General features: G+C 69.8%; 104 protein-coding genes and 1 tRNA gene (2 of these 105 running past the window's edge). 54 read left to right on the top strand and 51 right to left on the bottom strand.

Annotation, left to right across the window (positions count from 1 at the left end; genetic code table 11):
• The 9 genes from JUB13_RS01330 to sciP form a co-directional block, all read right to left on the bottom strand.
• Positions 1–264, bottom strand: partial view of a hypothetical protein gene (locus tag JUB13_RS01330; protein WP_207476535.1) — the beginning only. The gene continues 1,581 nt to the left of window position 1, outside the view; 264 of the gene's 1,845 nt are visible here — the first part of the coding sequence; it begins with the start codon at positions 262–264; the stop codon falls past the left edge of the window.
• Positions 265–271: 7 nt separating this feature from the next.
• Entirely contained in the window at positions 272–1,072 is an 801-nt protein-coding gene (locus tag JUB13_RS01325; protein ID WP_207476534.1) for a MinD/ParA family protein, read from the bottom strand.
• Positions 1,069–2,085 carry a flagellar biosynthesis protein FlhF gene (locus tag JUB13_RS01320; RefSeq protein WP_207476532.1) on the bottom strand — a complete coding sequence of 339 codons (1,017 nt, stop codon included), beginning with the start codon at positions 2,083–2,085 and terminating at the stop codon, positions 1,069–1,071. Before JUB13_RS01320 ends, JUB13_RS01325 begins: the two co-directional genes overlap by 4 nt.
• 31 nt (positions 2,086–2,116) lie before the next feature.
• Positions 2,117–4,186, bottom strand: coding sequence for a flagellar biosynthesis protein FlhA (flhA, locus tag JUB13_RS01315; RefSeq protein WP_207477405.1), 2,070 nt, complete (start codon positions 4,184–4,186; stop codon positions 2,117–2,119).
• A 93-nt stretch (positions 4,187–4,279) separates the two neighbouring features.
• Complete coding sequence (locus JUB13_RS01310) at positions 4,280–5,779, bottom strand: sigma-54-dependent transcriptional regulator (protein WP_207476530.1); 1,500 nt, start codon at positions 5,777–5,779, stop codon at positions 4,280–4,282.
• A gap of 25 nt (positions 5,780–5,804) precedes the next feature.
• On the bottom strand, positions 5,805–6,131 hold the full coding sequence (gene fliN / locus JUB13_RS01305) for a flagellar motor switch protein FliN (RefSeq protein WP_207476528.1): 327 nt from the start codon (positions 6,129–6,131) through the stop codon (positions 5,805–5,807).
• Between the two features lie 45 nt (positions 6,132–6,176).
• Positions 6,177–6,977 carry a FliH/SctL family protein gene (locus JUB13_RS01300; RefSeq protein WP_207476526.1) on the bottom strand — a complete coding sequence of 267 codons (801 nt, stop codon included), beginning with the start codon at positions 6,975–6,977 and terminating at the stop codon, positions 6,177–6,179.
• 122 nt (positions 6,978–7,099) lie between these two features.
• On the bottom strand, positions 7,100–8,770 hold the full coding sequence (gene fliF, locus JUB13_RS01295; RefSeq protein WP_207476524.1) for a flagellar basal-body MS-ring/collar protein FliF: 1,671 nt from the start codon (positions 8,768–8,770) through the stop codon (positions 7,100–7,102).
• A 257-nt stretch (positions 8,771–9,027) separates the two neighbouring features.
• Positions 9,028–9,330, bottom strand: coding sequence for a CtrA inhibitor SciP (gene sciP / locus JUB13_RS01290; protein WP_207476522.1), 303 nt, complete (start codon positions 9,328–9,330; stop codon positions 9,028–9,030).
• A gap of 464 nt (positions 9,331–9,794) precedes the next feature.
• On the opposite strand from sciP, the gene JUB13_RS01285 reads away from it, so the two are divergent.
• Positions 9,795–10,277, top strand: a complete 483-nt coding sequence (locus JUB13_RS01285; RefSeq protein ID WP_207476520.1) for a hypothetical protein — start codon at positions 9,795–9,797, stop codon at positions 10,275–10,277.
• 86 nt (positions 10,278–10,363) lie between these two features.
• On the opposite strand, the gene JUB13_RS01280 is transcribed toward JUB13_RS01285, so the two are convergent.
• From JUB13_RS01280 to JUB13_RS01265, 4 genes are all read right to left on the bottom strand, one after another.
• Positions 10,364–10,792: a flagellar biosynthesis repressor FlbT gene (locus tag JUB13_RS01280; RefSeq protein WP_207476518.1), complete on the bottom strand. Its 429-nt coding sequence runs from the start codon at positions 10,790–10,792 to the stop codon at positions 10,364–10,366.
• A gap of 281 nt (positions 10,793–11,073) precedes the next feature.
• Positions 11,074–12,957 carry a glycosyltransferase gene (locus JUB13_RS01275; protein ID WP_207476516.1) on the bottom strand — a complete coding sequence of 628 codons (1,884 nt, stop codon included), beginning with the start codon at positions 12,955–12,957 and terminating at the stop codon, positions 11,074–11,076.
• A 72-nt stretch (positions 12,958–13,029) separates the two neighbouring features.
• Complete coding sequence (locus tag JUB13_RS01270) at positions 13,030–14,199, bottom strand: glycosyltransferase family protein (RefSeq protein WP_207476514.1); 1,170 nt, start codon at positions 14,197–14,199, stop codon at positions 13,030–13,032.
• A gap of 105 nt (positions 14,200–14,304) precedes the next feature.
• The gene (locus tag JUB13_RS01265; protein WP_207476512.1) at positions 14,305–16,605 is read right to left on the bottom strand and encodes an O-linked N-acetylglucosamine transferase, SPINDLY family protein; all 2,301 of its coding nucleotides are present in this window, start codon (positions 16,603–16,605) and stop codon (positions 14,305–14,307) included.
• Between the two features lie 297 nt (positions 16,606–16,902).
• Here JUB13_RS01265 and flgK point away from each other — a divergent pair, with 297 nt between their 5' ends.
• From flgK to JUB13_RS01235, 6 genes are all read left to right on the top strand, one after another.
• The gene (gene flgK / locus JUB13_RS01260) at positions 16,903–18,561 is read left to right on the top strand and encodes a flagellar hook-associated protein FlgK (protein WP_207476511.1); all 1,659 of its coding nucleotides are present in this window, start codon (positions 16,903–16,905) and stop codon (positions 18,559–18,561) included.
• A 20-nt stretch (positions 18,562–18,581) separates the two neighbouring features.
• On the top strand, positions 18,582–19,637 hold the full coding sequence (locus JUB13_RS01255) for a flagellin (protein ID WP_207476508.1): 1,056 nt from the start codon (positions 18,582–18,584) through the stop codon (positions 19,635–19,637).
• Between the two features lie 190 nt (positions 19,638–19,827).
• Entirely contained in the window at positions 19,828–20,649 is an 822-nt protein-coding gene (locus JUB13_RS01250; protein WP_207476506.1) for a flagellin, read from the top strand.
• Positions 20,650–20,766: 117 nt separating this feature from the next.
• A complete protein-coding gene (locus JUB13_RS01245; RefSeq protein WP_207476504.1) occupies positions 20,767–21,153 on the top strand; it encodes a flagellar biosynthesis regulator FlaF in 387 nt (128 codons plus the stop codon).
• A gap of 25 nt (positions 21,154–21,178) precedes the next feature.
• The gene (locus JUB13_RS01240; RefSeq protein WP_207476502.1) at positions 21,179–21,922 is read left to right on the top strand and encodes a DUF1217 domain-containing protein; all 744 of its coding nucleotides are present in this window, start codon (positions 21,179–21,181) and stop codon (positions 21,920–21,922) included.
• 72 nt (positions 21,923–21,994) lie between these two features.
• Positions 21,995–23,353, top strand: a complete 1,359-nt coding sequence (locus JUB13_RS01235; RefSeq protein WP_207476500.1) for a tetratricopeptide repeat protein — start codon at positions 21,995–21,997, stop codon at positions 23,351–23,353.
• An 84-nt stretch (positions 23,354–23,437) separates the two neighbouring features.
• Here the strand turns inward: JUB13_RS01235 and JUB13_RS01230 are convergent, their stop codons facing one another.
• Both JUB13_RS01230 and JUB13_RS01225 read right to left on the bottom strand, forming a co-directional pair.
• Positions 23,438–25,465, bottom strand: a complete 2,028-nt coding sequence (locus JUB13_RS01230; RefSeq protein ID WP_207476498.1) for a glycosyltransferase 61 family protein — start codon at positions 25,463–25,465, stop codon at positions 23,438–23,440.
• Entirely contained in the window at positions 25,462–27,651 is a 2,190-nt protein-coding gene (locus JUB13_RS01225; protein ID WP_207476497.1) for a tetratricopeptide repeat protein, read from the bottom strand. The genes JUB13_RS01230 and JUB13_RS01225 overlap by 4 nt, the downstream gene beginning before the upstream one ends.
• A gap of 189 nt (positions 27,652–27,840) precedes the next feature.
• Between JUB13_RS01225 and JUB13_RS01220 the strand changes: the two genes are divergently transcribed.
• A complete protein-coding gene (locus JUB13_RS01220; RefSeq protein WP_207476495.1) occupies positions 27,841–28,110 on the top strand; it encodes a hypothetical protein in 270 nt (89 codons plus the stop codon).
• Positions 28,111–28,143: 33 nt separating this feature from the next.
• Here JUB13_RS01220 and JUB13_RS01215 read toward each other — a convergent pair whose 3' ends face one another.
• From JUB13_RS01215 to JUB13_RS01185, 7 genes are all read right to left on the bottom strand, one after another.
• On the bottom strand, positions 28,144–28,563 hold the full coding sequence (locus JUB13_RS01215; protein ID WP_207476493.1) for a flagellar biosynthesis repressor FlbT: 420 nt from the start codon (positions 28,561–28,563) through the stop codon (positions 28,144–28,146).
• A gap of 166 nt (positions 28,564–28,729) precedes the next feature.
• A complete protein-coding gene (locus tag JUB13_RS01210) occupies positions 28,730–30,043 on the bottom strand; it encodes a flagellar hook protein FlgE (protein ID WP_207476491.1) in 1,314 nt (437 codons plus the stop codon).
• Between the two features lie 69 nt (positions 30,044–30,112).
• The gene (locus JUB13_RS01205; RefSeq protein ID WP_207476489.1) at positions 30,113–30,784 is read right to left on the bottom strand and encodes a flagellar hook assembly protein FlgD; all 672 of its coding nucleotides are present in this window, start codon (positions 30,782–30,784) and stop codon (positions 30,113–30,115) included.
• Between the two features lie 17 nt (positions 30,785–30,801).
• Positions 30,802–32,280 (bottom strand): flagellar hook-length control protein FliK, encoded by a 1,479-nt coding sequence (locus JUB13_RS31965; RefSeq protein WP_207476487.1) that lies wholly within the window; start codon positions 32,278–32,280, stop codon positions 30,802–30,804.
• A 257-nt stretch (positions 32,281–32,537) separates the two neighbouring features.
• Positions 32,538–33,008, bottom strand: coding sequence for a flagellar export chaperone FlgN (gene flgN / locus JUB13_RS01195; protein WP_207476485.1), 471 nt, complete (start codon positions 33,006–33,008; stop codon positions 32,538–32,540).
• A 1-nt stretch (position 33,009) separates the two neighbouring features.
• Complete coding sequence (locus tag JUB13_RS01190; RefSeq protein ID WP_207476483.1) at positions 33,010–33,336, bottom strand: rod-binding protein; 327 nt, start codon at positions 33,334–33,336, stop codon at positions 33,010–33,012.
• A complete protein-coding gene (locus tag JUB13_RS01185; RefSeq protein ID WP_207476481.1) occupies positions 33,336–34,460 on the bottom strand; it encodes a flagellar basal body P-ring protein FlgI in 1,125 nt (374 codons plus the stop codon). Before JUB13_RS01185 ends, JUB13_RS01190 begins: the two co-directional genes overlap by 1 nt.
• Before the next feature lie 273 nt (positions 34,461–34,733).
• Here JUB13_RS01185 and JUB13_RS01180 point away from each other — a divergent pair, with 273 nt between their 5' ends.
• The 3 genes from JUB13_RS01180 to JUB13_RS01170 all read left to right on the top strand — a co-directional run bounded on the left by JUB13_RS01180 (position 34,734) and on the right by JUB13_RS01170 (position 36,371).
• Positions 34,734–35,174, top strand: a complete 441-nt coding sequence (locus tag JUB13_RS01180) for a flagellar assembly protein FliX (RefSeq protein WP_207476480.1) — start codon at positions 34,734–34,736, stop codon at positions 35,172–35,174.
• Positions 35,175–35,318: 144 nt separating this feature from the next.
• Positions 35,319–35,738, top strand: coding sequence for an RNA polymerase-binding protein DksA (dksA, locus tag JUB13_RS01175; protein ID WP_207476479.1), 420 nt, complete (start codon positions 35,319–35,321; stop codon positions 35,736–35,738).
• A gap of 75 nt (positions 35,739–35,813) precedes the next feature.
• Positions 35,814–36,371, top strand: a complete 558-nt coding sequence (locus JUB13_RS01170; protein ID WP_207476478.1) for a hypothetical protein — start codon at positions 35,814–35,816, stop codon at positions 36,369–36,371.
• A 105-nt stretch (positions 36,372–36,476) separates the two neighbouring features.
• On the opposite strand, the gene JUB13_RS01165 is transcribed toward JUB13_RS01170, so the two are convergent.
• The 9 genes from JUB13_RS01165 to JUB13_RS01125 form a co-directional block, all read right to left on the bottom strand.
• A complete protein-coding gene (locus JUB13_RS01165; RefSeq protein ID WP_207476477.1) occupies positions 36,477–37,409 on the bottom strand; it encodes an alpha/beta hydrolase in 933 nt (310 codons plus the stop codon).
• The gene (locus JUB13_RS01160) at positions 37,406–38,788 is read right to left on the bottom strand and encodes an amidohydrolase family protein (RefSeq protein ID WP_207476476.1); all 1,383 of its coding nucleotides are present in this window, start codon (positions 38,786–38,788) and stop codon (positions 37,406–37,408) included. Before JUB13_RS01160 ends, JUB13_RS01165 begins: the two co-directional genes overlap by 4 nt.
• Before the next feature lie 26 nt (positions 38,789–38,814).
• Positions 38,815–39,468: an amino acid ABC transporter permease gene (locus JUB13_RS01155; protein ID WP_207476475.1), complete on the bottom strand. Its 654-nt coding sequence runs from the start codon at positions 39,466–39,468 to the stop codon at positions 38,815–38,817.
• Positions 39,469–39,525: 57 nt separating this feature from the next.
• Entirely contained in the window at positions 39,526–40,971 is a 1,446-nt protein-coding gene (locus JUB13_RS01150) for an amidohydrolase family protein (protein ID WP_207476474.1), read from the bottom strand.
• Positions 40,968–41,768 carry a substrate-binding periplasmic protein gene (locus tag JUB13_RS01145; protein WP_207476472.1) on the bottom strand — a complete coding sequence of 267 codons (801 nt, stop codon included), beginning with the start codon at positions 41,766–41,768 and terminating at the stop codon, positions 40,968–40,970. The genes JUB13_RS01150 and JUB13_RS01145 overlap by 4 nt, the downstream gene beginning before the upstream one ends.
• 61 nt (positions 41,769–41,829) lie before the next feature.
• Entirely contained in the window at positions 41,830–42,696 is an 867-nt protein-coding gene (locus JUB13_RS01140) for an amino acid ABC transporter ATP-binding protein (protein WP_328702835.1), read from the bottom strand.
• 17 nt (positions 42,697–42,713) lie between these two features.
• Entirely contained in the window at positions 42,714–43,259 is a 546-nt protein-coding gene (locus JUB13_RS01135) for an ureidoglycolate lyase (protein ID WP_207476470.1), read from the bottom strand.
• Between the two features lie 4 nt (positions 43,260–43,263).
• Positions 43,264–44,736, bottom strand: a complete 1,473-nt coding sequence (locus tag JUB13_RS01130; RefSeq protein ID WP_207476468.1) for an NAD(P)-binding domain-containing protein — start codon at positions 44,734–44,736, stop codon at positions 43,264–43,266.
• A gap of 207 nt (positions 44,737–44,943) precedes the next feature.
• Complete coding sequence (locus tag JUB13_RS01125; RefSeq protein WP_207476466.1) at positions 44,944–46,434, bottom strand: aminotransferase-like domain-containing protein; 1,491 nt, start codon at positions 46,432–46,434, stop codon at positions 44,944–44,946.
• 200 nt (positions 46,435–46,634) lie between these two features.
• On the opposite strand from JUB13_RS01125, the gene JUB13_RS01120 reads away from it, so the two are divergent.
• Positions 46,635–47,186: an AAA family ATPase gene (locus JUB13_RS01120; protein WP_207476465.1), complete on the top strand. Its 552-nt coding sequence runs from the start codon at positions 46,635–46,637 to the stop codon at positions 47,184–47,186.
• Between the two features lie 178 nt (positions 47,187–47,364).
• Here the strand turns inward: JUB13_RS01120 and JUB13_RS31730 are convergent, their stop codons facing one another.
• A complete protein-coding gene (locus JUB13_RS31730) occupies positions 47,365–47,496 on the bottom strand; it encodes a hypothetical protein (protein ID WP_268914308.1) in 132 nt (43 codons plus the stop codon).
• A gap of 323 nt (positions 47,497–47,819) precedes the next feature.
• On the opposite strand from JUB13_RS31730, the gene JUB13_RS01115 reads away from it, so the two are divergent.
• Positions 47,820–48,785 carry a hypothetical protein gene (locus JUB13_RS01115; protein ID WP_207476463.1) on the top strand — a complete coding sequence of 322 codons (966 nt, stop codon included), beginning with the start codon at positions 47,820–47,822 and terminating at the stop codon, positions 48,783–48,785.
• A gap of 173 nt (positions 48,786–48,958) precedes the next feature.
• Here JUB13_RS01115 and flgH read toward each other — a convergent pair whose 3' ends face one another.
• From flgH to flgF, 4 genes are read right to left on the bottom strand one after another with little or no spacing between them, the layout of a single operon-like run.
• A complete protein-coding gene (flgH, locus tag JUB13_RS01110) occupies positions 48,959–49,726 on the bottom strand; it encodes a flagellar basal body L-ring protein FlgH (protein WP_207476461.1) in 768 nt (255 codons plus the stop codon).
• A gap of 23 nt (positions 49,727–49,749) precedes the next feature.
• Positions 49,750–50,691 (bottom strand): flagellar basal body P-ring formation chaperone FlgA, encoded by a 942-nt coding sequence (gene flgA / locus JUB13_RS01105; protein ID WP_207476459.1) that lies wholly within the window; start codon positions 50,689–50,691, stop codon positions 49,750–49,752.
• A gap of 25 nt (positions 50,692–50,716) precedes the next feature.
• Complete coding sequence (gene flgG, locus JUB13_RS01100) at positions 50,717–51,490, bottom strand: flagellar basal-body rod protein FlgG (RefSeq protein ID WP_207476457.1); 774 nt, start codon at positions 51,488–51,490, stop codon at positions 50,717–50,719.
• Between the two features lie 13 nt (positions 51,491–51,503).
• Complete coding sequence (flgF, locus tag JUB13_RS01095) at positions 51,504–52,244, bottom strand: flagellar basal-body rod protein FlgF (protein ID WP_207476456.1); 741 nt, start codon at positions 52,242–52,244, stop codon at positions 51,504–51,506.
• A gap of 223 nt (positions 52,245–52,467) precedes the next feature.
• On the opposite strand from flgF, the gene JUB13_RS01090 reads away from it, so the two are divergent.
• From JUB13_RS01090 to JUB13_RS01065, 6 genes are read left to right on the top strand one after another with little or no spacing between them, the layout of a single operon-like run.
• Complete coding sequence (locus JUB13_RS01090) at positions 52,468–52,998, top strand: flagellar basal body-associated FliL family protein (protein ID WP_207476454.1); 531 nt, start codon at positions 52,468–52,470, stop codon at positions 52,996–52,998.
• A 13-nt stretch (positions 52,999–53,011) separates the two neighbouring features.
• Positions 53,012–54,097: a flagellar motor switch protein FliM gene (fliM, locus tag JUB13_RS01085; protein ID WP_207476452.1), complete on the top strand. Its 1,086-nt coding sequence runs from the start codon at positions 53,012–53,014 to the stop codon at positions 54,095–54,097.
• The gene (locus JUB13_RS01080) at positions 54,094–54,615 is read left to right on the top strand and encodes a DUF6468 domain-containing protein (protein ID WP_207476450.1); all 522 of its coding nucleotides are present in this window, start codon (positions 54,094–54,096) and stop codon (positions 54,613–54,615) included. The genes fliM and JUB13_RS01080 overlap by 4 nt, the downstream gene beginning before the upstream one ends.
• 7 nt (positions 54,616–54,622) lie before the next feature.
• Positions 54,623–55,684: a MotE family protein gene (locus JUB13_RS01075; protein WP_207476449.1), complete on the top strand. Its 1,062-nt coding sequence runs from the start codon at positions 54,623–54,625 to the stop codon at positions 55,682–55,684.
• A gap of 17 nt (positions 55,685–55,701) precedes the next feature.
• Entirely contained in the window at positions 55,702–56,358 is a 657-nt protein-coding gene (locus tag JUB13_RS01070) for a protein phosphatase CheZ (RefSeq protein ID WP_207476448.1), read from the top strand.
• A gap of 5 nt (positions 56,359–56,363) precedes the next feature.
• Positions 56,364–59,522, top strand: coding sequence for a tetratricopeptide repeat protein (locus JUB13_RS01065; RefSeq protein WP_207476447.1), 3,159 nt, complete (start codon positions 56,364–56,366; stop codon positions 59,520–59,522).
• Positions 59,523–59,736: 214 nt separating this feature from the next.
• Here the strand turns inward: JUB13_RS01065 and fliP are convergent, their stop codons facing one another.
• Genes fliP through JUB13_RS01045 form a run of 4 tightly spaced genes read right to left on the bottom strand, consistent with a single transcriptional unit; the run spans position 59,737 to position 61,490 of the window.
• Positions 59,737–60,471: a flagellar type III secretion system pore protein FliP gene (fliP, locus tag JUB13_RS01060; RefSeq protein WP_207476446.1), complete on the bottom strand. Its 735-nt coding sequence runs from the start codon at positions 60,469–60,471 to the stop codon at positions 59,737–59,739.
• A gap of 2 nt (positions 60,472–60,473) precedes the next feature.
• Positions 60,474–60,821 carry a flagellar biosynthetic protein FliO gene (locus JUB13_RS01055; RefSeq protein WP_207476445.1) on the bottom strand — a complete coding sequence of 116 codons (348 nt, stop codon included), beginning with the start codon at positions 60,819–60,821 and terminating at the stop codon, positions 60,474–60,476.
• Positions 60,822–60,858: 37 nt separating this feature from the next.
• Positions 60,859–61,194 carry a hypothetical protein gene (locus JUB13_RS01050; protein WP_207476444.1) on the bottom strand — a complete coding sequence of 112 codons (336 nt, stop codon included), beginning with the start codon at positions 61,192–61,194 and terminating at the stop codon, positions 60,859–60,861.
• A complete protein-coding gene (locus JUB13_RS01045; RefSeq protein WP_207476442.1) occupies positions 61,191–61,490 on the bottom strand; it encodes an EscU/YscU/HrcU family type III secretion system export apparatus switch protein in 300 nt (99 codons plus the stop codon). Before JUB13_RS01045 ends, JUB13_RS01050 begins: the two co-directional genes overlap by 4 nt.
• Positions 61,491–61,839: 349 nt before the next feature.
• Between JUB13_RS01045 and flgB the strand changes: the two genes are divergently transcribed.
• The 8 genes from flgB to JUB13_RS01005 all read left to right on the top strand — a co-directional run bounded on the left by flgB (position 61,840) and on the right by JUB13_RS01005 (position 69,128).
• Positions 61,840–62,247: a flagellar basal body rod protein FlgB gene (gene flgB / locus JUB13_RS01040; protein ID WP_207476440.1), complete on the top strand. Its 408-nt coding sequence runs from the start codon at positions 61,840–61,842 to the stop codon at positions 62,245–62,247.
• A gap of 17 nt (positions 62,248–62,264) precedes the next feature.
• A complete protein-coding gene (flgC, locus tag JUB13_RS01035; protein WP_207476438.1) occupies positions 62,265–62,675 on the top strand; it encodes a flagellar basal body rod protein FlgC in 411 nt (136 codons plus the stop codon).
• Positions 62,676–62,695: 20 nt separating this feature from the next.
• Positions 62,696–62,998 carry a flagellar hook-basal body complex protein FliE gene (gene fliE, locus JUB13_RS01030; protein WP_207476436.1) on the top strand — a complete coding sequence of 101 codons (303 nt, stop codon included), beginning with the start codon at positions 62,696–62,698 and terminating at the stop codon, positions 62,996–62,998.
• A gap of 121 nt (positions 62,999–63,119) precedes the next feature.
• Positions 63,120–63,395: a flagellar biosynthesis protein FliQ gene (fliQ, locus tag JUB13_RS01025; protein ID WP_207476435.1), complete on the top strand. Its 276-nt coding sequence runs from the start codon at positions 63,120–63,122 to the stop codon at positions 63,393–63,395.
• A 7-nt stretch (positions 63,396–63,402) separates the two neighbouring features.
• Positions 63,403–64,176 (top strand): flagellar biosynthetic protein FliR, encoded by a 774-nt coding sequence (locus JUB13_RS01020; RefSeq protein WP_207476433.1) that lies wholly within the window; start codon positions 63,403–63,405, stop codon positions 64,174–64,176.
• Positions 64,177–64,194: 18 nt separating this feature from the next.
• The gene (gene flhB, locus JUB13_RS01015) at positions 64,195–65,274 is read left to right on the top strand and encodes a flagellar biosynthesis protein FlhB (protein WP_207476431.1); all 1,080 of its coding nucleotides are present in this window, start codon (positions 64,195–64,197) and stop codon (positions 65,272–65,274) included.
• A gap of 88 nt (positions 65,275–65,362) precedes the next feature.
• Complete coding sequence (locus tag JUB13_RS01010) at positions 65,363–66,184, top strand: DUF1194 domain-containing protein (protein ID WP_207476429.1); 822 nt, start codon at positions 65,363–65,365, stop codon at positions 66,182–66,184.
• A 418-nt stretch (positions 66,185–66,602) separates the two neighbouring features.
• Positions 66,603–69,128 carry a PAS domain-containing hybrid sensor histidine kinase/response regulator gene (locus tag JUB13_RS01005; RefSeq protein ID WP_236024693.1) on the top strand — a complete coding sequence of 842 codons (2,526 nt, stop codon included), beginning with the start codon at positions 66,603–66,605 and terminating at the stop codon, positions 69,126–69,128.
• Between the two features lie 103 nt (positions 69,129–69,231).
• Here JUB13_RS01005 and JUB13_RS01000 read toward each other — a convergent pair whose 3' ends face one another.
• Positions 69,232–70,203: an AraC family transcriptional regulator gene (locus tag JUB13_RS01000; RefSeq protein WP_207476427.1), complete on the bottom strand. Its 972-nt coding sequence runs from the start codon at positions 70,201–70,203 to the stop codon at positions 69,232–69,234.
• 73 nt (positions 70,204–70,276) lie between these two features.
• On the opposite strand from JUB13_RS01000, the gene JUB13_RS00995 reads away from it, so the two are divergent.
• Both JUB13_RS00995 and recA read left to right on the top strand, forming a co-directional pair.
• Positions 70,277–71,479: an MFS transporter gene (locus tag JUB13_RS00995; RefSeq protein WP_207476425.1), complete on the top strand. Its 1,203-nt coding sequence runs from the start codon at positions 70,277–70,279 to the stop codon at positions 71,477–71,479.
• A 389-nt stretch (positions 71,480–71,868) separates the two neighbouring features.
• The gene (gene recA / locus JUB13_RS00990) at positions 71,869–72,909 is read left to right on the top strand and encodes a recombinase RecA (RefSeq protein ID WP_236024644.1); all 1,041 of its coding nucleotides are present in this window, start codon (positions 71,869–71,871) and stop codon (positions 72,907–72,909) included.
• A gap of 102 nt (positions 72,910–73,011) precedes the next feature.
• Here the strand turns inward: recA and JUB13_RS00985 are convergent, their stop codons facing one another.
• Positions 73,012–73,965: a pseudouridine-5'-phosphate glycosidase gene (locus JUB13_RS00985; protein WP_207476421.1), complete on the bottom strand. Its 954-nt coding sequence runs from the start codon at positions 73,963–73,965 to the stop codon at positions 73,012–73,014.
• Positions 73,966–74,010: 45 nt separating this feature from the next.
• Complete coding sequence (locus JUB13_RS00980) at positions 74,011–74,958, bottom strand: carbohydrate kinase family protein (protein ID WP_207476419.1); 948 nt, start codon at positions 74,956–74,958, stop codon at positions 74,011–74,013.
• A gap of 81 nt (positions 74,959–75,039) precedes the next feature.
• On the opposite strand from JUB13_RS00980, the gene JUB13_RS00975 reads away from it, so the two are divergent.
• The 3 genes from JUB13_RS00975 (at position 75,040) to JUB13_RS00965 (ending at position 80,765) form a co-directional block, all read left to right on the top strand.
• Positions 75,040–76,137 (top strand): ligase-associated DNA damage response exonuclease, encoded by a 1,098-nt coding sequence (locus JUB13_RS00975; protein ID WP_207476417.1) that lies wholly within the window; start codon positions 75,040–75,042, stop codon positions 76,135–76,137.
• On the top strand, positions 76,134–77,702 hold the full coding sequence (locus JUB13_RS00970) for a cisplatin damage response ATP-dependent DNA ligase (RefSeq protein WP_207476415.1): 1,569 nt from the start codon (positions 76,134–76,136) through the stop codon (positions 77,700–77,702). The genes JUB13_RS00975 and JUB13_RS00970 overlap by 4 nt, the downstream gene beginning before the upstream one ends.
• Positions 77,703–77,888: 186 nt before the next feature.
• The gene (locus JUB13_RS00965) at positions 77,889–80,765 is read left to right on the top strand and encodes an ATP-binding protein (RefSeq protein ID WP_207476414.1); all 2,877 of its coding nucleotides are present in this window, start codon (positions 77,889–77,891) and stop codon (positions 80,763–80,765) included.
• 138 nt (positions 80,766–80,903) lie between these two features.
• Here the strand turns inward: JUB13_RS00965 and JUB13_RS00960 are convergent, their stop codons facing one another.
• Positions 80,904–81,404 carry a YciE/YciF ferroxidase family protein gene (locus tag JUB13_RS00960; protein ID WP_207476412.1) on the bottom strand — a complete coding sequence of 167 codons (501 nt, stop codon included), beginning with the start codon at positions 81,402–81,404 and terminating at the stop codon, positions 80,904–80,906.
• Positions 81,405–81,623: 219 nt separating this feature from the next.
• Between JUB13_RS00960 and JUB13_RS00955 the strand changes: the two genes are divergently transcribed.
• From JUB13_RS00955 to JUB13_RS00940, 4 genes are all read left to right on the top strand, one after another.
• Positions 81,624–82,604, top strand: coding sequence for a hypothetical protein (locus JUB13_RS00955; RefSeq protein ID WP_207476410.1), 981 nt, complete (start codon positions 81,624–81,626; stop codon positions 82,602–82,604).
• A 157-nt stretch (positions 82,605–82,761) separates the two neighbouring features.
• Positions 82,762–82,923 carry a hypothetical protein gene (locus JUB13_RS00950; RefSeq protein WP_207476409.1) on the top strand — a complete coding sequence of 54 codons (162 nt, stop codon included), beginning with the start codon at positions 82,762–82,764 and terminating at the stop codon, positions 82,921–82,923.
• A gap of 84 nt (positions 82,924–83,007) precedes the next feature.
• On the top strand, positions 83,008–83,190 hold the full coding sequence (locus JUB13_RS00945; RefSeq protein WP_207476407.1) for a hypothetical protein: 183 nt from the start codon (positions 83,008–83,010) through the stop codon (positions 83,188–83,190).
• Complete coding sequence (locus JUB13_RS00940; protein WP_207476405.1) at positions 83,187–83,405, top strand: hypothetical protein; 219 nt, start codon at positions 83,187–83,189, stop codon at positions 83,403–83,405. Before JUB13_RS00945 ends, JUB13_RS00940 begins: the two co-directional genes overlap by 4 nt.
• A 200-nt stretch (positions 83,406–83,605) precedes the next feature.
• Here the strand turns inward: JUB13_RS00940 and JUB13_RS00935 are convergent, their stop codons facing one another.
• Complete coding sequence (locus tag JUB13_RS00935) at positions 83,606–86,359, bottom strand: hybrid sensor histidine kinase/response regulator (protein WP_236024643.1); 2,754 nt, start codon at positions 86,357–86,359, stop codon at positions 83,606–83,608.
• A 353-nt stretch (positions 86,360–86,712) separates the two neighbouring features.
• On the opposite strand from JUB13_RS00935, the gene ehuB reads away from it, so the two are divergent.
• Positions 86,713–87,579 carry an ectoine/hydroxyectoine ABC transporter substrate-binding protein EhuB gene (gene ehuB, locus JUB13_RS00930; RefSeq protein WP_207476403.1) on the top strand — a complete coding sequence of 289 codons (867 nt, stop codon included), beginning with the start codon at positions 86,713–86,715 and terminating at the stop codon, positions 87,577–87,579.
• A 41-nt stretch (positions 87,580–87,620) separates the two neighbouring features.
• Here the strand turns inward: ehuB and JUB13_RS00925 are convergent, their stop codons facing one another.
• A complete protein-coding gene (locus JUB13_RS00925; RefSeq protein WP_207476401.1) occupies positions 87,621–88,325 on the bottom strand; it encodes a hypothetical protein in 705 nt (234 codons plus the stop codon).
• Positions 88,326–88,502: 177 nt separating this feature from the next.
• On the opposite strand from JUB13_RS00925, the gene JUB13_RS00920 reads away from it, so the two are divergent.
• On the top strand, positions 88,503–89,390 hold the full coding sequence (locus JUB13_RS00920; protein ID WP_207476400.1) for a hypothetical protein: 888 nt from the start codon (positions 88,503–88,505) through the stop codon (positions 89,388–89,390).
• Positions 89,391–89,522: 132 nt separating this feature from the next.
• Here JUB13_RS00920 and JUB13_RS00915 read toward each other — a convergent pair whose 3' ends face one another.
• From JUB13_RS00915 to JUB13_RS00905, 3 genes are all read right to left on the bottom strand, one after another.
• Complete coding sequence (locus JUB13_RS00915; protein WP_207476398.1) at positions 89,523–89,900, bottom strand: response regulator; 378 nt, start codon at positions 89,898–89,900, stop codon at positions 89,523–89,525.
• A gap of 139 nt (positions 89,901–90,039) precedes the next feature.
• Positions 90,040–90,429, bottom strand: coding sequence for a response regulator (locus JUB13_RS00910; RefSeq protein WP_207476395.1), 390 nt, complete (start codon positions 90,427–90,429; stop codon positions 90,040–90,042).
• A gap of 472 nt (positions 90,430–90,901) precedes the next feature.
• Positions 90,902–90,976 (bottom strand) — tRNA-Val (locus JUB13_RS00905).
• 174 nt (positions 90,977–91,150) lie between these two features.
• Between JUB13_RS00905 and JUB13_RS00900 the strand changes: the two genes are divergently transcribed.
• Entirely contained in the window at positions 91,151–92,164 is a 1,014-nt protein-coding gene (locus JUB13_RS00900) for a DUF3108 domain-containing protein (protein ID WP_207476393.1), read from the top strand.
• Between the two features lie 16 nt (positions 92,165–92,180).
• Here JUB13_RS00900 and JUB13_RS00895 read toward each other — a convergent pair whose 3' ends face one another.
• Entirely contained in the window at positions 92,181–92,858 is a 678-nt protein-coding gene (locus JUB13_RS00895) for an HAD-IA family hydrolase (RefSeq protein WP_207476392.1), read from the bottom strand.
• 96 nt (positions 92,859–92,954) lie between these two features.
• Here JUB13_RS00895 and glmU point away from each other — a divergent pair, with 96 nt between their 5' ends.
• The 4 genes from glmU (at position 92,955) to JUB13_RS00875 (ending at position 98,799) form a co-directional block, all read left to right on the top strand.
• Positions 92,955–94,328 (top strand): bifunctional UDP-N-acetylglucosamine diphosphorylase/glucosamine-1-phosphate N-acetyltransferase GlmU, encoded by a 1,374-nt coding sequence (gene glmU / locus JUB13_RS00890; RefSeq protein WP_207476390.1) that lies wholly within the window; start codon positions 92,955–92,957, stop codon positions 94,326–94,328.
• 153 nt (positions 94,329–94,481) lie between these two features.
• Positions 94,482–95,972, top strand: a complete 1,491-nt coding sequence (gene gabD, locus JUB13_RS00885) for an NADP-dependent succinate-semialdehyde dehydrogenase (RefSeq protein WP_207476388.1) — start codon at positions 94,482–94,484, stop codon at positions 95,970–95,972.
• Positions 95,973–96,137: 165 nt separating this feature from the next.
• A complete protein-coding gene (gor, locus tag JUB13_RS00880) occupies positions 96,138–97,508 on the top strand; it encodes a glutathione-disulfide reductase (protein WP_207477401.1) in 1,371 nt (456 codons plus the stop codon).
• A 118-nt stretch (positions 97,509–97,626) separates the two neighbouring features.
• Positions 97,627–98,799: an OpgC family protein gene (locus JUB13_RS00875; RefSeq protein WP_207476386.1), complete on the top strand. Its 1,173-nt coding sequence runs from the start codon at positions 97,627–97,629 to the stop codon at positions 98,797–98,799.
• A gap of 12 nt (positions 98,800–98,811) precedes the next feature.
• Here JUB13_RS00875 and JUB13_RS00870 read toward each other — a convergent pair whose 3' ends face one another.
• Positions 98,812–99,408 (bottom strand): GNAT family N-acetyltransferase, encoded by a 597-nt coding sequence (locus tag JUB13_RS00870; RefSeq protein ID WP_236024642.1) that lies wholly within the window; start codon positions 99,406–99,408, stop codon positions 98,812–98,814.
• 164 nt (positions 99,409–99,572) lie between these two features.
• Here JUB13_RS00870 and JUB13_RS00865 point away from each other — a divergent pair, with 164 nt between their 5' ends.
• The 11 genes from JUB13_RS00865 to rpsD all read left to right on the top strand — a co-directional run.
• The gene (locus tag JUB13_RS00865; protein ID WP_207476384.1) at positions 99,573–100,481 is read left to right on the top strand and encodes a LysR family transcriptional regulator; all 909 of its coding nucleotides are present in this window, start codon (positions 99,573–99,575) and stop codon (positions 100,479–100,481) included.
• A gap of 141 nt (positions 100,482–100,622) precedes the next feature.
• Positions 100,623–101,810 carry an MFS transporter gene (locus JUB13_RS00860; RefSeq protein WP_207476382.1) on the top strand — a complete coding sequence of 396 codons (1,188 nt, stop codon included), beginning with the start codon at positions 100,623–100,625 and terminating at the stop codon, positions 101,808–101,810.
• 157 nt (positions 101,811–101,967) lie between these two features.
• On the top strand, positions 101,968–103,356 hold the full coding sequence (locus JUB13_RS00855; RefSeq protein ID WP_207476380.1) for a class II 3-deoxy-7-phosphoheptulonate synthase: 1,389 nt from the start codon (positions 101,968–101,970) through the stop codon (positions 103,354–103,356).
• A gap of 35 nt (positions 103,357–103,391) precedes the next feature.
• Positions 103,392–104,552 (top strand): nicotinate phosphoribosyltransferase, encoded by a 1,161-nt coding sequence (locus JUB13_RS00850; RefSeq protein WP_207476378.1) that lies wholly within the window; start codon positions 103,392–103,394, stop codon positions 104,550–104,552.
• Between the two features lie 128 nt (positions 104,553–104,680).
• Positions 104,681–106,351, top strand: coding sequence for an NAD+ synthase (locus JUB13_RS00845; protein WP_207476376.1), 1,671 nt, complete (start codon positions 104,681–104,683; stop codon positions 106,349–106,351).
• Between the two features lie 105 nt (positions 106,352–106,456).
• The gene (gene cysS / locus JUB13_RS00840) at positions 106,457–107,833 is read left to right on the top strand and encodes a cysteine--tRNA ligase (RefSeq protein WP_207476374.1); all 1,377 of its coding nucleotides are present in this window, start codon (positions 106,457–106,459) and stop codon (positions 107,831–107,833) included.
• A 138-nt stretch (positions 107,834–107,971) separates the two neighbouring features.
• The gene (cimA, locus tag JUB13_RS00835) at positions 107,972–109,552 is read left to right on the top strand and encodes a citramalate synthase (RefSeq protein ID WP_207476373.1); all 1,581 of its coding nucleotides are present in this window, start codon (positions 107,972–107,974) and stop codon (positions 109,550–109,552) included.
• Positions 109,553–109,683: 131 nt separating this feature from the next.
• Entirely contained in the window at positions 109,684–110,460 is a 777-nt protein-coding gene (locus JUB13_RS00830) for an RNA methyltransferase (RefSeq protein ID WP_207476372.1), read from the top strand.
• Positions 110,461–110,544: 84 nt separating this feature from the next.
• Positions 110,545–110,910, top strand: a complete 366-nt coding sequence (locus tag JUB13_RS00825) for a hypothetical protein (protein WP_207476371.1) — start codon at positions 110,545–110,547, stop codon at positions 110,908–110,910.
• A gap of 270 nt (positions 110,911–111,180) precedes the next feature.
• Positions 111,181–112,605, top strand: coding sequence for a tetratricopeptide repeat protein (locus JUB13_RS00820; protein ID WP_207476370.1), 1,425 nt, complete (start codon positions 111,181–111,183; stop codon positions 112,603–112,605).
• Positions 112,606–112,788: 183 nt separating this feature from the next.
• Positions 112,789–112,992: the beginning of a 30S ribosomal protein S4 gene (gene rpsD, locus JUB13_RS00815; protein WP_207476369.1), read on the top strand. Its footprint extends 411 nt past the window's final position; only the first 204 of its 615 coding nucleotides appear in the window; the start codon lies at positions 112,789–112,791; the stop codon falls past the right edge of the window.

Raw genomic sequence — 112,992 nt, 5'->3', positions numbered from 1 at the left:
CGGCGGAAGGGCAGTCGGCGTGCGGATTGCCACCTCGCCCAGCGGCGTGCGCAGCCGCGTCGTGCCGTCCTCGGCGGGCCCCAGGACGGCCGCCCCGATGGTCACCGCGCGCTCGAGGACCTGGAGCTTCGCGGGAAGCGTCTCCAGCACCGCTTCGCCGGCGGTCTGGACGGCGCCTGCCACCGGCGCGCCCGCCACCGATCCCGTTCCGGCGCCGGCGGCGCCGCCCGGGGCCGGTGCGGTGGTGGGGGCGACGCCGCTCAAGCCGTCCTCAGCGCGGGTCCGGCGACCGGAAGAGCCCGCGGGCGACAGCCGCGACGTCGGCCGCCGCGTCGGCGGAAGGCGAGCGGACCAGCAGCGGCGTCTGCGCGCGGATGGCGTCGCGAACCTTCTGGTCCCGCCGCACGATGCCGGCCAGCGGCGGGGCGAACTTGAGGAAGGTCTGGCAGGCCTTCAGGATCGTCCCGTAGGTCCGCTCGCCCTCGCGGGTGGAGGCCGCCATGTTGACGAGGACTCGCAGATCGGCCTTCGGGTTCGACTGCCGCGACACCTTGATGAAGGCATAGGCGTCGGTCAGCGAGGTCGGCTCGTCGGTCGTGACGACCAGCGTCGTCCCGGCGATTCCCGCGAGGTGCCGGACCGTCCGGTCGACGCCGGCGCCCAGGTCGATCACCATGGCGTCGTACTCGCGGGAGAGCTGCAGCAGGTCGCGGCGAAGCTCCGTCAGGCGCGCGGGGGTCAAGTTCGCGAGGTTCCCCGACCCCGAGCGGCCGGCGATGATGTCGAACCCGCCTTCGTCGAAGCGCTCGGCCGCGGCGGCCAGGGGCAGCCCGCCCTCGATCACGGCGCCGAGGTCGTGGTCGGGCGTCAGGCCGAGCTGGATGTCCACGTTCGCGAGGCCGAGATCGCCGTCGAACAGGACGGAGCGCCGCCCGAGCCGCGCCAGGGTGTGGGTCAGCGTGATCGAGAGCCAGGTCTTGCCGACGCCGCCCTTACCGCTGGCCACGGCCACGACGTTGTGAGCCCGCAGCGGGATGAGGTTGCTGGAAAGCGCGGTGGACAGGTCGGTCATGAGAAGGTCCCCGTTTGCTGTGCGGGTAGGTCTGCGGCGGCTCGGGCACTGGGGAGCAAGAGGCGTGCCAAGGACATCGGATCGAGCGGTGTCAAGCCTTCGGCGACTTTGGGCGTGATGCTGACCTCGGAGAAACCAAGCTCCGCATGGAGTGCGACGGCCAGGAGGCCGCCCAGGCGGCGCGTCATGTCGAGGCGAGTGACCACCAGGCGGCGGGCGCCGAGCCCGGCAAAGGCCGCCGCCATCTCGGCAGATTCGACCGGGTCGCCGCCGCCGGGAAGAACAAGGACGGGTTCCACCCCGCCGGCATGGACGAGCTCGGCCAGCTCGTCCATGTCATCGGCATCGAAGGGATTGCGCCCGGCGCTGTCGACCAGCACCTGCTCGACACCATGGAACACCGTGAGCGCGTCGCTGAGAGCCAGCGCGTCCTCCACCGCGACGAGCTGGACCTTGAGAAGGCGGGTGAAGGCGGCGAGCTGGTCGACCCCGCCGGCGCGCGCGGTGTCGGTCGTCACGACGCCGACCTTGCGCCCCCGCAGAGCAGCGCGGGTCGCGAGCTTTGCTGTGGTCAACGTCTTTCCGGCGCCCGGGGGGCCGACCAGCATCAGGGGCTGGGGGCAGCGCGCCTCGGGCAGCGGGGCAAAGGTGAAGAGGTGCTCCAGCGCGGCGCCCAGCGCCTGCTGTGCATCGTCGGTGTCGACCTGTGCCGCGAGCTCCAGCACGTGCTCGGCGACGGCCGCCGGCGTGCCGTGGCGGCGCAGCGCGTCCGCCACCTGGTCCGTGACATCGATCTCGGGCAGCCGCAGGGGCTGCGGCGCCTGGACCGCCGCCGCGCGCGCCGCCGGGGCGGGCGGCGGGACAGGGGGAGCGCCCTCGTCGATTGCAGCGGTGACGCGAACGCCGCCTTCCTCCTCGCGCGTCGCGACGATGATGGCGTCGTCGCCCAGCGCCGTCCGGACGAGACGCATGGCTTCCGCCATGTTCGCCGCATGGAAGCTCTTCAAGCGCACGTCAGTGACCTCTCACCGCACGTTCTCCCGTTCAGATCTGTCCCAGGGTCCGGATCCGGGCCTTGGAATGGATCTCGTTCTGCGACATCACCACGGTCGCCGGGCGGAACCGCTCGACGATGGAGCGCACATAGGGGCGGATGCCGGGGCTGGTTAGCAGGACCGGGGTCTCGCCCATCATGGCGTGGCGCTCGAAAGTCTGGCGCACCGTGGTGATGAATTGCTGAAGCTGTGTCGGAGCCATGGAGAGCTGGCGCTCCTCGCTCTCGCCGACCAGCGCCTCCGCGAAGGCCTGCTCCCATTCCGGAGAGAGCGGCAGCAGCGGGATGACGCCGGCCTCGTTGGTGTTGGCGTCGGAGATCTGGCGCGCCAGCCGGCCACGGACGTGCTCGGTGATGTTCGTGATGTTGCGCGTAAAGCCGCAGGCCTCGGACACGCCCTCCAGGATGGTGGGGAGGTCGCGGACGGAAATGCGTTCCGCCAGCAGGTTCTGCAGGACGCGCTGGAGCCCGGAGATCGTGATCTGGGCAGGCACGACGTCCGCCACCAGCTTCTGGTGCGCGCGGTCGAGCTCGTCCAGCAGCTTCTGGGTCTCGGCATAGGACAGCATCTCGGCCATGTTGTCCTTGATCACCTCGGTGAGGTGGGTAACCACCACCGTCGAGGGATCGACCACCGTGAGCCCCTTGAAAAGCGCCTCCTCGCGGTAGGTTGCGTCGACCCACATGGCGGGCAGGCCGAAGGTCGGCTCCGTCGTCTGCTCGCCCGGCAGGCCGATCGGCTCGCCGCGGGGGTCCATTACCAGAAGCATGGTGGGACGGATGTCGCCGCGGCCGGCCTCGATTTCCTTGATTCGGATCACGTAGGTGTTGGGCGGAAGCTGCAGATTGTCCTGGATGCGCACGGACGGCATCACGAAGCCGATCTCGCTGGCGAGCTGGCGCCGCAGACCCTTGATCTGGTCCGTCATGCGGGCGCCGGGCTGCTCGGAGTTGATCAGGCTCAGCAGCGCATAGCCGAGTTCGAGCCGCAGCAGGTCGATGGAAAGGGCAGTGGCGATGGGCTCCTCCGCGACGGGCGCGGTCGGCGCCGCGATTTGGCGCGCCTCGCTCGCGACGGCTTCGGCCTCCTTGCGCGCGCGCTGGCGCGGCAGGTAGTGGGCCGCGGCACCCGCGGCGGCGCCGAGCAGCACGAAGGGAATTCCTGAGAGCCCGAGGAACAGCCCGACCGAGCCGAGCATGCCGCTGGTCATCCAGAGCGCCGTAGGGCTGGCGGTGAGCTGGCCGATGACGGCCTGGTCGGCCGATCCCGAGCCCCCGCCCTTCGACACGAGCATACCGGCCGCGATCGAGACGATCAGCGCCGGGACCTGGGAGACAAGCCCGTCGCCGATGGTCAGCTTCACGTAGATGTCGGCGGCGTCCAGCGCGCCCAGGCCGTGGCGCAGGTAGCCCACCGCTATCCCGCCGACCACGTTGATGACGGTGATGATCAGGCCGGCCACGGCATCGCCGCGCACGAACTTCGAAGCGCCGTCCATGGCGCCGAAGAACTTGCTCTCCTCCTCGAGGTCCTTGCGCCGCCTGCGGGCCTCGTCCTCGTCGATCATGCCGGCGGAAAGGTCGGCGTCGATCGCCATCTGCTTGCCCGGCATGGCGTCGAGGGTGAAGCGGGCGGCGACCTCGGCGATGCGGCCGGAGCCCTTCGTGATGACCACGAAGTTGACCATGGTCAGGATCGAGAAGACGACGACACCGATCAGGAAGTCTCCGGCCATCACGAAGCTCGCGAAGGCCTCGATGACGTGGCCGGCGGCATCCGTGCCGTTGTGCCCGTCCGTCAGGATCAGCCGCGTCGACGACAGGTTCAGCGCCAGCCGGAGGAGCGTCGAGATCAGCAGGATCGACGGGAACGAGCTGAAGTCGAGCGGCCGCTGGATGAACATCGTCGTCATGAGGATCATGACGGAGAAGGTGACCGAGGCCGCCAGGAACAGGTCCAGCAGGATCTTGTTCATCGGGATGATCATCATCACGATGATCGTCACGATGCCGAGCGCCAGCGCGACGTCGCCGCGGCTCATGATGGCCTTCGCGGCCATCAGGATCCCGACGGGGTTCAGCCCCGCGGCGCGCGCGCTGCTGGTGTCAGTCACGGCTGTCCTCCAGAGTCACCCCCATGCCTGGCCGCGCCGTCACAGGGCGGCCCGGTCCAGCTCGCCGCCGCCCGGCAGCGGGATCGGAAGACCCTCGTCGCGGTACTGCTGCAGCTTGTTGCGGAGCGTCCGGATGGAGATCCCGAGGATGTTCGCCGCGTGGGTCCGGTTGCCGAGGCAGTGGTTCAGCGTCTCGAGGATCAGGTCGCGCTCGACATCGGCCATGGTCCGGCCGACCAGCGCCGCAACCGCGGCGCCCGGCACGGCGCCGGCCTGGTCGGCTGCCGGCGGCGGCGGGGCCATGATGCGTCCCCCGCCGGCATAGGCGGCGTACCCTGCCGAGGCCCTGGCGGATGCCGCGGCGGAGGCGTAACCCGCCGGCGCCTGATAGGCCGGTGCCTGATAGGCGGGCGCCTGGGGCGCCGGCGGCTCGGCCCGGGTGCCGTTGGTCAGGATCACGGCGTCCGGCTCGATCACGGGGCCGCGCGCCAGCAGGACGGCGCGGTGCATGGTGTTCTCGAGCTCGCGCACATTGCCGCTCCAGTGATGGCGCGACAGCAGGTCGAGCGCGGCCGGCGCGATCGGCTTCTCCGGCAGCCCGTTGAGCTCGCTGTACTTCTTCACGAAATGGGTCGCCAGGACGGGGATGTCGGCGGGACGCTCGCGCAGCGAGGGCAGCCGTAGTGTCACCACGTTGAGGCGGAAGAACAGGTCCTCGCGGAAGCGGCCGGCGCGCACCTCCTCCTCGAGCTTGCGGTTCGAGGTCGCGAGGATGCGGATGTCCACCTTGACCGGGCTGGTACCGCCGACGCGGTCGATCACCCGCTCCTGGATGGCGCGCAGCAGCTTGGCCTGCAGGCGGATGTCCATCTCGCTGATCTCGTCCAGCAGCAGCGTGCCGCCATTGGCCTCCTCGAACTTGCCGATGCGGCGCGCGACGGCGCCCGTGAAGGCGCCCTTCTCGTGGCCGAACAGCTCGCTTTCCAGCAGGTTCTCCGGGATGGCCGCGCAGTTGACGGCGACGAACACCTGGTCGGCGCGCCGGCTCCTGCGGTGGATATGGCGGGCCATCAGCTCCTTGCCGGTGCCGTTCTCGCCGGCGATCAGGACCGAGGCGTCGGACGGGGCGATCTGGTCGGCCATGCGCAGCGCGTCGGCCATGGCGGGATCGCGGCTGACGATGGCGTGGCTCTCCTGCGCCACGGCCTCCAGCACGGCTGCGATCAGCTCGGCGTCGGGCGGCAGGGGCACGTATTCCTTCGCTCCGGCCCGGATCGCGCGCACCGCCGCCTGGGCGTCGGTGCCGATGCCGCAGGCCACCACCGGCGTGCTGATGCGCTCAGCCTTCAGACTCTCGACGAGACGCCCCACGTCGAACTTCACGTCGATCATCACCAGGTCCGCCCCGCGGCCGCCGCGCAGCGCCTCGAGGGCCCGGTCGATGCTGTCCGTGTGGGAGACCTTGGCGCCGCGCTGGTGCGCGATGCGCCCGGCCTCGGTGATGTAGCCTTCCAGCGTTCCAACGATCAGCAAGCGCATGGGATGGTGCTCCTGCGGGGTCCTGTCAGGACCGGTCCGACTTGATGATCTCGGTCATGGTCACGCCGAGGCGGTCCTCGACCACGACGACCTCGCCGCGGGCGACCAGACGGTTGTTGACGTAGATGTCGATCGCCTCGCCGACCTTGCGGTCGAGCTCAACGACGGCGCCGCGGCCGAGCTTCAGCAGCTGGCTCACCTGCATGGTCGCCTTGCCGAGCACGGCCGAGATCTGGACCGGGATGTCATAGACGGCCTCCAGGTCCTTGCTGACCGCGCCGCCTTCGAATTCGCCGACATCGCCGCGACCGGCGTCGAGCTCGTCGAGCGTGAAGCTGTCCTTGGTAGCCATCTGGGAACTCCTGTCGCCCCGGATCGGGGCGTTGCGATCGTGACGTTACGGCGCCGCCAGCGCTTCTTCGGCGCTGTCGGCCGGGGCCGGTTCGGCCGTGCGTGCGGCCCGGGGCGCGGGATCCGCTGCCTCGGCTCCGCAGCCGGGCATGGCGGGCGATGCAGGATCGGACGATCCTGCGGCCTGGGGCAGCCGGGATGCCGCGCGGTCGATGTCGCGCCAGATCCGTTCACCGGAGCGCTCGACGCCACCTTCGGCCCATTCGATGCGGCAGTCGCCATAGCCCAGCGCCGGATCGGCGAGCAGCACGACACGGCCCTGGAAGCCGCGGGCGGTGGTCAGCGCATCCATGCGCGCCGCCACCTCCTCCAGCATCTCGTCGGCGACCCGGACCACGAGGCGGGGCTCGTCGATCATCTCGGCGGCCGTGGTGGCGATCATGGCCTCGATCTCGGCCAGCGCGTGCCGGCGAGCCACCTGCGGCAGCAGCTTGCGCGCGATCGCAAGGCCGATCTGGACGGCGGCCTCGCGGCGCTCGGCGGTCTGCGCCTCCAGCGGGACGACGAGCCGGGCCAGCACCGCCTCGATGGCGGCGAGCGATGCCGCCGTGCGGGAGGCGGCCGCTGCTTCGGCGGCTGCCTTGCCGGCGGCGAAGCCGTCGCCGTAGCCGTCCTCGTGCGCCTGCAGGAGGTCGGCCTGGCTGAAGGTCGGCTCGGGCGGCGGCAGCTCCTCGACGGGCTCCGGTTCCGGCTTGGGCGGCGGGGGCGGGGGCGCCGGCATCGCCTCGAAGGGCCGGAACCCGTCGTCAAAGGAGGTCTCGAAAAGGAACCTGCGGGTGGTCGACATGGCGGAGGCCCTAACGCACGGCCGCTGCGGGCGACGCCCGGCGGCCCGCCGGCGCGGCGGAAGCGGATCGGACGCGCCTCGCGTGCGGCGGCGGAGCATGACGGAGTGCGGGCATCCTCAACTCACGTCTCCTGGTAGAGCCAGTTGCGGATGATCGAGACCGCCTCTTCGGGGTGCTTCTCCACGATCTCGCCGACCTTGCGCAGCGAGGAGGCGCGCACGCGGCCCTCGACGCGGTTGATGTCGATCATCTGCTCGAGCTCGTCGCCCATGGCGGCGTCCTCCAGCGCGAGATCCTGGGCCAGCGCCCCGGGGCCCATAAGCTGCGGCTGCGCCGCGCTCTGGTCGGTCAGCAGGCGCTCGGCCTCCTCCTCCTCGGCGACCTCCTGGCTGCGCTCGAAGGCGCGGGCCATCAGCGGCCGGATCACGAGCAGGATCACGAGCACGGCGACAATCGCGAGCACCGCCATCTCGGCGATCCGGAAGAGGTCGTCCCGCTGCATGCCGAGGAATGTGGTGCCGGCATCGGCGGCGAACTCGCCCTCCGGCGCGGCGAAGCGCATGTTCACGACCTCGATCGTGTCGCCCCGCACGGGGTCGGCCCCGATTGCCGAGCGCACCAGCGCCTCGATCTGGCGCATCTCCTCGGGCGGGCGGGCGACGTACTCGGTCTGCCCGCCCTCGGCCGTGCGGTAGGTGCCGTCCACCAGCACCGCGACGGAAAGCCTGCGCACCTGTCCGGTCTCGCGGACGTGGTTACGCGTCGTCCGGCTGATCTCGTAGTTGATCGTCTCCTCGTTGCGCGCCCCCCGGGTGCGCGAGGTCGCGTTGTCGGCCGAGGCGGAGTCCTCCGCGGTCGGCAGGTTGTTGGCGACCGTGACGGCGTCGATGTTGTTGCGCTCGGTGGAGTCGTTGTTCTCGTTGACCGTCTGGGTCGAGCGGACGACCTGGCTGTCGGGATCGAAGATCTCGGAACTCGTGACGATCCGATCGAAGTCGAGATCGGCCGAGACCTCCGCGCGGACCTTCCCGAAGCCGAGCGTGCGGGACAGCAGGTCCTCGATGGTCCGTGCTGCGCGCTGCTCGTAGGCGAGCCGCCGCTCCTGGGCCGTCGCCTGCATCTGGTCCTCGTTCTCGGCGCCAGTGCCGCGGGCGAGCAGCGAGCCCTTGTCGTCGACGATGGAGACGCGGTCCGGCTGCATCTGCGGCACGGCGGCCGCGATCAGGTGCTGGATCGACTGGATTTGCTCGCGGCCGGGCCGGGCGCCTGGGCGCAGCTTCAGGAACACGCTGGCGGTGGCGGCCTGGGTCTCGCGCGAGAACATCTCGCGCTTGGGCAGGACCAGATGGACCCGCGCCTGCTGCACGCCAGAGACGGTCTGGATCGTGCGCGCCAGCTCGCCTTCAAGGGCGCGCAGGTGGTTGATGTTCTGCACGAAGGCGGTGGTGCCGAACCCCTCGGGCTTGTCGAAGATCTCGTAGCCGATGGAGCCGCCGGAGGGCAGGCCGGCCTGCGCCATGCTCATGCGCAGGCGGCCGACCTGCTCGGCCGGTACCGAGATTCGCGTGCCGTCGGGGGAGACCTGGAAGGGAACCTGCATCTGCTCGAGCTTCTGGGCGATCGCGCCACCGTCGGCGCGATCGAGCTCGCCATAGAGCAGGGCCATCTCCTTGGTACTGGAGAGCCTCGTGGTCAGATAGACGAAGAACCCGATCAGCCCGAGCGCGACGATCCCCATCGCCGCAAGGCGGACGGGGCCGAGGTTCCTCAAAGTCTGGAGCAGGTTGTTCACGCGCAATCCCCGGACGGAGGCGGATGGTCCGGCCCGCGCGGCGAAGGCCGCGGGTCCTCCCTCCGACCGCGAGAAAGGGTAGTAATCTTTTCGTGAATAAGGCGTTAACGGCTAGGCAAGTCCTGCCTAGCGGCGCCCTTTCGCGTCATGCCGCGCAAGGCGTCGGGCGGTGGCTGAACTCGGATCGAGGCCCCTCCGGCGGGAGGTTGGCAGGAATGCGCGGCGCCGCCCGCGCGATGGTCCTCAGGCGATGGCGGTCACTCCGCCGGGCCGGACTTCCCGAGCCCGGCACGATAGTCCTGCAGCCGCGTCGCGCGCAGTCCACGAACGCCATGGCTGTCGATCAGCCGCTGCCAGGAAAGGAATTCCTCGACGGACAGGGTATACCTGCGGCAGGCTTCCTCGAGGCTGATCAGCCCGCTGCGGACTCCGGCCACGACCTCGGCCTTGCGGCGCATCACCCAACGTTTCGTGTCGGGGGGCGGCAAGTCGGCCTCTGTCATGTCGTCCGCAGGGAGATCGCCCAAGGCGTCCCCTGCATCGTTCAAAATCGCTGTCATCAGAGAGACAACCTCGCGGTTCATTCTCCTGGTCCGCACTGCCGGGAGTATGCGAACCGCGATTTAATAAAACCCTAATTTCCCCCTATCGAAGGAGGTATGGGCGCGATGAGCGCCATGCCTTCCATGCGGCCCTTCTGCGGAGGAGGCCGGTGCTGCAATGGCGGAAATCCTCGCCTTCGACCGTCACTCGGCACGTGCGCACGCGATCGCCGAGGTATCGCCAAGTCGCGATGGAGGTTCTGCAGTCAATCGATAGGTTTAACCCAAATTGCCTGAGGATTGTGCGTCGAGTGCCGTTGCGGAAGGCGAATGGAACCGTCGTCGGATCGGGGGCGCCATCAGGATTTCTGCCGCCTTAAAGCGCGTCACGCCGCCGCGTTAAGGATTTGTAGAGAAACTTGACAACTCCCCTGCTTCTGCTCATCTTTTAGTTCGAGGTATCCTATGGACCCGAAACGGCCATGATCGCGGCAGTCAGATCCAGCAGCGGGGACACGGCATTGGCGCCGCTGGCGCCCGGGCTCGCGCCGCCGTCCGGGGCGTCCGACGCGCTGCCGGATCCCGACAAGCTGCCCGAGGGGGCGGGATCGAACGGCCCTTACTATAGCCCGGTGGTCCGTCTGGACGCGGAGTCCCACCGCACCGTGATCACGTTCCGAGACGTCAATACCGGCGACGTGACAATCCAGTACCCGACCGAGCGGCAGCTCGAGGCGTATCGGGCCTCGGTCCGCCAGCGCCAGCAGCAGGAGGCCGAGCAGGCCCTGGAACGCATCTTCGGCAAGGATGGCGCCAAGCCGGGGGAGGTGCCCGGCACCGCGGCCGGCGGCGTCGACACGCACCGCGACGCGGCGGGGACGTCCGGTGGCGAGATCGAGCCCGGCACGGCGTCCGGACCTTCCGCCGGAACGCCGGTGACATCCCGTGCGAGCCTTACGGCCTGATGGCTGCGCGGCAAGGATGTTGAAAAGAGAACGGCGGCTCCCAGGGGGAGCCGCCGTTTCCGTATGAACCCGTCTACTTTCGATGCTCAGGCCGCGGCTTCTGCCGTCGCCGGGAAGTCGCGCACGACTGCGTCGTCGAAATCGATGAGATGGCGGCAGATCTCCAGGGCGCTGGCGTTGTCGCCCAGCCGGGCGAACTCGGCAATCAGCGCCAGGCTCTTCAGGACGGGCACCAGCGTGCTGTTCTCGGCGCGGTCGTCGATGAGCGCCATGAGGTCGCGGCGGTAAGCCTCGCCATTGGTGGGGTCCAGGCTCATGGCCTGGAGGATGAAGTAGATCCGCTTCGTCGCCGTGTTCGCCTGCGCAACGTCTTTCAGGAGCTGCGCCCGCGTGACCACCTTGGCGGAGGCCGGCACCATAAGCTCTCCACCCTCCAACCGGATTGGGGTGCCGTTCACCAGCACGGTCTCGCCGGCCTTGAGGGGCAACTTCTTCAGCTCGATGGAATCGATCATGACCACGCCTGCTCCTGAATGGTCCCGGGGCGCGCCGGCCATCGGCTCCCCTGCTTGGATCTTCACGGGAAATCCAAGATCAATATGCTCCAAAATGGGTAATACATCAAGATAGGAGCCGGGAGGGGCGCTGTCTTCACGGCGCATTATTGTCTCAACTCATGCGCGGCGGATCGCCGCGCATGGTTTTCATGGAACGCGCGCGCTCCTCGTCCCGCCGGGCTCGGCGGGACTGGTCTCGGGTTCATGCCGAACGCCGGCTACGAACCCGTCTCCCGGCCTCATTCCGTGCCGAGATCCCCCAGATGTGCAGGCCTGCTCCAGCGCACGGCCGGGTCCGGGATGTGGGCCGGCGGCTCCGCCGTACCACGCCATGCGCAGCCCATGATCTGCGCGGTGTCGTAGATCCGCGTGCGCCATCCGAGACGCTGCAGCACCCGCAGCCCTTCGGCGGCGGCCGGTGCGGCGAGGCCATGGATGAGCACCAGCGCATCGGCCTGTGCCCAGCGCGCGCATTCAGCCGCATGCCCTGAAACCGCATCGTCGCCAGGGCACGAGATGAAGAAGAGGGACCAGCGGCGTCCCTCGCGCTCCGCGAGCGTCCGTACGGTCGCGGGACTCTCGCCCGGCAGAAACGAGACCTGGGCATCCGGGAGGCCGACCAGCGCCTGGCGCGCGGTGTCGATCTGCAGGGGCTCGGCGAGACCGGGATCGATCGTGTCGAGAACGACACCGGCCGCGGCGAGGTGGAAGGTCGACCAGCCAAACCAGAAGCCGATCTCCAGCGCGGGGCGGCCGGCATAGGGCAAGGCGGCGTTATGCAGCAGATGCGCCTCGTCCCGGGTCAGGAATCCGGTATCCGGCTTGCGGATGTCGACGTACCAGCCGTGAGGGATGTCGCGGCGGATCCAGGGTGAGCTCGCGGCCCCCCTGGAGCCGCGCCACAGAAACGGGAAATGCGCGTCCGCTCGGATCCTGCGCAGCCCTGGAGAGACGTAGTCGTCGGGAGGGAAAAGGCCGATGCGGATGAAGTCGCCCATCTGGCCATAGGTCCGGGTCTCGCGGAAAAGCGTGTCTGCGCGGGCCTTTCCCGCCGCACCCACGGCTTCGCGCTCGGCCGTCTCCGCCTTCCAGCGGGACAGCACGCGTGCGAGCTCCATGACGGTCTCCTTCGGCGTGCGGTTCGGATCCGACAGCAGGGCTCCGGTACCGCCGGCCAACGCCTCGGGGATACCGCTCACCGCGGTCGCGACGACCGGCACGCCCTTGGCCATGGCCTCCAGCACGGCCAGGGGCATTCCTTCGCGCTCGGAGGGCAGCAGGAAGATGTCGGCTGCGTCCAGGCAGTCGGCGATATCCGAACGGCGGCCGACGAGGCGCACGTGGTCGCGGCAGCCGAGCTCGTCCAGCGCGTCCTCGAGCTGCAGCGCGAAGGGCGTCACGGCGCCGGCCCAGACGAAATAGAGCCCGTCGAGGAGATTGGCCTCCTTCAGCACGTAAAGCGCCTGGAGCTGGTACTGGAAGCCCTTGCGCGGCTCGATCTGCGCGGCGGTGAAGACGAGGGTCGCGTCCTGCGGCACCCGCCATTCGTCGCGCAGGGCCCGGCGCGTTGCCGCCGATCGCGGCGCAAAGAAGGAGTCCGGCCGCCCGTTGTAGACGACCCGCACGTCCGGCAGGTCGAAGATATCCCGCAGCAGGCCCGCGTTCTCCTCGGAGACGCAGACGACGAAGGCGGCCTGCCGCAGCACGGCCGTGATCTTGGCTCTCACGTCCGGCAGTTTCGCCGCCTGGGTGTCAGGGGCCACGTAGTGCTTGACCACGCCGAATCGGATGTCGAGGAAGGCGCAGGCCTCCTTGGCCGCGACCAGCGATTCCGGCAGGCAGTCCGAGAACAGGACGAAGTCCGGTCTTTCCTCCATCAGCACTGCGGCGGGGAAGGCGCGGTCGCGGTAGCTGTGGCCGAGCAGCGCGAGGGGGTCGTAGCCGAAATGCCGGTGGCGGATCCCGACGGCTTCCCGATGGTCGACGGCGGCGGTCCTTTGCGCAGGCTGGACGTACACGACCTCGAAGTCCTGCGCGTGCAGTGCCAGCGCCAAGCGGTGCGTGTACTCGGCCGCGCCGCCATGGCCGTAGTCGTCGGTGACGATCAGGACCTTCGTCTTCATCGGGCGTGTTCCCCCAGCTCCGGTGCAGGGTGTGGGGGGCGTCGGAAAGGAACCGTTAACGATGCCCCGGCCCTATGCGGGCCCCAGCAGCGCCGCGACGAATGCGTCCGGGCTGTTGCGCATGCGGCAGGGCTCTGCGGCCGGGCGCGCACCGGCCGCCAGTGCGTCATAGCCTTCGGCAAGGCGTCGGATGCCGTCCCAGACGGCCGCAGGGGTGTTCTCGGCGCGCACCCCGGTCCCGCCGAGATGGTCGAGTTCCTTGTCCAGCCATGTGCCGGCGGTGACCAGCACGGGCTTGCCCAAGCCGACGGCCTCGACCAGGATCCTCGAGCTGCGCAGCTCGTAGGCCGCGGGCTCGTAGGGCAGCAGCAGCGCATCCGCCGCGCCCATGAGCTGCCAGTACCGCTCCGTCGAGACGGTCTCGTTCACCAGGATGTCGGATGGCAGCGCCCGGCGCAGCCCGTCGATGAAGCCGGCGTCCTGGATGCCGCTGGTCTGGATCACGAAGCGGAGGGGAAGGGCGCTGCGCCCGCGATTCTCGACGAGTGCTCGGACCAGCGCGTCGAAGCCCTTCTCCAGGCGTGGCTCGCCGAGATACGCGAAGGTCAGCGGCTCGCCCGGTGTCCGCGCCCGGGCCGGCTCGGCCGGAAAGATGATTGGCATCGGAAGCTGGCGCACCGCCACTCCCGCCAAATTCTCCAGATAGCGGCTGAGGACGCCGCTGTCCGAGAAGAAGCCCACGCGGTTGTCGCCGTCCTCCATCCAGGCCGCCATCGCGCGGCGCTGCATCTCGATGGACAGCGCCCTGTCCCGGCTGTGCAGGCGGAACCAGGGGGGGAACATGAACTGGATCGCGACCCGCGGCCAGGGCCGGGGCAGGTCCCGATACCAGCGCAGAAGGCCGAGGATCTGGTCGTATGTCGCGGTGTGCGCGAGCACCACGTCCTCCTCATCGAAGGAGAAGGGGGCATGGCTGCGCATGTTCTGCTCGAAGGCCGAGCCGTGCAGGTAGTTGGTGACGACCGGGATGTCGAGCTCGTGCGCGGCGGGGCGCAGATAGGTCCCGATCTCGAAGCAGCGGACCGCGTCCAGCGCTTCCAGGATGGAGGGGGCGCAGTTGGCGTTGGCGAGCACGCGTGTCGCGACGCCGCGCCGTCGGGAGACCTCCAGGATCGCCTGATTGTAGCCGAAATGGTGGCCCGAGAAGTCGATCAGCGCGGGGTCGAGGATCAGCAGGCGCATGGCTTCGGGGCTTTCGCGGACGGGCGGTCCGTGCGCCCGGCCACGATGGAAATCGAAGATTGGTAAAGAAGTCGTGGAGATGCCGCGCAGGCCCGTGGTCGGAACTCAGCCGCCGGTCCCGCGTGCCGCCAGCGCGGCCTCCAGGAAGTCCTCGATAGCGCGGATGGACGCCGCGTCCTCAAACAGGCGGTCGACGCGCGCAAGGATCGCCGCCCGCGCCGCCTTCCGCGCGGCAGGATCGGTGCCCAGGCGCAGGGCGATCTCCAGATAGTCCGCGACGTCGCGCGCGACGAGATCCTCGTATCCCATGAGCCGGTAGAAGCCGTGGGTGTGGCGGCCGCGCATGAAGGCGCCCGGCCAGGTGACGATCGGCGTTCCCAGCGAAAGCGCCTCGAGGCTGGTGTTGCCCCCGGAATAGTGGAGAGGGTCGAGCATCACGTCGCCCAGACCCATGACGTTCAGGAAGTCGACGCTGGGCATGCGGCCGAGGATCTGGAAGCGCGGCCGCAGGTCCTTGCCGGCGGTGGTGCTGATCCGCCGCATCAGCAGCTCGGCCACCATCCGGTCCTGGGTGTTCACGAGGACGACCAGGGCGCGCGGGTCACGGCGCAGCAGGGCGATCAGCAGGTCGTCGAAGTCCGGGTGGATCTTGAAAAGGCTCTGCGGGCAGACGTAGAGCGTCGCCTCCTCCGGCAGGCCGAACGCGGCGCGCGGCTTCATGGGCTCGGGCGGCCGGGGCTTCGGATAGAACAGCGTCGTCCCCGGCAGGCGGGCGAGCTTTTCGCTGTAGTGCGCCTCCGCGTCGGGCGGCTCCATGGCACCGCAGCTCAGGAAGTGGTCGAGGTTGGGGATGCCCGTGGTGTCCGGATGGCCCCAGGTCAGCGTCTGCAGCGGGGCGAGCCGCGCATAGGCCAGGAAATAGGTCAGCGCGGCCATGCCGACATCCGCGTAGTAGAGGATGTCGAGCTCGAGCGCCGCGATGCGCCGCTGCGCGAGGAACAGGTCGTGCGGGATCTCGACGATGCGGTCCGCGGCCGAAGTGAAAGCCGTCCTGACCTGGTCGGGCGGCACGGGGGGCGTGATCACCACGACTTCGAAGCGCCGCCGGTCGAGATGCTGCACCAGGCCCAGGTTCAGGAGCCCGATCGTGTGATGATAGAAGTGCTGTGAGATCACGCCGATCCGGATCCGCCGGCCGGCGGACGGCGTCCAGCGCGCGCAATGCGGCGCCTCGAAGCCCAGGGCGGGGCAGGCCGACAGGTAGAATCGTGCGATGCGCTCCTGCAGCGGACGGTCATCGCATGCGTGATAGGCCAGGTAGAAGGCGCCCTGCACCTCGGCGTCGAGAGGGTCGGGCAGCCGCGCGCCAGTGGCGGCGAGTGCGTCAAGCCGGCTTGCCATGTCTTCGCGCACGCTTGCGATCTGGCTCCGGTCGGTGGGAATCACGGGCAGCGCCAGGGCGCGCCTCAGCGCGATCCCGATGCCGGAGGCGAGCCGCTCGGCCCGGTCGTAGCAGACCATGGCGTCGTCGTAGAGGCCGCGATCCTGCTGGCAGCCCGCCAGGGCGATCCAGGCCGGCCGGAAGTCCGGCGCGAGCGCAAGAGCGTGGCGCAGCACGCGCGCGGCCTTGTCGGCCTGCCGCTCGTGGATGAGGCCGGCATGCATGGGCAGCCAGGCATCCAGCATGGCCGGGTCGATGATCAGGGCGCGCGCCAGTAGCGCAAGGCCCAGGCGGCGGCGCCCCAGCGAGAGCTGGACCCGGCCGAGCAGCTGATAGGCCCAGGGGTGCCCGGGGTCCGCGACGACGGCGCGCGTCAGCGCGGTCTCGGCCTCGCGGGTTCGGTGGGCCTTCAGCAGCGCCAGGCCCTGCATGCGCAGCACGCCGCCGTCCCAGGGCGCGAAGCGCAGCGCCCTGCCCAGCGCGTCGGCGGCGGCCGACGGGGCGGTCTCGGCCAGCGCGTTCCCGAGCCCCGACCAAGCTTCGGCCGAGGATGGCGCGCGGACGAGCGCGCGGCGGAACGCGTCCGCCGCGCCGTCTCCGTCGCCCGCCATCAGGAGCAGCCGGCCGGCCGCCGTGCAGGAGGTCGCATCCGCCGGCAGGATGGCTGCCCGTCGGGCATGGAGGTCGGCCGCGCGCCGCAGCTCGCCGCCCAGCGCCTCGGCTTCGGCGGCAAGGAGCAGGTAGTCTGGGTCCTCGCCGCCGAGGGCGAGGGCCGCGGCGGCGTGCTGCCGGGCCTCGGCCACGGCGCCGCGGGCCAGCGCTGCGCCCGCGAGCATGTAGTGCGGCTCGGGCCGGGCGGGGTCCTGCGCGGCCGCCGCGCGGTAGTGCGCCTCGGCGCGGGCGAGGTCGCCGAGCTGGTGGAACCTGCCGCCGAGCGACAGGAGCTCCTGGAAGGTAGCGGCCATAGATGCGTTCCGCGCGTGGGCACCGCCCATGCGGACGGCGTCGCGGGACTATGCCAGCCGCGCCACGGCGGCGGAAGCTCGGACGGGGTGCGGTCCTGCGCCAGCGAGGCGCCGGCTTCGGGGCCGCGCGGGCGGCAAATCCTGCGCCCAGGCCGGCAAAACATGCCGCCCGCCCCCCGCTCCGACCCGTGCCGGGGCGCTGAAAGCCGCGCCAGGCTTAGCCTGAGGCTCTGGTACGACGATTGCTTCCCCCTCTGGCGGGGCCGCGCTGCGGCAACCCGGATCGGGGAGAGGACCATGGGTCTCGACGTTTCGCTTCGACATGCCCTTTCGGGCCTGGGCGTCGCGCAGAAACACATGGAGGTCGTCTCCCGCAACATCTCCAACACCGATACCCCGGGCTACACGCGCAAGGTCGCCCAGCAGGCGACGCAGGTCGTAAACGGCCAGTCCTACGGCGTCGACATTACGGGGATACAGCGCACCATCGACCAGTACCTCCAGAAGGAGGTTCTGCGGCGGGACAGCGATGTGACCGCCCTGTCGGTGACGGAGAGCTATCTGAAGCGGGTCGAGGAGCTGCACGGCAGCCCGACCGCCGAGACCTCGCTCGCGAGCCAGATCTCGAAGATGCGCAACGGCTTCCTGACTCTCGCGGATTCGCCGGACTCCGAACTGCTCCAGCAGAAGCTGATCGACGATGCGCAGACGCTGGCGCACACCTTTAACCAGCTCAGCAAGACTATCACGGACCTGCGCAACCAGGCGCACCAGGAGATCATCTCGGCGGTCGGCGAGCTGAACGCCAACCTCGGCATCGTCGCCGACCTGAACAAGAACATCTCCGCCGCCAGCGGGCTCAACGTCGACCAGCCCGATCTCGAGGACAAGCGCGACATCGCGCTGCGCGAGATCGCGAACCTGATCGACGTCAACTACTACAAGGGCGGGGACGGAGCCTACGGAATCTCGACGGGCGACGGACGGTTCGCGCTGCTCGAAGGCACGAAGCAAACCGTCAGCGTCGCCAATGCGACCCTCCAGCCCTCGAGCTACTACGGCGGTGCTGGCACCGTGCCCGGCATCATGATGACCGCGGTTCCCGCCGCGCAGGACGTCACGGGCAGCCTCCAGGGCGGCAAGATCGGCGCGCTGATCGAACTGCGCGACGAAACCCTGCCGAAGATGCAGGCGCAGCTTGACGAGCTCGCGCAGGAACTGGCGCTGCGCTTCTCCATGTCCGGCGTCCGCCTGTTCGCCGGCGCCGACACGACGATCCCCGCGGACAACCCGGTGCCCGTCACGCCGCCGAGCCTGAACACGGGCTTCGCCGCGCAGATCCAGGTCCCGGATCTCGTGAAGAACAATCCACGCCTGCTGCGCGACGGCACCGGCTGGAACGCCTCGCCCGCCGCCTATGACTCCGCTGGCGGCCATTTCGTCGCGCTCGATGCCGGAACCGCGCTTGGCGCGGCCCCGCCGACGCCGCCCTCCGCAGGCGGAACGGACCCTGGACCGGCGACCAAGGGCGACAGCAGTGTGATCCGCAACCTCCTCAGCAAGGTTTTCGACACGGCGGATCCGGTCTTCGAGACCAGCGTCACCGCCGTCGGCCCTCCGGCGACTTATGGCACGACGACGGCGACCTTCGAGAACACGTCGCTTGGACCCGACGGAACGATCGAGACGTCGCTGCCGCTCGGCCTGACGCTAGGCCAGACGGCCACGGAGCTCGTGAGCTGGCAGGCCAACGAGCGTGCGCGCGTCACGAACGCGAAGACGGTCGCGGAGGATGTCCGCGACCATTTCGACCAGCGCATGTCCGACCAGTCGGGGGTCAACCTCGACGAGGAGATCTCCCTGCTGGTGCAGCTTCAGCGCTCCTATTCGAGCGCCGCGCGGGTCATCACCACCAACCGCGAGATGTTCTCCGAGCTGATCCAGCTCGTTGGCTGAGGCCCTGAAGGAGAAACGCCATGACCTCGATCTCGACCAGCGGCCAGTACCTCCGGATGCGGGCGCACAACCTGGACGTCCAGCAGCGCCTGACCGAGCTGCGCGACCAGGTCGCGACCCAGAAGAAGTCGACGACCTATGGCGGGCTGGGCACCGACGCGCGGGTCTCCATCAGTGTCCGTTCCGAGATCACCGAGTACAAGAGCTACCTGTCGAACATCGACACGGCTCGGCTCCGCCTGCAGTCGACGGTCTCGACCATGGAGCGGATCGGCCAGATCGGCGAGGACATAAACCTCGAGATCACGAAGCTGCAGAGTGACCCGAATGCCGATCCTGCCGTGGTCAAGTCGATCGCCCAGCGCGCCTATGACGAGCTCGTTGGGCTCTTCAACACGCGCGTAAACGGCGAATACGTCCTCAGCGGGTCCGACAAGGCCAACCCGCCGCTGCCCGAGGCAAAGGCGCGCACTCTCTTCGGCAATATCGCCACCGACATGGGGACCGCGGCCTCCGACCCGCTCCAGAACCCGGCTGCGGCTCATGCGCAGACCAAGACGCGGGCCTGGACGGATCTCTTCTCGGACAACCTCGAAGATCCCGCCGACATCGTCCAGCAGTCAAAGGCGCGCGTGGACCGTGGGGTCGATGTGACCTATGGCGTCCTGGCTACCAACGGCACTCCCGCGAACGGCGCGGTTCCCGCCGGAGATCTCCCGTACTTCCGCGAGATCCTGCGCGAGGTGGCGGCGATCGCGAACCTGCCGAGCCCGACCGACGAGACCGAAAAGGCCAACCTGAAGCAGTACCTGTCCCAGGTCGGCCAGTCACTTGGTTCTGCCGTGACCCAGGTGGACACAGAGGTCGGAAAGCTCGGCACCGCGATGAAGCGCATGGAGCAGATCGGCACGCGCCACAAGGATCTCGACGTCGTGCTCCAGCGAAGCGTCGGCGATGTCGAGGATGTCGACATGGCCGAGGCGATCACGCGGCTGCAACTCGCGCAGACCCAACTCGAGGCCTCGTTCCGCGTCACCGCGTCGCTGAACCAGACCAACCTCAATGATTTCCTGTGACGGAGGCCGGCGTGACAGCGCTGCCGTCCCGCCGTCACGGCAAGACCTTTGGCCCGGCGCCAACCAGCGCCGCAGAGCCCGGAAGAACGGTCGGTCGGATGCGTCGGATGTTAAGCGTTAATTAACAGATCATCCGAAAGATCGTAGCGGTGGCAGAAGCCCACGTTTGATCCAAAATGGAGACCTAATCATGTCGAACTCTATCAACACCAACGTCGGCGCGATGGTTGCCCTGCGCAACCTGAACAACGTGTCCGACGCCCTGTCGACGACCAACAAGCGGATCAGCACCGGCTACAACGTCTCCGACGCCTATGACGACGGTGCGTCCTACGCGGTCGCCGAGGGCCTGCGCGGCGACATGGCGGCTCTGAACGCCGTGAACGAGCGCCTCTCGGTCGGCAAGGGCATGATCGACGTCGCCGTCAAGGCCGGCGAGAACATCTCCAAGGCCCTGACCGAAGTCCGTACGGTTCTCACCAAGCTGGCCGACCAGGCCATGACCGGTGCGGACCGCACGAACTACGAGAACCAGTACAACACGCTCAAGAACGACATCTACAACTTCATCAACGACGCCCAGTACAACAACATCACGCTCATCGGGAGCGGCGCCTCCAACCAGTCGCTGATCTCCAACGTCTCGGGCGGCAACATCACCGTCTCCGCCCAGGACATGATGGCGAAGGTGTACAACTCGCTGACCTCGGCGAGCACCTACTCGGCCGCGGCGACCCTCATCGGCACCAGCGGTGGCCTCGGCGCAGCCGAGACCAACCTGGGTATCTCGATGAACCAGCTGGCGGCGGACGCCCGGCGCATCGGCAACCAGATCAACTTCAACAAGGCGATCTCTGACGCCACGAAGACTGGTATGGGTGCCATCGTCGACGCCGACCTCGCGAAGGAAAGCGCGATGCTGCAGTCCCTGCAGGTCAAGCAGCAGCTTGCCTCGCAGGCCCTGTCCATCGCGAACCAGGCTCCGCAGTCTCTGCTCGGCCTGTTCCGGTAAGCGGGTTAGCCGTCCCTTCCCGGTCACACGGGAAGGGACGGCCTTTCCTCATTCTTCATTCATTCTGCTGTTTGCTTCTTTTCGACCTTTCACCATCCGAGATCATCGGGCCGCGACATGAATTCGAAGATCAACGCCTACCGGCAGGCCGCCTCCATGAAGACCGACTACCGGTCGCAGGAGGCCAACCTCTTCAAGCGCATCACCTACGCGCTGCAGCAGGGAAAGCTTCGCACCGGAGGCATGGACCTCGTCCGGGCCGCATCCGACAACAAGCTGCTTTGGATGGGCGTGATCAACGCCGTGTCGGATGACGCCAACCAGCTTCCGCCCGCCTTGCGCACGCAGCTGATCACCATTGGCCGCGCCGTGATCAAGGAGATCGACGAGAACATCACCGGCAACCTGGATGTGGATTTCCTGATCGAGATCAACAACCAGATCATCGAAGGGCTGATGAGCAGCGCCATCCCCGCGGTGCAGCCGGAGAAGACTGCACCCTAATCCCGATCGCCGAGGAGGCGCCGTCATGGCTACGCTCACGGGTCTCGGATCGTCCGCCTTCACCCTCTTCAAAATGGTGGAGAAGCAGGGCTCGACCGCTGTCGAGCGCCACAGCAAGGACCCGGCCGTGACGCGCGAGGTGCAGTACTTCCGCGAGAAGGTCGGCTCGCTGAAGAGTGTCGACGACATCTTCAGCGACTACCGCATGATGAGCTTCGTCCTGAAGGCCTCGAACCTCGAGGACGAGATCCCGTTCCCGGGCCGGGCCAAGCGCGCCCTTACCGAGCGCGCGGACAACACAGACGCCCTCATGAACCGGCTGACCGACAAGCGGTTCAAGGCAGCGGCCGAGGCGCTGAAATTCGCGGAGACCGGGCTCAGCACGCTCAAAAATCCCGAGACGATCGAGAAGCTCGTCAGCAGCTATGCCAAGATCAGCTACGAGAAGACGCTCGGCCTCGAGAACATCGCTGTTCCCAAGGCCAGGTACTTCCAGGAGAAGATCGGTCAGGTCGAGAACTACTACGACATTCTCGGCGACAAGATCCTGCGCGACGTGGTGACGACGGCCCTGAACATCCCGCAGGAGCTCGCCTTCCAAGAGGTCGAGACCCAGGCCGCGGCGCTCGAGGCCCGTATCAAGCTCGACGATCTCAAGGATCCGGACACGGTCGCAAAGTTCACACAGCGCTATCTCATCATGATGGACCAGAAGAACATGGAAACCAATGGCGGGGGCCAGTCGTGGCTTCTGAACCTGTTCGCCTGATCCGCGCCCGTCTCACCCCACGATCTTGCGTCCGGCGCCCGTTGCGCGGCTGCGATGCACGGAGCTTCCGTCATGTCCGTTGACACCATCACCGCATCCCCCGCCGCCATGGAGCGTGGGCGGGCGCTGCTCTCCCAGGGCGATTTCGCCGGCGCGCTGATCGAGGCCGAGCAGGCGGTCGCGGCCGCGCCGAAGGACCGGGAGGCGCTGCTGCTTCGCGCCGACTGCGCCCTGGCGCTGGGAGATGTCTACCGCTCCGCCGACGACCTGAACCAGATCGTAATGAACGGCGACGCCGATCCGATGCTGCTCGACCGTCTTGGCGCGCACCTGCAGGAGCTCAAGCTCTACGACCAGGCGGTGGTCTGCCACGTCCGCGCCATCAACGGCGCCGCACCCGAGCACATGCCACAGCTCTACATCAATCTCGGCCGCGCCATGATGGGGCAGGGCAACCACAAGGCCGCCGTCGAGCTATTCGAGACGGTGCTCGGCGCCGTGCCGGACTCGGCCGATGCTGCGCTGAACCTGTCGGGAGCCCTGCTGTCGCTCAAGGATTATGCCGGTGCCGCCGAGGCCTGCCGCAAGGCCATCGCGTCGAAGCCCACGACCGCCCTCTACCACAATCTCGGCATCGCCCTGCACATGCAGTCGGGGCAGCGCGAGCAGGCGGCCGAGGCCTTCCGCAAGGCGCTGGAGCTCGACCCGTCCAACACGGGTTCGGCTCACATGCTCTCGGTCGCCTCGGGCGAGGCCATGGAGGCGGTTCCCGGCGCGCTGGTCGCGAACACCTTCGACGGCTATGCCAGCTACTACGACAAGGACGTCACCGAGAAGCTGCGCTACCGTGTCCCCGGCCTGATCCGCCGCGCGCTGACCGATCCCTTCTACGGCAAACGCCGCTATCAGGCGATCCTCGACCTCGGCTGCGGCACCGGCCTCGTCGGCGTGATGGTGCACGACGTCACCGATTTCCTGCGCGGCGTCGACGTCTCTCACAACATGCTGATGCAGGCTGTCGGCAAGGAGATCTACCACGAGCTCGAGGAGGCCGACCTCACCAAGAGCCTGGGATCGGACGACCGGCTCTACGACGGCGTGGTGGCCGGCGACGTCTGCGGCTACATCGGCAACCTCGACGCCTTCTTCGCGAACGTCTTCGCGCGCATGCAGCCGGGCGGGCTGTTCGTCTTCTCGGTCGAGCGGCACCCGACGCTGGACTACGCGATGCAGCCGACCGGGCGCTTCGCCCATGGTCGCGACTATGTGCGGCGCGCGCTCGAGGCATGCGGCTTCACCGTGCGCTCCACGGCGCCGGAGCGCCTGCGCATCAATGCCGGCCAACCCGTGGACGGGCTGATCGTCGTCGCGCAGCGGCCGGGCCCCGGCACGGCGGCACCGTCGCCCCTGAACCTCTTCGGCAAGATCTGAGCGCTCACTTCGCGCGGGATGGGGCGCCGCGGCGGCCCGTCCCGCGCGAGCCGTCGGGCGCGGCCCAGGAGAGCCTGGCGCGTTTCAGCGGGGCAGCAGCGGCGCAAGGGCCCGGGGGTCGATCCGGAAATCCCAGAACGCGACCGGCAGCGGTGCCAGTGAGCGCGTGATGTCGCCGGGCACCGCAAGGTGCCGCTGGCCCAGCAGACCGGCCAGCCGGCAGTAGAAGCGGGGCAGGTGGCCGCGTGGGTGCAGCTCGATCAGGGTCGCGCCTGGCGGCGAGAAGGCCATGTTGGTGCAGCCGGCGCCATGCACTGCGAGCACAGTCTCCGCCCCGGCGAACAGGGCGGCCTGATCGTCGAAGGACAGCGTCTCCAGCCGGACCGGCTCGAAGCCGCGTCCCCGCGCCATGTCGAGGATCTCGTCCTCGTTCTCGCAGCGCCGCATGCTGGCATCCCCGCGCAGGATCATGATCCGGCCCGGTAGGTCCCGGCGCGGCTTCATGACGGGGGCGAAGCGTTCACGCAGCCAGGCGAGGACCGGACGCGTCACGTGCGGTGCCATCCAGTCCGGGGCGCCATCGGGACGGCGCGGCCTGTCCGGCAGCACTGCGACGCCGAGTTCCGCATAGCGCGTCAGGCATCCCGACATGGGCGTCTTCAGCCGCTCGGGGTCCAGCCCGGCCAGCTCCAGCATCCGGATCTGAAAGGGGGCCATCCCCGCATTGACGAGGACGGGGCGCCCGGCCGCACCGTCCCAGGATTCGACGGCCGCGAGTCGGGGCAGGTCGTCGATGATCCAGTGATAGTAGTTGGTAGTGCCGCCCAGGAAGAGGGTCGGCTCATCGTCCACCACCTCGGGCGCCTCGGCCGACAGAAGGACCTGCCCGTCCACGCCGTGCGCCCGGTAGTAGTCGCGGTCCCGCGTGCGGAAGGTGCTTGCGAGGTCGAGCGAAGTGCCGTTGCCAGCCACCGCCTGCCAAGTGTCGCCGTGCAGCGCCACGCCCGACAGCAGCAGGCGGTGGTGGACCGCTCCACCCTCCAGCACGAGGGCACCGTCCAGCCGCTCCAGCGGCAGGGCGGGCAGGATCACCTCGTCGGCCGCCGGCGCCCGCGCATAGAGGCGGATGCGCCGCTCGGGCTGGCGGTCCGGCGCGAGGGCCGCCCGTGCCGTACCGGCCGGGCCGAGCGCCGCAGCGGCGCGCCAGCAGCGGACCGCCTCCTCGATACGGCCCGCGGCCTCGTAGGCCCCGGCGAGCAGCGAGAGCGTCGCCGCGTCCCGGGGCGCCAGCCGGGATGCCTCTTCGAGGGCGGCGATGGCGCCCGCGGGATCGCCGGCCTCCATGGCGGCACGGCCGAGGATCCGCTGGGCATCGGCAAGCTGACTGCCGCTCGCGACGAGGCTGCGTGCGAGGTCAACAGCCCCTGCCGCATCGCCCCGGTCCAGGAGCACCGCGGCCAGGGCCGCCAGGCTCGCATGGGCGTCGGGCCGGCCGCTCGCCGCCGCCTCCAGCCGATTCTGCGCCCCGTCAAGCCGGCCCAGGCGCGCGAAGGCAATGCCGAGATTGTGCAGCGCGCCGGAATGGTCGGGCGCCACCGTAAGGGCGCGCTGCAACAGCGCGACCGCCGCCGGGATCTCGTCCTCGTCCCGCTCCATCAGGTCGGCTGCGACCTCGGTCAGGAGCGCGGGGTCCTCGCCATGGATTTCGAAGAGCCGGCGCGCGGCTTCCGCGGCCCCGAGGCCGTCCCCGATCCGGCCGAGGCAGCGTGTCAGCAGCAGCCCGGCCTGCCGGTGTCCGGGGGCGATCGCCAGCGCCGCGCGCATCGCCTCGGCCGCCTCGGCCGGGCGGTCGAGGAACCAAAGGCCGAGCCCGTGAAGGAACGCCATCGCCGCGCTGCGCGGGTCGGCCGCGCGGCCACGGCGCAGCCAACGCTCGGCCCGGCCGGGCTCGTGCGCAAGGAGCAGGAGCTGGCCGACGCCGAAGAGGCTTTCGGCATCGGCGGGATCGGCCTGCAGGGCGTGCTCGTACAGCGCCGCGGCGGTGCGCTGGTCGCCCGCAGCGGCAGCGCCGACCGCCTCGGCCTTGAGCTGCCGGATCGACGCGTCGCTCATGGATGTCCTCCCGCGGGCGCGCCGGCCGTCGCGACGGCATCGCGCAGGAATGTCTCGAAGCCGCGGATCGCCGCCACGTCGTCAAAAAGGGCAGGGCTCCTCGCGCGGATCGCCGCCACCGCATCGCCGCGGGACCCGCGGCCGAGCGCCAGGGCATGATCCACGTAGCCCGGCCAGTCGGCGGCCACGAGATCCGTCCAGCCCATCAGCGCGTAGAAGCCCGCAGTGTGGCGCCCGCGCATGAAGGTGCCGGGCCAGGTCACGACCGGCACGCCACCGGCGAAGGCCTCGAGCGTCGTGTTGCCGCCGGAGTAGTGCAGCGGGTCCAGCATCGCGTCGGAGAGCTCCATCAGCGCGCGGAAATCGTCGGTGGAAAGGCCTCCGAACATCCGGAGCCTGGGCCGCAGATCGCGCCCCGCCGCGCGCGACAGGCGCCGGGCAAGTCGTTCTGCCACCTCGGCACCCTGGGTGTTCACGAAGGCGAGAACGCCGTCGGGATCGCGGCCGAGGATCTCGGCCAGAACGGCGTCGAAGTCGGGGTGCACCTTGAACAGGCTCTGCGGGCAGAGATAGAGATGCGCCGCGTCGTCGAGACCGAAATGGGCGCGTGCGCGGGGCCGAGGCGGGGGCGGCCGCTCGTAGCGCACCGTCGTGCCGGGGAGCAGCGCCAGCCGCTCGCTGTAATGGGCCTGCGCGCCCGGCGGCTCCATCGCGGCGCAGCTCGCGAACCAGTCGAGGTTGGGAATGCCGGTGGTGTCCGGATGGCCCCAGCCCACGCACTGCACCGGGGCGAGGCGGGCGAAGGCCATGAAGTAGGTCAGCACCGACATGCCGATGTCGGGAAAGTAGAGGATGTCGAGCTCGGCAGCGGCGACGGCCTCGCGCGCCCGGCCTAGATCCGCGGGCAGGTCCACGACGCGATCCGCCGCCGCGGTCACGCGGTCGCGCCAGGGGTCGGGCGGGCGTCGCGGCAGGAACAGCACGGTCTCGAAGGCGCCGCGGTCGATCGTCTCGAGCAATCCGTGGTTCAGCTTCGCAATCGTGTGGGCATGGAGATTCTGCGAGACCATGCCCAGGCGGAGCCGCCGTCCCAGCGGCGGCGTCCAGCCCCGGCAGTGGGCGGCCTCGAAGGCGAGCTCGGGACAGGCCTCCAGGTAGAAAGCGGCCAGCCGCTCCTGCAGCAGCCTGTCGTCCCGCGCGTGATAGGCCAGGTAGAAGGCCGTCTGGCCGACCTCCTGCACGGGGTCGCGCAGCCGGGCACCGGTCCGGGACAGGTCCTCGATGCAGGCGGCGAGCCGCTCGCGTGCCCCGGCGATCTCCGCGAGGCTCTCCGGAATGACGGGCAGCGACAGCGCCTTCTTGAGCAGCAGGGCGGGCGCCGGGGTGATCCGGCACGCCCGCGCGAACCCGCTGCGGGCCTGTTCGGGGCGGCCCCGCTCGAACTCGGCATTGCCCCAGCCGGTCCAGGCGAGGCCGTCGGCGGGAGCCAGGGCGAGCGCATGGCGGAGCGCAGCCGCCGCGTCGTCGGCGCGGCGCAGCTCGCGCAGGGCAGTGCCGAGATTGACCCAGGCCGGCTGCAGCGACGGGTCAAGAGCGAGGGCGTTCCGGTACGCCTCGACGGCGGCCGGCAGCCGCGCACCCGTCTCCAGCGCGTTGCCGAGGTTGAACCAAAGGCCGGCATGGCGTCGGTCGAGCGCCAGTCCCTGCTGGAGCGTCGCGAGCGCCTCCTCGGTCCGGCCCGCCTGCCGCAGGGCGCCACCGAGATTGCACAGCGCGTCCGGCCCCGGGGCCAGACGCGCGGCCTCGGCATAGGCCGCGAGGCAGGCTTCGATGTCGCCGCGGTCCTGCAGCAGCGCGCCGAGATGCGTCCAGGGCCGCGCGTCCGCCGGATCGCAAAGGGCGGCGCGCCGAAGCGCCGATGCCGCCCCGGACGTGCCCTGCAAGGCCAAGCCACGGCCCAGGGCCAGCAGGGAATCCGCATCGCCGGGATCGCGCAGCAACGCCTGCATCGCCCGACCCGCCGCCGCCGCGGCATCGCCCCGGGCGAGCGCGATCTCGGCCAGCAGGTAGTGCGGCGCCGCGAGGCCGGGGGCCAACGCGGCGGCCCTGAGGTACAGCGCCGCCGCCTCGTCCAGCTCGCCTCGGCTGTGATGCGCAACCGCCCGTGATAGGATCTCGCCGACCATCGCTCCCCGGGGACCCGGGGGAAGGCCCCGGCCGTTCCAGCTTTATCACGTCGGCGGCCGGCTTCAAGCCCGCGGGGAGCCGCGGTTCCGGCCGGCATCGCGCGCGGACGCGGTCCCTTGACGGCCCGCGGGGCCACCGGCAAGATCCGCGCGCCGGGGCCCGGAGGCCCCGGAGTGCGGGAGGACGGAATGAGTTTCGAGCAGGTCGAGGAAGCGTGGCAGCTCAGCGATGATGCGCGCGCCCATTCCCAGGCGGCCGGCCGCGATCTGTCCCCGCAGGAATACTGGGACCAGTTCTTCTCGGCCTCGCCGCTGGTGGACGCGGAGCGGACGTTGCGCGAGGGCGGGCAGCCGGTGGCGCGCATCTTCCTGCGCTCGCCCTACGGGCTGCAGTGGCGCCCCGACCACAAGGACTGGATCCCCTTCCGCCACGGCGAGATCCCGCCGTTCGCGGGCTGATTCCCGGCTTCGCCGCAGCGCCGCCGGCCCTCCTCAGGGGGCCTTGCGCTCGTCCTGCCAGTAGCGGTTGCCAAGATGCTTGTCCTCGTGGCGCATCACGGTCTCCGAAAGCTTGAGCGCTTGGTAGTAGCTGGCCTCTGCGACGAGCTTGCGGATGCTCTCGAGCGTGTCCTTGACGGACTGCACGGTCGTCGCCTCGTGGAACTCGTCGATCAGGCGATGCAGCGTCAGCAGCATCGGCGGACGCTCGGCATCGGTTGCGAGATACGAGTTCTGGATCATGAAGTAGATGCGGCGCGCCGGCGTGCTCGCCTCCTGCGGCCGCATGATGTGCTTCTCGGTCAGGAAGGAGCTGGTGTTCAGGAACACCAAGCTGCACCGCCCATCCGCCTGGATCAGCGCACCGTTGATGATGATGCGCTCGTCGGGAGCGAGACGAATCTTGAGCGACACGGCGGACCTTGGCGGCTGCGGGGCGGGGGGCGCCCGGGCGGCCGGCCCTTGCGCCGGTCCGTACGGGTCCCGTGAATATGTCCGCAGGCCCCGTGGAACACAAGAGTCGCCGGCGCGCCCGGACCGGCGGCCCCGCGCGGGACGGCCGGTCCGATGGTGCGGCCGGTCAGCGGATGCCCAGAAGTTCCTGGAGCATCTGGTCGGCGGTCGAGATCACCTTGGTGCCGGCGGAATAGGCCCGCTGCGTCACGATCATCTTCGAGAATTCGTCCGCCAGGTCGACGTTCGAGGCCTCGAGGGTGGACGGCGCGACCACGCCTGCGCCGCTGGTGCCCGCCTCGCGCAGGTTGTAGGCGCCGCTGTCCTGGGTCTGGATGTAGACGTTGCCGCTGCGCTCCTCCAGCCCGTTCACGTTGGTGAAGGTCGCGACGGGCAGCTTGTAGAGGTTGCGCGTCAGGCCGTTGCTGAAGGACGCGACGACGTAGCCTTCCTTGTCGATGCTGACGCCGGTGCGAAGGCCCAGCTCCGCGCCGTCCTGGTTCACGAAGGAGACGCCGTAATCGGCGCCGAACTGCGTGACGTTCGTCAGGTCGAGCGTGATGGGCTGCGGCGCCGAGCCGTTCGCTCCCGTCGCCGGGGCCGGAGCCGTCATGCCCGCGGCGCCCCAGATGATGCCGGTCCCGAGGCCGGTGATGTTGAGACCCACCTTGCCGGTGGCGGCGTCGTAGGTGAGGGGCGGCGCCACCGCGCCGGTCGCGATGCCGCCGTTGCCGTTGAACGGGATCGTGGCCGTCGCATAGGTCGTCGCAGGCGCCGTCGACGGATCCTGGACAGTGATCTGCCAGGTGTTCGTCGCAGTCTTGTTGAAGTTCAGGCGCAGCGACTGGGGCGTGCCGAGCGTGTCGTAGACCGTGATGTCGCGGGTGAAGTCGATGCCCGCGTTGACGGCCTCGCCGGCATCGAGGTTCAGCGTCGTCTCGACGTTCTGCGTGGGCGCGGTCACGCCGTTCAGGAAGGCGACGTCAACGGGCTGGAGGCTCGAAAGATCCTGGGCTCCGGGCGGCAGGCCGCCGGCGCTGTTCAGCGGCCAGCCCATCAGGTAGAAGCCGGAGGCGTTGCGCAGGAAGCCCTGCGCATCCTCCGAGAAGCTGCCGGCTCGGGTGTAGAGCGGCTCCTGGGCGCCGCGGGTCCCGGCCTGCACGACGAAGAAGCCGTCGCCCGAGATCGCCGCGTCGGTGCTGGAGCCCGACTGCTGCAGGATGCCCTGCTGGTTCACCGTGGCCTGGGTGTAGGCGCGGACACCGCCGGGCGAATAGGCGGTGTACCGGCCCTCCTGGGTCACGAGATCCGAGAAGGACGCATTGTTCCGCTTGTAGCCAGTCGTGTTCACGTTGGCGATGTTGTTGGAGATCATGCCCATGGACTGGCTCTGGGCATTGAGCGCCGAAACGCCGGTGAAGAGTGCTCCGTACAGGCTCATGGTCGGCTCCTCGTATCTTGCGCGCCGGGCAGGGATTCAAGGCCCGCGGCGCGGATTGTCGTCTTGGGTTCAGGCGGTGGGTTTGACGGCGGATCGGATCTGCTCGATGCCAAGGCGTACCGAGCCCATCATCAGCAGCGTCTCGCCCTTCTCGTTTGTCTCGATTCCGCTGATGCGGCCGAAGACGGTCGTCGTCGCCTTGATCGGCTCGTTCGCGCCGTCGACCGCCACGACATGCATGGTGTAGGGACCCTTCTCGACCTCGAGGCCGTTCTTGTTCTTGCCGTCCCAGGTGAATTCGTGGGTGCCCGGGACCTTCTTGGCGTCGACCACCTGGACCGTCCGGCCCGAGGCGTCGAGGATCTGGATCTTCGCCTGGGTGGCGCTCTCCGGCAGCACGTACTCGAACTTGACGGGCTTGCCGTCGTAGGAGACCTCGTTGCCGGACGCCTCGACATCCATCCCGATGAAGCCGAGCGACGCCTGCGTCTGCGAGACGTTCTGCATGTTGATCAGCTTCTCGAGCTTCTCGTTCTGCCCGATCTGCTGCTCGACCTGGCTGTACAGCACGAGCTGGTTGGTGAACTGGGCCGAGTCCATCGGCGAAAGCGGGTCCTGGTTCTGGAGCTGCGTCGTCAGCAGCTTCAGAAAGTTGTCGTAGGTCTCGCTGAGCTTGCCGCGGTCGGCCGTAGTCTTCGTGGTCTGGGTGTTCGTCTGCGCGGCGCCGTTGACGGTCGTCATGGGACCCTTCCTCGCTCTCAGATCCGGATGTCGACGCGGCCGGGATCGGCCGCGCGGTTGGCGCCGACGAGGAGCGTCAGCGATTTCGCGTCGGCCTCGGGGGCTTCACGGCCGCCGCGCAGCTTCGAGACCGCCCGCTGGAGGTCGGCGAAGCTGCGCTCGGCGCCGCCGCTGCTGCCCTCGCTCAGGCTGAAGTTCAGGCTGCCTGCGTCAGTCTCGAGGCCGGCCGCCTGCAGCGCCTTCTCGAGGCTGCGCGAGTCCTTCTGAAGGAGATCGAGAGTCTCCTGCCGCTCTACCCGGATATCCGCACGCACGCGCCCTTCCTGTCCGAAGTCCAGCCTCACATCGACCCGGCCGAGCTCGACCGGGCGGAGCTGGATCGTCAGGGACTGCTCGCCGCGCCCGTTCGCGAGCTTCTGGAGCTGCACGCCCACCATCTCGGTGGCAGGGTGGGGCAGGGGCATGCGCGGCGTCCGCGAGGCGGCCGCCGATTCGGGCCTGTCGGGGGAGCCGTCCAGCGCCGGCTGGGCCTGAACCTGCGCAAAGGACAGCGACGGGTCCGGCTCGCCCTCCCGGCGTCCCGACAGCGCGGCCAGGGTATCCTTGAAGCCCGGCTGCTCGGCCGCTGCTGCGGCGCCTGCCGCGGAGCCAGCCTGGCCGGGCTCGACCGGCGGCTTTGCGGATGCCATGGCATCGCCGCCGCCGTCCTGCCCGCCAGGCGCGCCGCCCAGGCCGTCGCCGGCCGTGCCGGCCTGCGGGTGCCGCGGCGCATCCGACGCGGATTCGCCCCAGCCGCGTCCGCTTTCCCGGTGCTCGCCGCGTTCGCTCCGCTGTGCGGGCTGCTCGGCCGCGGCCTGCCTCGACATCGCCTTGCCGGCGAACTCGGCTTCGGCCGCGTCCTGGAGAGTGGTGTCCGTGGCGGGTTCCGGAGGGAGGCCCCTGGTGGTCGCGGGCGTTCCCGCCGCGTCCAGCTCGGCATCGACCGGCGCCTCGTCGGCCGGGGCGGCCGGCTGGGCCGCGCCCGGATTCGCGGCGGCACCTGCCACGGCCTTCGTCGCATCGCCCGGCATAGCGGCGTCGGTCGCGGGGGCATCGGCGGCCGGTGCGTCCGTGGTGCCGACCGCCGCGGCGAGCGCCAGCGCAGCCGCGGGATCGGTTGCGGCCTCCGGAGCCTCCTGGGCCAGGATGGCGGGCGCCAGCAGGCCGGGTGCAATCAGGCTCTGCTGGCCATCCGCGACCTGGCCTTCCGCGCTCTCCTCGGCGGTGACCTCGGCGGCCTCGACCGTGCCGGTATTCATGAAGCTTTCGATGAGCGCCAGGAAGGCATCGCCCGGAGCGGCACCGCCGACCTCGGCCTTGGGCTTGTCGTCACCGCCCTTGGCCGCCTTGGTCTCGTCGGCACCGCCGACGTCCTTGCCGGCGGGCGCGGACTTGGCGCCGGTCCTGGCCGGCACGGGCCGCGGCGGCGCTGTCTGCACGATGTCTGGGCTGTCCACGGCACCCTCTCTCGAAAAGCGGTTCGCTGAACCATAAGCAAGCGGCGGGCCAGTTTCCGTGGCTCGCGAAACCCGCGGAATCCCTGGATGTCTCCAGGAAGGGGCGCTGCGCCATTTGCGCCGCGGGCAAGATTTTCCCGGTGGTTTCTGCCCGGTTCCCGCAGGCGCGGACGGGCACGGGCCCGGAAACGAAAGAAGCCACCCCGCGACGGGGTGGCTTCTTCGGACGGTGCGGGGACTGCCCCGCCCCGGACATTTCAAAGCGAGCGGTCGAGCGCGACCGAGAAGCCGGTGGGCGCGGTCGCGACCGGCCGGGCACCGCCGCGGCCATAGCCCTTGCCGTAGCCGCCCTGCATCTGCTGCTGGGCCTTGCGGGCGGCCTCGACGATCACGTCGACGGCCACCTGCGTGGTCTCGCGGCCGCGGCGCACGGCCTCGGCATTCTCCTGCGCGACCTGCGACAGCGCGTCCCAGCGCTGGCGCAGCAGCTCCTTCTGGGCGGAGTTCCTCGCGGCATACTCGGCGAAGCGCGCCTTGTCGCGCCGAATCCCCGAAAGAAGGACCTCGAGGTCGCGGGTCAGCTGCTCCTTGCGCCCGATGATCTGCCCGACTGCCTCCAGGCGGCGCTCGTGCAGCGCCAGGGTCTCGGCATGCATCACCTCGGCGAGCTGCTCCATCGTCTCCTGCGCGACGGTCACGGCGCGGTCCATGTCGAAAGTGGCGTTCATCTCAGGCCTCCTGCATTCTCAGAAGTTGGCGTTGCACGGCATCGGCGATCCCGGTTGTGCCGCCACGGGCCGCGGCCTTCCCGTATTCGTCCACGAGCAGGGACCGGAAGGTCTCCTCGGCGTGGCCGCCGCCGAAGGGGCCGTCTGTCTCGATCCCCGCGAACATGTGTCCCATCATCTGGGAGAGGAACTGCGCCTCGAAGTCCTCGGCGACCTTGCGCGTGGCGCGCCAGGTCTCGGCCGACACGCCGGCGGCGGCGGCCCGGGACTGCAGGCCCTGCGGCGTCAGCGTCGCGAGGCTGGGGGCGGCGATCTGGATCGCGGCCATCACATCACCTCGATCTCTGCCTGGAGCGCGCCTGCGGCCTTGATGGACTGCAGGATGGTGATCATGTCGCGCGGGCCGACGCCGAGGGCGTTCAGGCTCTCGACGAGCTCCTGCAGGCTGACGCCGGCGCTCATCACGGCGAGCCTGTTGTTGGACTGCTCGTCGACCTGGATGTCGGTGCGCGGCACCACCGCAGTCTGCCCGCCCTGGCTGAACGCCCCGGGCTGCGAGACCTGCGGCGTCTCGGTGACGCGGATCGTCAGGTTGCCCTGGGCGATCGCCACGGTGTTGATGCGCACGTTCTCGCCCATCACGATCACGCCCGAGGCCTCGTCGATGACGACCCGCGCCACCTGGTCCGGGTTCACCCGGAGCTGTTCGATGTCCGTCATCAGACCGACGATGTCGCCGCGCCGGCGTTCGGGGATCGTCACCAGCACGGCCGAGGGGTCGGTGGCCTGGGCGGCGCCCGCGCCGAGCACGGCATTGACGGCGGTGGCGATGCGCTGTGCCGTGGTGAAGTCGGGATTCCTCAGGGAGAGGCGCAGGACGGGCAGCTCGGCGAGCGCGAACTCGACCTCGCGCTCGATGATGGCGCCGCTGGCGATGCGGCCGCTGGTGGGAACGCCCCGGGTGATCGATGCGCCCTGGCCGCGGGCCTCGAAGCCCGCGACCGCCAGGGAGCCCTGCGCCACCGCATAGACCTCGCCGTCAGCGCCCAGCAGCGGCGTCACGAGCAGCTGGCCACCCAGCAGGCTCTTGGCGTCGCCGAGCGCCGAGACGCTGACGTCCACCCGTGTGCCCTGGGCCGCGAAGGCGGGCAGCGTCGCCGTCACCATCACGGCCGCGACGTTCTTCGTCCGCATGTTCTGGCCGCGGGTATTGACGCCCAGGCGCTCGAGCATGCCGACCAGGCTCTGCTGGGTGAAGGGCGAGTTGTTCAGCGTGTCGCCGGTGCCGTTCAGGCCGACCACAAGCCCGTAGCCGATCAGCATGTTGTCGCGCACGCCCTCGATATCCACGATGTCCTTGATGCGCGATGCCGCACAGGCCGGCGTCGCGACGGCGGTCAGCGCGAGCGCCAGCGCGATCATGCGGAGCAGGGGGAAGCTGCGGCTGGTCATGGCATATCTCTTCGGTGACGGCGCTGCTCCACATGCGAAGCGCGTGCCAGTCCTTGCAGGCCGCGGCGGCGCGAGGCTGGCGCAGGGCCGGAGCGGGCGGGGAGGCCGGAACGACCGGTCCGTGATGCGCCGGGGTGGCAGTTTTTGCCGGGCAAGGGATACCGTCGCATGGGCGGTGCCGCCGGCGCTCGACGCAAGCTTAAGTGTCTCTTAAGCTGGTCCGGAGAGATTAGGCCCTTCGCTACAGGATCCAGTCATGCCGAGGCCGAACCCATGAAGATCGAAGGACCCGGGTCGACCCGCGGCCCCGCCGGCGCGAAGCGCGCAGGGCGTGCCGACGGCACGCTCGCGGGCACCTTCGCCCGGGCGCTGCACGGTTCCGACGAGGCGCAGGAGGCCGGCTCGGCCGGCGCCGCGCCGGCCGTGGGCGGTGTCGGGGCCCTGCTGGCGGCCCAGGAGGTCGAGGATTCGACCTCTGGCCCGTCACGCGGCAAGGCGCGGGCCAGGGCGCGTGCCGAGGCCCTTCTGGACAAGCTCGACGAGATCCGGGCCGGGTTGCTGACGGGCTCGCTGCCGGCCGCTACGCTCCACGAGATGCAGCGGCTGGTGCAGACCCAGCGCGACCAGATCGACGATCCTAAGCTCGCGGCGGTTCTCGACGAGATCGACCTGCGGGCCCAGGTGGAACTGGCCAAGCTCGAGGCCGGCCGCTGACGCCACGACCGCGACGGGATGCCGATTCTCCCGGATTTCCAAGGGTTTGTGGATCTCCTTTCGAATTCTCCCCGCGCTTGCGAGAGTGCGACGCCGTCCATATACTCCGCGCCGAATTTCACCGCGCTTGGCGTGGAGTGCTGGATGTCATCCCCGTTTTTGCCGCCCGACTACCGACCGTCGGAAGACGAGTCGTTCATGAACCCGACGATGCTGGAGTACTTTCGCCAGAAGCTGCTGAGCTGGCGGGCCGAGCTCGTGCGCGAGTCCGAGGAGACGCTCCAGGACCTCCAGCAGGGCGGCATGCAGGAAGCCGACATCGCCGATCGCGCCTCAGCGGAGACCGACCGGTCGCTGGAGCTCAGGACCCGCGACCGGGAGCGCAAGTTGATCTCCAAGATCGACGCCGCCCTCGGCCGGATTGAGGACGGCAGCTACGGCTACTGCGAGGAGACGGGAGAGCCGATCGGTGTGCGCCGGCTCGAGGCCCGGCCCATCGCGACTCTCAGCCTCGAGGCGCAGGAGCGCCACGAGCGGCTGGAGCGGACCCATCGCGACGAATGACCGGGTTCTCTGCCGCAGCCCTGTGACATCTCTGGTCCTTGCGCGTTTCTTCCCGGGACTGAAGGAGGGGGAGCCATGCTCACCGGTCTTGCGCGTCATGCCCGGCGCGTTGCCGCGGCCGCTTCGCTGGCGCTGCTTGCGCAGGCCGCTCCGGGGGGCGCGCTTGCCCAGGCCGGCTCTGAACGGCCCGACCGCCTTCTGGAGGGCATCAACCTCGCCGTGGTGATGCCGCCGGAGATGGGAAGCAACCCGGCGAACCGGGAATGCGGCGTCACCGAGGAGCTGGTGACCAACGCCGTGGTCGGCCCCGTCGTCGGCAGCGGACTCCGGACCGAGCGGCTCGCCGTCGCGGCCCCCTTCACGGTCGCGACGCCGGGGCTCTACCTGATCCCGACCGTCGCGACGCTGCGCGAGGGCCGGTACATGTGCATCTCGTGGGTCGCCCTGCGCGCCCAGTCGGCGCAGCCCGTCACGCTTCCCTCGACCGGCCTGTTCAGGAATGCCCAGATCCTGCACTGGGAGCGCGGCATCCTGGTCAGCTCGGCCATAGACCGCCATCCCGAGGCGGTCGCCTCGGCGCTGCAGGAGCTCGCGAACGGGTTCGGCCAGCAGTGGCGTACCGAGCAGCGCTGATCCCCGCCTTTCCGTAAGGCATGGACCTTCAGGCGCCTGTCCGGTGACAGGCGGGGAGGGCCGGCGACATGCCGGAGGCCATCGGCGGCGCAGGCCGCCGCCGGTTCACCTGACGGCGCTGGTCGAAGGTTCCGTGGCCGCCATGAACGTCCTTATGGCGGCAGCCAGGACGTCGTCGGCCGTGTTCAGATGGGCGATGATCGAGGCGTGATTATGCCGCCTGAGCCGGAGAAGCTCCGGCGCGCGCCCCTTCTCGACGGCGATGCGGTGTGCGAGCTCGAGGCAGTGCGCGTCGATCAGCGGGTTCTCGTATTCCGCGAAGGCGACGAAGGTCGGAACGCTGCCGGGCCCGACATGGGAAACCGCCGAGGCGCCGTCGAACAGCGCGGGATCCGTGCCGTAGTACGCTTCCACGCGCCGCGCGTTCGGGTTCCGGGGGCCGTTGTCGGCCCGGACCCTGCCGCTCACTACGATCAGGCCAGCGATCCCCGGCCCTTCGGCCGGATGCCAGCGCCGGTCGTAGGCGTAGCTTGCGGCGTGGGCCGCCCCGGCGGAATGGCCCATCAGGTAGAGACGCGCCAGATCCGCGCCGAGACCGCGCGTGACCTCCCGGATGCGGTCGAGCCCGCGGGCGATGTCGAGGCTGGCGTCGGGAAAGCGGGCCTCCGGAGCCAGCCGGTATCCGAGATTTGCGCCGACGATCCCAAAGCGCGCGAAACAGTGCAGGACGTTGCTATGGACCTCCGGCGTCCTGTTGCGCTCGCCTTCGGTGAAGCCGCCGCCATGGACGAAGACGAGAACGGGCCGCCCGGCGGCACCGCCGTCCGGCAGGAAGAGGTCGAAGCTCTGCCGCGGGTGCGGCCCATAGGCGATGTCGCGGTGGACCGCAGCGCATTTCGGCGCGCGCGCCAGGATCGCGCCGAAGCGTTCGGTGACCAGCCGGTTGTGGCCGGGGATGTCGGCGGCCCAGCGTGGCGCCAGCGCATCCATCTCCGCCCACAGGCTGGCGGGGATCTCGGGCGGCGTCGCGGTGCTCACGCGGCGCCTCCGGTGGCGGCGAGGGCATCCTCCATGCCGAGCGACCGGGCTTCGGCGTAAAGGCGCCCTTCGTCGACCCGCGTCAACCGGCCGTCCCGCAGGACGACGCGTCCGTCCACCAGCACCGTCGAAGCGCGGACGGAGGCGCCGCCCAGCACCAGCTGCTCCAGCGGACGGTTCAGCGGCGCGAGCACGGGATCGTCGAGGTCGAAAAGCGCGACGTCGGCCCGCGCCCCAGGCTGCAGGCGGCCGGGTTCCAGCCCCATCGCGTGAGCGCCGCCCGCGATCGCCATCGCGGCGATCTCCGCACAGGACGGCCAGGCGTGCGCGTCGGGCTCGTCGATGCGCGGCAGGAAAGCCGCCAGCTTCGCGGCCTCGAGGACGGACTGCGCGTCGTTGCTGGCGGCGCCGTCGGTGCCGACGGCGACCCGTGCGCCCGCCTTTCGCATGGCGGTTAGCGGCATCACGCCGGCACCCAGGCGCAGGTTGCTGACGGGGTTGTGAACGACGACGGACCCGGCCGCGGCGATGCACGCGACGTCCTCCGGCCCGACCCACACGCAATGGGCCAGCGAGGTTCCGGGACTTAGGAAGCCCAGCTCGTGCAGGCGGGAAATTGCCGAGCGCCCGGACCTCTCGCGTGCCTCCCGCGCCTCGGCCTCCGTCTCGTCGACGTGGATGTGCAGCGGCACGCCGAGGCGACGGCCCAGCGCGGCCGCCCCCGCCAGGAGGTCGTCGGTCGCGCGCAGCGGGCCCGACGGCGCCACGCCCACGCGCACCAGGGTCCCGGTCGAGGCACGGTTCCGGGCGGCGGCGGCGCAGAGGTCGAGAATGGTCGCCGCCGGAACCGGCGCAGCCCAGGGCGCCCCCACCAGCCGGCCATCACCGTCGAGCGCGTCCCGGACCATTACGGCGACGACCGCCCGAAGGCCGATCTCCTCATAGGCGGCGACCGCCGCTTCCACACCTTCAGCCCGGACCGGGGTCTGCCGGAAGTGATCCAGGACGGCCGTGCAGCCGCCGCGGAGCATCTCGGCCGCACCCAGCAGGACGGCGACCCGGATCTGCTCCGGCGTCAGCGCGTCCAGACGCCGCCAGACCCGGGCGAGCCATCGATCGAGCGGCAGCCCGTCGCCGATCCCGCGGACCAGGTTCTCGGGGGAATGCGTGTGCGCGTTGACCAGACCAGGCATGGCCAGACGCCGCGCCCCATCGATCCGTATGTCGGCATGCCATCCTGCCGCGATGCCGGTCCCGATCCCGGTGATGCACCCGCCCTCTACGAGGATATCCACATCCGTGCGCATGGCCGGACCGCCGTCCAGCGGCACGGCGCATGCGACGCCGACGAGCGCGGTTCTCTGGCTGCCTGCCGCCATGGTCCGTCCTTCCCGCCCGGGATGCCTCAAGCGATGCGGTACCGGCGCTCCAGGCGCCGGGTCACGGCCATCAGCGGCAGGGTCATGACCAGATAGAAGAGCGCAACGCCGGCGAAGGGGCTGAAGGTGTTGGCCTGCCAGGTCATGACCTCGAGCCCGGCACGGAGCAGGTCGGTTAGGGCGATGGTCGACACCAGCGCCGTGTTCTTGAGCAGCGTGATGGATTCGTTGGTGATCGGTGGCAGGACGCGGCGCAGCGCCTGGGGCAGGATGATCCGGCGCATCGCCTGCGGGTACGACATGCCCAGCGATCGCGCCGCCCGCATCTGCCCGAGATCGACGGACTGGATGCCCGCGCGCACGATCTCCGTGACATAGGCGCCGTTGGTCAGTGCTAGGGCGAGGACGCCGACCATGAAGGCGCTGAGCTGGATGCCGGCCGAGGGCAGGCCGTAATAGAGGAAGAGCAGCGTGACCAGCATGGGAACGCCGCGGATCATCGTGACGTAGCCGGCTGCCAGCCAGTTCAGCGGGCGCAGCGGCGAGACCCGGGCAAGGCCGCCCGCGATCCCGACGCACAGGCCCAGTGCGATCGAGACAAAGGCGAGCTTCGCCGTCGTGCCGGCGCCGTCCAGAAGCGCCGGCAGGGACGCCAAGAAGATCGAGAGATCGAAGTCCATCCCTTCCTCCGGTTCAGGTTGCGCCGGTCACAAGGGCGCGGGGCACAGCAGCCCGTATCATTGGGCGTCCGCGAAGCGCAGGCCCGTGCGGGCCGTTGCCTGGGCGACCATTCGGCGCGCCGCGGCATTGGTGCCCGCGGCGACACGCCGCTCGTCCATTCCGACCAGGCGACCACCGGCGACGCGGACCGACCCATGGCACATCACGAAGGAGGCCCGGGCATCCGAACCCGCCATGAGCAGCCCCCCGAGGGGATCCGTCACGGCGCCGGCATAGGCGACGCCCGTCAGGTCGAAAGCCGCGATGTCGGCCATCTTCCCGGGCTCGATGCGGCCGATGTCGTCGCGGCCCAGGATCGCGGCCGCGTTGCGTGTCGCCATCGCGAGGGCGTCGGCCGGACGCATCCAGTCCTTCTCCGTATCCGCATCCGCCGCGGTGCCCACGCGGTGCAGCAGCAATGCGAGGCGCAGGTCGCCCAGCATGGATCCGGAATCGTTGCTCGCGGCCCCGTCCACCCCGACGCCGACGGCGAGGCCGGCCTTGCGGAAGGCGGGGATCGGCGTCAGGGGGAAGCCCAGGCGCACGATCGTCCGCGGGCAGTGGGCAACCCCGCATCCCGCCTCGGCAAGGCGCCGGATCTCGTCGGGACGGAGTTGGCTGCCATGGGCGAACCAGGTGCCCGGGCGCAGCCAGCCCGAGGCGTCCAGGAAGGAGATCGGGTCCGTTCCGAGCAGGCGCTCCGCCTTCTCGCGCTCGTCCGGCCTCGGGTGCAGATGCGTGTGCAGGCCGCAGCCGAAGGCCGCCGCGCGGTCGGCGACCGCGCGCATCAGGGCGGGCTTCTCGTAGGTGACCCCGGTAGGGCCGAAGCCGATGCGCAGCATCGCCCCGTCGGCGTCGTCGTGCCAGCGCCGTGCCGCCCGCTCGAGCTGGGGGACGATCTCGTCCTCGGGGTCCAGCAGCCGATCCATGCGATCGCCCAGGAGCGGGCGCAGGCGTCTCGCCAAATCGCCTTCGAGTGTCGGCATGGAGCCGCGCACCACGTGCAGCCGCAGCCCGAGCTCCGCCGCGGCCTCGGCCTGCGCGGCGAGAAGCGCGTCGCCGTCGCCGGGATGCAGATAGGAATGGTCGACGCTGGTCGTGGCGCCGGTCAGCAGCAGCTCCGCCCCGGCGGCGAGCGTGGCCCAGCGATGGGCCTCCTCGTCGAGCTCGGCCCACAGCGGGTACATACCGAAAAGCCAGTCGAGCGGCCGGGCCCGCACCGTCGCCGGGACGGCGCGGGTCAGGGTCTGGAAGAAATGGTGGTGCAGGTTGATCAGGCCCGGCACGACGATGCAGCCCGATAGGTCGTGGCTCTCGGCGACCCGCTCCGCGGGGATCGGGCACGGCTCGCGGCCGAGGGCGACGATGCGCGCCCCCTCGACCGCGATCCAGGCGTCATCGAGGACCGTGCCGGCGTCGTCGCAGGCGTGCAGCCAGCCGATATGCCGGAGAAGGCGCATCATTGGGCGGCCATGGCGCTCTTGGCGGGACCGAACCACTTTGCCTCGAGCTTGTCGAGGAAGCCTTCGGCCTTGAGCGCCGCGAGATGGCTGTCGAACTCGGCCATCAGGGCGGTGTCGTCCTTGCGGGTGTTGATGCCGACGACGCGGCCGTCCCAGACGGGGGTCACGCGGATGGCAGGCATGTTGCGCATCGCGTACTTGACCGCCGGGAGCGCTGAGACGACGACCTCGACGCGGCCGCTGTCCAGGTCCTTCAGGGCCAGCAGGATCTCGTCGTAGGACTTGATCTCCTTGACCGCGGATCCGTAGTTGTCGCGCGTCCACCGGTCTCCCGCCGAGCCGAGCTGCAGGCCCACGACCTTGCCCGCGAGCTCCTCGGGCTTTGCGATGGGCTTGCCCTCGCGGTAGGCCGCGCCGATGCCGGCATCGTAGTAGGGTGCCGAGAAGAGTATCCGCTCGGCGCGTTCGGGCGACCAGGTCATCGCCGTGATCAGGGCGTCCACCCGCCCCGAGGTCAGCGCGGCGATGATCCCCTTGAAGTCGATCTTCTCCCATTTGACCTCGACGCCCATGCGCCGGGCGATCTCCTCGCCGAGGTCGACGTCGAACCCGCTCGGCTTGCCGTTCTCGACATAGCCGAAGGGTGCGTAGGCGAAGGAGTTCGCGACCGTCATCGTCTTGGTGCGCAGGACCTTGTCGAGCGTCGTCTCGGCGCTCGCCGCGGACGAAATCCCGATGGCGGCCGCGGCCGCGAGGACGACGCGGCCGATCCCGGCCATGAACCTGCTCGCATACATCATTTCCTCCATGTCAGGTGTCGAGTTGACGAGGCCGCGGGCCGCGCGGCCGGGGCGGGCCTCACGCTCCGGCGGTACCTTCCAGGAACCTTGGGAAGGGGACGAAGTCGGAGGTCGGGGACGGCTCGGGCGCGCCCGCGGGGCCGTGCCCATCGCCCTGTTCGAGGAACTTGCGCAGGAAGGCGCGGGTGCGTGCCTCGCGCGGGGCGCCGAAGATCTGCTCGGGGGTGCCCTGCTCGACGATCACGCCGCCATCCATGAAGACGACGCGGTCGGCGACGTCGCGGGCGAAGGCCATCTCGTGGGTGACGGCGATCATGGTCATGCCGTCGCGCGCGAGATCGCGCATCACGTTCAGCACCTCGCCGACGAGCTCGGGATCGAGCGCCGAGGTGACCTCGTCGAACAGCATGACCTTGGGATCCATGCACAGCGCCCGGGCGATCGCGACGCGCTGCTGCTGGCCGCCCGAGAGCTGGCCGGGATAGGCCGTCTCCTTCGCGGCGAGCCCGACGCGCCCGAGCAGGGCCCGTGCCCTGGCGACCGCCTGCTCGCGCGGCTCGCGCTTCACATGCACGGGTGCCTCGATGAGGTTCTCGAGGACGGTCATGTGGGGGAAGAGGTTGAACTGCTGGAACACGATCCCGATGCGTGTCCGCAGGCGGTCGAGCTGGCGCTCCGGCAGCCGGACGCGCACCCCGTCGCGCTCGGGTCCGAAGCCGACATACTCGCCGTCGACCTTCACCGAGCCGGCCTCGAAGGGTTCGAGGAAGTTGATGCAGGACAGCAGAGTGCTCTTGCCCGAGCCGGACGGCCCGATGATCACGACGACCTCGCCGCTGCTCACCTCCAGGTCGATGCCCTTGAGCACCGCGTTGCGGCCGTAGCTCTTGTGGAGGTTCCAGATCCGCACCATGGGTTCGGTCATCGCGGCCTTCCGTGGCTTCAGGTCGTGGACGGCGGGACAAGGCGCAGGGCAATCCCGTGGCGCCGGTCCAGATGTGCGTTGTGGTGGTCGACCTCGTTCGTGTCGCTGAGCTCGAGGTTGAAGAAGGACAGCTCGTCCCCCTCGAAGAAGGGCCCCGCGTGCCAGGTGCCCTTGCGCAGCGCCACGGCCACGTCGCCGGGGATCAGGAAGCCGCGGATGCCGTCGGGCGACGGCTCGGCCGCGGGATCGTCGAGGCCGTCCGGCGCGGCGACGGCCAGGAACCATGGGCGGCCGCCGACGCTGGCGAGGCACTGCGTGACGTTCCGGTGCCGCGTGATCCGCCGGACCACCGGCGGCTTGCCGTGGAGGCGCATGATGTAGAACCGCGGCGTCCCGCCCGATAGATCGAGGCGCGCGTCCTGGGCGCCGAAGGGAACGCCGTCCTCCGACGCCTCGATCAGGTCGCCGAAGGGGGCGAATGCCTCGCGCGAGACGGGGTCCAGGCGAAGATCGATGACCGCTGGCTCGCCAGGCGTCCCGGTCGCTGGTGTCGGATTGGTCACGGCGTCACTCCGCTGCGTGGGGGGATTCGAAGAGGGCGACCGAGGGGGCGCAGTCGCGCACCGGCAACTCCAGCTCGACCTCGTCATAGGCCTCGAGGGCCGGCACCAGCCAGCCGGCCTGCTCGCGGAACAGGCTGCGGGTGATTCCGGCGACGATCCGCGGGATCGAGTATTTGTGGCCGCTGATCGAGGTCGAGTGGGGGCCCATGCTGACGATGGCCGAGAAGTTGAAAGCGTAGATCCGCTCCAGGAACGAAGCCTGGCCGGCCGTGCGCGGCTGCAGCTCGTAATGGGCCCCGAGATAGGGATACTGCTCCAGCGTCGGGTGCGCCTCCTCGGGCGGGGGCACGTAACGGTCCGCCCAGCGCGCGATCTCGCCGGCGAAAGGACGCAGTTCGGGGCGATGACCGAGATCGATCGCCGACCCCGTGGCGCATACCACCTCGTCGAAAGCGAGGCGGCCGGACGGCGTCTCGACCTTGACCTCGCCGTCTTCCCACGCGACCCGCGTCCAGGGCGCGCCCGGATGCACGCGGAAGTTCGCGAACGCATGGGCCGCATCGAAGCTGTGGCGGGCCGGCGGCTGGTCGACCTTGTCGAAATGATGGTTCACGCGCCAGCGCACCGCGTCGTCGAGATCGGGGAAATGCTTCAGGAAGCCCGCGAACTCGATCCAGCGGTGCGGATTGACGCCGGGCAGGCCGGCCCGCCGGAAGCACAGGTCCACCGAGGCTGCACCGTTGCGCAGCGCGGCCAACGAGGCGTCGAAGGCCGAGGCCCCATGCCCGAGCACGCCCACGCGCTTGCCGCGCACGCGGCCGAAGTCGATCACCGTGTTCGAGTGCCGGCAGACCTCGGGGGGCAGGGCCTCGCGGATATGGGCGGGGATGCGCCACTCGCCGCCGCCGTCATAGCCGGTCGCCAGCACCAGCCGGCGCGCCAGCAGCGTCTCCGGTCCCGAGGGGCTGCGCACGCGCAGGGCGAGGACATCGCCGTCGGGCTCGACCGTCTCGAGGGCGGTCTCGTTGCGTACGGGCAGGCCGAGGGAGCCGCGGTACCAGCGGAGATAGGCCATCCACTCGATGCGCGGAAGGCGGTCGAGCGCGAGCCAGGCGTCCTCCCCGTATCGCGCCTCGTACCAGCTCCGCAGGCAGAGGCTTGGAATTCCCTGCTCGAGCCCGACCAGGAAGCGCGGCGTGCGGAGCTTGTCCATGCGCGCGAAGGTCTCCCACGGCCCTTCGCGCCCTTCCGTCGCCCTGTCGAGGACGAGCACGTTGGTGACCCCGTCGCGCCGGAGGCCGAGCGCGACCGCCAGCCCCGACTGCCCGGCACCGACCACGACGACGTCATGGACGTGCAGGCCCGAGCGATGGATGGCCGGCTGCACCCAGTCGACGTTGGGATAGGCCAGGATGTCGAGATCGCGGCGCACACGCTCCGCCAGGGCGGTAACCGCATCTTCGCGCGCTGGGCCCATTGCCCTTCCCTCTCGTAGCAGCGTTGTATCGTGCTACAAGACTTAGCAAGCGGCGTGCCAATCCGGGGATCAGCTGCGAAGCGGCTTTCCGCGGTCTGGCAAAGGGAGTAGCATGCTTATTGAGCAGGTTGGGGGCCAAGCTTTACGCAACTGCCCGAATTAGAACTGATACAATATAGCAAAGGACTAATACAAAGATCGCTTGCCCTATACGGCCCAGCTCGCCCAATGCATCGATGGATCCGAGAGATCGCAGATCAGAGAGCAAAGGCGGCGTGCGCCCTCCCGGATCTCATGGTCGGGCACGAGGCCGAAGCTCAGGCGCATGGTGCGGGAATCCGGAGCGGTCGCGTAGAAGGGCGCTCCCGGAACGAATGCGACCCCCCGGTTCACGGCCCTGTAGTAGATGTCGCCTGACGGCACCTCGCCCGGCAGCGCGATCCACAGGCTCAGGCCTCCGTCGGGCTGCGAGACCCCGGAGCCCGGCGGCAGACCGGCGCGCAACGCGTCCACCAGCGCCTGCTGGCGGGCACCGTAGACCCGCACCAGCCGCTCCACCGTCGCGACCCGATCCGAGGCAAGCCAGCTGGCGAGCGCACCTTGCATGAATGCGTTCGATTGCAGATCGGTGAGCGATTTGAGCTCGGCCAGCCGGCGGTGCGCCCAAGCAGGCGCCAGCAGAAAGCCCAGCCGGACGCCGGGGACGAGCGCCTTTCCGAAGCCGCGCGCGTAGAAGACCGTTTCGGCGGCGCCCGGAAGAGCCCGGAAGGGAGGAACCGGATCGCCCCGGAAACGCAGCTCCGGGCAGTGGTCGTCCTCGAGCAGGGGAACTCCCCTGCGGATCAGCAGGTCCAGGATCGCCTGGCGCTTCGCGGCGCCGAGCGTGGCGCCCGTTGGGTTCTGGAAGGTCGGATTGAGATAGACGAGGCGCGGCGGCTCCGCGGCGAGCAGCACTTCCAGCCGACCGAGATCCGGACCATCCGGCCCGAGCGGCAGCTCCGCAAAGCGCGCGCCTGCCTCACGCATGGCGTTGAGCGCGCCGAAATAGGTCGGGCGCTCGACGAGGACGAGGTCGCCGGGGCGGAGCAGGGCGCGGACCACCAGATCGATCGCCTGCTGACCGCCTGCTGTCACCATGACCTCGCCGGGCCGCACCGACATTCCCTGCTCCTCCGCCATGCGGGCGATCTCCTCGCGCAGGCAGAGGCGGCCCGCGGGCGGATCGTAGCGGAAGAACCGGTCGGACTCGGGATCCTGCGCCAGTTCGGACAGCCGGCGGCGGAAGGTGACCACGTCGCCCTCGGCGGGTCCGGGATAATTCGCCGTGAAGCCGATCACGCCCGGAGCCCGGGCCAGCTCGAACAGTCGTGCCGTCAGGGGGACGGCCTGGGGCTCGGGCCTGCCGGGGGGCGCGTCGCCGGCCGGGGGCGGCGACGCACCGGCGAGGACGAAGGTCCCGCCGCTTCCGCGCGAGCGGACATGGCCGCGCTCGGCCAGTTCGCGGTAGGCCTTGGCGACCGTCATGGGATTGACGGAAAGGGTGGAGGCCAGGGCGCGGATCGGCGGCAGCCGCGTTCCGGCCGCGATCTCCCCGGAGTCGATCATCGCGATCAGCCGGTCCCGGATCTGGGCGAAGACGGGCACCCCGCCGTCGCGTGCGAGCGGCACCATGAAGCCAAGCGCCAATTTGTCGCCCACCGCCCGTGCCTCCACGCGTCTGCGCCGCACCGGCGCGATCTTGTCCTATGCTTGTCTTACACCGGCAGCGAGGGACGAGGCAGCAGAATATGTGTTCCAGGTGTCTTGAAGGCCACGGGCGGGCATGCTGAGCTGGACAGTCGGAGACGGGGCAGATTGTTCCATGCGCGATCCTCCCCGTCGGACAAGGGATCACGGACATGGACGAAGAGCTTCCCCGCGTCATCGTGATCACCGGCGCCATGGCGGCCGGAAAGTCGTCGGTCGCCCAGGCGCTCGCCGAGCGGCTGCCGCGGGCCGCCCATGTGCGTGGCGACGTCTTCCGCAGGATGATCGTGAGCGGCACCGCCCCGATGATGCCCGACCCCACGGAGGAGGCCCTTGCGCAGCTTGCCTTGCGCTACGAGCTCGGATGCATGGTCGCCGAACGCTATGCCGAGGCGGGGTTCGTCGCGGTGTACCAGGACGTGATGCTGGGACGGCATCTGGGCGCCGCCGTCGAGCGGCTCGCCCGCTGGAGACCGGGCGTGGTCGTTCTGGCGCCGAGCCTGGCGAGCCTCATCGAGCGCGAGAGAGGGCGCGCCAAGACGGTCTATTCCGACGCGTGGACGCCGGAGTTTCTGGCGGAGCTCGTCCAGGAGCACACGCCGAGGATCGGGCATTGGATCGACAGCTCCGACATGGATGTCGGCGGGACCGTCGACGCGATTCTGGCGGACCCGGCCGCGATGCGCCGAGGGCTCGGCGCCTGAGCCCGTCCGAGATGTCCTGGAGTTCCTTGCCCCATGGGCGCATCCGGCCTGTCGCATTCCGGGGTTCGGGATGCTGCTTCGGATGCGTGCGTGCCTGGTCGTTCGGGTCGCGGCTGTGGTGACGGTTGGGCCGCGCCGGAGCAGCCGTCGGGCGGGGGATGGCGCCGAACCCTGCGTTTTAACCCAGCAGGGTCCAGAAGGCCTGGCCGGCGAGTGCAGCGCCGGCGAGGGCCATGATCCGGACGGCCGTGCGCTCGCCGGACGACCAGCGCTGCCAATCCCGCTTGAAGCTCTTCAGCTCCGCAACCATGGTGCTTCCCGCCAATTCCTGGGCTCGTCTGGTCGAATTTGCCCCTGAAGCTCTGTATGATTAGTTAACGACTGGCGCCTCTCCGGGCGTGCTGTTGGGTTACTCGAAGTTACAGCAATTTTATCTAAATACCTTCAGCCGGGAAGGCGCGGAGCGATGCCATGTTCCCTCAGAATGCGGCAGCCGGCCTCCGGGATCCTCGATCGATGGTGGTAGTGCTTCGGCGGACCGCGCCTTTCCCGATGGGGCGATGAGGCGGTTCCCAGGGGAGTGGTTCCCTGCCATGCTCCGCGCCTGTTCAGCCGTCGGGAGCCCCGGTCCTCATGGAGCAGCGGTCCGATACCGTCGTCGTCTCGGTCGTGTGCGGCGAAGCGTATCAGCAGAGCTTCCGCCAATGGTACCTGCCGACCTGGGAGCGCTACTGCCGCAGGCACGGCTTCGACCTCTTCCTGATCGAGGCTCCCATCGACAGGAACGTGGACCTGTCGGTGAAGTCGATCCACTGGCAGAAGCTCCTGGTCGCGTCGCTTCCGCCCATGAAGCGCTACGCGCGCATGGTCTGGATCGACGCCGACATCCTGATCAATGACGGAATCGCGCCCGACATCACCGCAGGAGTCCCTGAGGGCAGCATCGGGGTGGTGGACGCGACGCCCTGGATGACGGAGGCCGACGACGTCTTCAACCAGTACGGCCGCTTCCTCTTCCTCGACGCCCTGTCCATGAGTGCGGCCCGCGGCGCGGACGGACGCCGAGTGGTCGTGGCGGACATGTCGGTGGCCGACATGTACCGGCTCAAGGGTCTTGTTCCGCCATGCGACCGCTTCATCAACACCGGCGTCTTCGTCTGCTCGCCACGGCTGCACGGCGATTTCCTGTTCGACGTCTATCTCCGCTACGGACGGGACCTCTGGGACTTCGAGAACTCCGCGATGTCGTGGGAGATCCTGCGCAGCGGGATGCAGCACTTCATCGATCCGCGGTTCAATGCCGTCTGGATATGGGAGGCCGCGAAGCACTACCCGTTCCTGTACGACCTCGACTTCTACAACGCCAATCACGACGTCGTGCGCCGCTGCGTGAACGCCTGCTTCCGGAACAATTTCTTCCTGCACTTCGCCAGCCGGGAGGCCAAGCTGCTGCCGCCGGTGGTGGATACCGGGGCGCCGAACGTGGCCGCGTCGGTGGTGGACGGCTATGCGGCGCGCAGCGCCGGCATCGACTTCATGTCCTGCTCCGATGCGGAAAGGGCGCTTGCGTCCGGCGAGCCGATCCAGTGGCCGTTCTGAACCGGGGGGGCTGAACCCGGGGTGACGGCGTCCGGCCGGAGCGAGGCGAGGCGGGCGGCGTCTGCGCCACCTCTGCGTCACCGGGGCGCCTGAAACAGGAAAGGGGGGCGTTCTGCCCCCCTCCGGAACCGCCCTGCGGCGGCCCATTCCCAATCCCGTCGGCCTTCTCGCGATCAGAACGGCATGATGATGTCGAAGAGCTGCTGGCCGTAGCGCGGCTGCTGCACATCGGTGATCTGGCCGCGGCCGCCGTAGGAGATGCGGGCCTCGGCGATCTTCTCGTAGCTCACCCGGTTGTCCGAGCCGATGTCCTCGGGGCGGATCACGCCGGCGATGGTCAGCTCGCGCAACTCGAAGTTCACGCGGACCTCCTGGCGGCCCTGGATCACCAAGTTGCCGTTCGGCAGAACGTCCGTGACCAGCGCCGCCACCTGCAGCGTGATGGATTCCTGCCGCGTCACGGAGCCCGTGCCCTTGGTTGCGGAGTCCGTCGACATGTCGACGGCGTTTGCGGGATCGGCGTTCAGGCGCCGGGCGATCGACTGCTCGAAGCCGAGAAGGTTCGGCACGCCCAGGGACTCGGAGCCGCTGCGCGTGCGCTCGGTCTCGTTGTCGATCTTGGCGCTGTCCTTGATGTCGATGGTGACCGTCAGGATGTCGCCGACGCGCGCTGCGCGCTGATCCTTGAAGAAGGCCCGGCTGCCGGCCCGCCACAGGGAGTTCGGCTCGCGCGTGCCGACGACGGGGGCCGGCATCGGAAGGCTCACGGGCGTGTAGCCGGCCTGGGTCTGGGGGTTCTGGATCGTGCTCAGGCGCGGACCCGAGCCAATGTCGGCGATGCGCTGGGTCGCATTGCAAGCGCTGAGCGCCATCGCGCAGACCAGCGGCAGGGCGAGCCGGAGGGCCGGTCGGAGGGCGGGGCGGATGGCGGCGATGGTCATGATTTCGCTCCTCGGGATCGGAGTCAGAACTGGGCGAGCTGGCGGGCGGCGGAGACGGCGACCAGGTTCTGGCCGGTCACCGTCGCCTCGATGGTGCGGTTGCTGCTGGTGTTCACGACGCGGACGACGTCGCCCTGGCTGCCGTCCTGGAGCGCGCGGCCCTTGGCGGTCAGCTGGATGCCGGGGCGCTCCAGCGAGATCGTGACGATCTGCCCCTTGGTGACGAGCGTGGGTTGGCGCAGGTCGCCGAGGCGGACCGGCGTGTTGGGGGCGAGCGGACGGCGCACGGCAAGGCCGACGAGCTGTGCCTCGGTGCGGGCAACGTCCTCCATGCCGCGGCCCACCCGCAGCTCGGTCCAGGCGATGTCGGTCGGGGCGATGGCCTCGCCGACGGCCAGGCGGCGCGTCAGGACCGGGACGTCTAGCACCGCCATGGCCTTGCCCGAGACGGGGATGCGGACCTGGCTGCGCCCTTCGCCCGCGACGATGGCCGCGCTGAAGCGGTTCAGCGCCTGGTCCAGGGTCACGGCCTCGACCGAGAGGCTGGGGGCTGCGTCGAGCGGCAGGTGGATCTCGATCGCGCGATTGTCGAGCTCGACCGACAGCCGACCTTCGCGGATCCGGTCGGACAGCGCCTCGGCCAAGGCGAGCTGCACCGCCTCGGCGCCCACGACGTTGCTGCTCCGCGTCAGGGCGATGCGGTCGCCCTGGCCGGCCGGGGCCCAGTCGACGCCGTACTGACGAGCCAGGCGATGAAGCGAGACGGCGTCGAAGACCGCGCGGCGGCCGGGGGCGGGGGCCTGGCCCACGGCCACGCCGGCGCGCTCGCCGACGCCCTCGAACAGGTCGCCCAGCGTGATCCTGTCGCCGGCGACCTCGCCGTCGGAGCGCAGGGTCGCGGCCTTGGCGGAGACCGCGGCGACGAAGGCCGCGGCGGCCAGGACCATGATCACGATCTGCTTCATCTTGGCTCTCCTCGCGCTTCGGCGGTCAGCGCATCTGCGAGACGCTGTTCATCATCTGGTCGCTGGTGCTGATCACCTTCGAGTTCATCTCGTAGGCGCGCTGCGCGGTGATCAGCGAGGTGATCTCCTGGACGATGTTGACGTTCGACATCTCCACGGAGCCCTGGATCAGGCGGCCGAAGCCGGCCGCGCCGGGGTTGGCGACCGCCGCCTCGCCCGAGGCGGGCGTCACGCGCAGCAGGCTGCCGCCCATGGATTCGAGCCCGGCTTCGTTGGGGAAGTTGGCGAGCTGGATCTGGCCTACGGGGGCCGCGTCGTCGTTGATGAGGACCGAGCCTTCGCCGTTGATGGTGATCGTCACCGCGTCGGCCGGGACCACGATGCCCGGAACGAGGGGATAGCCGTCGGAGGTCACGATGGTGCCCTCGGGGCTCAGCTGGAACGAGCCCGAGCGGGTGTAGCTCGTGGTCCCGTCCGGCATCTCGATCTGGAAGAAGCCCTGGCCGTTGATCGCGAGGTCCAGCGAGTTGTCGGTGACGCTCAGGTTGCCCTGCTCGTGGATCCGGTAGACCGCGCTGGTCTTCACGCCGGCGCCGATCTGGATGCCCGAGGGCACGATCGTCCCGGCGTCCGAGGAGGTGGAGCCGACGCGGCGGTAGTTCTGGTACAGGAGGTCCTGGAACTCGGCGCGTTGGCGCTTGAAGCCCGACGTCGTCAGGTTCGCGATGTTGTTCGAGATCACTTCGACGTTCAGCTGCTGGGCCAGCATGCCGGTGGCGCCGATGCTCAGGCTGCGCATTGTCGTCCGCTCCTCAGTTCGTGCGAGCCAGGCGCTGGATCGCGCTGCGCTGGCGTTCGTGTTCGGTTTCGATCAGGCGCTGCGTAGACTGGTACTGGCGCAGGATCTCGGTCATCTGCGTCATCTCGGCCACGGCCTGGACATTGGACTGCTCGAGGGCGCCCTGGAGCACCCGCGTGTCCTCCGCGGGCTGGGCCGGCTCGTCGGAGGCGTAGAGGCCGCCGCCGAGTTCCGACATGAACTGCGGGCGCTCGAAGCGCACCACCTGAAGCCGGCCGGCGATGCCGCCGTTGGCGGTCTCGATGGTGCCATCGCCGCGGATCGTGACGGCGCCGGCATCGGCCGGCAGCTCGATCGGCTGGTTGCCCTCGCCGAGCAGCGGAAGGCCGTTGGCATTGACGATGCGGCGCCCGCCGTCGAGATGCATCTGTCCGGTGCGGGTATAGCGCGGGCCCGAGGTGGTCTCGACCACCAGGTAGCCGTCGCCGTCCAGCGCCAGGTCGAAGGGGTTGCCGGTCTGCGCGATGGGGCCCGCGCTCAGGTCGCGCAGCACCGCCAGGTCCTCGACCATCGACATCCGCTGGTCGCGGGGCTGGACGCCGACGCCCTGGGGCTTGGCGATGTACTCCACGAACAGCATGCGCTGGTTCTTGTAGCCCGTGGTGTTCATGTTCGCGACGTTGTGCGCCGTGACGTCGAGCTGACGTCTCAGTGCGTTCTGTCGCGACAGGGCGATATAGAGCGGGTTTTCCATCGTCCTCAGCCTCCGCCTCGCGGTGCGCCCCATTCCTCGCAAGGGGCATGCCAAGCGGGAGAGGCCAGTGTTTCCGCCATTTGCGGGCCATGGCTGCACGGCTTGCCGGGCAAAAGATGCCGCCGCGGCGAACAGCCCGGCATTTACCTCCTTCTATTGGGTGAAACGACTTGTTAACTATCGTCTGACTAGGATTTCGGGGATTCCGAAGTTCTGAGGCGCAATGTCGGCCCAGGCCCTTGACGACGATGATGTTTCGCCCGACCAGCTTCCGCGGAAGAAGTTCAGCGGCAAGAAGCTCGTGCTGTTCGTCCTGCTGCCGCTGCTGCTCCTGATCGGCGGCGGTGCGGCGGTGTATTTCAGCGGCGTGCTCGACATGTTCGGCGCCAAGAAGGAGGAGGCGCACCACGAGGAGAAGCCGGCCGAGGAGCCGGTGATCGACGGCCCCGGCGTCTTCTACACGGTGCCCGACCTCCTGGTGAACCTGAACAGCGGCAACCAGCGCCGCCAGAACTTCCTGAAGATCAGCATCGCGATCGAGCTCGCGAGCCAGCAGGACGTCGCGGCGATCGAGCGGGTGATGCCGCGCATCATCGACAATTTCCAGGTCTATCTGCGCGAGCTCCGGCTCGACGACCTGCGCGGATCGGCCGGCATGTACCGGCTGCGCGAGGAGCTGCTCCTGCGCATCTCGCAGGCGGCCCAGCCCGTGCGCATCCGCGACGTGCTCTTCCGCGAAATGCTCGTCCAGTGAGGGGGGCAGGTCGATGAGCGATCCCAGGCTGGACGGGCTCAGCGAGGAGGAGCGTCTCGCCGCGGAATGGGCCGCGCTGGCCGAGGAGGGCAGCGGCGACGACGCGGGCGGAGACGCCGGAGGCGGCGGCACGACGCGCGTCCTGAACCAGGACGAGATCGACAGCCTTCTCGGCTTCGACAGCGACGGTGCCGGCGACGGCGAGAACTCCGGCATCATGGCGCTGGTCAACAGCGCCCTGGTCAACTACGAGCGCCTCCCGATGCTCGAGGTGGTCTTCGACCGCCTCGTGCGCATGATGTCGACCTCGCTGCGCAACTTCACCTCGGACAACGTCGAGGTCAGCCTCGACCAGATCTCCTCGGTGCGCTTCGGCGACTACCTGAACTCGATTCCGCTGCCGGCCATGCTCTCGGTGTTCAAGGCCGAGGAGTGGGACAACTTCGGCCTGATGGTCGTCGATTCCGCGCTGATCTACTCGATCGTGGACGTGCTGCTGGGGGGGCGCCGCGGCACGGCCGCCATGCGCATCGAGGGCCGGCCCTACACGACCATCGAGCGCAACCTGGTCGAGCGGATGGTCCATGTGGTTCTCTCTGACCTGTCCGCCGCCTTCGACCCGCTGTCGCCGGTCACGTTCCGCTTCGACCGGCTGGAGACGAATCCCCGGTTCGCCACCATCGCCCGGCCTGCCAACGCGGCCGTGCTGGCGAAGCTGCGCATCGACATGGAGGATCGTGGCGGCCGTCTCGAGCTGCTGATTCCCTACGCGACCCTCGAGCCCGTCCGAGAGCTGCTCCTGCAGATGTTCATGGGCGAGAAGTTCGGCCGCGACTCCATCTGGGAAACCCACCTGGCGAGCGAGCTCTGGATGACCGACGTCCAGATCAGCGCGGTGCTCGACGAGATCACCATGCCGCTCTACGAAGTGCTGAACTGGCGCGTCGGCAGCCGCATCCTTCTGAACGCCGCGCCCGACGAGTTCGTGGAGCTGCGCTGCGGCGACGTGGCGATGTTCGAGGGACGCATGGGGCGCAAGGGCGGCCAGATCGCCATCCGCATCGATCGCGAGGCACCGAAGACGGAGGACCGGAGATGAGCATCGTCGGCCTGGTCCTTGATGTGGCCATCGTCGGCCTCCTGGCTGCGACCATCGCCTTCGCGGTCCGGCTGAACAGGCAGCTTTCCACTCTGCGTGACAGCAAGGCGGAGCTGGAGGCGCTGATCCGCGGCTTCGCCGAGGCGACCGAGCGCGCCGATGCGGGCGTGCAGAACATGAAGGCCATGACCGAGGAAAGTGGCGAGAAGCTGCAGAAGGCCCTGCAGCGCGCCCAGACCATTCGCGACGAGCTGCAGTTCATGGTCGAGACCGCGGACAGCCTTGCCTCGCGCCTGGAGGGGGCGATCTCGACCCACCGGTCGGCCACCCCGGCGCGGCCGGCGTCGCCGCTGACGGCATCCCGGCCGGGCGAGCCGCCGCGGCCCCAGGCGCGGGCCGCGGAGCCGCCGCCGGCCGCTGTGATGCCGCCAGCGCCGCCAGCCCCGCCTGCTGCCACCGGCGAGGCGCGGTCACGTGCGGAGCGCGAATTGATGCAGGCCCTCGAGAACCTGCGCTGAGGCCGTCATGACCCAGAAGGACAGCTCACCGATCCCCGCCGCCCTGGCGAAGAGCGCCCAGCAGGCCCGCAGCCGCCTGGGCGGGGCGCCCGCGGCCGATGCCGGCGCCACGCCGGCCACGGCCGCCCGGACTGCCGCCCGGGCCGGTACCCCCTCCGCTGCCCCTTCCGCCGCGCCCTCCGCAACGGCGGCGCCTGCCGCCGCGAAGCCGCGTCCCGCGGCCAGGAAGCCGGCCGGCAAGCCGAAGAAGCCAACGTCCGGCGCGAGGCGCGTGGGACCCGAATGGCCGCGCCTGCGCGGGCCCGTCCGCATCCGGCTGCTGCCGACCACAATCTTCGTGGCGGTCCTGATGCTCGGCGTGCGCGCGGGCGACCTCTGGGTCCTCGCGACAGGCGGCACCCCCGCGGAGATCGGCGTGGCCGCGACCCAGGCCCAGACCGCGGCGCAGCCGGCGCCTCAGCGACCTGCCCAGGCGGTCCAGGCCGCGGTCCAGCCGGCTCCGGCGGCCACGCCGGCAGCCGGCGCCAACATGCCGGCGCCAGCCGCAAATCCGGCGATGCCGGCAAGCCAGCCACCGCCGCCGCCGCTCACGGCCACCCGCATCGATACCTCCGCCGCCGAGGACAAGCCCGCGGCGCCGAACGAGTTCGAGGGTGTTCGGGCCGAGATGATCCAGCGCCTGAACGAGCGACGCGAGGAGCTGGACCGGCGGGCGCGCGAGATCGAGCAGCGCGAGGCGCTGATGAAGGCCGCCGAGCAGCAGATCGACAAGAAGGTCGCCGAGCTGTCGACGCTGCGCGGCAATATCGAGAAACTGCTGCGCCAGGTCGACGAGCAGCAGGCGGCCCAGCTCGACAGCCTCGTGAAGATCTACGAGACCATGAAGCCCAAGGAAGCAGCGCTGATCTTCCAGGAACTGGACATGCCGGTCCTGCTGAGCGTGCTTCAGCGCATGAAGGAATCGAAGAGCGCGCCGATCCTGGCGGCCATGGAGCCGGTCAGGGCCAAGGAGGTCACCTCCCAGCTCGTCGATCGCAGCGCGCTGCCCCCCGGAACCGCCACGCGCTGAGGCGCAAGAGGACAGGCATGAGCCAAGCCGCTTTCGATCCGACCCTGCGCGCGCGCATCGACGCCGCGCGGGCCGAAGCCCGCCAGCCGCTGACCCGACCCGAGGTGGCGGAAATCGTCGCCTCGGTCCTGCGCTCCATGGAGGGCGACGTCTCCTCCATGGACCTCAAGCTCTATGCGGAGCTCGAATCCCTGGCCCGGTTCATCCAGCACACGCGTCGCGAGATCGCCGCGATCCGCGGGGAGGATTCCGGTAATCGGATCCCCAACGCGACCGACGAGCTCGATGCCGTGGTGGGCGCGACCGAGGACGCGACCAACCGCATCATGGACAGCTGCGACGTGGTGCAGGCGATCGCCGGACGCGTTGGCGGGGACGATGGCGCCCAGCTCGTCGATGCCGTGACGCGCATCTTCGAGGCCTGCAACTTCCAGGACGTGACGGGGCAGCGCATCACCAAGGTCGTGCGGACGCTGAAGCATATCGAGACCAGGATTGAAGCCCTGGTCGAGGCTCTGGGCGACGAGGTCTTCAAGGGCGGGCGTCCCGCGCCGGAGGAGGCGCCCGAGGGCGCCGCGTCCACCGACGACGAACGGAGCCTCCTGAACGGACCCCAGCTTCCCGGTGCCGGCATCGACCAGAGCGAGATCGACCGACTGCTCGGCGGCGGCTGAGCTCCATGCGCCTCCGCCTCGCGATATGCCTGCTTGCCAGTGCCGCATCGCTGGCCATGGCGGATGCCGCCAGGGCGCAGGGCGCGCCGCAGAACCTGGCCGCCGCGGCGCCCGCGGTCGAGACCGTGCGCGTGCGCGCGGGCCAGCACGCCGATCGGAGCCGGCTCGTCTTCGACTTCGCGCGCCCCGTCGACTACTCCTTCGACCAGACCGGCGGAGAGATCCGGCTGGTCTTCGGCCGCCAAGCCCGCGCGGATATATCGGGTCTCGAGCGTGCTAGGCTGCGCACCGTCGAGGGAGTGATCCAATCCGATGCGAACGGGCGGCTGGAAGTCCGGATCCGTGTGCCCGAGGCCACGAGCGCCCGTCATTTCCGAAGCGGAAACAGCATCGCGCTCGACGTGATCGACGCGCCGCGCGCGGCCGAGGCCGCCCGGGCGCAGGAGCGCCCGGCCGCGTCCGCGGCGGCGCGGACCGAGCACCCACCCGTGCAGGCCCAGCGCCCTGCGTCGCAGGCGGCAGCCCCGGCCGCGGAGCCGAGGAAAGCCGAGGCACCGCTGCGCGAGCCCGCGGAGGCGGAGGCCGTCCGGGCCGATGAGTCGAAGCCGGGCGCTGCAAGACAGGATAGCCCTGCCGCCGAGGCCCCAAAGGCGGTGGCGCCGAGAACGGATCAGGCCAGCCCCACCCCGGCCCGTTCCGAACAGCCCCGCGCCGTCCAGGCGCAAGCGACGCCGGCCGCGCCTGCGCAGGCCGCTCCGGCGCAGGCCGCTCCGGCGCAGGCGGTGCAGGCTGCTCCGGCACCGCCTGCGGCCGAGCGCCGGCGGTCGTTGAGCGTCGACCCGCGCCAGCCGGCCTCGGCAGCCGTCTTCGTGCGCGGCTCGCGGCTCTTCGTGGTCTTCGACAGGCCGCTTCCGCCCGATGCCATACGGGTCGAGCCCGCCGATATGACCCGTCCCGAGCCCCTCGCCGTAGCGAGCGGTGGCGGCTTCCACCTGCCGATGCCGCAGGACCTGGTTCCGCGGGTCGAGCGCGAGGGCTCGGTCTGGCGGATCCATCTCGAGGCGCCCGGGGCAGGCCCCGCCGAAGGACTTCCGGTCATCTCCGAGCCCGATTTCCTGCTGGGCCCCCGGGTGCTCGTGCGTGCCGGCCAAGCGGCCTCGCCCATTGCTGTCCCCGATCCCGCGGTCGGCGACCGGCTGATGGTGGTGCCGCTGGCCGAGGCCGGCCGGGCGGTCACGCGCGGGCATGGCTTCGTCCAGGCGCGGATCCTGCCGGCCGAGCAGGGCATCGTGGTCCGGCCGCTCGATGATGCTCTGCAGGTGCGCGCCGTCCGCGACGGGGTGGAGCTGACCGCCGCGGGCGGCATGGTCCTGTCCTCGATCTCCGACATCCGCCTCGCGGCACCCCCGCCGGAGGCTGCTCCGGCGCAGGAGCCGGGCCCGGCCGGGCAGCGGCGCCTGCTGGACGTGGCCGCATGGAAGCGGGGCGCATCGGACGAATTCAACCGTCTGCGCCAGAGCCTGCAGCAGGCCGTGATCCAGGCGCCCGAGGGCGAGCGCCTGCGGCGTCGCCTGGACCTCGCGCGCTTCTACTTCAGCCATGCCTATGGGCCCGAGGCGCTGGGAATGCTCGGCATGATCCTGCAGGCCCAGCCCGAGCTCGAGGACCAGCCCGAGTTCCGGGCCGTCCGCGGCGCCTCTGCCGCGCTGGCCGGGGATTTCGGCGCGGCCAGGGCCGATCTCGCGATTCCGGCTCTCGACGGGAATCCCGAGGTCAAGCTGTGGCGCGCCGTGACCGAGGCGGGGCTGGACGACTGGCAGGCGGCGGCGCGGGACTTCCTGGCCGGCCGTGCGGCACTGGACGAGTATCCCGACGAGCCCTTCAAGAAGCTGTCGCTGATCGGCGCCGAGGCGCTCGCCGAGACGGGATCCCCCGTCGAGGCTTCGCGGGCGCTCGACCGGCTGGAGGCACGGATCCCGCGCGCCGAGCAGAATCCAGGGGTGCAGTATCTGCGCGGCCGGATCCATGCCGCGAGCGGCCGCCTCGACGACGCCCTGGCGATCTGGCGCGAGCTGTCGTCCTCGCCCGATGCCAAGTATCGCACGCGGGCGCAGTACGCCCTCGCCGTCGCCGAGCAGGAGACCGGACGCGTCAAGCCCGAGGAGACCGTCGCGCGGCTGGAGCGCCTGCGCTTCGCCTGGCGGGGCGACGCCTTCGAGCTGAAGGTGCTGAACCGCCTGGGAGAGGCCTATCTCGCCGCCGGCGACTATCCCAATGGCATCGACACGCTGCGCACCGCATTGACGCTGTTCCCGGAGGATCCGTCGGCCCCTGCGCTCGCCCAGCGTGTGACGCGCGCCTTCGCGGACCTGTTCCTGAAGGACGGCGCCGCGGCACTGGCCCCGCTCGACGCGCTTGCGCTCTACGACCGGTACAAGGAACTCGCGCCACGCGGCGCCGAGGGCGACGCGATCGAGCGACAGCTCGCCGAGCGCCTCGTCGAGATCGACCTGCTCGGCCGTGCCGCCGACATCCTGGAGGGGCAGGTGACGCGGCGGCTCCAGGGCGTGACGAAGGGCGAGGTGGGTGCACGGCTGGCCTCGATCCGTCTGCTCGATGGCAAGCCTGCCCAGGCGGTGTCGGCGCTCGACCGGAGCGAAGTCCCCGGGATTTCCGAGGCGCTGGCCGGGGAACGGCGCGTGCTGAGGGCCCGTGCGCTCGCGGACGAGCGCCAGTTCGATCAGGCGATGGCGCTGCTGGCCGGGGATGCCTCGCCGGGAGCCGAGCTGCTGCGCGTCGACGTGGCCTGGCGCGCCGGGCACTGGGCCGAGGCCGCCACGGCGCTGGACCGCATCGTCGGCCCGCCGCCGTCAGCAGGGACGGCCATCAGCCGGGACGCGAGCCAGCTCGTCGTGAACCGCGCGGTCGCCCTGGCGCTGGCCGGCGATGCCCAGGGCCTTTCGAAGCTGCGCCAGGACTTCGGCACGGCCATGGCGGCAGGACCCGATGCCGACAGCTTCCGGGTGCTGACGCGCCAGGGGCAGGGCGGGGCCCTCGTCGACGCCGCGACGATCAAGTCGCGCGTCGCCGAGGTCGACGTGTTCCGGAAGTTCCTGTCTGGATATCGCAGCGCCGCAGCCCCCCGGAGCGCCGCCGCCAACTGACGATCGGCGTCCCGGCCCGGGCTGGCTGCTCCGCCCCTGTGCGGACACGGGACGGTGGATGTGGAAGATCCCGTCAGGGCGAGGGAGGGGGCGCCGGACCTGCCCACAGGCGATCCGACACGCAGCACGTCGGAATGCCGTGGCGCGCATTCGTTGCCGCGCCGGGGACGACGGCGGTCCGCCGTTCCCGAGGGGCGCGGCGCGCCGGTCGGTGTCAGGTCCCGAAGCTCTGGACCAGCGTTCCGGCGATCAGGTGCCAGCCGTCGACGAGCACGAAAAAGATGATCTTGAATGGCATCGAGACCGAGGCCGGGGGCAGCATCATCATGCCCATCGACATCAGGATCGAGGCCACGACCATGTCGATGACGAGGAAGGGCAGGAACAGCAGGAAGCCGATCTCGAAGGCCCGGCGCAGCTCCGAGATCATGAAGGCCGGCACGAGGACATGCAGGGGCGTATCCTCGGGCCTGGCGATCGGGGCGGCCTTCGCGAGGTCGGAGAACAGCAGCAGGTCCTCCTCGCGGACATGGCGCATCATGAAGCCGTGCACTGGCACGACGGTGCGCTGGAAGGCCTGCATGGGCTCGATGTCCTCGTTGATCAGAGGCACGATGCCGTCGCTGTAGGCCTGCTGGAAGACGGGCGCCATCACGAAGCCGGTCAGGAACAGCGCCAGGCTGATCATCACCGCGTTCGGCGGCGTTCCCTGGACGCCCATGGCCGTCCGGAGGAAGGACAGCACCACGACGATCCGAACGAAGGACGTCACCATCACCAGGATGGAGGGCGCCAGCGAGAGGACCGTGATCAGGGCGAAGAGCTGGACGATCTGGGCCGTGCTCGACCCGCCGGCCTGGCTGAGGTCGAGGGTCAGGTTCTGGGCCCAGGCGCTGCCGGCTGCCAGGAGCGGCGCGGCGGCCGCAACCGCCATTGCGAGCCGGCGCATTCTCAAAGCTGCGGCTCCTGCCGCACATCCGTCGCGCTGGCGGCTGGCGGAAGGGTCGCCACGGCCTCCTGGAAGGCGGTGGCGCCGATCCCGGTCTCTATCACGATGTCGCGCTCGGTGCCGAGCAGCAGCAGATGCTCGACGCCGTCGCGCCTGACCAGGAGGAGCCGGCGCTTGGCATCCACCGGCAGGACCTCGACCAGGGCGAGGCGCCTCTGCCGGCCGCGCCGGACCGAGGGGCCGGATCCCATGAAGCGGCGCAGGATCATGGAGAGCAGGCCGACCAGGGCCAGCACGAAGACAAGTGCCAGGCCGTAGCGGAGATAGCTGTCGAGGTCCTGGGGAAACACGGCGGATCCTTCGTGGATGGAAGTGGGACTGGGAGAGTCAGGGACCCTCGTCACGGTTCCTTGAATAGGCAGTCACGGCGCGGTTCCGGTCGGCCTGGGCCGGACCGACCGGCACGGGTGCCAGCGCCTCGCGCCGGCGCGCGCATTCCGCCTCGATGGCCGCCAGCTCCGCCGCCACGGCCGCGAGGTCGCCCAGCAGGGTCTGTGCCGCCGTGGGGTCCATGGACGCGATGGTCCTGCAGGCGGCCTCGACCTGGATGTCGAGCCCGACAAGGTCGACCAGCACGCCCGCCTCGATCAGCCTTCGGGAGTCGCGCAGCATCATCAACACGCCCTGGATGTCGCGCCCGGGCTCTTCGCCGGCGGAGCTCATCGTGCGCCGCTCCGCGGCGGCAGCTTGCCATTGGCGCGGTATACGTAGGACAGGATCTCCGCGACCGCGATCAGCGCCTCGGCAGGGATCTCGGAGTCCAGGTCGACCGCCGACAGGATCTCAGCCAGATCCGCATCCTCGCGCACCTTCACGCCGTTCGCGAAGGCGAGCTCCAGGATCTTCTCGGCGATGGAGCCGCGGCCCGTAGCCGTGACGCGCGGCAGCTCAGGGCCGCCAAGCTCGTACTGGAGCGCGACCGCGATCGGCTGCTTCGGGCGATGGCTCTCGGGCGGCATGGATCTCCTCGCGGCACGCCTCTGCAGACGGACCTAGCGAAATGGGCGGTGCCAAGCTACCGGCTCATGCTTAAGGAAGGCTTTATGCCATGTCTCGCTCCCGGCAGGAAATGCCCGGCGGACTTTGCCGTCCCGGCGGGATGCCGCGAAGGCATGACCGCGTGGCGGCGCGTGGCGCGGCCGGAAGGCGCGCCCGCACTGGAATCTTCCTCCTGGGTTCACCTGCCGGCTTCACGTGGCCCGGGCTTTGCTTGGTGTTCGGGCGCGGCGCGCGGAGGGTCTTCCGCCTCAACGGAAAATTAACCGCGGCGCCGACAGGATCGACGCTGGTGGATTCCGGGGGCGTGCCATGGACATGGAGAAGCTGGGCCTGTTCCGGCTGATCAAGGGCAAGATGGACTGGCTGAGCCGCCGCCAGGAGGTGGTGGCGCAGAACATTGCCAATGCCGACACGCCCGGCTTCCGGCCCAGCGACCTGACGCCCTATGACTTCAAATCGGCCCTGCGCACCAGCGTGCGGCTTCCGCCGGCGCGCACGGACGGCAGCCACCTGTCGGGCGTCTCCTCCGATGCGTCCGGCGGAACGGTGCAGCGCGAGCGCAAAACGTATGAGACCGCGCTGGACGGGAACGCCGTCGTCCTGGAGGAGCAGCTGATGAAGGTCGCGCAGAGCAGCGCGGACTATCAGCTTGCGACGCAGATCTACCGCAAAAACGTTGCGATGCTGAAGCTGGCCATCGGCCGCGGCGGCGCCTGAGCGAGGAGGATCGGAAAATGGAACTCGACCGGACGATGCAGATCTCGGCCGCGGGCATGAAGGTCCAAGGCGTGCGCCTGCGCGTGATCGCCGAGAACCTCGCCAATGCCGATTCCACCGCGCCGACGCCGGACGGGCTGCCTTACCGGCGCAAGACCGTGACCTTCAAGAACGAACTCGACCGCGAGCTCGGCGTGAACACGGTGCGCATCGACAAGGTCGGCGTCGACAGGAGCGACTTCGAGCGCCGCTACGAGCCCGGCCATCCCAGCGCGGACGCCGAGGGCTATGTGATGATGCCGAACGTCAACTCGCTGGTCGAAAGCATGGACATGCGCGAGGCCCAGCGCAGCTACGAGGCAAACCTGAACGTCATCGACGCGTCCAAGCAGATGGTGATGCGCACCATCGACCTCCTGCGCGCCTGATCCTCCGGAGAGCGGACACCATGGTCACCACCGTTGCCAACGCCATCAGCGCCTATGCCAATGCCGCCAAGGCGGGCTCCGGCCCCAAGGCGGCCGGCGGCCCGGGCGAATCCTTCCTGGACCTCGTCAAGAACGCGGCCGAGGGCGCCATCGAGAACATCGGCCAGAGCGAGAAGGTCAGCGCCGCCGCGGCGGTCGGGAAGGCCGATCTGCTGGACGTCGTCAGCGCCCTCAGCAATGCCGAGGTCACGTTGCAGACCGTGGTGTCCGTCCGCGACAAGGTCGTCAACGCCTACCAGGAAATCATGCGCATGCCGGTGTGACCCCGGCGGTCCCGGCCCGGTCCGCCGCGCCCGGCCAACATCTTAACGGCTCGTTCACCCTGTCGGCCTAGGCTTTTTGCCGACCCGGCCATGGCCGGGGCCGCCGGCCAGGGCAGAATGCATGAACGCAACCGAGGTTATCGAGATCCTGCGGGAATCCATGATGGTCACCATCAAGGTCGCAGGTCCGGTGATGCTGATCACGCTGATCGTCGGTATCGCGATCTCGATTTTCCAGACCCTGACGCAGATCCAGGAGGCCACGCTGACCTTCGTGCCGAAGATCATCCTGGTCTATGTGGCGTTGCTGTTCCTGGCGCCCTTCATGCTGTCCTCGCTGATCACGTTCACGCAGCACATCATGGACAAGATCATCGGCCTGGGCACGGGATCCTGACCGGACGATGCTCGAGCAAGCCCTGAGCCAGCTCTTCGCCGGTCAGGCCTATGCGTTCCTTCTGACCTTCACCCGCATAGGTACCGCCTTCACGATGCTGCCGGGTTTCGCCGACGGCGTGGTGACCATGCGGATCCGCCTGCTGATCGCGCTTTCCCTGTCCATGGTGGCGACGCCCGTCGTCTCCCCGATGCTGCCGCCTCTGCCGGCTTCTGCCGCGGGGCTGGCGGTCCTCGTCATGATCGAGAGCTTCATCGGGCTGTTCTTGGGCCTGGTCGCGCGCATCATGTTCGCGGCCTTGGACGTCGCCGGCATGATCATCTCGATCCAGACCGGCTTCGCCGCCGTGATGCTGTTCAATCCGGCGCTCGCCTCGCAGAGCTCGCTCATGGGGCTGGCGCTGTCCACGCTCGGCGTGACGCTCCTTTTCGTGACGGACCTGCACCACATGCTGCTTCGGGCGGTGGTGCAGAGCTACGAGTTCCTGAAGCCCGCCGAGATGCCCCTGATGGGCGACCTCACGGCGACGATTCTCGATCTGACGGCCCGCAGCTTCATGATCGGGGCCGAGATGGCGGCGCCTTTCCTGATCGTCTTCATGCTGCTGAACTGCGGCATGGGGGTCCTGCAGAAGCTCGCGCCCCAGATCCAGATCTTCTTCGTGATGATGTCGGTCCAGGTGGCGCTGGGCCTGTTCATGATGACGCTCGTGCTGTCCGCCGTGGCCATGTTCTGGCTCGGCCATTTCGAGGACAGCATGATCGGTTTCCTGCGATCCTGAGTTCCGGCGGAGGCGCCCGTGGCGGAGAACGAGGACGGCAGCGAGAAGACCGAAGACCCGACAGGCAAACGGCTCTCGGACGCGCGCGGCAAGGGCCAGGTCCCGATGACGCGGGAACTGTCGATCTGGGCGACGCTGGCCATGACGCTTGTCGTCCTCTCGTCGCTGGCGCCGACGCTGGCGGGCCAGCTCCAGGACGGCCTAACCACCTTCCTGGCGCAGGCGGCGCTGAAGCCGATGGATGCCGGCAGTGTCGGCCGCATCCTCGGCGAGCTCGCCTGGCTGATCGTGAAGGTCATCGGGATCCCCACCGCACTGCTGGCCGCCGCTGGGATCGCCGCGACGCTCCTGCAGACCGGAGGGCTGGTCTCCACCCAGGCACTGATCCCCAAGTTCGAGAAGCTGAACCCGATGGGCGGGTTCAAGCGGATGTTCTCGGTCAACTCGCTGATCGAGTTCGGGAAGAGCCTCGCGAAGATGGCCGTGGTCGGCGCCGTGATCTACATGGCGCTCGCGCCCATGATGACCCAGCTCGAGCACTTTGCCGGACTCGGCATGGCGATGGTGCTCAAGGAGTCGCACCTCCTGATCGTCGACATGCTGAACGGGGTCGTGCTGGTGCTGACCTTCATCATGGCCGCCGACTTCGTCTACCAGCGCTGGAAGTTCTTCCAGGACCTCAAGATGACGAAGCAGGAGGTCAAGGAGGAATACAAGCAGATCGAGGGCGACCCCACCGTCAAGGGCCGGATCCGGAGCCTGCGCATGCAGCGTGCGCGCCAGCGCATGATGGCGAACGTGCCCAAGGCCGACGTCGTCGTGACGAACCCGACCCACTTCGCGGTCGCGCTGAAATACGACCCGGGCAGCATGCAGGCGCCCATCCTGCTGGCGAAGGGGGCCGACCTGCTGGCCTTCCGCATCCGCGAGATCGCGAAGGAGCACGACGTGCCCATCGTCGAGAACCCGCCGCTTGCCCGCGGCATCTACGCCAGCGTAGAGGTCGAGCAGGAGATCCCGCCCGAGCACTACAAGGCGATGGCCGAGGTGATCTCCTACGTCTTCCGCCTGAAGCGGCGCGAGCTTCCCGGCAGCTGATCGGCGGCCGCGGATCAGCCTTGCCGCTTTCCAAGCACGGGGCGCCGCGGGTAGCCTCTCGGCCCTGGGCGAGGACGGGAGGTGCGGGATGCCGGTGCTGGCTCGGCTGGCTGTCATGGCTGCGGCTCTCGCCGCCTCGGCGCTGCCCCATCGCGGCGCCGAGGCCCAGGATGTCCCGGTGGACCTGGAGCTGGTCCTCGCCGTCGACGTCTCCGGCTCCATGGACGCCGAGGAGCGCCGCGTGCAGCGCCAGGGCTATGTCGAGGCGCTGTCCCATCCCGAGGTCGTCCGGGCGATCGCCTCCGGGCCGCACGGCCGGATTGCCCTCGCCTATGTGGAATGGGCCGGCGCCGATGCGCAGCAGGTGATCCTGCCCTGGCGGATCATCGACGGGCCGGCGAGCGCGCGGGACACCTCGGCGGTCCTTGCCGCCGCGCCCGAGGCGCGGATCCGCGGCACCTCCATCTCGGGCGCGCTGGCCTTCGCGGCGCGGCTCTTCGACGGCAACGGCTTCGAGGGCCTGCGCCGCGTGATCGACGTGTCCGGAGACGGGCCGAACAATTCCGGCATGCCGCTGCCCCCGGTCCGCGAGGCCGTGCTTGCCCGCGGCATCGTGATCAACGGCCTGCCCCTGACGCTCGACCAGGGCTGGAACTGGGGTCTGGCCCCGGGCGAGCTCGACCTCTATTACGAGGATTGCGTGATCGGAGGCGTGGGCGCCTTCATCGTGCCGGTCCGCAGGCCCGAGGACATCGGCGAGGGCATCCGGCGCAAGCTTGTGCTGGAGATCGCCGGAAGCACCGGCTCCCCAGTGGTGATCCCGGCAGCGAGCCCGGCGTCGTTGCGGAAGGTGGCGGCGCGGGTGAACTGCATGGCCGGCTACTCCCGGCCCTCCTGGGGCGAGCCCTGAGGGCGCCGCCGGGCACCGTCCCTGGCGAAGCGGGCCCCCGCGGGACCGGTTGCCGCCCTCGGCCAGAGCGATCTGGCTTCGCCTGCAAGCTCGGGTCGCGGCCAACTCATTGATGTTAGAGCGGATTCACGCGACCTGGCGCCCAAACCGAATCGCGATCCACTCTAGTCCGGCGGGCCGCAATCCGCTAAGTGAGGGGCCGGAGGTCTTGAGGAGGAGAGAAGCCTTGCCGGACGCGACCACGCAGGATCCGACGCTGCCATCCCGGCCGCGCCCTGCGCCGCGGGCGGAGGCGGAAGGCGTCCTCCGGCCCGTGGTGATCGGCCTCGCGGGCATGGTCGCCGTCGGGGTGCTGGGCGTGGTGGCCGCCGCCGCCGGCGTGACGGGCGATCCGGTAGTCCTGGCCGCGGGCATCAGCATGGCGCTGCTGGCGGGGGCCGCGGCGATCGGACGGGCCGTGGACAGGGCCGAGCACCGCGCCGCCCGCGAGCGCCTGCTGCTGATGGAGGCCTTCGAGGCGGCGCCGGCAGGCCGGCTGATCACCGATCCGGAAGGCCATGCGCTCTATGTGAACGCGGCATTCCGGTTCCTGGTTGGGGGCGCGGGGAAATCCGCCATGTCGGCGCTGGAGAACAATTTCGCGTCCGACAGCGCGGCGCTCGCCCGGCTTCGAGACATGGCGGCGCGCGCCCGGGGCGGAATCGCGGATGGCGCCGACCTCCCGGTGCGCGGCCCCGATGGCGAGGTGTCGTGGCGCCGGCTCGAAGCGCAGCCCCTGCCGCGTCTTCCCGGACACGTCCAGTGGCGGATCGAGCCCCTGGCCGCCGGAGAGGTGCGCGGCGCGGCCCTGGAGGCGCCCGGCGCCAGGGCGGGGCAGCCCGCGATGCCCGTCGTCCCCGCGCCGGCTGCGGCCGGCGGCGAGCCGCTCGATCTCCGCGATTTCCTCGATAGCGCTCCCCTGGGCTTCTACTCGGTCGATGCCGAGGGTCGCTTCATCTTCGCGAACGAGACCTTCGCCCGCTGGCTCGGCTGCGGACCGGACGAACTGGTCGGGCGCCTGCGGCTGCATGCCGTGCTGGCCGCGCCGCCCGCCGAGGCCGGTCCGGCCGATGCCCTGCCGCCGCCGGCATATCGGGGCGAGGTCGCGCTGAAGGGCCTTGGGGGCCGCCAGTTCCAGGCCAGCATCGTCCAGTCGGTGGTGACCGATCCGGAAGGGCATCGTCAGCTCACGCGTGGCATCGTGCGCGACCTGACGCCCGAGCGGGAGTGGCGCAACGCGCTGCGCCAGTCCGATCGGCGCTTCAAACGCATCTTCGAAGACGCACCCATTGGCATCGCGCTGGTCGATGAGCTCGGCCGGCTCATGGAATGCAACATCGCCTTCCTCGGCATGATCGGCAGCCGGATCGAGGACGTCCTGGACCGTCCGCTTGCCGACCTGATCCATCGCAGCCAGCGCACCGAGGTGGTGAACCGCCTGAACGCCGTGCTGCAGGGCGGGGATCCGCCGGGTCCGCTGGAGGTCAGGCTGAGGACCGCGCGCGAACCGATGGCACAGCTCTATGCTCGCCGGTTTGGGGTACGCGACGAGGCCGACGAGGACGGGAAGGCGCAGGAGACGTCGGAAACGGCAGCAGCCTCCGCCACCGGCACAACTACCGCCACCGCCACCGGGGGCACCGGGCCTAGCGGGACCGACGCTGGCGCCGCCGGAGCCACCCGCGCCGGGCTGATCCTTCACTTCATCGATATGACGGAGCAGAAGAACCTCGAGGCGCAGTTCGCCCAGAGCCAGAAGATGCAGGCGGTCGGCCAGCTCGCCGGCGGGGTGGCGCACGACTTCAACAACCTGCTCACCGCCATGATCGGCTTCTGCGACCTGCTGCTGCTGCGCCACAAGCCCGGCGATCAGTCGTTCAGCGACATCATGCAGATCAAGCAGAACGCGAACCGGGCGGCCAACCTCGTGCGCCAGCTCCTGGCGTTCTCGCGGCAGCAGACCCTTCAGCCGCGCGTGCTGAACCTGACCGACGTCCTGGCGGAGCTCTCGAACCTTCTGCGCCGGCTGATCGGTGAGAACATCGAGCTGCGGATGCTGCACGGGCGCGACCTCGGCCTCGTGAAGGTGGACCAGGGCCAGCTCGAACAGGTGATCATCAACCTGGTCGTGAACGCGCGCGACGCCATGCCCGAGGGCGGACGCCTGACGATCGTGACGGGGAATCACAGTGCCGACCAGCCGGTCCGGCGCGAGAGCGAGGAGATGCCGCCGGGCGACTACGTGATGATCGAGGTGATCGACACGGGCTTTGGCATTCCCAAGGAAAACCTCAGCCGCATCTTCGAGCCCTTCTTCTCGACCAAGGAGGTCGGGGCAGGGACCGGGCTGGGGCTGTCGACGGTCTACGGCATCGTGCGCCAGACCGGCGGCTTCGTCTTCGTCGACAGCGCGCCGGGCGAGGGTGCGAAGTTCACGATCTACCTTCCGCGATACAAGGAGCAACCCGCGGCCGAGGGCGCCACCGCGCGCGAGGACGTGCGTGAGCGCGGCACGGCCGACCTGACCGGGTCCGGCAACATCATGCTGGTCGAGGACGAGGACGCCGTCCGCGTCTTCAGCGCGCGAGCCCTGCGCAACAAGGGATACCAGGTGCTGGAGGCGCGCAGCGGCGAGCAGGCCCTGGAGATGCTGGGCCAGGAGGGCACGCGGGTCGACCTGCTGATCAGCGACGTGGTGATGCCCCAGATGGACGGGCCGACGCTGATCCGGAAAGTCCGTGCGACCCGGCCTGACCTGAAGGTGATCTTCATCTCGGGATACACCGAGGACCGCTTCCGCCAGCACCTCGACGATCCCACGCAGATCCATTTCCTGCCGAAGCCCTTCAGCCTGAAGCAGCTCGCCAGCAAGGTGAAGGACGTGCTGCGCGGCGAATTGCCCTGAGTTCCCCGAGGATGGCGAGCGGGCTCGGTGGCGCTCGACGGCCCGTCCTGCCCGCCAGGGCATCGTCCGCGCCGTGCCCGTTCGCAGCGCCCGGCCGTCCGCCTCAGGTGGGCGCGCCTGCGCCTTCCTTGCTGCGGAACCGGCTCGGCGGGGTGCCGAGGACACGCTTGAACGCCCGGCTGAATGCCGCTTCGGATTCATATCCCAGGCGCTCGGCCGCAACCGACACGCGCATGCGGTCCCGCTCCAGCCAAAGCCGCGCCTGGTGCATTCGCACACGCAGGATGTAGCGCGCCGGCGTCTCTCCCACGACCTCCACGAAGCGCTTGGCAAAGCCCGAGCGGGACGCGCCCATGACCTTCGCCAGCGCTGCGACGGTCCAGTCGCGCTCGGGGTTCAGGTGGATCGCCGCGAGGACCCTTCCCACATCCGGCTCCCGCACGGCGGCAAGCCAGCCGCGCGCATCTCCGCAACCGTGCTCCACCCAGCTCCGGATCAGGCTTGCGGCGAGCACGTCCGCGAGGCGGGCGAGGATGCCGCCTGCTCCGACCCTGTCGAGTTGCGCCTCGCGGGCCATCGCCTCGAGAAGATGGGGGAGGCTGGGCTCGTGTCGCTCGAGATCGCGCGCCTGCATCAGGTCCGGCATCAGCTGCATGAGCGGATGCATCGCGTCGAAGTTGAAATGCAGCGAACTGCTGACCACGATGCTGGTCCGGCCAGCCCCTCCGACGCCGTCCACGGCGAAGACGTTCTCGCAGATCGGGGAGCGCTGGCAGGTTCCCACGGGCACCGGCGGAACGCCGGGAGCGCTCGCGAGTACATGGGCCCGCCCCCGCGACACGAGCACGGCGTCGCCGACCCCGAGCTCCGTCCACTCGCCCTCGCCGCAGCGCAGCCAGCATCCCGCGCTCGAGACGAAGTGCAGGCGCGCCGCCCGCTGCTCCGGGAAGGCAAGCGCCCAGGGCTCGGCCATCCGGAAGCGGCTGTAGTCGACGCCATCGAGGCGCAGGCCCCGCAGCATTTCGGTCAGCGGGTCGCTCGGAGGGGCTCCGGGTTTGGACGGTCGAGCAAGCATTTTCGACTTTCTAGCATGTAAGCGCCACGGCATCAGCCCTATTCTCAACGCCCGAAAGGCCCAAGGAGGATCCATGTCCGAATGCACCGCGACGGCTGAGTGCGCCGCTGACGTTTCCGAACGGGAGACGGCCGCGTGGCCGGCCGTCGTCTCCCTTTCGCTTGGCGTCTTCGCCCTCGTCACGGCCGAGTTTCTTCCCGCATCCCTCCTGACGCCGATGGCGAGCGACCTCTCGATCAGCGACGGGCTCGCCGGTCAGGCCGTCACGGCGACGGCGGTCGTCGGCGCGATTGCGGGGCCCGCGGTCGTCATCGGCACCTCCAGGTTCGACCGCCGCTGGATCCTGCTGGGACTGACGGCTCTGCTCATCATATCCAACGCGCTGGCGGCGGCGGCGCCGAACCTGCCGGTCCTGCTCTTCTCGCGCATCCTTCTCGGTATCAGCCTGGGCGGCTTCTGGGCGATGTCGGCCGCCCTGGCCATGCGGCTCGTTCCGCCGGAGCTCATGCCGCGGGCCATGGCGATCGTCTTGACGGGGGTCTCCCTCGCCACCGTCTGCGCGGCGCCCGTCGGTGCCTGGATCGGCGACCGGTGGGGCTGGCGGGCCGCCTTCATCATTGCCGATGCCGTCGCCCTGGCGGCGCTGCTGGCGCAGTTCGTCACCGTTCCGCCGCTGCCGTCCAGGGACAGGGCGACGCTCGGCACCTTCGGACTGCTGCTGCGCCGTCCACGGGTGCGAATCGGCCTCGCGATCGTCGCTCTGGTGGTGTCCGCGCATTTCGCGGCCTTTACCTATGTGCGCCCGTTCCTGGAGCAGGTGCCGCGCATGGGCGTCGACATGATCTCCCTGGTGCTGCTCGCCTACGGCGTCGGGGGCTTCTTCGGCAACTTCGCCGGCGGCTTCCTCGCCGAGCGCAGCGAGCGCGTGGCCGTCGCCTTCGCGTCCGGGGCCATCGCGGCGACGGCGCTGGCGCTGGTCCTGCTCGGAATCTCGACGGGGGTGTCCGGCGCTGCGACGGCACTATGGGGTTTTGCTTTCGGTGCGCTTCCCGTCGGCGCCCAGACCTGGATCACGCGGGCCGCTCCGGACCACGCCGAGAGCGCGGGCGGGCTTCTGCTGACGGCATTCCAGGTCGCCATCGCGTCCGGCGCCGTGTTCGGCGGCCTGCTCGTGGACGGCTTCGGTCCCCGCGGGCCGATCGGCTACTGCGCCGCCGCCGCGGCGCTGGCCTGCCTGTGCGCGGCCGCGCAGACCCGGCGGCCGGCGCTCGCGTGAGGGATGGCGGGACTGGGATGGCCCGCCGCATGCCGTGCGGCACGGCCCTGCTCCCGGTCCCGCCTGCCGAGTCGGCACCGACGGCACCGCCGCGCCGGCCCCGGCGGTGCTGTCGGTCGCATTCGTGACTTCGCACCCTGAAAAAGCTACCCTCGGACCGGTTCCGTCCCCATATGGCGGAACGGCGCGCCCCGCGTGACGGACCGGGGCGCGCGATCCCCTGGACCCTCCACGCAGCAGCGCGGCCGAGCGCATGTTCACTCTTCGTTCCAGTTTTCTCTTGGGCGATGGGAACGGAACGTGTACAGTGCGGCCATTGAACTCGCCTGTCCCGTGTGAGAGAAGAGGGCCGCACCATGTCCGTACCCCTGCGTTTGGTTGACAATCCCATGGACAAGCAAAAGGCGCTCGAGGCGGCCCTCAGCCAGATCGAAAGGTCGTTCGGCAAGGGCTCCATCATGAAGCTCGGGGCGCGCGAGAACGCGGTCGAGACGGACGTGATCTCGACGGGGTCGCTCGGCCTCGACATTGCGCTCGGCATCGGCGGCCTTCCCCGCGGCCGCATCATCGAGATCTACGGGCCGGAGAGCTCGGGCAAGACGACGCTGGCGCTCCACGCCATCGCCGAGGCCCAGAGGTCCGGCGGGACCTGCGCCTTCGTCGACGCCGAGCACGCACTCGACCCGTCCTACGCCCGCAAGCTTGGCGTCAATGTGGACGATCTGCTGATCTCCCAGCCCGATGCCGGCGAGCAGGCGCTGGAGATCGCCGATACGCTGGTTCGGTCGGGCGCCATCGACGTGCTGGTGGTCGACTCGGTCGCGGCGCTGGTGCCCCGCGCCGAGCTCGAGGGCGAGATGGGCGACAGCCATGTCGGCCTGCACGCCCGGCTGATGAGCCAGGCGCTGCGCAAGCTCACGGGCTCGATCTCCAAGTCGCGCTGCACGGTGATCTTCATCAATCAGATCCGCCTGAAGATCGGCGTGATGTTCGGCAACCCCGAAACCACGACCGGCGGCAACGCGCTGAAGTTCTATGCCTCGATCCGCATGGACATCCGCCGCATCGGCGCCATCAAGGACCGCGACACGGTGGTGGGCAACCAGACCCGCGTGAAGGTCGTGAAGAACAAGATGGCCCCGCCGTTCCGGGTCGTGGAATTCGACATCATGTACGGCGAGGGCGTGTCCAAGGTGGGCGAACTGCTCGACCTCGGCGTCCAGGCCGGCGTGATCGAGAAGTCCGGCGCCTGGTTCAGCTATGACGGTCAGCGCATCGGCCAGGGGCGCGAGAACGCCAAGGCGTTCCTGCGCCAGAACCCCGAGATCGCGGGCGCCGTCGAGAACAAGATCCGCTCGAACTCGGGCCTCGTCGCCTCGGCGATGATGGGCACGCCCGAGGCCGACGGTGACGCGTCCAGCCCGGACTGACCGTCTCCGGCATACGCCGTACCAGCGGCCCGCGCCTTTCGGCGCGGGCCGCTCCGTTTTGGGGTTACGGCGCGGCGGGCGCCCGCCGCGCCGGTGCCGCGCCTACCATATGCGCGCAGGGCGGGCCGGCAGCCGGGTGGCCGCAAGCTCGGCCAGCGCCGCGGCGACGCCCGCCGCGACCGTGGCGTTCTCTTTGACGAGCGCGATGTTCGCATCCAGGCTGCGGCCGCCTGTCAGCTCCTCGACCCGGGCCAGCAGGAACGGCGTCACCTCCTTGCCGGCGACGCCGCGACGCGTGGCGTCCGCCAGCGCCTCCTCGATCCACGCGTCGATCTCGGCGGGATCCATGGCCGCGGCCTCCGGGATCGGGTTGGCGACCACTGCGCCGCCCTGGATGCCGAGCCGCCATTGGGCGTCCAGGATGCGCGCAACCTCGGCCGCGTCCTCGCAGCGGCGGGTCACCGGCAGGCCGCTGCTCCGGGTGTAGAAGGCGGGCAGGGTGTCGGTCCGCCAGCCCAGCACCGGGACGCCGCGTGTCTCCAGGTATTCGGCCGTCTTAGGCAGGTCCAGTATGGCCTTGGCACCCGCGCAGACGACCGCCACGGGCGTGTGCGCCAGCTCTTCCAGATCGGCCGAGATGTCGAAGCTGGTCTCTGCCCCGCGGTGCACGCCGCCGATGCCCCCCGTCGCGAAGACGGCAATTCCGGCGAGCCGCGCGCAGATCATGGTCGCCGCGACGGTAGTCGCGCCATCTGCGCCGGTCGCGATGGCGATGCCCATGTCGCGGCGCGACAGCTTGGTCACTGCGGCCCCGCCGCGGGCGAGGCGCTCTAGGTCCTCGTCGTCGAGGCCGATACGCACCCGCCCGTCCAGCACCGCGATCGTCGCCGGCACCGCTCCCGCCGCGCGCACGGCGTCCTCGACGGCGCGTGCGGTCTCGGCGTTCCGCGGCCACGGCATGCCGTGGGAGATGATGGTGGATTCCAGCGCCACGACCGGCCGCCTGTCGCGCAGAGCCGCGGCCACCTCGGGCCGAACGGAAAGAAACTCGTGCATGATCGTCCCTTATTGACCTCTCGGGGGACCTTCCCCTCGGATTTGTCAGGCCGGCACCGGGTCCAACCCGGCCCGGCGCAACGCAGCGGCGACATTCAGCTCGGTCGGCACGGCGCCTTCGCTCTCCAGTGCCATGGCGGCGCAGGCCAGTCCCAGGCGCAATGCCGCTGCCGGCGTGAGATCGCGCATGAGCCCGCAGATGAATCCGGCAATCGTGGCATCGCCTGCGCCGGTGACCTCGCGGACCGCCGCCGGCAGCGCGGGCAGAAATGCGAATTCGTCCAAGGTCGCGAGGAATGCGCCCTCGACGCCCAGCGTGATCACGGCCCGCCGGGCGCCGGCCTCCAGAAGCCGCGCCCCTGCCACGCAGACATCCAGCGGCGCCCGGATCGCGAGCCCAGTCAGGACGGCCGCCTCGTCCCGGTTGGCGAAGACCGTGTCGACCCCGGCCAGGAGCCCGTCGAGCTTCACCGCCTTTGGCACCGACACGGCGTCGACCAGCAGCCGCGTCTGCACGGGCCGGTTCGCGACAAGGTATTCCAGAGTTTCGCGCGGCAGGTTGCAGTCAAGGAACCAGTTCGGAAAGGCTGCCATCCGCGGCATCAGCCGCTCGATGCGTGCCGGCAGCAGCTCGTCGTAGACCGCCATGTCGGCGAATGCGACGGCAAGCTCGCCATCGGGCCCCAGCAGTGCGGTGTAGCAGGCCGTCGGGCGCTGCGGCGATCTCGTCACCAGCTCGGTCCCGATCCCCTCGGCCTCCAGCGCCGCGATCACCGCATCCCCCTCCGGGTCGCGGCCGACGCGGGTCAGCATGCCCACCTCGGCGCCCAGCCGGGCGAGGCCGGCCGCCACGTTGCGGGCGACTCCGCCTGGCGCGGTCCGCGTCGAGACCGGGTTCGAGCTGCCCCCGACCACGGGCCGGAGAGCCCGCGCCTTCCGGTCGAGATGGGCGGCGCCGATGCACAGGACGGCCATGGAAGATCCCTCTGGCATGCGGAGATCCCGCCCCAGATTCTTGCACCCGTCCGCGGGTCCGGCAATGGCGATGCGCCTTCGAGGGACCATATTCCTGGAATGGCTGCCCTTCCCGAACGTCCCGAGAGCTGGATCCGCGTCTGTCCCGAAGGCCTCTTCGTGGAGCCCGCCGGCATTTATATCGACCCGGTCCGTCCCGTCGACCGGGCCGTGGTGACCCATGCCCATGCCGACCATGCCCGGCCCGGAAATCGGGCGGTGCTGGCCACGGCCGAGACTCTCGCGATCATGCGCCAGCGCATCGGCCCGGCGGCCGGACAGACGCAGCAGGCGGTGCCATATGGCGAGGTCCTGCGCCTCGGCGAGGTGGACGTGGCCCTGGTTCCGGCGGGCCACGTGCTCGGCAGCGCCCAGGTGGTGCTGACATGGCGAGGCCGGCGCGTCGTCGTCTCGGGCGACTACAAGCGCCGTCTCGATCCCACCTGCGCGCCGTTCGAGCCCGTGCCCTGCGACCTCTTCGTCAGCGAGGCGACCTTCGGGCTTCCGGTCTTCCGCCACCCTCCGACCGGCCACGAGATCGCGAAGCTCGTCCATTCGCTGGCGCTCTTCCCAGAGCGCGCCCACGTGGTCGGCGTCTATGCGCTGGGGAAGTGCCAGCGCCTGATCGCCGAGCTGCGCGGCGCCGGCTTCGACGACCCGATCTATCTGCACGGCGCTCTGGTGCCGATTTGCGCGATCTACGAGAGCTTCGGCGTGCCGATGGGCGAGCTGAGGCCCGCCCTCGCCGCGACGCGGGAGGAGATGCGCGGCCGTGTCGTGCTGGCCCCGCCCTCGGCCATCGCCGACCGTTGGGCACGGCGCCTTCCCGATCCGGTTACGGCCATGGCGTCGGGCTGGATGCGGGTGCGCCAGCGCGCCCGCCAGCGGGGGATCGAGCTGCCGCTGGTGATTTCCGACCATGCCGACTGGGACGAGCTGACCGAGACCATCACAGAGCTGGGCGCGCGGCAGCTCTGGGTGACCCACGGCAACGAGGAACCGCTGGTCCACTGGGCGCGCGGACGTGGCATCGCCGCCGAGGCGCTGGCCCTGGTCGGCTTCGACGAGGGCGGCGAGGGCGAGCCGCCGCCGCTGGCCGGCGAGGAGGAGCCGCCCACGGGCGACGTCCTGCCGCTGTCCGCCCCGGAGGACGCGTGAGGACCTTCGCGGCCCTGCTCGACGCGCTGGTCTTCATGCCCTCGCGCAACGGCAAGATCCGCCTCATGGCGGACTATTTCGCGCAGGTGCCGGACCCCGACCGCGGCTGGGGCCTGGCGGCGCTGACAGGCGCGCTGAGCTTCTCGGCCGCAAAGCCGGCCGGCGTGCGCGCCCTGGTCATGGAACGCGTCGATCCCGTGCTCTTCGGCTGGTCGCACGACTTCGTCGGCGACCTGGCCGAGACCGTGGCGCTGATCTGGCCGGAGCGGCCGGGCGCGAACCGCGAGCCGACGCTGAGCGAGGTGGTCGAGGCCCTCGGCGCGGCGCACCGCGGCGCCGTGCTCGGGCTCCTGGAGCGGTGGCTGGACGCGCTGGACGCCGACGGACGCTTCGCGCTGATCAAGCTGATCACGGGGTCGCTGCGGGTCGGGGTCTCGGCGCGGCTCGCCAAGACGGCCCTGGCGGAATGGGGTGGCCAGGACGTCGATGCCATTGAGGAGGTCTGGCACGGGCTGACGCCGCCCTACGCACCGCTTTTCGCCTGGCTGGAGGGGCGCGCGGACAGGCCGGCGGTCTCCGAAGGGGCGGGCTTCCGGCCCCTGATGCTCGCAAACCCGCTGGAGGACACCGACCTCGGCGCGCTCGATCCCGTGGCCTACAATGCCGAGTGGAAGTGGGACGGTATCCGCGTCCAGGTCGTCGCGCGCGGGGGCGAGCGCCGCCTCTATTCGCGCACCGGCGACGATATCGGCCGCGCCTTCCCGGACATCCTGGAGGTCATGGATTTCGACGCCGTGCTCGATGGCGAGCTCCTGGTCGTGCGCGACGGCCAGGTCGCGCCTTTCAACGACCTCCAGCAGCGCCTGAATCGAAAGCAGGTGACCGCGCGCATGCTGCGCGACTTCCCTGCCCATGTCCGCCTCTACGACCTGCTGTTCGAGGGGCCCGAGGACCTGCGCGGCATGCCGTTCGGGGCCCGCCGCGAGAGGCTGGAGCTCTGGCACGCCCGCGTCGCCCCGCGGCGCATGGACCTGTCGCCGCTGATCCCCTTCGAGGGATGGGAGACGCTGGCGGCGCTGCGGGCAGGGGCGCGCGAGGCCGCGATCGAGGGCCTGATGCTCAAGCGGGCCGACAGCCTCTACGTCCCCGGGCGGCCAAAGGGGCCCTGGTTCAAATGGAAGCGTGGTGCGCTGACGCTGGACGTCGTGATGATGTATGCCCAGCGCGGCCATGGAAAGCGCAGCTCCTTCTATTCCGACTACACCTTCGGCGTCTGGCGCGAGGGCGAGCTGGTGCCCGTCGGAAAATGCTATTCCGGCTTCACCGACGAGGAGCTGGTGCGGCTCGACCGCTGGATCCGGAACAACACCGTCCGCCGCTTCGGTCCCGTGCGCGAGGTGGCCCCGGGGCTGGTGCTGGAAGTCGCCTTCGACAGCGTGCACCGCTCGACTCGCCACAAAAGTGGAGTCGCCATGCGGTTCCCGCGCGTCCATCGCATCCGTTGGGACAAGCCGGCCGCCGAGGCCGACCGACTGGAAATGCTGGAGCGGCTGATCGTCGAATAGTGCCGGCCCAATCGGCGAGGCACAAAAACAATCGTTGCGTTCGGCAGGCCCAAATCCTTATGCAGGTTAATCGATTGTTATTGCGGGTCCCGCATCCTGCCGATGCCCTTCCCGCCATGCCCGTGGTCCCGTGACTTGCCACTAAGGAAGATCGAAGCCCGATTCCAGCGATGGATGACCGGTCTGATGGCCGGAGCCACGTCCCTCTTCATGCTGGCGACGTGGTCGGGCGCGGTGCTGTTCCTGAACAAGGAGCAGGTGGATGCGTACCGCGAGACCCTGAACGAGACGGGCGCTCTCAGCACGTCCTTCGCGGAGCAGACCTACTGGCTGCTCCTGAACGTCGAGCAGCTCTCCAACAGCCTGGGCGCCGAGATCGAGGGCAACCGCCAGGGCTACGATCTCGGCATGATAACCCGGCGCCACGCGATCCCCGACATCGCGCTCGAGGCCGCCGTAGTGCGCCCGGATGGCACGCTCGAAGCGTCGAGCACGGGCGGGGCTCCCGAATGGCTCGACCTCGGCGACCGTGAGCATATCGTCGCCCATAGCGATCAGGGCGGCGGCCGTTACGAGGGCATGTTCATCGGCAAGACGGTGTCGGGCCGCAATACTGGCCGGCGTTCGCTCCTGGTCAGCCGGGGCCTGTCGGACCCGCGGGGCGCCTTCGACGGCGTCCTGCTGCTGGCTCTCGATCCCGACCTCTTCACCCGCCTGCACGCGCGCACGAATGTCCGTGGCGCGTCCATGGTGGTGATGGGGGACGATGGCCGCCCGCGGGCTTCCACGGCTTCGTCGCCCTTCGACCTGCTGAAGACCGTCGACAAGGATCTGAACGCCTATTCCGCCCCCGGCAAGGACGGGCTCGAGGCGCCGGGGCTGATGGACGCAGAGGGCGAGTCCATCCAGATCGTCGCGACCTCGCGCGTGCAGCGCTATCCGCTGACGGTGTCGATCGGCGTGAAGGAGGACGTGGCGCTGGCGTCGTGGCGTGCGCTCGCCATCCGCACGGTGCTGGGCGCCGTCGCCGTGTCGGTCGCGGCCGTGGTGCTTGCGCTCGTGATCCTAACCGCGATCCGCAGCCGGAGCCGCCAGCGGGCCGAGCTCGCGCTGCTGAACGAGCAGCTCAGCGCGACGCAGCGCATCGCACGGCTCGGCAGCTGGGAACGGGACACGACGACCGGGGAGGGGCGGTGGTCCGTCGAGACATACCGGATCTTCGGCCTCGACCCGGCGCAGCCGGCGCCAAGCGTCGACGATCTCGTCTCGATGGTCCATCCCGAGGACCGTGCGCGCTGGTCCGGCTTCTCCGCGGACCTCGTCGCCGGCAGGGCAGGCGAGGTGGAGTACCGGCTGGTCCGGCCGGACGGGGACGTCGTCCACCTTCTGGAGGCCGGCGAGGCCGTGCAGGAGGACGGGGCCGTCGTCCGGATCCGCGGCTCGGTAATGGACATCTCGGAGCGCAAGGCACGCGAGGCCGAGCTGCAGGAAAGCCGCAACCTCGCCCAGAAGGCCGTGAAGGTGCGCGAGCGCTTCCTTGCCACCATGAGCCACGAGATCAAGACCCCGCTGACGGGCGTGCTCGGCGTCGTCGACCTCCTGATGCTGGAGGGGGGGCTTGGGGCCGAGGCGCGGCGCCTGCTGGAGACCCTGCGCAGCTCCGCCGAGGGATTGCTCGGCGTGCTCAGCGACGTGCTGGACTATTCGCGTCTCAGCAACGGCCGCGTGGAGCTGGAGACCGTCGACTTCGACTTCTGGAAGCTGCTGACCGACGCCAAGACCCTGTTCGAAAGTGGGGCGGCGGCGAAGGGCGTCGCCCTCGACCTCGCCATCGACGAGCAGGTGCCGCACTGGGTCTGCGGCGATCCGAGCCGCCTGCGGCAGGTCGTCTTCAACCTGCTGGGCAACGCGACGAAGTTCACGGCCAGGGGCCGAATCAGCGTCTCGGCGCGGGCCTCGCGGATCGAGGGCGGCCGGCTCAGGGTCACGCTGGCTGTGTCGGACACCGGGATCGGCATCACCGAGGAGCAGCTCTCGCGGCTCTTCCAGCCCTTCGCGCAGGGCGACGCGTCGACGACCCGCCGCTTCGGCGGATCGGGGCTCGGCCTTGCCATCGTCAAGTCCGTGGTGGACGCCTTGGGCGGCGAGGTCCGCGTCTCGTCCAAGCCTGGCGAGGGCAGCACCTTCGAGGTGCTCCTGACCCTGAAGGAGGGAACGCCGCCGGCGGAAGCCGCCGCGGAGCCGTCGTCCGCCGCGCCGCGTCGGGGTGGTCCACTGCGCGTCCTGTTCGCCGACGACGTCAACGTGAACCGCATGATCGTGGCGGCGCGGTTCTCCCATGCCGGGCACGAGATCGTCACGGTCGAGAACGGCCGCGAGGCGGTCGAGGCGGTGGAGCGCGGCGGTCCCTGGGATGCCGTCATCCTGGACCTGCACATGCCCGTGATGGACGGTCTGGAGGCTGTCTGCGCGATCCGCCGCCTGCCGGTCGATCGGATTCCCCGCAGGATCATCGCGCTGACGGCCGATGCGGATCCCGGCGTTCAGGACGCGTGCTTGGCCGGAGGCTTTGACGACTTCATCGGAAAGCCCATCGACTTTCCCCGGCTCCTCGCGGCGCTCGGCGGCGATGCCGGCAGTGTCGCCGACGGAGGCAGCCCCGCCCCGGCCACCGGCGCGGGCCCGCGCAAGGCTCTGGAGACCCTTCCGGCGCTGACCCTGCTCTCGTCGCCGACTCTCGGCGACCTGCGGGCCACCCTGGGCGAGCAGCGGCTGGCGATGATCCTGAGGGCAGGGGTGAGCGGCGTCGAGATGGGGCTGGCGCGGATCGAGAGTGCCCTGGCCGCGGGCGACCGGGCAGCCGCCTCCGTCGAAGCCCACGCGCTGAAGGGGATGACCGCCAATTTGGGAGCCACGCGCCTGGCGTTCGTCTTCGACCTCTTCCTGGTGGAAATCGGCCGCGGCACGGACGTGACGGAACTCGTCGCCGCGCTCAAGGAGGTTTCGGCCGACACGCGGCGCGCCGTCGAGCAATCCGGCATCGCCGCGGCGCGCGCCGGCTGAGCGCCCGCGGGAGCGGCGCGCGCCGCTCCCGCTGATTATCCTTCGGCGCAATCTCGGTCGGCGGGGCAGCCAGGCGCACGAAGCCAATGGCCCGTGCGCCTGGAAGCGAAGCCGGGTTCACCGCGAACCCGGATGGCGTCAGGCGGCCTTCATAGCCTTCTTGTTCACGTCGTCGATGGCGATCTTGTTCAGCAGCTCGTCGGTCTGCTTCTCCTCGGCCAGGGTCTGCTCCAGCAGCTTGGCGACCTCGGTCTCGCCCAGCGCGTTCGCATAGGCATGGACCGTGCCGTAGGACGCGATCTCGTAGTGCTCCATCTTCTGGGCAGCGGCGATCAGGGCCGCGTCCATGAGCTCGGGCGACAGGTCCTGCTCCATCACCTCCTTGGCCTCCTCGACCAAGCCCTCCATGGCGTGGCAGAGCTTGCCGCGGGCCGCCACGCCCAGCGCCTCGAAGGCCTGCTGCAGCCGCTCGACCTGGCCTTCCGTCTGCTCGGCATGGGTCTGCAGGGCTTGCTTCAGCTTGTCGCTGCTGACCTTGCGCATCAGCTTCGGATAGGCCCGGAGCGCCTGCTTCTCGGCGTGGTAGATGTCGCGAAGCTCCTCGATCAGGAGGTCGCGCATGGACTTCGGCTGAGCCATGGTGGGTCCCTTCGGTCGGTTTCGGGTTGGTCCCGGGACAACAGGGGCCCCGCCGGCCGGTTCCTATTCCTCGCGGAGGTATCCGGGCGCGCCCGGCTCCCCCGACGGGCTTGCCGAGGAAGACTCGCGGGGGGCTCTCCACGCGCAGTGCGCCCCCTTCCGCACTTGCGGCGGACCGCCCGAAGGGGCCATCGTCGACGGCGCGAACGGATGGATGGCATGCCCCAAGGAAAGGCAAGGACGGCCCTGGCGACACTGGTGGTCGGGGAGGATTACAGACAGGCGTTCGACCGGCTCTACAGGCCGGGATGGGAGGCCTACTGCGCCCGCCACGGCATGGCGCTCGTCGTGCTCGGCCGGCTGCTCGATCCGGCCGCCGATCTCGGCCGCAAGTCTATACACTGGCAGAAGCTGCTGGTGGCCTCGGAGCCCGAACTTGCGGGTTTCGAGCGGGTTGTCTGGGTCGATGCCGACATCATGATCAACGCGGCCGTGGCGCCGGACATCACGGAGGGCGTTCCGGAGGACCGGATCGGCGTCGTCGACGCCACGCCCTGGATGACGGCGCGCGACGACGTCTTCAACCGCTATGCCCGCTTCCTGCTGCTCGACCACCTGCGCATGGCGCCCAAGCGTCGGCGCGGCGTCGACTACGACATCATCGTCGTCGCGGACATGACCATACCCGACATGTACCGGCTGAAGGGCTTCGCCGATCCCGTGGACCGCTATGTGAACTCCGGTGTCTTCGTCTGCTCGCCGGCACGGCACGGCGCCTTCCTTCAGGGCGTCTACGAGGCCTACGACCGGGACGTCTGGGACTTCGAGAACTCCGCCTTCAGCTACGAACTGCTGCGCGCGGGGCTAGCCCATTTCCTGGACCCGCGCTTCAATCTGGTTTGGACCTGGCACGCCTCCGAGCACTACCCGTTCCTGTTCGACCATGACCGCTGCACGGCCGAGCCGGGCCTGGTCGGCTGGTGCGTCAACACGGCCTTCCGGAACGCCTACTTCCTGCACCTTGCAGGCGGCATGTCCAAGGCCGTGGCCGAGCTGGTTGATCCAAGGGCCGCCAACATCGCCGAGCTGGTGATGCCGAACTACGCCGAGGCGGCCTCCGGCATCGCGCTCGTATCCTGCGCCGAGGCCGAGCGGGCCCTGGCCGAGCGGCGGGACCGGCGGCTCCTCTGGGGCTTCTAGGCCGCGGGTTCCTGGTCCCTGCCGAATTCAGCCCATCGAGCCATCCTGCTCTTAAGGCGTAGCGCGGAGCACTGCGTCTGCGCCCGACGCGTGCTTGAACGATGCGGCACGCCGTCCCGTTTCGCGATTCGTGAGCAACGGCGCGGAGCGGATCCCCATGACGGCCGAGCGGATCAAGGAGTACGAGACCTTGTACCAGTATGCGATCTCGGACCAGATCGAGCCATTGCGCCTCGCCCAGATGCTGCTCGACCGCGAGTTCGCGGCCTATTGCCGCCTGCGTCGCAACGGGCTCAGGGGCATACGCCTCGCCGCGTGAGCGGCCGCGCCGAATGGTTAATTAGCAAAGGAACTTGTTCACTTTTCGTTCCCGTGCCAGCATGGACGCATGGAACGAGAGCGGATGTCACGGGACGTGCTGATCGAGATCATCGCCTACGCGCTCTGGAAGCACCTGGACCTCCGGCCGCGCCGGCGCTCGCTGGACGACGCGCGTCTTTGGGCCCGGCAGGTCGTCGATCATATGGAGCTGTCGCGCGTAGAGGCCTTCCAGGGCCCGCCCGCGCGGCCGCATTCGATCCCATGAGCACGGCTCTGACAGGGACGGCTACCATTAGTGCCCTGCGCATCGGGGCGGATGCGGGGGCGTTCCGGCTCGGTGCCGCGGTGCGGGTCGGCGGGCGGCAGGGGACGGTGGTCGCGCGGACGCTGGCGCGCGTGCTCTACGACGTGCGCTTTGCCGACGGCAGCATCCTGCGCTATCTCGGGCGGGGCGAGGTCGAGCCCGCACCCGGCGCCTGACGGGAGGCTCGGCTGCCGCAGACTGCCGCCAGGACGGCAATACCCGCGCTAGAGCGGAGCGCGGTCTGGTGCGGACACCAGGTCGAGCGAATCCGCTCCGGTTTCGACGGGCTGGGAGCGATTCGAGGTTCAAGGCGAACATCGAGCCGCTCCAGGCGCGGTGGGGGGGCGATTGCGCCACGCCGGCTATTTCGCGGCCTTCAAGTTCCGGTCGCCTTCATGAACCGGTCGATGGCGCCGCGAAGCTGGCGCGGGGTCACCGGCTTGTGCATGAGGCCAAAGCCATGCCGGGCGGCGTCGCGCTGGCATTCGGGGCCCGTCTCGCCGGTCACGACGATGCCCGGGATCGCGACGTCGAAGAGCTCGCGGATCGCCATGATCGCGTTCGTGCCCACCTCGCCATTCCGCAGCCGGTAGTCGGCGATCACCACGTCGGGCTTGCGATGCCCCTCGCGCAGCCTCTCCAGCGCCTCGCCGGGAGAGGCCGCACCCAGGACCTCGTATCCCCACTCCTTCAGGATTTCCTGGAGGCCGAGCAGCACGATGGCGTCATCGTCTATCACAACCGCAAGCCGGCCCTCCTCCAGCGGCGCCTGGGCCTCGGGCACGCGGACGGGCATTCCCGCCGGGACCTGCGCCGCGATGGGAACCGCGATGCTGAAGGTCGAACCGCGGCCGACCTCCGACCGGACCGTGACGGGATGGCCAAGCAGGCGCCCGATGCGCTCCACGATCGACAGGCCGAGCCCGAGCCCCTGGCTGCGGTCCCTCTCCCGGTTCCCGACCTGGTGGAACTCCTCGAAGATCTGGGTGATCTCGCCGGTCGGGATGCCGATCCCGGTATCCGCGACATCGATGTGCAGCAGGTCGCCCTCGGGGTGGTAGCGGATCTCCACATGGCCTTCGGCCGTGTAGCGGATCGCGTTCTCGACGAGATTGCGGAGAACGCGGCCGAGCAGCACGCGATCGCTGCGGATATGGAAGGGGCAGGGCGGCGTCCGCCAGTCCAGGCCCTTGGCCCGCGCGACCGGCGCGTAGCTGGCGGTGATATGGTCGAGCAGCATCGCCAGTGGGAAAACCTCGACCGTCGGCTGGACGACCCCGGCATCCAGTCGCGACACGTCCAGGAGACTGTCCAGCAGCGACTTCAGCGCGTCCAGGGCATGTTCCAGGTGCTGGAGAGCGTTCAAGCCCCTCTCGCCCTCGACATGCCCGCGCAGCGCCCCGGTGAACAGGAAGAGCGACTGCATGGGCTGACGCAGGTCGTGGCTGGCCGAGGCCAGGAACCGTGTCTTGGTCACCGCCGCCTGCTCGGCCTCCTCCTTGGCCACGCGCAGCATCCGCTCCGCCTGGAAGCGCTCGGTGATGTCCTCGACGACGACCACGACGCCGATCGGCTTCCAGTCGGCATCGTGCACCGGAAGAGCGGAGTTCAGGACCGTCTTCCGGGTCCTGTCCGAGCATTCGATCTCGATCACCGCGTTCAGCGATGTCTCGCCCCGGGCGAGCGCCCGCGCGGCCGGCCAGTCCCGGGGCTCCAGTCGCCTTCCGGTGTCCGCCCACCAGGCCCTACAATCGGCGAAGGGCTCCTTGCCGGCCTCGTGCGACCCGCCCCAGATCCGCAGCGCGGCGGCGTTGGCCCGGAGGATTCGGCCCCCGTCCCCGATCACGAAGACGCCCACCGGCAGCGTCTCCATCACCCGGTCCAGCAGCACCTGCTGGCGCCTCAGGTCCTCTGCGAGGCGCCGGCGCTCCGTAACATCCTGGAAATACACCGCGAGACCGGTCGGCGACGGGAAGGCGCGGACCGCATACCACCGGTCCTTTCCGGGCTCCGCCGCCTCGAACTCGACCGGCACCTGCTCGGCCGCCGCGCGATGGAGCTCGTTCCAGAAGACCGTTCCGACCACCTCGGGGAAGGCTTGCCACAGAACCCTCCCGATCAGGTCCTGATCTCCGGCGATCTGCCGTCGCGCCCTGGGATTGATGAAGGTCACGCGCCATTCGCGGTCGAGCTCGAAGACGCTGTCGGTCGTGCTGTCGAGGATGGCCGCCGAGCGCTGCTCGGCCGCCGCCGCAGCCTCGAGCGCGAGGACTCGGCGCTCCGCCGTTTCCCGCCGTGCGTAGGAGCGCGCGACGAACCACCCGAGCGCCAGCGCGGCGGCCAGCGCCGCGCTGCCACCGCCGATTACGGCGAGGCTCGTTCGCCGCACCGAAGCTTCGACGTCGCTGGCGGGTGCCCCCAGCACGACGGTCCAACCGGTCGCGGCCGAGAGGGCGGCCGTCGTGTAGACCCGGACGCCGTGCAGCGTCCGTCCGAAGAAGAAGGGGGCGCCGCTGTGCAAGCCCTCGAGCACGGACCCGCCCGGGGGCATGCCGATGTTGGGGTCCAGCGGGTCGTCCGACAGCGTCCGCGCGATCAGCCGCTCGTCGCCGTCCAGAACGGCAAGAGCCCATCCGGATGGCAGGCCCTGGTCCCGAAGCGCGCGGTTGACGGCCCATGCCCGGACATGTGCCGTCAGGACATGCGAGACGCCGGCTTCGCCGAAGACGGGGACGCTGACGGGGAAGGATGGCTCCCGGCCCTGTCCGGGCTCGGCCTGGACGCCGCCGACCCGCGTCTCGCCGGAGCTGACCACGGCGTCGCCCCGGTCGGCGTTGAAGCCGAAGACACCTCGCCGTGCTTCGATGTCAGGCAGGAAGGTTCGCGTGCGGCCGGCCCTGTCCCGGATCTCGAGCGCGAACCAGTCCGGCCGGCCGTGGAGTGCGCGACGCGCCCGGTCGGCGATGGCGGCTTCGTCGTCGATGTCCAGGGTCCACGCGGTGCCGAGCATCTCGAGCGCGCTCCTGGCCTCCGATACCCGCTCCTCGACCACGCGGACCGAGGCGGAGGCGGCATGCCGAAGGAAATCCTCGACGGACCTCTGCTGCTGATTACCCACCATTACGATCATGGCCGCCGCGAAAACAACCAGCGGCAGGGTGCTTGCGACAGCGACCCACGGAAGGCGGAGCCGCCTCGCCGATCCAGGACCGTCGGCAGCCATAAGTATCAGCCGAGCCTCCTTCGTCCGACCCTTCCAAGCAGACATCAACCAAGCCAGCCGTTTCGGAAAGGCAGCCTCACCCATTAACCCCGTGTCCCGGAAGCTGGACGGACGCAAGCTGACCCGCGCCCTCCGACGCCGGAAGCTGTTCCTGCTCCTGGGCCAATTGAACAGTGAGATGGATCTTTGCGCATGCCGGGACGGTCTGTCCAAGGTGGTCTGCAGGGGGCGGTCCGCCGCGAGCCGAATCGGTCGAAGGAATGAAGAAATTTTTCTCCCTCTTGCTGGCGGTGCTTGCCGTGATCCCGGTCGCCGTCCCCGCCGCGGCGGAGAGCGCGCTGGACCGTGTGCGGCGCACGGGCGAGGTGCGCCTCGGCTATGCCATCGAACCACCCTTCGCGTTCCGCACGCCCGCAGGACGGCTGACGGGGGCGGGACCCGAGGTGGCGCGGCGTGTCTTCGCCGCCATGGGTGTTGAAAGGGTCCAGGCGGTGGAGGCCGAGTTCGGGTCCTTGATCCGCGATCTCAGGATCGGTCGCGTCGACGTGATCGCCGCCGGCATGGCCATCGTTCCGGAACGCTGCCGCGAGGTGATCTTCTCGGAGCCGTTCTTCCTCGCCGGAACCGGCTTCGCCGTGCGCCCCGGCAATCCGAGAAGGCTACACGGCTTCCGCGCGGTGGCGGCGGATCCGACGGTCCGGCTCGGCGTCGTCGCCGGGGCGCAGGAGATCGAGCAAGCCCGGGCGAGCGGCGTCGCCGAGAGCCAGCTCGTGATCTTTCCCGATGCCGCCACTGCGGCCGCAGGCGTCCGGGCCGGCCGGGTGGACGCCTATGCGGCCACGGCCATCACCGTCCAGGATCTGGTCCAGCGCAACCCGCGGCAGATCGAGCGCGCGCAGCCCTTCGACGAGCCGGCGACGCCAGGCCGGGCCTACGGGGATCACGGTGCCTACGCCTTCCGCCCCGGGGATGCCGAACTGCGCGATGCGTTCAACCGGCACCTCGCGGATCTGCTGCGAAGCCCTGATTACCTGGAGCTGACCGCGCCTTTCGGCTTCACGGCATCCCAGATCCCGCGGCGGACCATGGCCGAACTGTGCGCCGGGAGCCCGGCGCTGGTCCGGTAAAGCGGTTTGAGGTTCGCTCTGAACCTCAAACCGCTTCCAGTTCATTGGTCTCTGAGCGGCGCCGCGTTGAGCCGGATGGCGTCCTTCAGGGTCTCCTGCACCAAGGGCCGGAGGACCGAGTAGACGCCGAGGGCGTCGGTCGACACCGAGATGCTGAACGTGACGGGATGGGAGCGCAGGACCGTTCCCCCGAGGATGGAGGAGGTCGGGCCCTCGGACTCGCCTTGTCTCGCCGTGGCCAGGATCATCATGTCGTCGTTCTGGAACAGGACCGCGCCTTGCCCGAGGTCACCGAGAACCTCGACGCTGGTGAGATCGCCCTTCGGCTTGCCGAGCCGTCGCCTGGCTTCGGTCACCGCTTCATCGAAGGTCTTCCAAGGCGCTCCCCGGACAAGTGCCCTCATGTGGTCGCGGCGCGTCAGCTCGGGCACTCCGGAGGAGCCGGATTGCTCGGGGACCTGCACCGACCAGGTCGCCACGCTGGAAATGCCGCCGGGGGCTCCGGCACGGGCCGCCTCGAGCTCCTCGCAATCGAAGGCCAGCAGGAGAAGCTGGCCGTCCACGTTGGCCTCCTGCATGGCGTTGAATATGAGAGCTTCCTCCGGCTTCCCGCGGTCGGCGACGCAAAGACCTTTCGGGACCGGCAGGTCGAGCACGACCGGGCCTACCTGCACCTGGTGGGCCGGTGCCGGCGTGGGGGTCAGCCAGGCGGTCACGGCAGCGGCAAGGGTCGTCAGGATCCGCATGGCAGGCGCTCCTCGGACGGCGTTTTCCCGATTTAGCTAATAATTGCACGGGAATTCGGAGAAGTCTACACGCTTAGATTGCCGAGCCATGGGCCCGGTCGCGATTTCCTGACGCCAAGGCGCTCGCACACCCCTTCCGGTCGTGGTGGCCTCCGCCGGTTCCGCCGAGGATGATCGATGCTGCGCATTCCTGATTGCGCGCGAGCCGCCCGCGTCGTGGTTCTGGCGGGGGCGGCGCTGCTGTCGGGATGCAAGACGCTGGAGCCGCCGCCGCTGACGGTCGCGAAGCCTGAGGAACGCTTCCAGGTTCTCCATTCCGCCACCTTTCCCGAGAAGGCGCAGACCTTCATGGGGCGGCGGATGCAGGACGGCATGTTCCAGGAGAGCATGGCCGCCTTTGCGGAGGGCGCGGTGTTCGAGGGGGGCTATCTGGCTGCGCCGCCGCTACACTATTTTCGAACTGACGAGCACAACGTCGAGAGCTTCGCGAAGATCTGGAGGCGTTTCGCCACAGGAGCGTACACGCCAGGGCGCGCGCGAACCATTGCGACGGCCCTGGGCAGCAAGCCGGTCCATTGCGTGGCGTCGCCCCGCGAAGACTGCGCCATATGGAACTGGCTCCTGGCACCAGTCGACGGAATGCAGGACCTCTTCGGCAAGCGCGTCACGGGATACCTCTGCGTCGCCGCTCCCGCGCGGCTTTTCGACGATCAGATCGAACGGACGCTCGCCGGATATGGTGTCCGTGGCCTCGGCCTTCCCCCGCCGCCCGGCGAAGCCGGGCAGCCGTCCGCGTCCACAGCTTCGTGGTGCGGGGTCTTCCGGCCCGGGAACAAGGATTGCCTGCGGGCCGAGGCCGAGGACCACCATGAATGCCTCCTATCGATGGCGTCCGCCTATTCCGACCGGGCCTACAACATCTGCCGCAACGGAAAACTGTCCAAGAGGCGCGGGACCGCAGTGCCGCCCGGACCGATCGAGATCGTTCGCTGCGACTTTTCCGGGGTGGTGATCAACATGAACCGCATCACCTGCATCCAGCATGCTGGGACCGGCCTGCCTTAGATTCCGGCACACCGCGGCGGTCGGCATCGCCAGCCTGCGGGAGCGTTCGCGCCGGATCCCCCGCGTGGGCAGCGGCCGCAGCCGCGCGGATAGGTGCACGACATCACCTGGACCCGCGATCGTCGGAGCATCCTAGTTCGGTCTGGACGTGTCGAGCATGGCGCGAACTGTATCTATGATCCGGCCGGGAGCGAATGGCTTCGCCAGGACCGGCACGCCTGCAGATCTGAGCCGCGCCAGATCGTCCTTGCCGTTCGCGCCTGCATACCCCGTCATCGCTACGATCGGCAGATGGGGTTGCGATTTGCGCAGGGCATCGAAGAGCGCAAAACCATTCATCTCCGGCATCATGATGTCTGTGAGCACCAGGTCGACCGGGATTTTCTGAACGACTGCCAGCGCCTCGACACCGTTGCGAGCCACAGCGACATCGAAGCCGGCGTCACGCAGCTCCTGTTCGATGACCCACGCAAGAAGCGCTTCGTCCTCGGCCACGAGGATGGATGGCATTCGGTGAGGTTCAGCCGGGCTATCCATGGACGGAAGATTGCGCCGCATGGGGCTGATTTCAATAGCTCGGGGTCCCATTCTGGAAACGACGTGACCGCAACACGGGCCGTGCGGAACCGACCAACGGGACGGCCGCACCTCACGCGGGCAATGAGGTTCGATCACTACCCACGCTGATGGCTTGCTGCGCCGCATCAAGAGCGGCTCTAAGCGAATGGTAGGAAAGCGGCTTTGGCAGCAGGGCGAAGCAAGCGAGCTTTGCCGCGGGCGAAACCATGTCGAGGTTCGCCGTTATGATGATCGGCAGAAGGCGATGCGCCTGGGAAAGCTCCACGGCAACGGCATTTCCCGTCACGCCGTCGGCGAGCCTCAGGTCGACGAGCGCAACATCTGCATCGACATTGGCTGCCAGCTTCAATGCGGCAGATGCGCTGGCCGCAGTGCCGACACATTCATGCCCGGCCTCTTTGAGCACGGCTTGATAACCGAGGGCGATCAAGGCGTCGTCTTCAACAATTAGAACCCGCATCGCGAGGCTTCCTTCACGCCTTCAGTCAGGCAGCGTAAGGTCCGTCAAGCGCGCGGCATCTTGATCCAGATCAATCTGCGCAGACCCGCAGCGGGTTTCTCCGGGGTACCAGTACGGAACGCAAGCAGCGCATCCGGCCCTTGGCCTTGGAGCCATGCAGTGGCTCTTCCAGCCAGGGTCGGATCAGGCTGACGGGTTCCGAGCCCTACCATCTCGTGCGGTGCGCCGATGGTTTCGCCTGTCCGCGTGCCTGATGAGCTTCCAAGCCTGCCGGGCTTCCGGCTGAGCGCCTGCCCGTGATGTGCAGTTCGACCTATCAGCAGATGCGCGGAGGAGCAGGAGATGGGCGGAGCCAGTCCCAAGGCGAGTTCCGATTTGTGCCGAAACGCGTCGTGCACGTCGGCGCGGACTGCGCCGCAGCTCCGACCCCTGATTTCCTGGAAAAGGCGTGACGTCTGTCACTGCGTCGGAATGGTGGGCGCGGTAGGGATTGAACCTACGACCCCCGCCGTGTGAAGGCGATGCTCTCCCGCTGAGCTACGCGCCCATTCCGGTGGCGCCGCGTGGGCGCCGGGAGCGCCTGATTTAGGCGGAGGGCGCATGGCTGTCAAGCGCTAGTTCCCAGGGGACGAGCCCCCATCTCTGGGGTGGTTTCCATTCATTAACCCTTGCTGCCGGACGATGTCAGTGCCCCTGACATCTGCCGGGAGGGCCCCTCGCGTTGCTGTCCCGCTTCCGCCCCTCAAGAGCTCTGCGCGCCGCGGCCGCGGCGCTCGCGCTTCTGTCGCTGCCGGCCCTGGCCACCGCGCCGCGGGCCGAGACGGTCCAGGCCGCGGCGGTCGCGGCGGTTCCTGCGCCGCCAGGCGTCGGCGGAACCGCGTCCATGCGCGCGCCCGAGCGCCTGCGCCTGGACTACGGCATCCATCTCGGCGGGATCCGGGCGCTGACGGCGCGCCTGGACTTGGCGCTGGCGCCCACGGGCTACGGCATCGACCTCGACATCCAGCCCGTCGGGCTGTTCCGGGCCCTGGCGCCCTGGCGGTCCTCCGCCGTCGTCTCGGGGGCTCTCGTCTCGGGGGAGCCGGTCCCGGACTCGGCGGCCCCGTCCAGGGGCATCGGCGCGAGCCCGCTGGAGCCGCGCTCCTACCGTCTGACCGACAGCTGGCGCGGCGATGCCAAGATCGTGACCCTTTCCTATGATGGCCGCGGCGGGGTCGAGGCGATGACCGAGCCCCGTCGCGAGGATGAGCGCAGCGAGGACGAGCGCGTCCCGGTGGAGCTGACCCGCGACACCTACGACCCGCTGAGTGCGCTGCTCGCACTGGTCGCGCGGACCGCCGGCGGGCAGGCCTGCGATTCGGCGGTGCCGGTTTATGACGGCCGCCGCCGGTACGAGATGCGGCTGGTGCCGCGCGGCACGCAGGAGATCGCGAAGACCAGCCATTCCGTCTTCGGCGGCCCCGCGCAGCGTTGCGAGGTCCGCCAGACGCTGGTCGCCGGCAAGCCCTGGAAAAAGCGCGTCTTCGATCCCGAAGCCTCGCGCCGCACGCCGCCGGCCCTGCTGGTGGCGCCGCTCGCGCCCGGCTCCATGCCGGTGCCGGTGCGCATCGAGATGGAGAGCGCGCTGGGAACGCTGGTGGTCACGCTGGAGAACGTCGACCGCACGGTCCAGACGGCCGAACTGCCGGAGCCAGCCGCGGGGCCCGCGCCGGTGCCGCAGGGCGGACAGGACTGAAGGGCGGCACCCCGCCTCAGCCGCGGCGGGGCAGGGCCTCGAGCGCCGCGGGCAGGTCGGCGAAGCCGTCGATCACCAGGTCGGCGCCGAGATCGGCCACCGGCATGCGGGGATAGCCGTAGCTGACCGCCACCACCGGCATTCCCGCGCCGCGGGCCGCCTTCACGTCGTTCAGCCCGTCGCCCACCATGGCGGCCTGCGCCGGGGGCACGCCCAGCAGCTCCGCCACATGGGCGGGATGGCGGCCGTCGGGCTTGCGCCAGGGCAGGGTGTCGCCGCCCGCGAAGGCGTCGATCAGCGAGGCGAGGCCGAGCTGCTCCAGCACCAGCTCGGTGACCCGCTCGGCCTTGTTGGTGCAGATCCCGATGCGCATGCCCCGCCCGCGCAGGAGCCGCAGCGTCGCCTCGACCCCGGGATAGATGCTCTCGCGTCGCGCCGGCTCGGCCGCGAGGTCGTCGAGGTATTCCTCGAGCACAGCCCGCTCCGCCTCGGGCGAGAGCGGCGCTCCGGTCGCCGCGAAGGCCGCTCCCAGGAGGCTCAGCGCGCCGTCCCCCACCATCATGCGGACCTGATCGCCGGATACCGGCCGACGGCCGTGGCGGGCCAGCAGGCGGTTCAGCGCCGCGCCGATCTCGGGCGCGCTGTCGATCAGGGTACCGTCGAGATCGAGCACGACCGCCTGGGGCAGGGACATCAAGGGCTCCGAAGAAAGTCTCACTTGGGGTGCGGCCCGCGACTGTGGCATTGAAACGGCCCGCCCGCCACCCGCAACCGCGGAGTCCGTCCCGAGATGACGCCAGCGCCGACCTCGCCCGCCCGCCCGCTCGCCTTCATCATCCTCGCCGCCGGGAAGGGGACGCGGATGCGCTCGGAGATGCCCAAGGTGCTGCACCGGGTCGCCGGCGTCCCGATGGTGGGCCACGCCCTGGCCGCCGCCCGGGCGCTGGAGCCCGAGCGCATCGTCGTGGTGGTCGGGCCCGGCATGCCGGAAGTCGAGGCGACGGTGGCGCCTCATCCGACCGTGGTCCAGCACAGCCAGGCGGGCACGGGCGATGCGGTCCGCGCCGCGCGCGGCGCGCTGGAGGGCTTCTTCGGCGACGTGATCGTCCTGTTCGGCGACACGCCCCTGGTCACGCCGGCGACGCTGGGCGCCCTGCGGGCGGCCCGCGACGCGGCCGAGGACCCGGCCGTGGTGGTCCTCGGCATGCGCCCGCGCGACCCCGGGGCCTATGGCCGGCTGGTGGCCAACGGGCGCGGCGAGCTCGAGGCGATCGTCGAGTACCTGGACGCGACCGAGGCGCAGCGCGCGATCACCCTGTGCAACGCGGGGCTGATGGCTTTCGACGGCGCGCGCATGTGGCAGCTTCTGGACGCCATCGGCAATGCCAACGCGAAGGGCGAGTACTACCTGACCGACGCGGTCACCGTCGCCCGGTCCCGGGGGTTCGCCTGCCGCGTCGTCGAGGCGGCCGAGGAGGAGGTGGTGGGCGTCAACTCCCGCGCGGACCTCGCCGAGGCCGAGCGGCTGCTCCAGGCCCGGCTGCGCCGGCAGGCCATGGAGGCCGGCGCCACGCTGACCGATCCCGGGACCGTCTGGTTCAGCGCCGACACGCGGGTGGGCCGCGACGTGGTGATCGGGCCCAACACCTTCTTCGGGCCCGGCGTCGAGATCGGCGATCGGGTGGAGATCAGGGGCTTCTGCCATTTCGAGGGCGTCAGGATCGCCGCCGGCGCACAGATCGGCCCCTTCGCCCGGCTGCGTCCCGGGGCCGAGATCGGGCCGGATGCCCATATCGGCAACTTTGTCGAGATCAAGAACGCCCGCATCGAGCAGGGCGCCAAGGTGAACCACCTGAGCTATGTCGGCGATGCGCGCGTGGGCGCGAAGGCGAACATCGGCGCGGGCACCATCACCTGCAACTACGATGGCTTCCTGAAGAGCCATACCGACATCGGCGCCGGGGCCTTCATCGGCTCGAACACGGCGCTGGTGGCTCCGATCGCGGTGGGCGACGGCGCCATCGTGGGCGCGGGGAGCGTGCTCACGCAGGATGTGCCAGCCCAGGCGCTGGCCGTCGCGCGCGGCAGGCAGCGGGTGATCGAGGACTGGGCCATTTCGTTCCGCAAGCGCAAGGAAGCGGAGAAGGCGGCCCGCAGGAAGTGACGGCCCGCAGGCGGCCGGCCGACCCGTCCCGCTGGCGCATGGCGCGGAAGCCGGTCTAGGATCAGGCGGCGCGGGCCGGTCTGTAAGGGCGCGGCCCGTGCGTCCGCGCGCCAGGACGCGGGCACGAACGCACGACCAGCCCGGAGGACCAGCATGACCACCACCCAGGAGATCGCCGCCAGGCTCGGCCTCAGGGATCCGCTTCTGCTGCGGGACCGTGCCTACATCGACGGCAAGTGGCTGGCGGCCGAGAGCGGCCGGACCATCGCAGTCACCAATCCCGCCGACGGGTCCTTCCTGGCGGCCGTCCCGGACATGGGCGCGGCCGAGACGCGCCGGGCTATCGAGGCGGCCGAGCGCGCCTGGCCTGCCTGGCGCTCACGCACCGCCAAGGACCGCGCGAAGCTGCTGCGCGCCTGGTTCGACCTGATGGTGGAGAACCAGGAGGATCTCGCCCGCATCATGACGGCCGAGCAGGGCAAGCCGCTGGCCGAGAGCCGCGGAGAGATCCTGTACGCGGCCTCCTTCATCGAGTGGTTCGCCGAGGAGGGCAAGCGGGTCTATGGCGACGTGATCCCCGGCCACCTGCCGGGTCGCCGCATCGTCGTGCTGAAGGAGCCGATCGGCGTCACCGCCGCCATCACGCCCTGGAACTTTCCTGCCGCAATGATCACCCGCAAGGCCGGCCCGGCGCTCGCCGCGGGTTGCCCCATGGTGATCAAGCCGGCCTCGGCGACGCCGCTGTCGGCCTTCGCCATGGCGGTGCTGGCGGAACGCGCCGGGATCCCCCCGGGCGTGCTGGCGGTGCTGACGGGATCTGCCCGCGCCGTGGGCGGCGAGATGACGGGCAACCCCACGGTCCGCAAGCTCAGCTTCACGGGCTCGACCGAGGTCGGCAAGACGCTGATGGCCCAGTGCGCTGCGACGGTGAAGAAGGTCTCGCTGGAGCTCGGCGGCAACGCGCCCTTCCTGGTCTTCGACGATGCCGACCTGGACGAGGCGGTGAAGGGCGCCATTGCCTCCAAGTACCGGAACACCGGCCAGACCTGCGTGTGCGCCAACCGCCTGCTGGTGCAATCCGGCGTCTACGAGGCCTTCGCGGCCAAGCTGGCCGAGGCCGTCGGCGCGCTGAAGGTCGGCCCCGGGCTGGAGGTCAAGGATGCCCAGCTGGGACCCCTGATCGACATGGCTGCGGTCGAGAAGGTCGAGGAGCACATCCGCGACGCCGTCGCCAAGGGAGCCCGGGTCGTCACAGGTGGCCGGCGCCATGCCCTCGGCGGCAGCTTCTTCGAGCCCACGGTGCTGGCCGAGGTCACGCCCGAGATGAAGGTCGCCCGCGAGGAGACCTTCGGCCCGGTCGCCCCGCTGTTCCGCTTCGAGACAGAAGAGGAGGCGGTCCGGCTGGCCAATGCGACGGAGTTCGGGCTGGCGGCCTATTTCTATAGCCGGGACGTCGGCCGGATCTGGCGCGTCGCGGAGTCGCTGGAGTACGGAATCGTCGGCATCAACGAAGGCATCATCTCCACCGAGGTCGCGCCCTTCGGCGGGATGAAGGAGAGCGGCATCGGCCGCGAGGGCTCCAAGTACGGCATCGAGGACTATCTCGAGATCAAGTACCTCTGCATGGGCGGGATCAGCGCCTGAGCGATTAAACGGTAGAAATTTCAACGGTTTGGCGGACGCCCTTCGACCGGCCTTGCAGGTCGTGGGGCGGCCCCGCGCTGGAAAGTGCCGGCGCCAGGGGCCAGATGCCGGATACGGGACGCCCGACACGGAATGTCGGTGATCAACGGGAGCCTGGAGGCGGCGGTGGCGAGCTACGATTTCGACCTATTCACGATCGGGGCCGGGTCCGGGGGCGTGGCCGCAAGCCGCCGCGCCGCTTCCTACGGGGCCAAGGTCGCCATCGCCGAGGGCAGCCGCGTCGGCGGCACCTGCGTCCTGCGCGGCTGCGTCCCCAAGAAGCTGCTGGTCTACGGTGCCCAATTCGCCGACCATTTCGAGGATGCCGCCGGCTTCGGTTGGGAAGTCGGTGAGACGGCGTTCGACTGGTCGCGCCTGATCGCCAACAAGGATCGCGAGCTCGACCGGCTGAACGGGATCTATATCGGCCTGCTCGAGAAGCCCGGCGTGCGCATCGTGAACGGCTACGCCCGGCTGCTCGACCCGCACACGGTGCAGGTCGGGAGCGAGACCTTCACGGCCAAGACGATCCTGATCGCGACGGGCGGCCATCCCGTGCTCCCGAATGTCCCCGGGGCCGAATACTGCCTGACCTCCAACGAGGCGCTGGAGCTGCCGGCCCTGCCCGAGAGCCTGGTCGTCCTGGGCGGCGGGTATATCGCGCTGGAATTCGCCAGCATCTTCGCCGCCCTCGGCGTCGCCGTGACGGTTCTGCTGCGCGGCGACAACGTCCTGAGGGGCTTCGACCGCGACGTGCGCGAGCATCTCGCGACCGAGCTCGGCCGGCGGGGCATCCGCATCGTCGCCGGGGTCGTGCTGGAGCGCATCGAGAAGACCCAGGCCGGTCTGGTTGCGGTCACCGCCGACGGGCGCCGCTTCGAGGCCGGGCAGATCCTGGCGGCGACCGGCCGCGCGCCGAACACCCGGGACCTCGGGCTCGAGGCGGCGGGGATCGAGACGGACCCGCGTGGCGGCATCCGCGTCGACGAGTGGAACCGCACCAACTTGCACAGCGTCTATGCCGTGGGCGACGTCACGGACCGGGTCGCGCTGACGCCCATCGCCATCGCCGAGGGCCGCGCGCTGGTCGAGACGCTGTTCAACGGGAACCCGACCCAGGTCAGCTACCAGAACATCCCGACGGCCGTGTTCTGCAATCCGCCGGTCGCCACGGTTGGCCTGACCGAGGAGCGCGCCCGCGCCATGCTGGGACAGATCGACGTCTACCGGACCAGCTTCCGCCCCATGAAGAACACCCTTTCCGGGCGGGAGGAGCGGACCCTGATGAAGCTGGTCGTCGACCGGGACAGCGACCGGGTCCTCGGCTGCCACATGGTCGGTCCCGACGGGCCCGAGATCATCCAGGGCCTCGCCATCGCGCTGAACTGCGGAGCCACCAAGAAGCAGTTCGACCAGACGATCGGCCTGCACCCCTCGGCCGCGGAGGAATTCGTGACCATGCGCGAGAAGGTGCCGGAGCCGACACCGGTGGCGTGACGGTGCCTCCCGGATCACTGCGGCGGGCTGCGCGTTGATCGTCTGGCCGGCTTCGTGGCCGGCCATGCCGGCCCGTGGCGGGGCCGCGGAATGCAATATCCCGGGCGGAGGGAGTTGGGTGCGAACCGAGGATGCGGGTGCCATCCCCAGCCAGCAGCGCGACGGCCGGATCGACCTCTATCGGGGCATGGCCCTTCTCTTCATCTTCTGGGATCACATCCCCGGAAACGTCGTGGCGCAACTGACGCCCCGCAACTTCGGCTTCAGCGATGCGGCGGAGATCTTCGTCTTCCTCGCGGGCTACGGGGTGGCGCTCGCCTACGGACAGCACTTCGAGCGCGACGGCTGGCTGCGGTCCTGCCTGCGCATCCTGCGGCGCGCATGGGCTCTCTACGTCGCCCACATCTTCGTGCTCGTCCTGCTTTCCGGCATCGTCATCCTCGCCAATGCGCGGGTCGAGACTCGCGACCTGATCGAGGAGATGCATCTCGGGTACCTCGTGCAGAACACCGAGCACGCGCTTGTGGACGCGCTGGTCCTTCGCTTCAAGCCGAGCCTTATGGACCCGCTGCCGCTCTACATCGTGCTGCTGCTGGCGCTCGCCGTCGCGCTGCCGGTGCTCGTCCGCCGTCCGGCGCGGCTCGTGGCGGGATCGGCGGCCCTCTACGCCCTGACCCTCGGGTTCGGCTGGACCCTGCCGAGTGCGCCGGGCGAGGCCTGGTTCTTCAATCCCCTGGCCTGGCAGTTCCTGTTCGTGCTGGGCGCCGCCAGCGCCGTCGCCGCGCGATCAGGGGCGGCGGTTCGCCTGCCGCCCGGGCTCGTCGCGGCCGCGGCCGGCTTCATGATCGTCTCCGCGCTGCTCGCCCTGTCGTGGCGCTGGCCCGAACTGCACGATGCCGTGATGCCCCGGCGCCTTGCCGAATGGATCTACCCCATCGACAAGAGCAGCCTCGCGCCGCTGCGCCTGCTCCATTTCATGGCCCTGGCCTGCTGCGCGGCGGTGCTGCTGCGGCCGGGAGCCTGGCAGGATCGTCCCATCATCCGGGACGTCCGCCTGCTGGGCCGCCACTCGCTGGAGATCTTCTGCCTCGGCGTGATCCTCGCCCCGCTTGCCGATGCGGCCAACACGCTGGGCGGGGACCGTCCCATGGTGCAGATCGCCACCTCCGTGATGGGGGCGGCCGCCATGGTGGCATTCGCCTCGCTGCTGCAGTGGAGCCGCGACCAGCTTCTTGCGCCGGCTGCGGGCTCGAAGCTCGTCTCGCGCCACGACCCGGCGCGCGGAACCTGATGCGCGGCCGCGCTATTCCTGGCGCGTGCCACGCGTCGCGGCCTCGGTGGGCGGCGTCCCGTCGCCGGGGCCCAGCGGGCGCTGCATCAGGACCGTGTCGACCCAGCGGCCCAGCTTGAATCCGACCGAGCTCAGCGTGCCCGCCGGACGGAAGCCGAGGCGCCGATGCAGGGCGATGGAGGCGGCATTGCCGCTGTTGCCGATGACCGCCAGCATCTGCCGCCACGGCCCCGCCTCGCACCGGTCGACGAGCGCCTGCAGCAGCGCGCTTCCGATGCCCCGCCCGCCGAGCCCGTCGGCGACGTAGACGGAATCCTCGATCGTGTGGCGGTAGGCAGGCCGAAGCCGGTAGGCGCTCGCATAGGAGTAGCCGGCAATGCGCCCTTCTGCCTCTGCCACGAGGTAGGGAAGGCCAGACGCGATCACCGAAGCCCGGCGCGTCGCGAGCTCCTCGACCGTCGGAGGCACCTCCTCGAAGGTCGCTAGCCCATGCAGCACGTGATGAGCGTAGATCGCCTGGATCGCCGGCATGTCGGCCTCGGCCGCATCGCGAACGACGATCGAGGCTCCGGAGCGGGCGATACCTTCCGGCATATCGATGGTTCCCATGACTCTTCCGACTCTTCCTTCCTGGGGCCTGGACGCGGAACCGCGGCCGGCTTGGGGCCTTGCTCCGCGCCCCGGGTATCGTGGGGGCTGCCGGAGAACCTTGCCGGGCTGCTCTTCATAAATGAAGCTTTTGCGATTTATGCGGAGCATGAGAAGTTCTTTTGGTGCGAAGCCTGAACCTCGACAATCTGCGCACCTTCGCGATCGTGGTCGAACAGGGCAGCTTTTCGGCCGCAGCCACGCGGCTCGGACTGACCCAGCCGGCCGTCAGCCTGCAGATCCGCCAGCTCGAGCGGCACCTGGGCGTGTCGCTGATCGAGCGCATCGGCCGGCGGGCGCAGCCCACGGCGGCGGGTCTGGAGCTGCTGGGCTATTCGGAACGGTTCGACGCTCTCGTCTCCTCCGCCCTGGATGCGATGGCGCGGCATGCGTCGGGCGTCATGGGCCGGGTGCGGATCGGAACCGGCGCCACCGCCTGCATCTATCTGCTGCCGCCGATCCTGCGCAGCCTAAGGCAGCGTTTCCCGACGCTCGAGATCACCGTCAGCACCGGGAACACCAGCGATTTCGTGAAGGCGGTCGAGGAGAACTCGATCGACGTGGCCCTCGTCACGCTGCCGGCAGCCGGGCGGATGCTGGACGTGACTCCGGTCCTGGAGGACGAGTTCGTCGTGATCGCGCCGGCCGGCACCGACCTTCCGGAGCGCGTCGACGCGGCGACCCTGACGACCCGGCCCGTGATCCTGTTCGAGCCCGGGGGAAACACCCGGCGGATCGTCGACGACTGGTTCGCGCAGCGCGGCGTCGCGCTGAAGCCGATCATGTCGCTGGGCAGCGTCGAAGCCATCAAGGAGCTTGTCAGCGCGGGCCTCGGATGCGCCGTCCTGCCGGGAATGGCCGCATCGCAGGCGGCGCGCCTGGGCGAGCTGGTGGTGCGGCCGCTTTCGCCCGGGCTCCATCGCACCCTTGCGATCATCCTGCGCCGGGACAAGCGGCTGCATCTCGGCCTGAAGGAAACCATCAGGGCCCTGATGGCCCTCGGGCCGCAGCGCACGAGCAAGCCGCCTCAGTAACGGGCGGCTATCCAGAACCCGCCTGCCAAAGTTCTTCTTATTTCCCGCATAATCCCGAGGCCTCTTCCTGCCCGTGGTGCGGCGGTCCAGGATCGGGCCATCCGATGCAAGTCGATGCGCTCCATGAATCCCGCGCCCGTCATGCCACGAACCGTGCTTTGTCTGGGAATAGGACTCCTGGTCTCGTGGGGCGTCTCCTATTACCTGATCGGCGTCTTCGGGGACCGGATCGCCGCCGACCTCGGGTGGCGGCTGCCCCTCGTCCACGGAGGCTTCACGGCGGCCCTGCTGACGATGGCCGTGGTCTCCGGCGCGGCCGGCCGGCTCATCGATCGCCATGGCGGACGGTGGGTGATGGCGGCGGGAGCCGCGCTGACGGCCATCGGCTGCATCGGACTGGCCTCCTCCTCGAGCGTGGTGCCCTACTACGCGTCCTGGATCTGCCTTGGCGTGTCCATGCGGCTGACGCTCTACGATGCCGCCTTCGCATCGCTTGCGCGCATCGGGGGGGCGGAGGCGAGGGGGGCGATGGCGCAGGTGACGCTGTTCGGCGGCCTCAGCTCCACCGTCTTCTGGCCGGTCGGGGACATGCTCGCGGAATGGCTGGGATGGCGCGGCGCGGTGCTCGTCTACGGCGGGCTGTCGCTCGCGAGCGTTCCGCTCTTTCTCGGAATCCCAGGGGCCGGCCGGGAGCCGGCCCACGCCCAGGACCGTCCGGGCGGGGCCGGGCCGCCGCCCGGCGACACGTCCGCAGGCGTCCTCTATGCCCTTGCCTTCGCCCTCGCGCATTTCCTCAGCTCCGCGCTGTCGGCGCATCTCATCGGGCTGCTGGCGGGGCTCGGCATTGCGGGCTCGGCGGCCGTCTGGATCGGAACCCTGCGCGGCATTGGCCAGGTTGCCGGCCGATTCTGCCAGGTGCTTTTCGGCGCCCGCATCCATCCCGCCGACCTGAATGCCCTGGCCATGCTGGTCCTGCCGGTGGCCTTCGCTGTGGGTCTCCTCGGCGGCGGCCACGTAGCTTTCGCGGCTCTGTTCGTCCTCGTCTACGGCGCAGGGCATGGCGTCCTGACGATCACCCAGGGGACGCTTCCCCTGGTCCTCTTCGACCACGGGACCTACGGGGCCCGTGTCGGGCGCCTCCTGGTCCCGGGATTCGTCCTGTCCGCGGTGGCGCCCCTGGCCTTCGCGGTCGTCATCGAGCGCCTCGGCGAGCGCGGTGCCCTGTATCTCTGTCTCGTGCTGGCAGGAATGACGCTGGCCTGCGCGTTGGTTCTAAGGCTTCGCGCCGGTCGGCGGAGCGGGACCGCGGTCGAGGATGCTCCATCCTAGCGGCGGCTCGTCCCGGCGCGGCGCCGGTAGGGACGATGCGCACTCGCGACAAATGCCTCTGCCGCCGCCGTGACCTGCGCCCATGGCACTGGAAATGTCCTTTCGGAGCGCGTATAGCGGAAAGCTATTTTGTTCGAGTCGCGAGAAGGGTTGCGCCATGGCTGAGCGTTGGACTCCCGACAGCTGGCGGAGCAGGCCGGTCCGGCAGATGCCGGCCTATGAGGACAAGGCGAAGCTGGCCGATGTCGAGGCGCGGCTTTCGGGCTATCCGCCGCTGGTCTTCGCGGGCGAGGCGCGGCGGCTGAAGGCCGCGCTGGCCCGGGTCGCGGCCGGCGAGGCCTTCCTGCTGCAGGGCGGCGACTGCGCCGAAAGCTTCGCGGAATTCCACCCCAACAAGATCCGCGACACCTTCCGCGTGCTGCTGCAGATGGCGGTGATCCTGACCTTTGGCGGCGCGACGCCGGTGGTCAAGGTCGGGCGCATGGCCGGCCAGTTCGCGAAACCCCGCTCGGCCGACACCGAGACGATCGGGGACCTCGAACTCCCGAGCTATCGCGGCGACATCATCAACGGGTTCGAGTTCGAGCCCGCGGCGCGCCGGCCGGACCCCGAGCGGATGGTGCAGTCCTACAACCAGTCGGCCGCCACGCTGAACCTGCTGCGGGCCTTCGCCCAGGGCGGCTACGCCGACCTGCACAAGGTCCATCAGTGGACGCTCGGCTTCGTCGAGCGCTCGCCGGCCGGCGAGCGCTACCGGGAGATGGCGGACCGACTGGACGAGACCCTGAGCTTCATGGCGGCCTGCGGCATCACGGCCGAGACGACGCCCCAGATCCGCGAGACCGACTTCTTCACGAGCCACGAGGCGCTGCTGCTGCCCTACGAGCAGGCGCTGACCCGCATCGACAGCACCACGGGCGACTGGTACGACGTCTCGGCCCATATGCTGTGGATCGGCGACCGCACGCGGCAGCTCGACGGCGCGCATGTGGAGTTCCTGCGCGGCGTGAAGAACCCGATCGGGCTGAAATGCGGGCCGAGCTCGAACCCTGACGAGCTGATCCGCCTGATCGACATCCTGAACCCGCAGAACGAGCCGGGCCGGCTGACGCTGATCGCGCGCATGGGCTCGGACAAGGTGGACCAGCTCCTGGCGCCGCTGATCCGCAGGGTGAAGGCCGAGGGCCGCGCCGTCGTGTGGTCGAGCGACCCCATGCACGGAAACACGGTGAAGTCCGCGAGCGGCTACAAGACCCGCCCGTTCGAGCGCATCCTGGGCGAGGTCCGCGGCTTCTTCGCGGCCTGCCGCAGCGAGGGCGTGCATGCCGGCGGCGTGCATTTCGAGCTGACCGGCCAGGACGTGACCGAGTGCACGGGCGGTGCCCAGGCGATCACCGACCACGCGCTCTCGGACCGCTACCACACCGCCTGCGATCCCCGCCTGAACGCCAGCCAGTCGCTGGAATTGGCTTTTCTCGTCGCTGAACAGTTGAAGGAGGAGCGGCGCCAGCTCGAAAAGGCGCGTCGCGAGCAGGCCGCGGAGTAGGCCGCGGGCCTGGGCCAAGCCAGGGGGAGATCAGCGTGAGCGAGGAGAGCGGGGCGCGTCCGAGGGGGACGGCCGCCGGCTGGCCGGGTGCCGCCGAGGTGACGGCGTGGACCGATGCCTATTTCAACCGGACCAAGTCGACGGTCGGGAAGTTCGGCGACGCGCGGGTCACCTATGCGGTCTTCATGCGCCGGCCCGTCGTCTGCGCGCCGCGCCTCGCCGTCGACTGGCTGCGCGCCGTCGCGGCCGAGCGCGGCATCGAGATCAAGATCGAGCAGCGCTACCGCGAGGGCCAGTGGGTCGGCGCGGGCGAGCCAATGCTTTACGTCACCGGGTCCTTCTACAACCTGGTCGACCTCGAGACGCTGCTGCTGATGAAGCTCGGGCCGGCCTGCGTCGCCGCCTACAACGCCTTCACCATGTGCGCGGACCTGCCGAAGGTCGCCTTCCTCGCCATGGACGCCCGGCATTGCGCCGGCACCGAGATGGCCGAGATCATGGCCTACGCCGCCTCGGTCGGTTCGGACCGGGCGCGCCGGAAGGTCGGCGCGATCGGCTTCATCGGCAATGCGACGGACGCGACGGCGCACTATTTCGGCAAGGAGCGCGGCATGGGCACCATGCCGCACGCGCTGATCGGATACGCCGGCTCGACCGTCCGGGCGGCCGAGATGTTCCACGAGACGTTCCCGGACCAGAATCTGACCGTGCTGGTGGACTATTTCGGCCAGGAGGTGACGGACAGCCTGGCGGTCTGCCGGCGCTTTCCGCAGCTCGCGGCCGAGGGGCGGCTCTCGGTCCGTCTCGACACCCCGGGCGGCCGCTTCGTCGAGGGGCTGGACCCGCCGGGCTCCTACGCCGTGATCGAGCGGCACAACCCCCAGGCCATCCGCGGCTATCGCGACGAGACCCAGCTCCGCTACCTGATCGGCACCGGCGTCTCGGCGGCGGCGATCTTCCATGTGCGCGAGAAGCTGAACGAGGCCGGGTTCGAGAAGGTGCGGATCGTTGCGTCCTCGGGCTTCGGTCCCGCCAAGTGCCGAATCATGGCGGAGGCCGAGGCGCCGCTGGACGTTGTCGGCACCGGATCCTACCTGCCCGAGCGCTGGGGCGAGACCTACGCCACGGCCGACATCGTCGAATACGACGGCACGAGGCGCGTGAAGGTCGGCCGCGAGTTCCTGTTCCGGAAGTAGCAGTGCGTCGGGGACGCGGGCCTCATTGACAGCGGGCGGCGCGCTCCGCTGTGATGGGCCCGCCCCCGGGGCGGGAAGGACCCGTCCCGGAACGCCGCCCCGTACGGCCCCGCGACAGACGGAACCCGATGACAGACCGGCTTGCCATCGCCCTTGCCCAGCTCAACCCGACCGTCGGCGACATCGAAGGCAACGCCGCCAAAGTCCGCGACGCCCGCGCCGAAGCGGCGGCCCGCGACGCCGATCTGGTGGTGTGCCCGGAGCTGGTGATCTCGGGCTATCCGCCCGAGGACCTGGTGCTGAAGCCGTTCTTCCTGGCCTCGGTGCGCCAGGCGGTCGAGGCGCTGGCGGCCGACACCGCCGATGGCGGCCCCGCGGTCCTGGTGACCGCGCCCTGGCAGCAGGACGGCCGGGTCTACAATGCGGCGCTGCTGCTGGACGGGGGCGCGATCCAGGCCGTGCGCTTCAAGCACGACCTGCCGAATTACGGCCCCTTCGACGAGAAGCGCGTCTTCGCGGCGGGACCGGTCCCGGGCCCCGTGAACTTCAGGGATGTCCGCCTCGGAGTCCTGATCTGCGAGGACATGTGGACCGGCGACGTCGCCGAGACGCTGGCCGAGTGCGGGGCCGAGATCCTGCTGGTGCCCAACGGCAGCCCGTTCGAGACCGACAAGCACGAGCTGCGCGTCAACCTCGCGGTTGCCCGCGTCACCGAGACGGGCCTTCCGCTGGTCTATGTGAACCAGGTGGGCGGGCAGGACGAGCTGGTGTTCGACGGCGGCTCCTTCGCGCTCGGCGCGGACTGCTCCCTGGTCGCGCAGGGCCATCGCTGGCGCGAGCAGGTGTTGCTGACGCGCTGGGTGCGCGAGGCCGGCGTCTGGCGCTGCGAGCACGGCGAGACGGCCGAGCCCGATGCCGGCATCCCGTCGATCTACCAGGCCATGGTGCTGGGCCTGCGGGACTACGTGAACAAGAACCGCTTCCCCGGCGTGCTGATCGGCATGTCCGGCGGCATCGACAGCGCACTTTCCGCGGCGGTGGCGGTCGATGCGCTGGGCGCGGACCGGGTCCATCTCGTGATGATGCCCTCGCCCTACACCTCGCAGGACAGCCTGGATGACGCGGCAGAGGCGGCGGAGCTGCTGGGCGCGCGCATCGACACAATCCCCATCGGCCCGGCCATGGACGCCTTCGCAACGATGCTGGAGCCGGCCTTCGCGGGCCGCGATCCCGACATCACCGAGGAGAACATCCAGTCCCGCGCACGGGGGATGACGCTGATGGCGCTGTCGAACAAGTTCGGCGCCATGGTGCTCTCGACCGGCAACAAGTCCGAGATGTCGGTTGGCTACGCGACGCTCTACGGCGACATGTGCGGCGGCTATTCGGTCCTCAAGGACGTCTACAAGACGACGGTCTACGCCCTCTCGCGCTGGCGCAACCAGACGCTGCCCGACGGAGCGCGGGGGCCGGCCGGCCGCGTGATCCCCGAGCGGATCATCACCAAGGCGCCCACCGCCGAGCTGAAGCCGAACCAGACCGACCAGGACACGCTGCCGCCCTACGACGCGCTGGACGACATCCTGGAATGCCTCGTCGAACGCGACCTTAGCGTTGCCGAGATCGTGTCCCACGGCCATGCCCGCGAGACCGTGGACCGGGTCTGGCGCATGCTGGACCGCGCCGAGTACAAGCGGCGCCAGGCGCCGCCGGGCGTGAAGATCACCCGGCGCAGCTTCGGCAAGGACCGCCGCTATCCCATCACCAACGGCTTCACCTCGCTGATCGGCAAGGCCTGAGCCTGTCCGGGGACGGGCCGGGGCGCGGGGACGGGGCATGGACCCCGGGCGCGGCTTCTGCTACGCCTCGAAGCCCAGCCGAACGAGACTTCGGAAGACGAGACCGTGGCCCTGCAGCTCCACAACACGCTGACCCGCCGGCAGGAACCCTTCACGCCGATCGATCCCGGCTGCGTGCGGATGTATGTCTGCGGCCCCACGGTCTACGACTGGGCCCATATCGGCAATGCCCGCCCGGTCGTCGTCTTCGACGTGCTGTACAGGCTGCTCAGGCGCCTCTATCCGGCGGTCAAGTACGTCCGCAACATCACCGACGTTGACGACAAGATCATCGAGCGGGCGCGGGAGAGCGGCGAGGACATCGCGGTGCTGACCGCGCGCACCGCCGCGGCCTTCCATGCCGACATGGCGGCGCTTGGTGCCCTGCCGCCCGACGTGGAGCCGCGCGCCACCGAGCACATCCCCGCCATGGTCGCGATGATCGGCCGGCTGATCGAGACCGGCCACGCCTATACGGCCGAGGGGCACGTGCTGTTCAGCGTTCCTTCCATGGCGGATTACGGGCGCCTGTCGCGGCGCTCGCGCGACGAGCTGATCGCCGGTGCGCGGGTCGAGGTCGCCCCCTACAAGCGCGACCCCGCGGACTTCGTGCTGTGGAAGCCGTCCACGCCCGAGATGCCGGGCTGGGACAGCCCGTGGGGCCGCGGGCGCCCGGGCTGGCACATCGAGTGCTCGGCCATGGCCGAGCAGCACCTGGGCGAGACCTTCGACCTGCACGGCGGCGGGCTGGATCTGATCTTCCCGCACCACGAGAACGAACTCGCCCAGTCGCGCTGCGCCCATGGCGGGACCGAGTTCGTGCGCACCTGGGTCCACAACGGCTTCCTCACCGTGAACGGCGAGAAGATGTCCAAGAGTCTGGGCAACTTCTTCACGGTGCACGACCTGCTGGACGAGTTTCCCGGCGAGGCGATCCGCCTGACGCTGCTCTCGGCCCAGTACCGCCAGCCGCTGGACTTCACCCGCGACGCCGTGCGCCAGGCCAAGGCCGTGCTCGACCGCTGGTATGGCGCGCTTCGCGCGGTTCCCGGAGCCGAGGAGGGCGAGGTGCCGGCCGAGGTGATGGCGGCGCTGCAGGACGACCTGAACACGCCGCGCGCCGTCAGCCTGTTCCACGAGCTCGCCGGGGCCGTGAACAAGGCCGCGGACGATGCGTCCAGGCGCGCCGCCGCATCGGCGCTGCTGGCGGCGGGCCGGCTGATGGGCCTGCTGGAGCAGGAGCCCGAGGCGTGGTTCCGCTGGGCGCCGGCCGGGGCCGCGGCGCTGGCCGACGCCGAGATCGAGCGGTTGATCGCCGACCGGCAGGCAGCGAGGAAGGCGCGCGACTTCGCCGAGGCGGACCGGATCCGCGACGCGCTGGCCGCGCAGGGGGTCGTGCTGGAGGACGGGCCGGGCGGCACGACCTGGAAGCGCTCGGGCTGAGGGCGCCCCCTGCCCGGGGGCGCCGTCCGCGCGTCCGCGCAATCTCCGGAATACCGGTGACCGCGAGAGGTCGTTTTCGTTTCAACGCCCTTTGTGCTATCGCTGCCGGTCCCTGAGGGGATCCAGCGGGACAAGGCGATGGGCGAGCGCATCTATCTCTACGACACCACCCTGCGCGACGGCGCGCAGACCCAGGGTGTCGACTTCTCGGTCGCGGACAAGGCCGCCATCGCCCGTGAGCTGGACCGTCTCGGCATCGACTATGTCGAGGGAGGCTGGCCCGGGGCCAATCCGACGGATGACGCCTTCTTCGCCGATCCCCCGCGCCTCGGCTCCGCGAGGCTGACGGCCTTCGGCATGACCCGCCGGCCCGGCCGCAGCGCCGCCAACGATCCGGGGCTGAACGCCCTGTTCGGCGCCACCTGCGGCGCCATCTGCCTGGTCGGCAAGACCTGGGACTTCCACGTGCGCGTCGCCCTCGGCATCACGCCCGAGGAGAACGTGGAGCTGATCCGCGACAGCATCGCGGCCGCGCGCGAGCGCAAGGGCGAGGCGCTGTTCGACGCCGAGCACTTCTTCGACGGCTACAAGGCCGATCCGTCCTTCGCCATGGCGTGCCTGCGCGCGGCCGAGGAGGCCGGCGCGCGCTGGATCGTCCTGTGCGACACGAACGGCGGCACGCTGCCCCACGAGGTCGAGCGCATCGTGGCCGAGGTAGCCGCGGTGATCCCCGGCGCGAAGCTCGGCATCCACACGCACAACGACACCGAGAACGCGGTGGCCAACAGCCTCGCCGCGGTCCGCGCCGGCGTTCGGATGATCCAGGGCACGCTGAACGGCCTCGGCGAGCGGTGCGGCAATGCGAACCTGGTCTCGCTGCTGCCGACGCTGATGCTGAAGATGGGCTACGAGACAGGCGTCACGGAGGCCGGGCTGACCCGGCTGACGCAGGTCAGCCGCTTCCTGGACGAGCGCCTGAACCGCGCGCCCTGGCGCCACCAGCCCTATGTCGGCGAGAGCGCCTTCGCCCACAAGGGCGGTCTGCACGTCTCGGCGGTCGAGAAGGACCCAGCGAGCTACGAGCATATCGATCCCGCCAGGGTCGGCAACCGGCGCACCATCCTGGTTTCGGACCAGGCCGGGCGCTCCAACGTGCTGTCGCGCTGCCGCGAGATCGGGATCGAGATCGACCCGGACGACCGGCGGCTTGCGGCGCTGGTGGAGTCCGTGAAGCGCCGGGAGTTCGAGGGCTATGCCTATGACGGGGCAGAGGCCAGCTTCGAGCTGCTGGCGCGCCGCGCCCTGGACGAGGTGCCGGAGTATTTCCGCCTGAACTCCTTCCGCGTGATCGACGAGCGGCGCTGGAACGCCAAAGGGGACCTGATCACGCTGTCCGAGGCCACCATCAAGGTGCAGGTCGCCGAGGAGCAGGTGATGACCGTGGCCGAGGGCAACGGCCCCGTGAACGCCCTCGACACGGCGCTGCGCAAGGCGCTGGTCCCGGTCTATCCCGAGCTCGCAGGCGTCCGCCTCGTGGACTACAAGGTCCGCATCCTGACGCCCACCGAGGGGACCAAGGCCGTCACGCGCGTGATGATCGAGAGCGACGACGGCAAGGGGCACCGCTGGACCACCGTCGGCGTCTCGGCCAACGTGATCGACGCCTCCTACAACGCGCTGCACGACAGCCTGACCTACCGTCTGCTGCGCGGGGGCTGAGGTCGGGAAGGCGGATCCGCCGCGGGCCGATCCAGGGCCGGATCCGCTCCGGATCCGGGCCCGCCGCCTTGACGGCGGCGCCGGCGGCGCACTAAACCCGCGGAACCCTCCCGCCGGACGGCCGCAGACCCATGACCTCAGGCACCAACCCCGCCCGCGATTCCGTGACCGGCGGCCCGGCCGTCGTGCTCGTCGACCCGCAGCTCGGCGAGAATATCGGCGCGGCCGCCCGCGCCATGCTGAACTGCGGCTTGACCGACCTGCGCCTGGTCCGTCCGCGCGACGGCTGGCCCAACGAGAAGGCCGTCGCTGCCTCGTCCGGCGCCACGGCCGTGCTGGACGCGGCACGGGTCTTCGACCGGGTCGAGGACGCGCTGGCCGACCTGACCTACGTCCTGGCCACCACGGCGCGGCTGCGCGACCAGGTCAAGCGCATCCTGACGCCGCGGGGCGCGGCGGTGGAGATGCGCGCGCGCTGGCAGGCCGGCGAGCGGCCCGGCGTGATGTTCGGCCCCGAGCGCACCGGCCTCGTGAACGACGATATCGCCCTGGCCGACGCGGTGCTGAGCGTGCCGCTGAACCCCTCCTTCTGCTCGCTGAACCTGGCCCAGGCCGTCCTGTTGATCGGCTACGAGTGGTTCCAGACCGGCGACGTGCCGCCGGACCGGGCGGTCCATATCGGCCAGAGCCGTCCCGCCACCAAGGACGAGCTGCTGAACCTCTTCGACCGATTCGAGGGGGAGCTGGACGCCGGAGGCTTCTTCACGGCCGACGACAAGCGCCCGACCATGGTGCGGAACCTCCGGAACATGTTTCTCCGGGCCGAGATGACCGAGCAGGAAGTCCGCACGTTCCATGGCGTCATCGCCGCGCTGACGGGACGGCGGAAGGTGCATCGGCGGTCCTGACCGCGATGCTGCCGGCTGATCCACTGGCCCCGGTGCGAAGGTGGTGGTCTTATGGATGCGACATGCAACCAGGAGGAAGCCCGCATGATCCGCCCCGTCGTCGCAGCCCCGGCACCTGCCGTCCCGGTGCTGGCGATCCTGGCGTTCGCGGCGCTGGCGTCCGGGCTACCGGCGGCGCCCGCGGCCGCGCAGGGGGCGGTGGCGACCCAGGTGGAGGACTGCGCCTTCCTGGAGCGCTCCTTCCAGGAAGTCTATGACGGCCTGCGCCGCCAGCGCGAGTTGCGCGGCGCGCGCAGCCAGCCACCGGGTGCCCAGGATCCCGCCCTGGTCGCCATGTTCGTGGGCATCCAGCAGAACATCATCTTGATGCACACCGCCCGCGGCTGCGATCCCGCGCGGCTGATCGACCTCGCCCGCACCGAGGCCGCGAAGTACGGGACCCAGCGCTAGCGATCGCCTTGCCCTTCGCCCGGTGCCGTGCGCCTGCGGGCGGGCAGGGGAAGCGCGCTCGAAGGCCGGGTGGAGAATCCGGGAGGGTTGCAGGTGAAACCCCATAGTGCTTGCCGCCCGGCGTGCAGAGCCTTCAGGATGGCCCAAGGAATCGCCGATAGCGGCTGAGGCATCGGCAAGACTTTGCTCCCGCCCGGCAGGTAATTTACGGCTCCATGATAGGGCGGGTGCAAAGGGATGCCTCGTGGAGACATCCTGGGAGGATCGCACATGGCTCTGCTGGACGCGCGCGGTATCGCGCATTCGACCGGCAATCGCCGGTCGCTGGACCGGTTCGAGCTGGCGCTGGGCCAGCTCAACGGCTTCTATCTCGGCTTCCTGGAGACTATCGACGAGGCCCTTGCCGAGGATCCCGACTTTGTCGGCGGCCATCTGCTGCGCGCTGGCGTCTTCGCCATCACCAACGAGCGTTCCGTCGAGCCCGAGCTGCGCCGGAGCCTCGATGCGGCCCAGGCGCTGGCGGGATCGGCCAACGAGCGCGAGCGCGCCCACATGGCGGCCCTGCGCGCCTGGGCCGAGGGCGACCTGCAGGAGGCGGCCGACCGGTATTCGCGGCTGCTCGTCGAGCATCCGCGGGACCATCTCGCCCTGCAGATCGCGCATCAGGCCGATTTCTTCCTTGGCGACGCCCGCATGCTGCGCGACCGGGTCGCCTGGGTGCTGCCACACTGGGACCGCGACGTTCCGGGCTACGGCTATCTGCTGGGCATGCATGCCTTCGGGCTCGAGCAGATGAACCTCTACGGCCGTGCCGAGGAGGCGGGTCGCAGCGCCGTCGAGTTGAACCCCCGCGACACATGGGCGATCCACGCGGTCGCCCATGTGCTGGAGATGCAGGGGCGCACCGACGAGGGCACCGGCTGGCTGGAGACGCGGGCTCGCGACTGGTCGGACGGCAATGCCTTCGCATTCCACAACTGGTGGCATCTCGCGCTGTACTACCTCGACCAGGGCGATACGCGCCGGGCGCTCGGGCTCTACGACGAGCGGATGAAGCCCGGCGGCATGTCCGGCGCGCTGGAGATGGTGGATTCTTCGGCCCTGCTCTGGCGGCTGCACCTGCGCGGGATCGGGGTAGGCGACCGCTGGCGCGTGCTGGCCGACGAATGGGAGCGGGCGGCCTGCGACGGCTTCTACGCCTTCAACGACGCCCATGCCATGATGGCCTTCGCGGCCGAGGGGCGGACGGGCGCCATGGACCGGACGCTGGCGGCACTGCAGGCAGCCGCCGCGGGAACCAGCACCACGGCCACGATGGCGCGCGAGGTCGGCCTGCCGGTGGCGCGGGCCTTCCGCGCCTTCGGCGAGGGCGAATACCGGCTCGCGGCCGAGCTGCTCCTTGCGGTGCGCGGGCGCGCTCACCGCTTCGGCGGTAGCCACGCCCAGCGCGACGTGCTCGACCTGACGCTGGCCGAGGCGGCGATCCGGGCCGGCGATGCGGCGCTTGCCCGCGCGGTCGCGGCCGAGCGTACCGACGTCAGACCTTCGAGCCCGGCCAACTGGCTGCTTGCCGCGCGGGCCTACGATCTCTCGGGCGAGCACGACAATGCCGAGCTGGCGCGCCGGCGTGCCGGTGCCGATGATGGCGCCAGTGGCGGCGCCGTCCGGGGCATGGACGCGGCTCCGGCGAACTGAGCGCGGCGCGGGCCGGGATTTTCGTGGCCTTTTCCGGCCCGCGGGTTTGACTTTCGCCGGTCGATCCGTATAGTGCCGGCCTTCACTTCCCAGGAATGCGGGCGTGCCTTTTCGTTTTGCGCCCCGTCCCCGCAGCATGGCGGTGGAACTGACTGGGACAACAGCCAAGAAAGGCTCGGACCAATGAGCAAGCGCGCTCAGAGCAAGTACAAGATCGACCGCCGTCTCGGCGTCAACCTTTGGGGCCGTTCCAAGAGCCCCGTGAACCGCCGCGAGTATGGCCCCGGCCAGCATGGCCAGCGCCGCAAGAAGCCCTCGGACTTCGGCCTGCAGCTCATGGCCAAGCAGAAGCTCAAGGGCTACTACGCCAACATCGGCGAGCGCCAG

Source organism: Arenibaculum pallidiluteum (genome assembly GCF_017355985.1).
In the GTDB taxonomy this organism is placed as follows: Bacteria; Pseudomonadota; Alphaproteobacteria; order Azospirillales; family Azospirillaceae; genus Arenibaculum; species Arenibaculum pallidiluteum.
This window is presented reverse-complemented; position numbering and strand designations above follow the sequence as displayed.

Bases quoted from the DNA above. Each gene is read 5' to 3' on its own strand.
- fliP (WP_207476446.1), bottom strand. From the start codon at position 60,471: ATGCGCCGGCTCGCAATGGCGGTTGCGGCCGCCGCGCCGCTCCTGGCA.
- JUB13_RS01080 (WP_207476450.1), top strand. From the start codon at position 54,094: ATGAGCATCGTCGGCCTGGTCCTTGATGTGGCCATCGTCGGCCTCCTG.
- JUB13_RS01180 (WP_207476480.1), top strand. From the start codon at position 34,734: ATGAAGATCGAAGGACCCGGGTCGACCCGCGGCCCCGCCGGCGCGAAG.
- JUB13_RS01325 (WP_207476534.1), bottom strand. From the start codon at position 1,072: ATGACCGACCTGTCCACCGCGCTTTCCAGCAACCTCATCCCGCTGCGG.
- JUB13_RS01005 (WP_236024693.1), top strand. From the start codon at position 66,603: ATGGCGCTGCTGGCGGGGGCCGCGGCGATCGGACGGGCCGTGGACAGG.
- JUB13_RS01225 (WP_207476497.1), bottom strand. From the start codon at position 27,651: ATGGTCGGCGAGATCCTATCACGGGCGGTTGCGCATCACAGCCGAGGC.
- JUB13_RS01265 (WP_207476512.1), bottom strand. From the start codon at position 16,605: ATGGCCGCTACCTTCCAGGAGCTCCTGTCGCTCGGCGGCAGGTTCCAC.
- flgC (WP_207476438.1), top strand. From the start codon at position 62,265: ATGGAACTCGACCGGACGATGCAGATCTCGGCCGCGGGCATGAAGGTC.
- JUB13_RS01185 (WP_207476481.1), bottom strand. From the start codon at position 34,460: ATGACCAGCCGCAGCTTCCCCCTGCTCCGCATGATCGCGCTGGCGCTC.
- JUB13_RS00845 (WP_207476376.1), top strand. From the start codon at position 104,681: ATGACAGACCGGCTTGCCATCGCCCTTGCCCAGCTCAACCCGACCGTC.
- JUB13_RS31730 (WP_268914308.1), bottom strand. From the start codon at position 47,496: ATGGTTGCGGAGCTGAAGAGCTTCAAGCGGGATTGGCAGCGCTGGTCG.
- JUB13_RS00960 (WP_207476412.1), bottom strand. From the start codon at position 81,404: ATGGCTCAGCCGAAGTCCATGCGCGACCTCCTGATCGAGGAGCTTCGC.
- JUB13_RS00920 (WP_207476400.1), top strand. From the start codon at position 88,503: ATGCTGCGCATTCCTGATTGCGCGCGAGCCGCCCGCGTCGTGGTTCTG.
- JUB13_RS01245 (WP_207476504.1), top strand. From the start codon at position 20,767: ATGAATTCGAAGATCAACGCCTACCGGCAGGCCGCCTCCATGAAGACC.
- JUB13_RS01190 (WP_207476483.1), bottom strand. From the start codon at position 33,336: ATGGCCGCGATCCAGATCGCCGCCCCCAGCCTCGCGACGCTGACGCCG.
- JUB13_RS01145 (WP_207476472.1), bottom strand. From the start codon at position 41,768: ATGTATGCGAGCAGGTTCATGGCCGGGATCGGCCGCGTCGTCCTCGCG.
- JUB13_RS01310 (WP_207476530.1), bottom strand. From the start codon at position 5,779: ATGCGCTTGCTGATCGTTGGAACGCTGGAAGGCTACATCACCGAGGCC.
- flgG (WP_207476457.1), bottom strand. From the start codon at position 51,490: ATGCGCAGCCTGAGCATCGGCGCCACCGGCATGCTGGCCCAGCAGCTG.
- JUB13_RS00995 (WP_207476425.1), top strand. From the start codon at position 70,277: ATGTCCGAATGCACCGCGACGGCTGAGTGCGCCGCTGACGTTTCCGAA.
- JUB13_RS00915 (WP_207476398.1), bottom strand. From the start codon at position 89,900: ATGCCATCCATCCTCGTGGCCGAGGACGAAGCGCTTCTTGCGTGGGTC.
- glmU (WP_207476390.1), top strand. From the start codon at position 92,955: ATGACGCCAGCGCCGACCTCGCCCGCCCGCCCGCTCGCCTTCATCATC.
- JUB13_RS00870 (WP_236024642.1), bottom strand. From the start codon at position 99,408: ATGGGAACCATCGATATGCCGGAAGGTATCGCCCGCTCCGGAGCCTCG.
- cimA (WP_207476373.1), top strand. From the start codon at position 107,972: ATGGGCGAGCGCATCTATCTCTACGACACCACCCTGCGCGACGGCGCG.
- JUB13_RS00935 (WP_236024643.1), bottom strand. From the start codon at position 86,359: ATGATCGTAATGGTGGGTAATCAGCAGCAGAGGTCCGTCGAGGATTTC.
- JUB13_RS01120 (WP_207476465.1), top strand. From the start codon at position 46,635: ATGGACGAAGAGCTTCCCCGCGTCATCGTGATCACCGGCGCCATGGCG.
- JUB13_RS00910 (WP_207476395.1), bottom strand. From the start codon at position 90,429: ATGCGGGTTCTAATTGTTGAAGACGACGCCTTGATCGCCCTCGGTTAT.
- JUB13_RS01045 (WP_207476442.1), bottom strand. From the start codon at position 61,490: ATGCCGCCCGAGAGCCATCGCCCGAAGCAGCCGATCGCGGTCGCGCTC.
- JUB13_RS00825 (WP_207476371.1), top strand. From the start codon at position 110,545: ATGATCCGCCCCGTCGTCGCAGCCCCGGCACCTGCCGTCCCGGTGCTG.
- JUB13_RS01000 (WP_207476427.1), bottom strand. From the start codon at position 70,203: ATGCTTGCTCGACCGTCCAAACCCGGAGCCCCTCCGAGCGACCCGCTG.
- JUB13_RS01250 (WP_207476506.1), top strand. From the start codon at position 19,828: ATGTCGAACTCTATCAACACCAACGTCGGCGCGATGGTTGCCCTGCGC.
- flgB (WP_207476440.1), top strand. From the start codon at position 61,840: ATGGACATGGAGAAGCTGGGCCTGTTCCGGCTGATCAAGGGCAAGATG.
- JUB13_RS01275 (WP_207476516.1), bottom strand. From the start codon at position 12,957: ATGAAGACGAAGGTCCTGATCGTCACCGACGACTACGGCCATGGCGGC.
- JUB13_RS01230 (WP_207476498.1), bottom strand. From the start codon at position 25,465: ATGAGCGACGCGTCGATCCGGCAGCTCAAGGCCGAGGCGGTCGGCGCT.
- JUB13_RS01070 (WP_207476448.1), top strand. From the start codon at position 55,702: ATGAGCCAAGCCGCTTTCGATCCGACCCTGCGCGCGCGCATCGACGCC.
- JUB13_RS01150 (WP_207476474.1), bottom strand. From the start codon at position 40,971: ATGATGCGCCTTCTCCGGCATATCGGCTGGCTGCACGCCTGCGACGAC.
- JUB13_RS01155 (WP_207476475.1), bottom strand. From the start codon at position 39,468: ATGGACTTCGATCTCTCGATCTTCTTGGCGTCCCTGCCGGCGCTTCTG.
- JUB13_RS01280 (WP_207476518.1), bottom strand. From the start codon at position 10,792: ATGATCGATTCCATCGAGCTGAAGAAGTTGCCCCTCAAGGCCGGCGAG.
- JUB13_RS01210 (WP_207476491.1), bottom strand. From the start codon at position 30,043: ATGAGCCTGTACGGAGCACTCTTCACCGGCGTTTCGGCGCTCAATGCC.
- gabD (WP_207476388.1), top strand. From the start codon at position 94,482: ATGACCACCACCCAGGAGATCGCCGCCAGGCTCGGCCTCAGGGATCCG.
- ehuB (WP_207476403.1), top strand. From the start codon at position 86,713: ATGAAGAAATTTTTCTCCCTCTTGCTGGCGGTGCTTGCCGTGATCCCG.
- fliN (WP_207476528.1), bottom strand. From the start codon at position 6,131: ATGGCTACCAAGGACAGCTTCACGCTCGACGAGCTCGACGCCGGTCGC.
- JUB13_RS01170 (WP_207476478.1), top strand. From the start codon at position 35,814: ATGCTCACCGGTCTTGCGCGTCATGCCCGGCGCGTTGCCGCGGCCGCT.
- JUB13_RS01140 (WP_328702835.1), bottom strand. From the start codon at position 42,696: ATGACCGAACCCATGGTGCGGATCTGGAACCTCCACAAGAGCTACGGC.
- flgN (WP_207476485.1), bottom strand. From the start codon at position 33,008: ATGAACGCCACTTTCGACATGGACCGCGCCGTGACCGTCGCGCAGGAG.
- fliE (WP_207476436.1), top strand. From the start codon at position 62,696: ATGGTCACCACCGTTGCCAACGCCATCAGCGCCTATGCCAATGCCGCC.
- fliQ (WP_207476435.1), top strand. From the start codon at position 63,120: ATGAACGCAACCGAGGTTATCGAGATCCTGCGGGAATCCATGATGGTC.
- JUB13_RS01255 (WP_207476508.1), top strand. From the start codon at position 18,582: ATGACCTCGATCTCGACCAGCGGCCAGTACCTCCGGATGCGGGCGCAC.
- JUB13_RS01220 (WP_207476495.1), top strand. From the start codon at position 27,841: ATGAGTTTCGAGCAGGTCGAGGAAGCGTGGCAGCTCAGCGATGATGCG.
- sciP (WP_207476522.1), bottom strand. From the start codon at position 9,330: ATGACAGCGATTTTGAACGATGCAGGGGACGCCTTGGGCGATCTCCCT.
- JUB13_RS00895 (WP_207476392.1), bottom strand. From the start codon at position 92,858: ATGTCCCTGCCCCAGGCGGTCGTGCTCGATCTCGACGGTACCCTGATC.
- JUB13_RS00985 (WP_207476421.1), bottom strand. From the start codon at position 73,965: ATGCACGAGTTTCTTTCCGTTCGGCCCGAGGTGGCCGCGGCTCTGCGC.
- flhA (WP_207477405.1), bottom strand. From the start codon at position 4,186: ATGGCCGCGAAGGCCATCATGAGCCGCGGCGACGTCGCGCTGGCGCTC.
- JUB13_RS01115 (WP_207476463.1), top strand. From the start codon at position 47,820: ATGGAGCAGCGGTCCGATACCGTCGTCGTCTCGGTCGTGTGCGGCGAA.
- JUB13_RS00980 (WP_207476419.1), bottom strand. From the start codon at position 74,958: ATGCCAGAGGGATCTTCCATGGCCGTCCTGTGCATCGGCGCCGCCCAT.
- JUB13_RS01130 (WP_207476468.1), bottom strand. From the start codon at position 44,736: ATGGGCCCAGCGCGCGAAGATGCGGTTACCGCCCTGGCGGAGCGTGTG.
- JUB13_RS00955 (WP_207476410.1), top strand. From the start codon at position 81,624: ATGCCCCAAGGAAAGGCAAGGACGGCCCTGGCGACACTGGTGGTCGGG.
- flgH (WP_207476461.1), bottom strand. From the start codon at position 49,726: ATGACCATCGCCGCCATCCGCCCCGCCCTCCGACCGGCCCTCCGGCTC.
- JUB13_RS01065 (WP_207476447.1), top strand. From the start codon at position 56,364: ATGCGCCTCCGCCTCGCGATATGCCTGCTTGCCAGTGCCGCATCGCTG.
- JUB13_RS00940 (WP_207476405.1), top strand. From the start codon at position 83,187: ATGAGCACGGCTCTGACAGGGACGGCTACCATTAGTGCCCTGCGCATC.
- JUB13_RS00820 (WP_207476370.1), top strand. From the start codon at position 111,181: ATGGCTCTGCTGGACGCGCGCGGTATCGCGCATTCGACCGGCAATCGC.
- JUB13_RS01235 (WP_207476500.1), top strand. From the start codon at position 21,995: ATGTCCGTTGACACCATCACCGCATCCCCCGCCGCCATGGAGCGTGGG.
- fliM (WP_207476452.1), top strand. From the start codon at position 53,012: ATGAGCGATCCCAGGCTGGACGGGCTCAGCGAGGAGGAGCGTCTCGCC.
- recA (WP_236024644.1), top strand. From the start codon at position 71,869: ATGGACAAGCAAAAGGCGCTCGAGGCGGCCCTCAGCCAGATCGAAAGG.
- JUB13_RS01270 (WP_207476514.1), bottom strand. From the start codon at position 14,199: ATGCGCCTGCTGATCCTCGACCCCGCGCTGATCGACTTCTCGGGCCAC.
- JUB13_RS01160 (WP_207476476.1), bottom strand. From the start codon at position 38,788: ATGGCGGCAGGCAGCCAGAGAACCGCGCTCGTCGGCGTCGCATGCGCC.
- JUB13_RS00925 (WP_207476401.1), bottom strand. From the start codon at position 88,325: ATGCGGATCCTGACGACCCTTGCCGCTGCCGTGACCGCCTGGCTGACC.
- flgK (WP_207476511.1), top strand. From the start codon at position 16,903: ATGGGTCTCGACGTTTCGCTTCGACATGCCCTTTCGGGCCTGGGCGTC.
- JUB13_RS00950 (WP_207476409.1), top strand. From the start codon at position 82,762: ATGACGGCCGAGCGGATCAAGGAGTACGAGACCTTGTACCAGTATGCG.
- JUB13_RS01285 (WP_207476520.1), top strand. From the start codon at position 9,795: ATGATCGCGGCAGTCAGATCCAGCAGCGGGGACACGGCATTGGCGCCG.
- JUB13_RS01020 (WP_207476433.1), top strand. From the start codon at position 63,403: ATGCTCGAGCAAGCCCTGAGCCAGCTCTTCGCCGGTCAGGCCTATGCG.
- JUB13_RS00945 (WP_207476407.1), top strand. From the start codon at position 83,008: ATGTCACGGGACGTGCTGATCGAGATCATCGCCTACGCGCTCTGGAAG.
- dksA (WP_207476479.1), top strand. From the start codon at position 35,319: ATGTCATCCCCGTTTTTGCCGCCCGACTACCGACCGTCGGAAGACGAG.
- JUB13_RS00860 (WP_207476382.1), top strand. From the start codon at position 100,623: ATGCCACGAACCGTGCTTTGTCTGGGAATAGGACTCCTGGTCTCGTGG.
- JUB13_RS00855 (WP_207476380.1), top strand. From the start codon at position 101,968: ATGGCTGAGCGTTGGACTCCCGACAGCTGGCGGAGCAGGCCGGTCCGG.
- JUB13_RS00830 (WP_207476372.1), top strand. From the start codon at position 109,684: ATGACCTCAGGCACCAACCCCGCCCGCGATTCCGTGACCGGCGGCCCG.
- JUB13_RS01010 (WP_207476429.1), top strand. From the start codon at position 65,363: ATGCCGGTGCTGGCTCGGCTGGCTGTCATGGCTGCGGCTCTCGCCGCC.
- JUB13_RS01075 (WP_207476449.1), top strand. From the start codon at position 54,623: ATGACCCAGAAGGACAGCTCACCGATCCCCGCCGCCCTGGCGAAGAGC.
- JUB13_RS01090 (WP_207476454.1), top strand. From the start codon at position 52,468: ATGTCGGCCCAGGCCCTTGACGACGATGATGTTTCGCCCGACCAGCTT.
- JUB13_RS01300 (WP_207476526.1), bottom strand. From the start codon at position 6,977: ATGTCGACCACCCGCAGGTTCCTTTTCGAGACCTCCTTTGACGACGGG.
- JUB13_RS01205 (WP_207476489.1), bottom strand. From the start codon at position 30,784: ATGACGACCGTCAACGGCGCCGCGCAGACGAACACCCAGACCACGAAG.
- flgA (WP_207476459.1), bottom strand. From the start codon at position 50,691: ATGAAGCAGATCGTGATCATGGTCCTGGCCGCCGCGGCCTTCGTCGCC.
- JUB13_RS01240 (WP_207476502.1), top strand. From the start codon at position 21,179: ATGGCTACGCTCACGGGTCTCGGATCGTCCGCCTTCACCCTCTTCAAA.
- JUB13_RS00975 (WP_207476417.1), top strand. From the start codon at position 75,040: ATGGCTGCCCTTCCCGAACGTCCCGAGAGCTGGATCCGCGTCTGTCCC.
- flgF (WP_207476456.1), bottom strand. From the start codon at position 52,244: ATGGAAAACCCGCTCTATATCGCCCTGTCGCGACAGAACGCACTGAGA.
- JUB13_RS01050 (WP_207476444.1), bottom strand. From the start codon at position 61,194: ATGAGCTCCGCCGGCGAAGAGCCCGGGCGCGACATCCAGGGCGTGTTG.
- JUB13_RS00965 (WP_207476414.1), top strand. From the start codon at position 77,889: ATGGCCGGAGCCACGTCCCTCTTCATGCTGGCGACGTGGTCGGGCGCG.